Here is an 84,359-nt window from a genome sequence, read left to right as displayed (position 1 = left end):
CCCTCTGGGGCGCGCAGCTCCCTACTTTCTTTGTGAGCGCCCCGCAAGCGAGAGGGAACAAGCCCACTCCCAACAAAAGCACATCCTCACATCCCTAGCTATCAATGTCCGCCGACGACCATCTGACTGAACGGCGCCACATACGCCTGCAACGTCACCAGCCCGCCCACCAGAATCGCCAGCACCACCGAGTGGAAAAACACGTAGCGCAGGATTTCGCCCTCATGACCGTACCAACGGGTGGCGGTTGAGGCGACTACGATCGACTGTGCGTCGACCATCTTGCCCATAACCCCGCCGGAACTGTTGGCCGCGGCCATCAGCACCGGGCTGATCCCCAACTGTTCCGCTGTCACCCGTTGCAAACCACCGAACAACACGTTGGACGCCGTGTCCGAACCGGTCAGCGCCACGCCGAGCCAGCCCAGCAGGGTGCCGAACATGGGGTAGAAAATGCCCGTGGCGGCGAAGGCCAGGCCCATGGTCGCGTCCAGGCCTGAGTAGCGTGTGAGAAACCCCAGGGCCAGCATCGCCACGATGGTAATCAGCGAGTAGCGCACCACCCAGAGCGTTCGCAGGTAGTGGTGCAGCAGTTGCGGGATGGAGTAGCCCATCAGCAAGCCACCGAGAATCGCCGCCAGGAAGATGCCGCTGCCGGTGGCGGTGAACCAGTTGAACTTGTAGACCGCTTCCTCGGTTTTAGGCTGGGGCACCACGGGCGGGACTTTTTCGATCTGCTGGTGGATGGTGCCGAAGGTCACCAGGGGCGAGAAGATCGGGTTGGCCTCACGCATCGGCTTGCCTTGTGGGTCGAGCTTGGCCGATTGGGTCTGCGGGTCCAGCGCCGGGCGGGTATCGAACAGGTTCTTGAAACTCTGGGTGCCCCAGGCGAATACGAAGACTGTAAGGATGATCCACGGCATCCAGGCCCGCAGCACAGCCGGTCGCGCATCACTGGAAAAGGTGCCGCTGGCCTGCGGTTTTTCATCTTCGCTGGCGTCGATTTTTGAATCGTCGACCCGTCCCGACAACGCTGCGGACGTGTGCACCGTGGCCGGTTTCCAGACCTTGAGAAAACCGGTGAGGCAGGCCATGGAAATCAGCGCGGCAATCACATCCACCAGCATCGGCCCGTGGTAGTTCGATACCAGGAACTGTGGGATGGCGAAGCTGACGCCGGCCACCATTATCGCCGGCCAGATTTCCAGCATCTTGCGCCACCCGGCAAACGCCCAGATCAACCAGAACGGCACGATCACCGAAAAAAACGGCAACTGCCGACCGACCATCATCGACAACTCCATTTCATCCAGCCCGGTAACCTTGGCCAGGGTGATGATCGGCGTACCCAAGGCGCCGAACGCCACGGGCGCGGTGTTGGCGATCAGTGCCAGGCCCGAGGCGGCCAAGGGGGAGAAGCCCAGCCCGATCAGGATTGCCCCGGTCACCGCCACCGGCGTGCCGAAACCCGCCGCCCCCTCGAAGAACGCACCGAAGCAAAAGGCGATCAGCAGCAATTGCAGGCGCCGGTCATCGGTGATGCGGGCGAGGGAATCCTGCAAGACCTTGAACGAACCGTTCTCGGTGGTCAGCCGGTGCAGGAAAATGATGTTGAGGACGATCCAGCCAATGGGCAGCAGGCCGTTGGCCGCGCCATACAGTGCCGCCGAACCGGCCATGCCGGCGGGCATGCCGAAGGCGAAGATCGCGATCAGCAAGGCCGAGGCCAAGGCCATCAACGCCGCCAGGTGCGCCTTGACATGGAAGAACGCCAGGGACGCCAGCATCACCACCACCGGAACCGCCGCCAGGAGCGTCGACAGCACCGGATTACCGAAGGGATCGTAGACTTGTTGCCAGACCATGTTCCACCTCTGCTTTTTATTGTTGGAAGTGCAGGCCCCGGGGGGATTGGCAGAGAAGTATAGGCGGGGATTTGCCAGGCGATTGCCAGGCGATTGGCAGGCAAACCCCTGTGGCGAGGGAGCTTGCTCCCGCTGGGTTCTGTAGGAGCTGCCGAAGGCTGCGATCTTTTGATCTTGATCTTGGTCTTGATCTTGATCTTGATCTTGATCTTGATCTTTCGCTTGAGACTCAATTGTCTGGGACAAGATCGCAGCCTCGTTGCACTCGACAGCTCCTACACAGCTCCTACACAGCTCCTACAGGCGCAGTCCAGCGGGAGCAAGCTCCCTCGCCACAAAAAGCAGTGCAGCGCTACAAAAGTGCAGTGGGCCTGTTCAACCCTTCGCCGCCATCGCCGTCACTTCCACCTTCATTCCTTCAACCGCCAACGCGGCCACGCCCACTGCGGCGCGAACCGGCCAGGGTTTGGCGAAGAAGCGTTTGTAGACTTCGTTGAACGCGGCGCGATCTGACATGTCGGTCAGGTAGATGGTCAGGTGCAGGACCCGGTCCAAGGAGCTGCCGGCGCCTTCCAGGGCGGTCTTGAGGGCTTGCAGCGTGCATTCGCTCTGCCGGGTGATGTCGCCCAGTTCCAGGCTGCCGTCGGCGTGGGTGGGGATTTGCGTGGAAACCAGCAGGCCGCCGAAACCGGCGACGTCGGAGGAAATGGAGTCCTCATCCGGATCTGGAATAAACGTGATATCTGGGTTGCTCATGCAAAGCCTCATGCTGGAAAAGAAAAAGGACCGCCGCAGTTTAGCGCCCATTGCTGCGTCGTTCCTGCATTCCTTTATCCGTGCGTTCCCAGCCCGTTGTTCTGCACCAGCGCCTGGATGTGGGCCTCCAGCGTCATGGTGCCGTGCAGGGCGTCGTCGCCCACGTCGAAGCCGCTGTCGAGGCTGACCGCGCTCATGCGCGCATAGGACTGCGCCGCAGCGGGACTGAAGCCGAGGCTCTGGAAGCTGCTTTCCCATTGGTCCCTGGGGATCACTTGGACCTCGACCGGCCGGCCGAGCGCCTGGGCAAACGCCTGCGCCACATCGTTGGGCGAGTACAGGCGCGGCCCCTGTACGTTGCGCACGCCAATGTCATCAACCGACGATAGCAATCGCGCGGCCGCCACTTCGCCCAAGTCCCGGGGCGCCACCATGGGAAAGGCCAGGTCGGCGGGAAACAGCGTCGGCAGCTTGCCGGTCTCGCGCACGGTATCGAGCAGGCTGTCCCAGTTGCTCATGTAATAAGCCCCGCGATTGATCGCCGCGGGGATCGACTGGTTGCGCAGCCCTTCTTCCAATTCCCACAAGACGCTGAGATCGCCGATACGCTCGCCGGGCTGGGCGCCGGCGGTGGATTGCACGACGATCTTCTCAAGGCCCGAGCCGTCGAGGGCGGCCAGGATGTTGGCAACGGTGCGCCGTTCCACCGCATCGGTGTCGGTACTGGGAGCGGCCGGCGGATTGAGAATGAACGCCCTGCGCCCGAGCCGAAACGCGGCGCGCAACGATTCGACGTTTTCAGCATCCGCTTCGACGATTTGCGCGTCACTGGCGCGCCATTGCGTGGCGTGGGTGGCGTTGCGGGTCATGATAATCACGGCATGCCCGGGGGCCAGCAAGGCGCGGGCCGTGGCCGAGCCAACGTGGCCCGTGGCGCCCATGATCACGTACATAACTGATCTCCCAGAATCAAAGGCCGCCTTGGGCCGGACGTTGGGTTGTCATCGCCGGTTCAAGGGGCGGTTGCGCGCCGTTCAGGCGTGCGGCCAGTTGTTGTGCCTGTTCCCATCCCAGCGCGGGCTCCAGCCAGTCGAGCGCCTCTTCGGCACTGAAGGCCAGGACCCGCTGCTGCTGGTTAGCGATGTCGCCATACGTCACCAGGGCCAGGCCGTCACAGCCAAACGGGGTCTCGCTGGCCTGGGCCAAGGCGGCCAGGAAGATCGGCGCCGATTGCCGCGAAGTGGTGTAGGTGAGTCGTTGCGCCTGGGAGGGTGAGGTGGGGGCTTGCGACTCATACCAACCCTCCACGGCGACCAATACGCGGCCTTCATGCTTGATGGGGTCGAAGACTTTGGAGCGCATCACCAGATGCAAGGGCAGGTGCGTTAGCGGCGGCATCGTTCCGACCGACCAGATCGGCGACCAACCCCAGCGAACCTTGATGCACTCCAAGTGCCCACCGCGACGACGAATGGCGCTGACCTGCATGTTTGGCTTGATCAGGCTGTGCCCGTCCTGAGCCTTGGGCGGCGTTGTCACGTACAGGTCCAGGGGGGGCGCGCTTGTACCGAAACGGCTACCGGGCGGGTCTCGCTGGGCGAAATACGCCAGGGAGTCTTTTGAAGAAACGTGTTGAACCAGACCGTCACACATAACGAAAACTCCCGGCAGTGAAACGCAAAGAAGCCTTGATCTACCCGCTGTTCAAGCCGTGACGTCGAAGCGCGTCAGCGAGGTTTTCAGCGGTGTCATGTAGGTCCGAGCCGTGGCGAATGGCTTGGTTCGAAAATCCTTGCGGCGGGGAGACGAGCGGGCAACGGGGTGAATGCATGACCGCCTTCGCGAGCAGGCTCGCTCCCACATGGACTTGTGGCAGGTCAGGATTTCAGCTACGCAGCGGACCCCTGTGGGAGCGAGCCTGCTCGCGATAGCTGTGTATCAGCTTGCGGGGAGGTTGGCTGTGCTGACGCCATCGCGAGCAAGCTCGCTCCCACAATGGATTTGTGGAGGGTCGGGATTTTCGGGTACACAGCCGAACCCCTGTGGGAGCGAGCCTGCTCGCGATAGCGGTGTATCAGCTTGCGGGGAGGTTGGCTGTGCTGACGCGCCATCGTGAGCAGGCTCGCTCCCACAATGGATTTGTGGAGGGTCGGGATTTTTAGCTACGCAGCCGATCCCCTGTGGGAGCGAGCCTGCTCGCGATAGCGGTGTATCAGCTTGCGGGGAGGTTGGCTGTGCTGACGCCATCGCGAGCAAGCTCGCTCCCACAATGGATTTGTGGAGGGTCGGGATTTTCGGGTACACAGCCGAACCCCTGTGGGAGCGAGCTTGCTCGCGATAGCGGTGTATCAGCTTGCGGGGAGGTTGGCTGTGCTGACGCCATCGCGAGCAAGCTCGCTCTCACAATGGATTTGTGGAGGGTCGGGATTTTCGGGTACACAGCCGAACCCCTGTGGGAGCGAGCCTGCTCGCGATAGCGGTGTATCAGCTTGCGGGGAGGTTGGCTGTGCTGACGCCATCGCGAGCAAGCTCGCTCCCACAATGGATTTGTGGAGGGTCAGGATTTTTAGCTACGCAGCCGATCCCCTGTGGAAGCGAGCTTGCTCGCGATAGCGGTGTATCAGCTTGCGGGAAGATTGGCTGTGCCGACGCCTTCGCGAGCAGGCTCGCTCCCACGCTGTTGTGCATGGATGAAATCCACAAAAGCCCTCAGCGGCGAGGGCAGGTAGCGGCGGCCGGGGTAGTAGAGGAACGGCCCGGTAAAGCGCTGCCACCAGGGTTCGAGCACCGGCTCGAGGGCGCCGCTGTCCAGGTAGGGCCGCAACCAGTCCTCGAACAGATGGACAATGCCCAGCCCATCCACCGCAGCCTGTACCGCCAGGTCCATCGCGCCGCCAATACGCACGATCAACGGGCCGCTCGGGTCGACGCTCATCGTTTCGCCGTCACGTTCATATTCCCACAGGGGCAGGGCGCCGCTGGGAAACTTGCCCGTCAGGCAGGCATGCCCAAGCAGGTCCCGTGGATGTTCGGGCCGGCCCCTGGCGTCGAGGTACGCAGGCGATGCGGCGGTCGCGAAGCGCTGGAACCGTGGGCCGATAGGGATGGCGATCATGTCCTGCTCCAGGCGCTCGTCGTAGCGAATGCCGGCGTCACACCCGGCCGCCAGCATGTCGACGAAGCTCTCCTCGGTGACCACTTCCAGGCGAATGTCGGGATAGCTTTTCAAGAACGGCGTGATGATCGAAGGCAACACCAGCCGGGCCGCGCTGACCGGCACGTTCAGCCTGAGGGTGCCCGAAGGCCGGTCGCGAAAGTCGTTGACCACGTCCATCGCCGCCTCGACCTCGCCCAGGGCCGGGACGATGCGTTCCATCAACCGGGCACCGGCCTCGGTCGGAACCACGCTGCGGGTGGTGCGGTTGAGCAGGCGCACGCCAAGTCGGCTTTCCATCCGGCGTACGGCGTCGCTGAGGCTCGACGCGGACTTGCCGCTCAGCCGCGCGCCCTCACGAAAGCCCCCCGCATTGACCACGGCCACGAAGGCCAGCAAGTCTTGAATATCCGTCGCCATTGTTCTCTCCGCCGTACAACCCGTGCTGATTGCACCTGATTATCAAGGGAATGGTCAACGCCTATAGTCGGCCCACTCACATTTGATCCGAGGGCGACGAGATGAACATTGCAGGCAAGGCAGGCAGCTTCTTACTGGGCGAGCGCACGGTCAATCGCATGGGCTATGGCGCGATGCAGTTGGCGGGACCCCAGGTCTTCGGGCCGCCCAAAGACCCGGCGGCCGCCATCGCCGTGCTGCGCGAAGCAGTGGCGAGCGGGGTCAACCACATCGACACCGCCGATTTCTACGGCCCCCATGTCACCAACCAACTGATCTGCGAAGCGCTGCACCCTTACGCCCAGGACTTGGTCATTGTCACCAAGGTCGGCGCCGTGCGCGGTGCCGATGCGTCCTGGAATCCGGCCCACAGTCCCGCCGAGTTGACCCGTGCGGTCCACGACAATCTGCGCAACCTGGGCGTGGAGGTATTGGACGTGGTCAACCTTAGGGTGTGGGGCGACTTGCATTCGCCCACCGAAGACTCCATCGAAGAATCGTTCACGACACTGGCCGAGTTGCAGCGCCAGGGCCTGATCCGTCACCTGGGCTTGAGCAACGTCACGGCCGCGCAGGTCAAGCAGGCCCAGGGCATTGCCCAGGTGGTCTGCGTGCAGAACCACTACAACCTGACCCATCGCGACGACGAACACCTCATCGCTGACTTGGGCCGGCAGGGCATCGCCTACGTGCCGTTCTTCCCCTTGGGCGGCTTTTCACCGCTGCAATCGCAGACCCTTTCCAGCGTGGCGGCGCGCCTGGAGGCGTCACCACTGTGCGTGGCCCTGGCGTGGTTGCTGCAGCGAGCGCCGAATATCCTGCTGATTCCCGGTACGTCGTCGTTGGCGCACCTGCGGGAAAATCTCACGGCGAGTGAGCTGAAGATCCCTGCGCCGATGCTGGCCGAGCTGGACGGGTTAGTTGGGGGAGACTAAAAGGCAGCGGTCTAGCCGCAATGCTGTTCGCATGTAGGAGCTGTCGAGCGAAGCGAGGCTGCGATCTTTCCCCAGTCACTTGAGTCCAAAGCGAAAAATCGCAGCCTTCGGCAGCTCCTACAGAACCCAGCAGCAGCAAGCCCCCACGTACCTCGGATGAACAGTATCAGCGCCTAGGCATCGCTTTTATCCGTTTCGTTGCGATGGTGTTCCTGCCAGTTGTCGACAGGGCGGGCACGGTCTTCGTTGAACATGTCCGTGAGCAGCGCATTGGCACGCCGGTAGGCATCGTGGCGGAACTTGAGGTCATCTTCCGGCTGGGCGACGATTTCTTCCAGCATCTTGAGGTTCAGCCGGCGGAACTGGTCTGCCCGCTCGCGCGCTTCGTAAGCCCCGACGCCCATGTGCTCCAGCGCACTGCGACCCAATGACAGCGCACTCTCGAAGGTTTCCCGCTCAGCCGCCTCGACACCCATCTGCCGAAGGGTGATGAGGTGCGCCATGTCCCGCGCCCGCACGATCAACTGCAACGCAGGGAAGTGCTCCTGGGCCAGTTGGGTCAGCGCCAGGTTGTCTTCCCGATTGTCGATCGCGTTGATCAGCACCACTGCTTGGGCCGCGCCGGCTGCGTGCAGCAGATCCAGGCGCGTGGCATCGCCATAAAAGACTTTCACGCCGAATTTGCGCAGGGTCTCGATGTTGTCCGGGTCGTGATCCAAGACCACCACCTCGACGCCGCAGGACATCAGCAGGCGCCCGGCGATCTGCCCGAAACGGCCGAACCCGGCGATGATCACCCGTGGGTTCTGCTGGTCGACGAGGTCGGATTCGCGTTTGTTTTTCTTGGCGACGGACTCGAACCGATCCAGCAACACGATCAGCAAGGGCGTCAGGCACATGGACAGGGCCACCGCCAGGGTCAGGCTCTTGCCCCATTGATCGGTCAAGATGCCGGCCACGGTCGCCGCGCCGAACACCACGAAGGCGAATTCGCTGCCCTGGCCCAGCAACACCGCCTGCCAGGAGCGCTGGCCGGCGGGGACGTTGAGTAACCGGCCCGCCAATTTGATCACCAGCAGCTTGATCAGGATGAAACCCAAGGTCAGGGTGATGACTTTCAGCGGTGCGTCGATCAGGGTGCCGAAATCGATCGACATGCCCACGCCGATGAAAAACAGACCCAACAGCAGGCCTTTGAACGGTTCAATGTCGCTTTCCAGCGCATGGCGGTATTCGGAGCTGGCCAGCAGGACCCCGGCGAGAAACGCGCCCATGGCCATCGACAACCCGGCTTCTTCCAACAGAAAGCCGAAGCCGAACACCAGGAACAGCGCCACGGCACTGAAAATCTCGCGCAAGCCTGAGCGTGCGGCGAAGCGCAGCAGTGGTCGCGTCACGTAGCGTCCCAACAGCACGACGATGGCGATGGCGGCGACGATTTTGCCAATCGATAGCAACAGCGCCGTGCCCGAAGGCGTGGCGCCGTGGGCCGACAACAACGGAATCATCGCCACCAGCGGAATCGCCGCGATGTCCTGGAACAGCAGTACGGCGAAGCTGCTGCGGCCGACGGCGGTGGCGGTCAGGTTGCGTTCGCTCATGGCCTGCATGGCGATGGCCGTGGAGGACAGGCTCAGGGTCAGGCCGACCAGCAGCGCTGCCGTCCAGTTCAGGCCAAGGGCCGTGCAGAACAAGCCAATGGCAGCGCCACAGGCGAGCATCTGCAGGGCACCGCCACCAAACACCATTTTGCGCAGGGCCCAGAGCCGTTTGGGGTCGAGCTCAAGGCCGATGATGAACAGCATCAGCACCACGCCGATTTCAGCAAACTCCAGGATGGCCTTCACATCGGTAATCAGTTTCAGCCCCCACGGGCCGATGACGCACCCGGCCAGCAGATAACCCAGCACTGGGCCCAGGCCAAACCGAACGGCAATCGGCACGATCAGCGTCGCCGAGGCCAGGTAGATGAGCATTTCAATCAGGCTGTGCGTCTCCATCTCAATCTTCCTTCCAGGCGGCCAGGCGAGCGCCGTAGTGTTCGATTTGCGCGTGTTGGGCGTCAGGGTCGGCGGCATAGGCGCCATGCACGACCACCGGCTCCAGCCAGCGCATGCCGCAGTAAATGGCCGTGGCGTGAAGCGGTTGGGCCAGCGCCGAAAAATCGGGATAGTCGCCGATCGCAAAATGCGCGTGATCGCCGCCGGTGCTGACGGCCCACAACAGGCCCTTGTCCTTGAGGGCGGTGGCGCCTTTGCCATAGGCCCAGCCGTGGGTGAACACCTTGTCGATCCACAGTTTCAGCAGGGGCGGTGCGCTGTACCAGTACATCGGGTGCTGGAGGACGACAAGCTCTGCTTGTTCCACCGCTCGCTGTTCCGCCTCGACGTCGATGTCGAAGTTGGGGTAAAGCTCATAGAGCGAACGTACGACCACCTCCGGGTTGGTCGACACTCGCTTGAGCATCTGCTGGTTGACCCGTGATTTGTCGGGGTAGGGGTGCGCGTAAATGATAAGAATCATCGGTGAGTTCCTTGGTTTGGCTCCGTCGATTCCTGTCTGTCGTGAGCGCGAACGATGGCATTGAGTCGGGCGATACAAACAAGAGCACCTTCCTGGAACAGGGGCCAGGCCGCAAAGGCCGGACATCCTACCGAGGAAGACACAGATTGTTTAGCGTGGATCGATACATCGGGCACTTCAGTCAAGCGGCAGCGAGACCCTGGCCTCCAACCCGCCGCCGCGTCGATTCCTCAGGGTCAGCGTGCCGCCATGCTCCAGCACCGTCGCCCGTGCCGCCGACAGGCCCAGCCCGACGCCACCGGTGTGCTTGTTGCGCGAGCCTTCGATGCGAAAGAACGGCGTGAAGACCTGCTCCAGGTGTTGCGCGGCGATGCCTGGGCCGCGATCCAGAATGCGAATGTCCACACGATTGGCGTTGGCTTCGAGGCGAACGGTTGGCGCGCCGGCATATTTGATTGCGTTGTCGATCAGGTTGACCAAGGCGCGTTTGATGCCGATGGGGCGGCCGACATAAACCAAGCGCTGGGCGTCATCAAATCCGATGTCGGTGCCGGCGTCCTTGAGGTCATCGACGATGGTGTGCAGCAGCTCGGCCAGGTCGAACGCGGTGGCATGTTCCAGGCGGGCATCGTCGCGGAAGAATTCCAGGGCTGAGTTGATCATCGCCTGCATTTCGTCCACGTCCCTGAACAAGCGCGATTGCTGCTCGGCATCCTCGATGAACTCCCCGCGCAGGCGCATGCGGGTCAACGGCGCGCGCAAGTCATGGGAGATGGCAGCGAGCATCTGCGTGCGGTCCTGTAGAAAGTGCTTGAGTTGGGCCTGCATGGCATTGAAAGCGAGGATCGCCTGGCGGATTTCGTGGGGGCCGATGACTGGAATCGGTGGTGCCTGGTGGTCGACGCCAAAGCGCCGGGCGCCTTCGGCAAAACGTTCCAGCGGTGCAGCCAGGTGCCGGGTGGCGATCAGTGCGACGATAATCGTCGACACCAGGATCAGCGCCAGCATGATCAGGCTACGTTCCCACTCCTCCAGTCCCCAACTGCGCGCAGGCAGGGAAAACTCGACCCACGAGTGGTCGGTCAATTCGATCATCGCGGCGTAGCGTGCGCCGGGCTGGCCGGCCCAATCGCTTGGCTCATAGCCCTCGATCCTCGCATCGGGCCGGCCCAACTGTTGGCGCAACCGCAGTGCGCCATCGCTGTATTCGGGGTCGTCGATCGCTGGCAGCTTGGCATCTTCATGGCGTTGGAGCCATTGCGTGTTGAAGGTCTGGTCACTGGCCGTCCTGGCAATGGTGGGCCGCTGTTCGGGCGCTGCCGAGTCGATGATGCGTGTGATGGCGGCGACCTTTTCAATCAGGCCGGTTTCCATCAGGGGCGGGCGGGCCCAGGCATCAGCCAGTTGGCTGAACAGCGCGTTCAGGGCCAACAACGTGAGCATGGCAACCAGGGTGGTCAGGGCGATCCATCGCGCCAGCGTATCCCATGGCCGTCGAGTGTATTTCATCGCTTCACCACGTGGGGGCTGAAGAGGTAGCCGCTGTTGCGCACGGTGCGGATCATCGACGTGCCGGTGATGTCGGTCTCCAACTTGCGCCGCAGGCGGCTGACCTGGACATCGATGCTGCGGTCGAACGCTTCGAAGGTTTCGCCGCGCGCCAGGTCCAGCAACTGCTGGCGGGTCAGCACCCGGCGCGGGTGTTCGGCAAACACCAGCAGCAGTTCGAACTCCCCGGTGGACAGCGGGATCATGACCTTGTCTGGTGAGCGCAGTTCGCGCCGGGTGACGTCCAGCTGCCAGTTTTCGAACTCCAGGATCGGTCGCGATGAGTCGCTCAATGTACCTCGGGCTTCGCCAGTGCGCCGCAGCACGGCACGCACCCGGGCCAACAGCTCGCGGGCGTCGAACGGCTTGGTCAGGTAATCGTCCGCCCCCAGCTCCAGGCCGACGACGCGGTCACTCAATTCGCCCATGGCGGTGAGCATGATGATGCCGACGGTGTGCTCGGCCCGCAGTCGTTGGCAGAGCACCAGGCCGTTGTCGCCCGGCAGCATGACGTCGAGGATGATGAGCTCCGGCACCCGCCGTTCCACCGCCTGCCACAAGGCGTTGCCGTCGGCGGCCACGTCCACGCTGTAGCCATGTTGTTCGAGGAACTTGCGCAAGAGGGCGAGGACTTCAAGGTCATCGTCCACCAGTAATAAATGGCTCACGGTGGGCACGCAGGGTAATGAATACAGGAGGCGATACTAGGGTCAATCCAGGGCCTGCGTCATATATTTCAATCCGGCAATAAAGTTGCCTGCGGGCAATATTCTGGAAATCTCCAGGCAAAAAAACAGCGGCAGGATCGCCTCGATGTCGGTCAGTTAAAAAATTGTCAGCCCTGCACAAAACCTGTGGCGAGGGAGCTTGCTCCCGCTTGAGTGCGAAGCGCTCACCGATTTTTTGGGGCCGCTTCGCGACCCAGCGGGAGCAAGCTCCCTCGCCACAGGGGGGGCGGTGTTTGGCTTTTTAACCGGCCTAGGCAGCACCCCATTCCTCGCCGAGATCACCCTGTATGCCGATCACCCAGCCCGCCCCGTTGTTTGTTCGATCCACCGTCGTGGTTGTACTGGCGGCACTCGCCAGCGGTTGCTCCAGCACGCCAGCTGCAAAACCAGGCTCCTGTGAACGCGCGAGCTATACCGTTCACGATCCCGCAGAACCGATCAACCGTGGCATCTTCGCGTTCAACCGGACCGTGGATGACTATGCGCTGGCCCCGGTTGCCCGTGGTTATCGCAAGCTGCCGGAGATGTTCCAGGCCGGCGTCCACAACTTCGTGGCGAACTTCGGTGAGCCCAAGGTGTTCATCAACGACTTGCTGCAAGGCAATGCCCAGCGCTCGGTCAACACACTGGGGCGGTTCGTCATCAACACCACGGCGGGCGTCGCCGGGCTGATCGACGTGTCGGGCAAGCTGGGCATCGAGCGCCACAAGGCCGATTTCGGCCAGACCTTCGGCGTCTGGAACCTCGCCCCCGGACCCACCGTGGAACTGCCGCTGCTGGGCACCGCCAACCTGCGGGACGCGACGGGCAAAGTGCTGAGTTTTGCCGTCGACCCGTTCGGCGACAACAGCAGCACCGTCGACACCCTCGGCACGATCAACACCGTCGGCGGCGTTGTCGATGGTCGCGCCGAGGCATTGCCGCTGACCGACCAGTTGCAGGCCCAAGCGGATTACTACGCGGCACTTCGCGATGCAACGGCGCAGCGGCGTGCCGATTTCGTCGCGCAGGGGAAGTTGGGGGCAGTGGTGCAGGAAGACCCGCAATGCCAGGACGGAGCCGCTGCTGATGAGTAGCGAGGTGTTGGTCCTGCATCGGCGAGTGCGCACGCTCGATCCGAATGTGCTGCATTGCCGAGAGGTTGAACTGCGGTTGGCCGAGGATGGTCGCCATGTGCTGCTCAGTCGTTACGTCGAGTTGTATCGCCATGAACACATCAGTTGGTGCGCCCTCCAGCAGCATCGGGTGCCGTTGGCGAGGATGGTGCGCTGGATGGTCGATAACGGCGAGCAGGTGAGGGATTAGTGGCAATTTGCTCCTGGAGTACAGCGGAATTTGGTCGCCGGCATCGTCAGAGGCACCATCGGCTTCAGCATCCCACCCGATGAAGGGGTGCACGGCGCGTTGCTGGTGGCCGTCTCGGTGATCGGTGCGGTGGCCGGTTCCATCGCCAACTTCGTTCATCCGTATGTCATGCGCCAGAAGGGTTGGGTGGGGCCAGAACACAAGCGTATCCAGCGTAACGACCTGCTGTTTGCGGTGTTTGTCGGGATCATCATCAACCTGGCCATCTGGATCGTCGGTGCGGAAATCCTGCGACCCAACGGCATCGAGGTCAACACCCTGGGCGATTTGGGCAAGGCCCTGGAAATGTTCTTCGGTTCGATCGGTTGGTACGTGTTTTTTATCGGTGTGTTCGCCACGCTGTTCGCCAGCATCTGCGGCAAGACCACGGCGTTCCCGATGCTCATCACCGACGCCTTCCAGCACGTACGGCCCGAGCGCCGGGAGCGTTACGGCAAAGAGTTCCACAGTGACCCGATGCACAAATGGTTCATGCTGTTCATCCTCGTGACGCCACTGATCTGGTCGCTCCCCGGCATGTCGGACTTCGTCACGCTGACCATCGGCGTCAACGCGCTGAACATCATCGGCTTGCCGGTGATTTCACTGGGCCTGCTGATCATGTCCAACCAGAAGTCCCTGCTGGGCAAGGAATACCGCAACAACCTGTTCGAGAATATTGCGCTGGTGTTTGCCACCGGCCTGGCGTTGTGGGTCGCGTTTCAGTTGGGCGTCGATCTGTTTACCTGAGGCTCGGCCAACTGCAACTTTCGGGGGGACTGCTAGACTTTATCGTCCAGTCCTTTTTGGAGAAGCGCAATGAACAATAAAAACAGGATCTGCCTCTGGTACGACGGCGATGCCGAGGACGCTGCGCAGTTCTACGCCAAGACGTTTCCCGACAGCGCGGTGAACGCCGTCTATCAGGCCCCGAGCGATTATCCGTCGGGCAAGGAGGGCGATGTGATCACGGTGGATTTCACGGTGATCGGCATCCCTTGCATTGGCCTCAACGGCGGGCCGGCGTTCAAGCACAGCGAGGCTTTTTCATTCCAGATCGCCACAGAAGACCAGGCCGAAACGGACCGCTTGTGGAACGCGATCATCGACAACGGCGGCCAGGCGAGCGCCTGTGGCTGGTGCAAGGACAAGTGGGGGCTGTCGTGGCAGATCAGCCCGCGGGTGTTGCTTGAAGCGGTCGGCAGTTCTGATAAAGCCGTCGCCAAGCGGGCCTTCGAGGCCATGATGACCATGACCAAGATCGACATTGCGGCGATTGAAGCGGCGGTGAAAGGCTAGCCGGCGAATCACCACCATCATCCCCCTGTGGGAGCGGGCTTGCTCGCGAAAGCGGTGGGTCAGCTTGCATCAATGTTGAATGTGCTACCGCCTTCGCGAGCAGGCTCGCTCCCACAGGGGCTGTGCAGGTCAGAGAATTTGAAGCCACCATAAATCAAATGTGGGAGCGAGCCTGCTCGCGAAGGCGGTAGCACAGCCAACATCCCCGCCAACTGACCCACCGCAGGTCAGCTCCCTACCTGGCGCTCTCAGGCAACCGGGCAATCACCTTGATCTCGAACTGAAACCCATACAGCCACGTCACGCCCACCGCCGTCAGCGTTGGATGCGGCGCGCTCCCCCAGAACTCGGGCACAACGCTCCAGACCCGCTCGAAGGTCGATTCGGGATCGACCATGAAGACCGTGACATCCACCACATCGTCAAAACTGCAATCGGCGGCGGCAAGAATCGCCTTCAAGTTGTTGAACGCCAGCCGAACCTGAGCCTCCAGGTCCGGCTCTGGCGAACCTTCATCAGTGCTACCAACTTGTCCCGAAACGAACAAAAAACCATTGGAGCGAATCGCCGGCGAATAGCGATTGCGCTCATAGAGTGCCTGGCGTCCGGGCGGGAAAACCACATCACGCTGTGTCATGAATACCTCCATTAAAGAGTGGGTTTTAAACGATGAACCCACTCTAGGGGCTTGTGTCCGGACGATAAACGAGCAACCTTGGCGATCACTGTTTGTAGAATCCAAACAATCGGATCGACACCCGAGGCAAAAATGGATCGTTTTGATGCGATGCAAGCGTTCGTTCGAGTCGTGGAGGCGGGCAGCTTCACCAAGGCGGCTGAAACCCTGCACATGAGCAAGACCACTGTGACCCAACTGGTGCAGCAGCTCGAAGCACGGTTGCGGGTCAAGTTGCTCAACCGCACCACGCGCAAGGTCAACGTCACCGCCGACGGTGCGGTTTATTACGAGCGGGTGATCCGGCTGCTGGCCGACATGGACGATGCCGAGACCAGCGTGTCCGGCGCCCAGGCATTACCTCGCGGGCGCCTGCGGGTGGACGTGCCGAGTCCACTGGCCGCGATGATCCTGATACCGGCCTTGCCGACGTTCTACGCGCGATACCCGGACATCCAGATCGACATGGGCGTCAGCGATCGCATCGTCGACATGCTCGATGAAAACGTCGATTGCGTGGTGCGCGGCGGGGAGTTGAGGGATCAGTCGCTGGTCGCCCGGCGCGTCGGCGACCTGGCCCTCGGCGTCTTCGCCGCGCCGAGTTACCTGGCTCGGTTTGGCCTGCCGGCGCATCCACGAGAACTGGAAGATTCGCACCACCGCACCGTGGGTTTCCTATGGGCACGCACCGGCAAATCCTTGCCTTACGCCATGCGCCGTGACGGTGAGCTGCTTCACGTCAAAGGGCGCTACGCGCTGGCCATCGACGACGGCAACGCCTACCTCGCGGCGGGTCTGGCGGGGTTGGGCGTGCTTTGGCTGCCCAAGTACATGTCCAGGCTGCATGAGGCGCAGGGCGGGTTGGTGCCGCTGTTCGAAGACTGGCACCTCGAGCCGATGCCGCTGTATCTGGCCTATCCCCCGAACCGGCACATCAGCGCCAAGCTGCGGGTGTTCATCGATTGGGTTGTGGAGCTGATGGCGCAACATGCGCCTATCATGAGTCGACAGGTATCGTGAAACCCGACTGCCCCGTTTGTAGAGGAGACCCACCATGGACCGATTCACTGGCGGTTGCCTGTGCGGCAACGTTCGTATCCAAGCCTCGGGCCGTCCGTATCGCGTTGGCCTCTGTCACTGCCTCGACTGTCGCAAGCATCACGGCGCGCTCTTCTACGCTGCCGCTGTGTTTCCACAGGATGCCGTGACGATCGAAGGTGAAACACGGGATTACGCCGGACGCTTTTTCTGTCCCCGCTGCGGCTCGTCGCTGTTCGCCCGCTCGGGTGACGAAATAGAAGTGCACCTGGGGACGCTGGACGCCCCCGATCAGCTGATGCCCACCTACGAAAGCTGGACCGTGCGCCGTGAGGCCTGGCTGCCGGCGTTTGCGTTCACCCGGCACTACGCACATGATCGCGAGGGGACGGGGCGGGCCGAAGAGTAGGGCGGTCACTCAAACCCCACAATCGCCTTGATCTCCAGATACTCCTCAAACCCGTGAACCCCATACTCACGGCCATTGCCTGAGCGCTTGTAGCCACCGAAGGGTGCCATCGGGTTCCACGCCGGGTAGTTCAACAGCACTTGCCCTGAGCGGATACGCGATGCAACGGCGCGGGCAAGATCAAGGTCCTGGCCCTGGACATGCGCGCCCAGCCCATAGACGGTGTCGTTGGCAATGGCGATGGCTTCATCCACCGTGTCATAGGCAATGATGCACAGCACCGGGCCGAAAATTTCTTCCTGGGCGATGCGCATGGCACTGTCGACCTGCGAGAAAACCGTGGGGCGGGTGTAGAAGCCTTGTTCAAAACCCTCCGGGCGCCCAGGGCCACCGCAGACAAGCTTGGCACCTTCATTCATGCCCACTTCGATCATGGCTTGCACGCGATTGAACTGGGCCTCGTTGGCGATGGGACCGAGTACGGTTTCTTCCAATTGCGGATTGCCCACGATGATCGCGTTGGCGGTGGCGGCGGCCAACGCCTCGACTTCCGCCAGGCGGTTCCTTGGCACGATCATTCGGGTCGGTGCGCTGCACGATTGGCCGACGTTGCGAAATGCCGACATCACGCCCGGCGGCACGGCCTTGGCGAAGTCGGCGTCGGGCAACAGCACGTTCGGGGACTTGCCGCCCAATTCTTGGGTCACGCGCTTGACCGTCGGGGCGGCGGCCTGGGCCACCAATGCGCCGGCGCGGTTCGAGCCGGTGATGGAGATCAGGTCGATGTCGGGATGCGCCGCCATGGCCGCGCCGACCTCGGCACCGCTGCCGTTCACCAGGTTGAAGACGCCGGCAGGCAGGCCTGCGTCATGCACCAATTGGGCGAAGAGAAGGGCGCTCAGGGGCGACAGTTCGCTGGGTTTCAACACCACCGTGCAACCGGCGGCAATCGCCGGGGCGACTTTGGCGGTGATTTGATACAGCGGCCAGTTCCACGGCGTGATGAGACCGCAGACACCGATGGGTTCGCGTTGGATGGCCGTGCCATGCTCGATCTTCTGAAAGTTATAGGTGGACAGCACATCGCGGGCCACCCGAACGTGCTCGGCAGCCAGCGGCACTTGCATGGCCCGTGCGAAGCCGATGGCCGCGCCCATTTCCAGCGAAAGCACCTGGGCCAGTTCTTCTTTGCGTTCAAGGATCAGCGCATGGATCTTTCCCAGGATCGCCACGCGCGCTTGTACCGACGTGGCGGACCAGTTGGGAAATGCTGCGCGAGCCGCCGCGACGGCGCGGTCAACGTCTTCGCCGGACCCTCGGGCGACCTCGGCAATGACTTGCTCGGTAGCGGGATTGATCACCGGCAGCGTGGCCGGGTAAGCCGGAGACTGCCAGTCACCATTGATATAGAACTGCTGGGACGTAGGTGGGGTGTTCGAAAAGGGGGTGGTCATCCAACGGGCTCCCATAGAGCGGTGATAGCACTGCCGGCGACAGATCCTGAGGCCGTTTTTCTTCTCGATAAACTAACAAAGCGGCCCGGATGGGATATGCCGTTCTCAAGCCTGGCAAAGAAGAATCTGCTGTATCTGCAGGGTTAACTTCGCGAAAAAAATGGCGGCGCCCCGTTTAGGGCACGAAGCCAGTGGATCGGCGGCGTTTCTTGAACCTATGCCCACCACCACCCCCCTGTGGGAGCGAGCTTGCTCGCGATGACGGCGGTCCATTCACCACACCTGCAAGCAGGCCCACCGCTATCGCGAGCAAGCTCGCTCCCACAATAGATCGGCGGCGTTCCTTTGATCCTGTGCCCACCATCAACCCCCTGTGGGAGCGAGCTTGCTCGCGAAGACGCCAGCCCATTCACCACACCTGCAAGCAGACCCACCGCCATCGCGAGCAAGCTCGCTCCCACAATGGATCGGCGGCGTTCCTTTGATCCTGTGTCCACCACCATCCCCCTGTGGGAGCGAGCTTGCTCGCGATGACGGCAGCCCATTCACCAGGGATGCTGAAGCTGCTGCACCTAGCGTAGATTCTGCCGCGGACCAGGCCCTGCAGAGCCGTTTGGCGCACCATAACGGCTCCCAAACCCACAGAAACACGGGCGCAACGCCCACGCCTGGAGCATCCCGCAAAGTCTGCTGAGCGAGCCCTGCAAAACGGTGGTTTGTACCAAGCGGCCGGTATTTTTAACGATTTATCCACGGTCTCATGGTGTTGTAATGAAAACGTGATGCAGCGTTGCACCGATGCCTCACGAAAGGCGCCATCGTTCGCCTCGTCGAGCCTTCAACAACAATCCAGGACCGCACTCATGAGCTTTCTTCGACCCAAGTACATCACCTTCGACTGCTACGGCACGTTGACCAATTTCCAGATGGGCACCATGACCCGCGAGCTGTTCGCCGACCGTGTCGATGCCGGGCAGATGGACCAGTTCGTCAAGGATTTCTCCGCTTATCGCCTGGATCAGGTGATGGGGGACTGGCGGCCCTATGATGAAATCATCAAGACCTCCCTGATGCGGGTCTGCAAGCGTTGGGGCGTCGAATATCGCGGCGAAGGCCAGCTCTATTACGACGCCGTGCCAACCTGGGGCCCCCACGCCGATGTACCGGCGGGCCTGTCGAAAATCGCCGACAAGATCCCCCTGGTGATTTTTTCCAACGCGATGGACGAGCAGATCATGTCCAACGTCGACAAACTCGGCGCACCGTTCCATAAAGTCTTCACGGCCCAGCAGGCCCAGGCCTACAAACCGCGCCTGGCCGCGTTCGAATTCATGCTCGATAACCTTGGCTGCGGCCCGGAAGACGTCCTGCATGTGTCGTCGAGCTTCCGCTACGACCTGATGTCGGCCCATGACATGAAGATCAAGCACAAAGCCTTCGTCGCCCGCGGTCATGAACATCCGGCCAATGCTGCCTTTGGCTACCACCAGATCCCGGACATCGGCGGGTTGCCCGCGCTGGTCGGGCTCTGAGTCTCGACGCACGTTTGAAGGCGAAAGGGGTTAGACATGGGCAGTGAGTCCTATTGGCTCGACACCGCACCGGCGTTCACCGGTGCTCAGCTCGGCGGATTGCCCGGGCAGGTCGACGTCGCCATCGTCGGTGGCGGCTTCACCGGCCTGGCGGCGGCGCGGGCCCTGGCCTTGAAGGGGGCCAGCGTGGCGGTCCTGGAAGCGGGCAGGGTGATTGGCGAGGCGTCAGGGCGCAACGGCGGGCATTGCAGTACCGGCGTGGCCCAGGATTACGCGGCACTCACCGCCAGCCTCGGCGCCGACAAGGCTCGGGCGTATTACCAAGCCTATGAAAGCGCCGTGCAGAGCGTCGTGACGCTGGTGGAGCAAGAGCAGATTGCTTGCGACCTCAAGCGCAACGGCAAGCTCAAGCTGGCGGCCAAGCCGATGCACTACGAAGGGTTGGCGCGCACCTGTGAATTGATCCGCAAGGAAGTCGATGCCGAGGTCGAGTTGCTCTCGGCCCAGGAGACGCGGGCGGAAGTCAATTCGGCGCAGTTTCACGGCGGCCTGTTGCAGCGCAATGGCGTGCAGATGCATGTCGGGCGTTTCGGCGTCGGCCTGGCCGAAGCGGCTGCCCGTCACGGTGCGTTGATCTTCCAGGGCGTGGCGGTGCAAGACTGGAAGGCCAGTGCTGGTGGCTATCGAGTCAATACCAGCAAAGGGGCGCTGCAAGCCTCGCAGATCCTGCTGGCGACCGGTACCTGTCAGCAGGGCGGCCTGGGCTGGTATCGGCGGCGGATCGTGCCGGTGGGCAGTTTCGTCGTCGCTACCGAAGTCCTGCCCCAGGCGCTGATCGACAGCTTGCTGCCGGCCCGGCGCTCCTATGTCACCAGCCGCATGATCGGTAACTACTTTCGCCTGACCCCGGACAACCGTTTGCTGTTTGGCGGTCGTGCGCGGTTTGCCATGTCCGACAGCGTGTCCGACGCCAAGAGCGGCAAGGTGCTGCAAGCGGCGATGGTGCAGATGTTCCCGCAATTGGCGAACACCCGGATCGACTATTGCTGGGGCGGCCTGGTGGACATGACCTCCGACCGACTGCCCCGGGCCGGCCAGCATGGCGGGGTTTATCACTCCATGGGCTACAGCGGCCACGGTGTACAGATGTCGGTGCACATGGGGCAGGTGATGGCCGAGGTCATGGCCGGCAAGGTCGAGGCCAACCCTTGGCGCGAACTGGACTGGCCGGCCATCCCCGGGCACTTCGGCAAGCCTTGGTTTTTGCCGCTGGTCGGCGCGTATTACCGCTTGCAGGACTACCTGCACTGAGCTTCACCGCGTTGTTTGGCGTTTCAACCACGTTGCGTTAATGCACGTAATCGAGCCCTATCATTTTCCGAAAGGTAGAACTGACATGAGTGACAATAAAAACGGCATCAAAGACCAGTTGATCACCGGTACAGAAAGTCTGCGTGTTTTCGAAGGGCTCAACCGCGGCATGTCGCGCCGCCATGCATTGCAAATGCTCGGGCTGGCGGGTGTGGCCGCGGCGGGTGCCGGCAGCCTGTTCGGCGCCGCCGGCAAGCTGCTGGCCGACGAGCAGGCAACCCCCGGCAAAGGCAAGCCCGGCGGGCGTATCCGGGTCGCCGGTATCTCCAGTTCGACCGCCGATACCCTGGACCCGGCCAAAGGCTCATCGTCCACGGACTACGTGCGTCATTACATGTTCTACAACGGCCTGACGCGTTTCGACAACCACATGGTGCCGCAACTGGAACTGGCCGAACGCATCGACACCACCGACGCCACGCTTTGGGTGATTACCCTGCGCAAGGAAGTGACCTTCCACAACGGCAAGGGCCTCACCGCCGCCGACGTGGTGTTTTCCCTGATGCGTCACAAGGACCCGATCACCGGTTCCAAGGTCTTGCCGCTGGCTGAGCAGTTTGCCGAGGTCAAGGCCACCGGCACCCATGAAGTGCAGATACGCCTGAGCGGCCCGAATGCCGAGCTGCCATCGATCCTTGCCATTTCCCACCTGTTGATCGTCCCGGAGGGCACCAGCGACTTCAACCAGGGCATCGGCACCGGTCCGTTCAAGGTCAAGGAATTCAAGCCAGGGGTGCGTTCCATCGGTGCGCGCAACACCAACTACTGGAAGCCTGGCCTGCCGTACCTGGACGAAATCGAATTCATCGGCATCGCCGACGAGCCATCGCGGGTCAACGCGTTGCTGTCGGGCGACGTGCAGATCATCAACGAGGTCAACCCGCGCTCGACCACGCGCATCAAGGACAGCACCACCCATCGCGTGGTGGATTCGCCGTCGGGTAACTACACCGACCTGATCATTCGCCAGGACCAGATGCCCGGCCAGAGCCCGGAGTTCACCGAGGCGATGAAGCTGTTGCTGGACCGCGAACAGGTCAAGTCGGCGATCTTCCGTGGTTTCGCCAGGGTCGGCAACGACCACCCGATCGCGCCCGGCGCCCGTTTCTACAACGCCGACCTGCCGCAACGGACCTACGATCCGGAGAAGGCCCGTTTCCTGCTGAAGAAGGCCGGCATGGAAAGCATCAGCATGCCGGTGATGTGCTCGCCAGCCGCCACCGGTTCGGTCGACGTTGCCGTGCTGCTGCAGCAATCGGCCAAGGAGGCCGGGCTCAAGCTCAACGTCAATCGGTTGCCGAGCGACGGCTACTGGTCCAACCACTGGGCCAAGCACCCGCTGAGCTTCGGCAACATCAACCCGCGGCCTAACGCCGACATGTTGTTCTCGCAGTTCTTCCAGTCCACGGCGCCGTGGAACGAATCCGGCTGGAAAAACCCGCAGTTCGACCAGTTGCTGGTGCAGGCTCGCGGTGAAACCGATGAAGCCAAGCGCGGCAAGATGTACGCCGACATGCAGACCCTGGTGCATGACCACAGCGGCATCGGCATCCCGGTGTTCATCAGCAACATCGACGGCGTCGACCAGCGCGTCAAAGGTTATGGCACCAACCCGCTGGGCGGTTTCATGGGCTATATGTTCGCCGAGCAAGTCTGGCTTGAGGCTTGATGCGTGTTGTCTGGCGGCGTGACATGGCACAAGGGGTAGGGCGATGAATAGCAACACACTTTGGTTGATCGGCCGGCGCCTGGGCGCTGCGGTCGTGACCCTGTTGATCGTATCGATGGTGGTGTTCGCCATTACGGCGGTGTTGCCGGGAGACGCGGCGCAACAGTCCCTTGGACAGTTCGCCACGCCTGAGCAAGTGGCGGCGCTACGGGTGAAGATGGGCCTGGACCAACCGGGTGTGTTGCGCTACCTGCACTGGTTGATGAGCCTGCTCAGCGGTGACATGGGCGTGTCGATCTCCAACGCCACGCCGGTCAGCGAGTTGATGGCCGGCCGGGTCCCCAACACGCTGATGCTGGCGGCGGCCACGGCGTTGGTGTCGGTGCCGGTGGCGTTGGTCCTGGGCATCGGTTCGGCGATGGGGCGAGGGGGGCGCATCGACGGCTTCCTGAGCTTCTTCACCCTGACGATGGTGGCGGTGCCGGAGTTCCTGGTCGCCACCCTGGCGGTGCTGATTTTTGCGGTGAACCTGGGCTGGCTTTCGGCGCTGTCCTATTCCAGCGAGATCACTTCGCCGCTGCAATTCATGCGCACCTATGCCTTGCCGGTGATGACCCTGTGCTGCGTCATCGTCGCGCAAATGGCGCGCATGACCCGGGCGGCGGTGATCGATCAACTCGACAGCGCCTACGTGGAAATGGCCCGTCTCAAAGGCGTGAGCCCGGTGCGGGTGGTGCTGCGCCATGCGTTGCCCAATGCCATCGGGCCGATCGCCAATGCCATCGCCCTGAGCCTGTCCTACCTGCTGGGTGGGGTGGTGATCGTCGAGACGATTTTCAACTATCCCGGCATCGCCAGCTTGATGGTCGATGCCGTGACCAACCGCGACATGGCGTTGGTCCAGGCCTGCACCATGCTGTTTTGTACGGCGTACCTGGCGTTGGTGCTGGTGGCTGACCTGTGCGCGATCCTGTCCAATCCGAGGCTGAGAAACCAATGAACAATCTCATTGTGAAATCCCCGCCTGCGGCACCCGAACTGGCCTTGGGCAAGGTGTCGCGCAAAACCCCCTGGCTCGGCCTGATCGGCGCCGCGATGTGTGTGATCTGGTTGCTGGTGGCTATCTTCGGGCCATGGCTGGCGCCGCACCCGGTGGGGGAAGTGGTTTCCGACAACGTCTTTGACAACCTCAGCGCCACGTATCCGCTGGGCACCGATTATCTGGGCCGTGACATGCTCAGCCGCATTCTCGTAGGCGCGCGCTTCACGGTGGGCCTGGCGTTGGTGGCGGCGGTGCTCGCCAGTGGGCTGGGCACCAGTTGTGCGCTGCTCTCGGTGGTTTCGCCGAAGTGGCTGGACGAGCTGATCAGCCGCCTGATGGACGCCTTCATTTCGATCCCGAGCAAGATGCTCGCGCTGATCATGGTCTCGGCGTTCGGCTCGTCGGTGACCCTGCTGATTTGCACGGCGGTGCTCAGCTTCATGCCGGGGGCGTTTCGTATCGCCCGCAGCATGGCGGTGAACATCGAGGCCCTGGAATACGTGCAAGTGGCCCGCACCCGTGGCGAACGCCGGCTGTACATCGCTTGTGTGGAAATCCTGCCGAACATGCTCAACCCGGTGCTGACCGACCTGGGCCTGCGTTTCGGCTTCATCGTCCTGCTGCTCAGCGGCATGAGCTTCCTCGGCCTGGGCGTGCAACCGCCGGATGCCGACCTGGGTTCGCTGGTGCGGGAAAACATCGGCGGCCTCAACCAGGGCGCGCCGGCCATTGTGATTCCGGCGCTGGCCATTGGCACCCTGACCATCGGCGTCAATCTGTTTATCGACCGCTTGTCTTCGCGGCGCAACCGACGTACGGGAGGCCATTGATATGAGCCAATTGATCCGAGTCGAGAACCTGCGCGTGGTCGCCTGTGGCGAGCGCAACGAGGTGGAGATCGTCAAGGGCGTGAGTTTCTCCCTGGAGAAAGGTGAAGTGCTGGCGCTGATCGGCGAGTCCGGTTCGGGCAAGACCACCATCGCCCTGGCGCTGCTCGGTTATGCCCGGCGCGGTTGTCGCCTGGCCGGTGGCGTGGTGCAGATTGGCGAGCACGACATGCTCGCCTTGAGTGAGCGCGAGCTGCAAGGCCTGCGCGGCAACCGGGTGTCGTACATCGCCCAAAGCGCGGCGGCGGCGTTCAACCCGGCCAAGCAACTCATCGACCAAGTGGTGGAAGGCGCGTTGATCCATGGCCTGGGCAGCCGGGCCGTGCTCGAAGCCAAGGCCATCGAACTGTTCCGCGACCTGGCGCTGCCCAACCCCGAATGCATCGGTCAGCGTTATCCCCATCAAGTGTCCGGCGGGCAACTGCAGCGGGTGATGGCGGCCATGGCGCTGATCAGCGATCCGCTGCTGGTGGTGCTCGATGAGCCGACCACGGCCCTCGATGTGACGACCCAGATCGACGTGCTGCGCGCCTTCAAGCGGGTGGTGCGCGAACGTGGCGCGACGGCGGTCTACGTGTCCCACGACCTGGCCGTCGTGGCGCAGATGGCTGACCAGATCGTGGTGCTCAACGGCGGGCAGATTTTTGAGCAGAGCGCCACCGCGCCGCTGCTCAAGGGCCCGGCTCATGCCTACACCCGCAGCCTGCTGGCGGCGGCACGGCCAGACACGACGATTCGTCCGCCATGCGGCGTGGCCGAAGACACGCCGCTGCTGACCATCAAGGGCCTGACCGCCGGCTACGGCAACAAGAACCAGCACGGCATGCCGGCGATCCGGGTGCTCGAAGACATCGACCTGACCGTGCGCAGGGGCCAGGCCATCGGTGTGATCGGTGAATCAGGTTCGGGGAAGTCGACCCTGGCGCGGGTGGTGGCCGGGTTGTTGACCCCGGCCCTGGGCGGGTTGACGTTTGACGGTCAGCCCTTGGGTGGCAGCCTGTCCGAGCGTACGGACGAACAGTTCCGCCGCATTCAAATGGTGTTCCAGAACGCCGACACCGCGCTCAACCCGATGCACAGCATCAGCACCATCCTGAGCCGGCCGTTGAAGATGTATTTCGGCCTCAAGGGCGCGGCGCTGCGCGAGCGTATCGGCGAATTGCTCGACCTGGTGCGTTTGCCACGGGACATGGCCGAGCGCCGCCCGAGCGAACTCTCCGGCGGACAGAAACAGCGGGTCAACCTGGCCCGGGCGCTGGCGGCCAAGCCGGACCTGATTTTGTGCGATGAAGTGACCTCGGCCCTCGACACCGTGGTCGGCGCGGCGATCCTCGAACTGCTGCGCGACCTGCGCCAGCAACTGGGGGTGTCCTACCTGTTCATCAGCCACGACATCTCCACGGTGCGAGCGCTGTGCGACGACATCGTGGTGATGTACAGCGGCCACAAGATTCAAGAGGGCAGCCGGCAATCGTTTGCCCAGGCGCCGTTCCATCCCTACACCGACCTGTTGATCCATTCGGTGCCGGAGTTGCGCCAGGGCTGGCTGGAAAGTTGTGGCGCCACCACCTGCGGCACACTACCGGCGTTGGGCGCGCGCGCCGAGGTGCCGGAGCTGTGCACCTTCCTCAATCGCTGCCCGGTGCGGGTCGACGGCCTGTGCAACCACACCGCGCCGCCCCGGCGGATCATCGACGGCGGCAGCGAGGTGCTCTGTCATCACGACAGTGCCGAGCTGCTCAAGCACCAACAGGATTCAAACAGCATGATCGTGGGAGCCTACGCATGAGCGCGCGTTTCGTGAGGTTGGCCGAACAGGGCCGGCCCGTCGTCAAATTGAAAGTGGATGGCGTCCCGGTCGAGGCGTTGCAGGGCGACACGCTGATGGTCGCGTTGCTGACCCATGGCCCGGCGTTGCGCCAGTCGGAATTCGATCCGGGCAGCCGGGCCGGTTTCTGCCTGATGGGCGCCTGCCAGGATTGCTGGGTCTGGACCCGCAGCGGCGAGCGCCTGCGGGCCTGCTCCAATGAAGTACGCGAAGGGCTGGACATCATCACGCAACAACCGGAGGCGATATGGCCACTGCGCGGCTGAACACGCATCGAGTCGTCATTGTCGGCGCCGGGCCGGCCGGCATCCGTTGTGCCCAGACCCTGGTCGCGGCGGGCTTCAAGCCGATCCTGCTCGACGAAAACCGTCGCGATGGCGGGCAGATCTACCGGCGCCAGCCCGAAGGGTTCACCCGCGACTACGCCACGCTGTACGGCACCGAGGCGGACAAGGCCCGTGACCTGCACGAAAGCTTCGACCGCTTGCGCCCGCAGATCGACTACCGCCCGGACACCCTGGTGTGGAACCTGACGCCGGGGCAACTGTGCTGCGTCAGCCAGGGCCAGCACACGACGGTGGATTACGACGCGCTGATCCTCTGCACCGGCGCCACCGACCGCCTGATGCCCATCGAGGGCTGGCAACTGGGCGGCACCTACAGCCTCGGCGGCGCGCAGATTGCGCTCAAGGCCCAGGCGGTTTCCATCGGCCACCGCGTGGTGTTCATGGGCAGCGGACCGTTGCTGTATCTGGTCGCCAGCCAATACCTCAAGGCCGGTGCCAACGTCGCAGCGGTGCTCGATACATCGCCGCTGGGCCAGCGGATCAAAGCCTTGCCCAAGCTCATGGCGCGCCCGGGTTTGCTGTTCACCGGCATGAAACTGTTGGCGCAGTTGTATCGGGCGAAGATTGCCGTGCACTTGGGCATTTCGCCGCTGCAAATTCTGGGCGAGGCGACCACCGGCGTCAGCGGCGTGCGGGTCCGCACCGCCAGCGGGGAAACCTTGACGGTAGCGTGCGACGCGGTGGCGCTGGGTTATCACTTGCGCCCGGAAACCCAACTGGCCGACCTGGCGGGTTGTCGGCTGCGCTTTGACGAGGCCTCCAGCCAATGGCTGCTGGACACGGACGAAGAGGGGCGGACCTCGGTCAGCGGTGTCTACGCCGCCGGTGATGGCTCGAAGATTCGTGGCGCCGATGCCGCCGAGCATGCCGGGCGCCTGGTTGCCTTGGCGTTGCTCGGCGATTTGCAGCAGCCGGTAGACGCCGCACAAGTCGCTGAGCAGCGCCAGGCGCTCAAGGTAATGGACGCGTTTCGCCTCGGCCTGGCCCAGGCGTTTCCCTGGCCTGCGGCACAAGCCAAGGCCTTGCCGGACGAAGCCATCGTCTGCCGCTGCGAGATGATCAGCGCCGGCGAACTGCGCCGCACGGTCAGCGAAAAGGGCGCCTGTGAAGTCAACCGGGCCAAGGCGTTCAGCCGGGTCGGCATGGGCCGCTGCCAGGGGCGTTATTGCTCCCAGGCCGGGGCCGAAGTGATTGCGGCAGCAGCGGGTGTCCAGGTGCAGGAGGTGGGGCGCCAGCGCGGTCAGGCCCCCGTGAAACCACTTTCGATGCTCACTCGGGAGGTGACGCCATGACGGTCAATAAAGCCGATGTGGTGATTGTCGGCGGCGGCCTGATGGGCTCGGCGGCGGCGTTTTTTCTGCGCCAACGGGGGCAGTCGGTGATCCTGCTGGAGCGTGACCAGATCGGCCAGTACGCCAGCGGCGTCAACTTCGGCAACGTGCGGCGCCAGGGGCGTTTTCTTGGGCAACTGGAACTGGCGAACCGCTCCTGGGCGCTGTGGAAGCGTCTGCCGGAGCTGATCGACGACGACCTGGAGTTCATCGCCAGCGGGCACATGCGCGTGTGTTATCGCGAGGATGAAATACCCGAGCTTGAGGCTTACGCAGCGGCGCCGGAAGCGGCGCAACTGGACTTGAAGATTTATCGCGGCAGCGAGCTGCATGCGCGTTTTCCGTTTCTCGGCAAGGACGTCAAGGGCGGCTCCTATGCGCCTCACGACGGTCATGCCAATCCGCGTCTGGCGGCCCCGGCGTTTGCCCGGGCGGCGCGGCGGCTCGGGGCACGCATCGAGGAACGCACCGAGGTGGCCGAGGTGCAGAAGGTCGGTGACGGGTTCAGCATCAGCACCACCGATGGCCGCCAGTTCAGCGCCGCGCAGCTGTTGATTACCGCGGGCGCCTGGGGCCAGAAGCTCTCGGCGCAGTTCGGCGAGCCAGTGCCGCTGGAGACTAACGGCCCGCAAATGGCCGTCACCGAACCGGTGCCATATGCCTTGCCGACGGTGATCGGCGTGTACACCAAGATTCCTGAAGAAGTGATCTATTTCCGCCAGATTCCCCGAGGCAATATCGTCATCGGCGGCGGCTATCGCAGCAAGCCGGACATGCTCAACCGCCGGGCCTATGTCGAGCCGCGCAGCATCCTCAATCAATTGGACCAGATGCGTCGCCTGCTGCCGGGTGTCGGCAATCTCAACATCATCCGCGTGTGGAGCGGCATCGAAGGCTACCTGCCCGATTCCCTGCCGGTGATGGGGCCCAGTGGCAACGTCGATGGCTTGTACTATGCGTTCGGCTTCAGCGGCCATGGCTTCCAGCTCGGCCCGGGCGTTGGCGATGTCATGGCTGAACTGATCAGCACCGGCAGTACTCGAACCTTCATCGAGCCGTTCTCCATCCGCCGGTTCGCCTCTTCCGCCGAGCAACGGAGCAAGGCCTCATGAAACCCCGCGTGTTAGCCATTTTCGAACGCCTGCTGGCGTTTGAAACGGTCTCTTGCGAATCGAACCTGGCCCTGATCGAGTACGTGCGCGAGCTGTTGCTGAGCAAGGGCATCGAGTCGCTGATCGTCAAGGATGACAGCGGCAAGAAGGCCAACCTGTTCGCCAGCACCGGCCCCTGTGACTTGCCCGGGGTCCTGCTGTCCGGCCACACCGACGTGGTGCCGGCGGCGGGGCAGGCCTGGACCGTTCCGGCATTCCAGGCGACCGTGCGCGATGGACGGGTGTACGGGCGTGGCAGTTGTGACATGAAAGGTTTCATTGCGCTGGCCATCGACGCCATGCTCGATGCCGCTGACCATTCGCTGAATCGGCCATTGCAACTGGCGCTTTCCCACGACGAAGAGATCGGTTGCGTCGGGGTGCGGCGCTTGCTCGACGTGCTGCACCTGGCGCCGGTGCGACCGTTTCTGTGCGTGATCGGCGAGCCGACCAACATGCAGTTCGTGCTCGGCCACAAGGGCAAGGGTTCCTATCGCACCTACTGTCGCGGCCTGGAAGCGCACTCATCGCTGGCACCGCGCTCGGTCAATGCGATTCACGTGGCCTGCGATTTCATCGCGGCGTTGCGCCAGAGCCAGCAGCAATTGCAGGAGCAAGGCGCCCAGGACGCGGATTACGACGTGCCCTACAGCACCGTGCATGTCGGGCAGATTGTCGGCGGCAAGGCCCTGAACATCGTGCCGAACCTGTGCACCTTGGATTTCGAAGTGCGCAACTTGCCGGATGACGATCTGGACCTGTTCCTGGAGCAACTGCGCGAGCGCGCCGAGGTGATCGTGCGCGAGGCGAAAAAGCTCTCCAGCGTCGCGGACATCGAGATCGAAACCCTCAACGTCTATCCGGGCCTCGACACCCATCCGAGCGTCGAAGCCGTGCGCTTCCTGAAAAACTTCGCCACCCCTGACACCGGCACCGCCAAGGTCTCCTTCGGCACCGAGGGCGGCCTGTTCAAGCAGCGCCTGGATGTACCCGTGGTGGTCTGCGGCCCAGGCTCGATCGAACAGGCGCACAAGCCCGATGAGTTCATCGAAATCAGCCAGATGGAGGCGGGGGAGCGGTTTCTGGAAGGGTTGCTCGGTTCCCTGAAAATCTAACCGGCCCCAAGCCACACACAGATCCCCTGTGGGAGCGAGCTTGCTCGCGATAGCGGTGGGTCAGTTGGTGCCAATGTTGACTGTGCCGCCGTCATCGCGAGCAAGCTCGCTCCCACAGGGGGCCAGGCGTGAGTTCAACCACTCGGTAGAGCCTGCTGCCTCACGGCAAATTTCAGCATCCAACACTGCCCAACCCCCGCTTTCAGCATCCTGCCCCGTGGCATCTCCTTAGACTGGAATCACCTCGGAACAGGACGCGACCATGCTCAAGAATCGATTGAAAGACCCCAGCCTGTTGGCAGAACTCGCTTACGTCGACGGTCAGTGGATCGGCGCCGACAACGCCGCCACCCTTGACGTCATTGACCCGGCCGCCGGCCAGGTACTCGCCCGGGTGCCGGCCATGCAAGGCGTGGAAACCCGGCGCGCCATCGAAGCCGCCGAGCGGGCCTGGCCGGCGTGGCGCGCGCGTCCGGCGGCCGAAAGGGCAGCGCTGTTGGAGCGCTGGTATCAAGCCATGATGGACAACCTCGACGACCTCGCGCTGATCATGACCTGTGAACAGGGCAAGCCGTTGAACGAAGCCAAGGGCGAAATCCGCTACGGGGCCGGTTTCGCCAAATGGTTTGCCGAAGAGGCCCGTCGGGTCTATGGCGAAACCATCCCGGCGCCCAGCGGCGACCGACGCCTGCTCACGCTCAAGCAGCCGGTGGGTGTCTGTGCCGCGATCACCCCATGGAATTTCCCCAATGCGATGATCACCCGCAAGTGCGCCCCGGCCTTGGCGGCGGGCTGCCCGGTCATCGTCAAACCCTCGGACCTGACCCCTTTGTCAGCCTTGGCCCTGGCGGTGCTGGCCGAGCGGGTCGGGATTCCGGCCGGGGTGTTCAATGTCGTGACGGGTATGCCGGCCGGTATCGGCGAAGAACTGACCGGCAACCCGACGGTGCGCAAGATTTCCTTTACCGGTTCTACGGCGGTCGGGCGCTTGCTGATGCGCCAGAGCGCCGAGCACATCAAGCGCTTGAGCCTGGAACTGGGCGGCAATGCGCCGTTCATCGTGTTTGACGATGCAGACCTGGAGCAAGCCGTCGCCGGCATCATGCTCAGCAAATTTCGCAACGCCGGCCAGACCTGCGTCTGCGCCAACCGCATCCTGGTGCAGGACGGCATCTACGAACGCTTCGCCGCGCGCCTGGTGGAGGAGGTGGGCAAGCTCAAGGTCGGCAATGGGCTGGAGGCTGACGTGATGATCGGCCCACTGATCAACCTCGCGGCGGTGAACAAAGTCGCCCGGCACATCGACGATGCATTGAGCCAGGGCGCGCGCCTGCTCTGTGGTGGTGTTCCCGAGGGCGACAGCCAGTTCGTCCAGCCAACGGTACTGGGCGAGGCCCACGCCGGGATGTTGCTGGCCAACGAAGAAACCTTCGGCCCGGTGGCGCCGCTGATGCGCTTTACTACTGAAGAGCAGGCCCTGGCCTTGGCCAATGCCACGCCGTATGGCCTGGGCGCTTATTACTTCACCCAGGACCTGCGCCGCTCATGGCGTTTCGGTGAGGCGCTGGAGTTCGGCATGGTCGGGCTCAACACCGGGATCATTTCCATGGAAGTCGCGCCCTTCGGCGGCATCAAGCAGTCAGGCCTGGGGCGCGAAGGCAGCAAGTACGGCCTGGACGAATACCTTGAAGTCAAAGCCTTCCACATCGGTGGGCTGTGATGCGACCGTCATTTGAACAGACACCAGGGAGCCACGATTGATGAGCAAACCATTTCGAATCGCTGCTATTGCCGGCGATGGCATCGGCAAGGAAGTCCTGCCCGAAGGGCTGCGGGTACTGGAGCAAGCCGCGAAAAAGTGGCAGTTGTCGCTGGACATCGAAGTGCTCGATTGGGCCCATTGCGATTACTACCTGGAGCACGGGCAGATGATGCCCGCCGACTGGTTCGAACAACTCAAGGGCTTCGACGCGATCTACTTCGGCGCCGTGGGTTGGCCGGACAAAGTGCCGGATCATGTGTCCCTGTGGGGCTCGTTGCTCAAGTTCCGCCGCGACTTCGACCAGTACGTGAACATCCGCCCGGTGCGGCTGTTTCCGGGCGTGCCGTGTCCCCTGGCCGGGCGCAAGGCGGGGGACATCGACTTCGTGGTGATCCGTGAAAACACCGAGGGCGAATATTCTTCCATCGGCGGCAAGATGTTCGAAGGCACCGAGCATGAGTTCGTGCTGCAGGAGTCGGTGTTCACCCGCCGAGGCGTCGACCGCATCCTGAAGTTCGCCTTCGACCTGGCCCAGACCCGACCGCGCAAACGCCTGACAGCGGCGACCAAGTCCAACGGCATCTCCATCAGCATGCCGTATTGGGACGAGCGCACGGCATTGATGGCCGAGCAGTACCCGGATGTGAAGTGGGACAAGCAACACATCGACATCCTGTGCGCTCGCTTTGTTTTGCAGCCGGATCGGTTTGATGTGGTGGTGGCGTCGAATCTGTTCGGCGACATCCTCTCCGACCTGGGTCCGGCTTGCGCCGGCACCATCGGCATCGCACCTTCGGCCAACCTCGATCCGGAGCGCCGCTACCCGTCGCTGTTCGAACCGGTGCATGGCTCGGCCCCCGATATCTATGGGCAGAACATTGCCAACCCGATCGCGATGATCTGGTCCGGCGCCTTGATGCTCGATTTCCTGGGTAACGGCGATGAACGCTACCGCGCGGCCCATGATGGGATTCTCAAGGCAATCGAACGGGTGATCGCCGAAGGCCCCATCACCCCCGACCTGGGTGGGCAAGGCTCGACCCAGGACGTTGGCCAGGCCATCGCCGCCATGCTCTGAGGCTTGATCTAACTTGCGACACCTTTTGCCCGCTCACACTGCGGGCTTTTTTTGGCTGATCTGCCACCACCCACCACAACCCCTTGTGGGAGCGAGCCTGCTCGCGAAAGCGGTGGGTCAGCTTGCGATGATGTTGGATGTGCCGCCGCCTTCGCGAGCAGGCTCGCTCCCACACTGGGTTCTCGGTTGGCCGCAGGATTCACAGCCACCACCAATCCCCTGTGGGAGCGAGCTTGCTCGCGATAGCGGTGGGTCAGCTTGTGATGATGTTGGATGTGCCGCCGCCTTCGCGAGCAGGCTCGCTCCCACACTGGGTTCTCGGTTGGCCGCAGACTTCACATCCACCACCAATCCCCTGTGGGAGCGAGCCTGCTCGCGATAGCGGTGGATCAGCTTGTGATGATGTTGGGTGTGCCGCCGCCTTCGCGAGCAAGCCCGCTCCCACACTGGGTTCTCGGTTGGCCGCAGGATTCACAGCCACCACCAATCCCCTGTGGGAGCGAGCCTGCTCGCGATAGCGGTGGGTCAGCTTGTGATGATGTTGGATGTGCCGTCTTCGCGAGCAAGCTCGCTCCCACACTGGGTTCTCGGTTGGCCGCAGGATTCACAGCCACCACCAATCCCCTGTGGGAGCAAAGCTTGCTCGCGAAAGCGGTGGGTCAGCTTGTGATGATGTTGGATGTGCCGCCGCCTTCGCGAGCAGGCTCGCTCCCACATGGGGCCGGGCTGGCCGCAAAATTCACATCCACCACCAATCCCCTGTGGGAGCGAGCCTGCTCGCGAAAGCGGTGGATCAGCTTGAGATGATGTTGGATGTGCCGCCGCCTTCGCGAGCAAGCTCGCTCCCACATTGGGTTCTCGGTTGGCCGCAGACTTCACATCCACCACCGATCCCCTGTGGGAGCGAGCTTGCTCGCGATAGCGGTGGGTCAGCTTGTGATGATGTTGGATGTGCCGTCTTCGCGAGCAAGCTCGCTCCCACACTGGGTTCTCGGTTGGCCGCACGATTCACAGCCACCACCAATCCCCTGTGGGAGCGAGCTTGCTCGCGATAGCGGTGGATCAGCTTGTGATGATGTTGGATGTGCCGCCGCCTTCGCGAGCAGGCTCGCTCCCACATGGGTCCGGGTTGGCCGCAAGATTCACATCCACCCGCAACCCGTTGTGGGAGCAAAGCTTGCTCGCGATAGCGGTAGAACTGCCGTACACCGGATTACTTGACGACGTACACCTTGCGCACATAAACGCTGCTTTTCCAGGCACACGGTGCATTCAGCGGGACGAATACGGTATCGCCGGTGTTGACCGTCAAGTCGCTGCCATCGGCTGCCTGCAAGGTGACGCTGCCTTCGAGCAGGTGCATCAGCTCATGCAGTTTGTGCGGTCGTGACTTGCGGGTGTAGGGCGTCGAGTCCCAGATACCGATGCGCAGGTTGCTCGCTTCTTCGACAAACAGATTGTGCGAGCGACATTGCGGCGGCGGGCTGAGCAGGATCGCCTCATCGGGCGCTGCGGAAGGCGAGAGCAGGGTATGAGCGGGGAGTGCCGTCAGCCCGGGGAGGTTTGCTTCGATACGCTGGGTATCGGCACAGAAGGCCCAGAGCGAGCCAGGTTGCGCCTCGACCTCCAGCGCCGTCCCCCGACCGATCACCGCGCTTTCACCTGGCTTGAGCTGCAGCGTCTGCCCCTGGCTGCGCAGCGTCACTGCGCCGGCATGCACCACGACCGTCTCACTGAAAGGGTATTCATCGACACTGAACAGCCCGTTCGCCCGGACCACGCCGGCAGCCATGCCATCGGCGCCGGCATAGGCGATGAGGCGGTCGAACGGATCCTTGGCGCCCAGTGAACCCGGGGTGAACGGGGTTGAGGCAAGGCTGCCATCGGCGTGTGCCAACAGCACTGCGGTGGGTTCGAGCATGAAGGTGATTCTCCAGGGATGCGTTGAGGAGCGTGTGGGTTTTCAGCCAATGGCCTGGGTCACCGGCGCAAATTGCCGAACCGCACCGGTCGCCTGCGGGGGCGTGCCCCGTGCCATTTGGGCGACGGTGTCGACCTGCTTGAGCCCGGCCTCTTCCAGCCAAGGGGCCAGGCCGCTGTCTAAAGGGATGTCGATGCGAACGAATGCGTCCGGCACTCGAGCCAATAGCACGGCGATCAAGTGCTGGGCCTGCTCCAGGTTCTGGGCGATGACCGGGCCAATGCAGCGGCCACGGCCGAACGGGCGCAGCAGGGCGAAGGCGCACAAGTGACCGTCGCGCTCGATACCCACTGAATGTTCAACGACCTCGAACAGGTCATTGAGCACGGCGGTTCGGTCCAGTCCGCTCCCGGCATTGGCCAGTTTGATCAGCTCGGCGTGATCGGCTTCGCTCAGCTCGCGGCAGCGCTCGCCGGCGGCCAGCTCCAGTGGGACCGGCACCAGCACTTGCCCTTGATGCTGCTGGATATGCCCAAAATCAACGAACCCCTGGCTGGCATACAGCGGGGCACCGGCCAAGGTTGCATTGAGGATGGCGGTTCGCGAGCCGCACGCTTCGATCGCTAGTTCCATCAGCTTGCGACCGATGCCCTGGCCCTGGTACTCATCGTCGACAATCACCAGGCCGATAGTGGCGTAATCCCCCTGGGCGCAGGTGAACGCCGTTCCGATCAAACGGCCCTGGTCTTCCACGACAAACCCCAGGGCGACACGTTGCAGCATCGCCCAGTCTTCCAGGCGATGGGGCCATTTCAACTGCACGGACAAGGCATGGGCCGCCGGTACGTCGGTGGCGGTCATGGCGCGATAGAAATAACTAGGGCGTTGCGAAGTGGACATGGCTGATCACCATAAAATAAGGGACGAAAGCGGATGGCGGTGTGCGCTGAAAGTCTTTGTATCTCACCTGCCACCGGGCCTGGCAAGGGCGGCACATCGATTCGGTATCTTGCGTAAGCAACGGCTCTGCCGGCCACATTTCTTGCTCAAATCAGAGGCTTGGCCAGCAGTAAATACCGGGTTGTTCTTTCGCTGTTCGGATCCGAAGCCAGAGACCATCGAGGGCTCAATAGCTGCGCTCACGATCAACCAGGCCCAGCATCGATTCACCCCGTTGATGCCGGCGGATGTTCTCCAACAACACGCCAAAGGCACTTTCAGGCTGAGTCATCGCCGCGATGTGTGGCGTCAACAGTATCTGTGGATGGTGCCAGAAGGGATGATCCATCGGCGCCGGTTCCTGCTCCAGCACGTCCAGTACCGCGGCGCTGAGTTGGCCGTCGGCAAGGGCTTCAAGCAGGTCCGCTTCCACCAGGTGCCCACCCCGGCCCATGTTGACCAACGCTGCGCCCTTGGGCAGGTGTTGGAACAGCTGGCGGTTGAGGATCCCTCGGGTCTGCTCGGTCAACGGCAGGACGCACAGCACAATGTCGCATTGACCGAGAAAGGCCGGTAGTTGCTCGTCGCCAGCAAAGCACGCCACCCCGTCGATGTGATGCTCGCTGCGGGCCCAACCGGACAAGGCAAAACCAAAGGTCTTCAAGGTGGCGAGTATCTGCCGAGCCTGCAAACCCAGGCCCATGATGCCCACTCGGCGCTGGCCGGCGGGCACCAGGCGGTGCGCTTGCCAGCACCGTTCGGCCTGTTGCTGGCGATAGCGCAACATGTCCCGGTGCAAGCTGAGCACGGCGAAACTGGCGTACTCGCACATGCCCTGGCTGATGCCCGGGTCGAGCAAGCGCACCACCGGCAGCGTCGTCGGCAAGCGACCGAGGTCGAGTTGATCGACGCCGGCTGACAAGGCGAACAGCACCTGCAGATTCGGCAACAGCGTTTCGAGCTCGTCCGGCGCCTGCCAGGCCGCCAGGTACTGGATATCCCGCGGGTCGCCGATGTCTGGCCAGGCACGCCATTCAATGTCCGGCGCGTGTTCGGCGAACAGGCGTCGCCAGTGTTCGCCGCGTACCGGGTCAGCTTTATAGAGCAAGGCCATGGGTCACTTCTCGCCTGGAATCAAGGAGCCCCTAGCATGCCTCAACGCCAGAGCAGGATCTGTCGAAAGGGCCGGCGTAGCAGCATCACGCTGCGTTGCAAGGTGCCTCTTGCGGCAGATTCCATGGGGCTGGAATGCCTCTGGAGGATTCTGCTGTTTGCCGGGGTGTAAACAGTCGATCCGAATTTCTCAACGACCAAGTTCGGCTTAGACAATCGCGTCGAACGCTTAACCTGTGAACACACCGCAGCCGCTTCCTGGGTGCGAGGCTCACGATGGGAAATGCCAATGAACAGTAAAGTCGAAGAAACCCCAAGTTTGCTCCGTCAGCGTGATCAATTCGTGCCACGTGGCCTGGTCACCGCGCACCCGCTGGTGATTGATCGGGCCCAGGGCTCGGAACTATGGGACGTGGACGGCAAGCGCTACCTGGACTTCGTCGGCGGCATCGGTGTGTTGAACATCGGCCACAATCACCCCAAGGTCGTCGCGGCCGTGCAGGCCCAGTTGCAGAAGATCTCCCATGCCTGCTTCCAGGTCGTGGCCTACAAGCCTTACCTGGACCTGGCCCAGCGTTTGTGCGAAATGATCGGCGGCCAGCACGCCTATAAAGCGGCATTTTTCACCTCGGGTGCCGAAGCAGTGGAAAACGCGGTGAAGATCGCCCGGGCCCACACCAACCGCTCGGCCGTGATTGCCTTTCGCGGCGGGTTCCATGGCCGGACCTTGCTCGGCACCACGCTGACCGGCATGAGCCAGCCGTACAAACAGAACTTCGGCCCGTTCGCCCCGGAGGTCTTTCACACGCCGTATCCGAATGCCTATCGCGGCGTCACCAGCGCGATGGCGCTCCAGGCACTGGACGAGCTGCTGGCCACCCAAGTCGCACCTGAGCGGGTCGCGGCCATCATCATCGAGCCGGTGCAGGGCGATGGCGGTTTCCTGTCGGCCCCCGTCGAGTTTTTGCAGGGCCTGCGCGCATTGACGCAAAAGCATGGCATTGTGTTGATTCTCGATGAAATCCAGACCGGTTTCGGTCGCACCGGTAAATGGTTCGGTTTCCAGCACGCCGGTATCCAGCCAGACCTGGTCACGGTCGCCAAGAGCCTCGCCGGTGGCTTGCCGTTGTCGGGTGTGGTCGGCAAGGCCGAGATCATGGATGCTCCACTGCCGGGTGGCCTGGGCGGTACGTACGGCGGTAATGCGCTGTCGTGCGCGGCGGCGCTGGCGGTGATCGAGGCGTACGAGCAAGAACAGCTGCTGGCCCGTGGTGAAGTCCTGGGTCAGCGCCTGCGCCAGGGCCTGCTGCATCTGCAAACCCGTTACCCGCAGATCGGCGACGTGCGCGGCAGCGGTTTCATGCTGGCGATCGAACTGATCAAGCATGACGAGGCGCGCACCCCGGACGCCGACCTGAACCAACGCCTGATCGACGAAGCCCGGGCCGGCGGTTTGCTGGTGATCAAGTGCGGGGTGTACCGCAACGTCTTGCGCTTCCTGGCGCCGCTGGTGACCAGCGAGGCGCAGATCGACGAAGCGTTGCAGATTCTCGATGGCGCCTTGGCGCGCGTGCTGGGCTGATGCCTGCGTTCATGACGTTTGCCCGGGCAAGCGTCAGTGGCGGTTAATGGAGCGTTGATCGATGGGACATCATCGGAGGCTTTACAGATGAGGCTGACTGAATATCGGGCGTTGTTGATCGACTGCGATGAGGTCCTGGTGGATCGGGACTCCGGCGTCTGGACGGCGTTGCAACCGTTGCTGGAAAACCATGGCGAGCCGTTGGACAAAGCGCAGGTGCTCGCCGATTTTGACGAGGTGCTGCAAGCCTTGTACCCGCGTTTCGGAGAATTGGGCTTCAGCGGCTTGCTGTGTTTCGCCCACCGTCAATTGGCCGAGCGCTGGAAGCTCAAAATCAGTTGGGAGGAGGGCATGAGCTTCGCCCGCTCGGCGGCCGGTTGGACACTGTTCGAGGATGCGCCGGGTGCGATGCTCTACCTGCGCAAGTTCTATCGGATGTTGGTGCAGGGGGATCGCGATGCCGAGGACCGGGGCGTGTTGTGCGAGCGCCTGGGTATCGAGCCTGATGATTTTATTTCGCTGGCGAGCGACCCGTTGCAGGATCACGATTGGCTGGCGGCCAATGGCCTGAGCGCCGAGACGATTCTCCAGGTGACCCGTCCCGGCGCCCGCCCACGGTCGGTCGGGGCTGTCTGCCTGATCTGCCGTAACGCCGATATGTCTCCCGTGCCGTGCGCGGCGGACTACTGCATCAACAGCATGGCTGATCTGGTCGCTCAGCATCAGCTGTCCTTACGACGCTGATTTTGTTAGAAGATTGTCTTACAAACGGCAGGCAAGAGGTATGCGATGGAAGGTTTAGCGAAACTGGACCGGATCGACATCAGCATTTTGGTAGAGCTTCAAAAAGATGGCCGCATGACCAACGTCAGCCTGGCCGATGCCGTGGGCTTGTCCGCCAGCCCGTGCCTGCAGCGGGTCAAGCGACTGGAGTCGTTGGGCTACATTTCCAGCTACAAGGCCCATCTGAACCTGGCCAAGATTACCGATTCGGTGACGGTCTTCACCGAAGTCACCCTCAGCGACCACAAGCGTGAGGACTTCGCCAAGTTCGAATCCAACATCCGCCTGGTGGATGAAGTGCTCGAATGCCACCTCATCAGCGGCGGCTACGACTACCTGGTGCGCTTCATGACCCGCAGCATCCAGGACTACCAGGACGTGATGGAAAGCCTGCTGGACAAGAACATCGGCATCTCCAAGTACTTCAGCTACATCGTCATCAAGTCACCGGTGCGCAAGGATGAGATTCCGTTGCGTAAGTTGTTGCGGCATTGAAGCCGAGCCCCATCCAGAAACAACTGTGGGAGCGAGCCTGCTCGCGATGACGGTGTGTCAGAGAGCTGGATGCTGTCTGACACTCCGCCATCGCGAGCAAGCTCGCTCCCACAATTTGAATCTTGGTGTCCGCAAGGCCTGAGTCCACCCCCAACCCCCTGTGGGAGCGAGCTTGCTCGCGAAGGCGTCGGCAGATTCAGCATTGAGTCAGGCTGATCTACCGCAATCGCGAGCAAGCTCGCTCCCACAAGGGATCAGGGCTTTTATTCCTTGAGGAAGGTCAGCAGATCCTGATTGAGCCGATCCTTGTGCGTCTCGGTCAAGCCGTGCGGCGCGCCAGGGTAGACGATCAGTCGAGCGCCCTTGATCAGCGCCGCCGAGGCCCGGCCTGAAGCGTCGATAGGCACGATCTGGTCGTCATCGCCATGGATCACCAGCGTCGGCACGTCGAACTTCTTCAGATCACCGCGGAAGTCGGTCGCCGAGAACGCCGCGATCGAGTCATAGGTATTCTTGCTGCCACCCTGCATGCCCTGCACCCAGAACGACTGGATCAGCCCTTGGGATGGCTTGGCGCCCTTGCGGTTGTAGCCGTAGAACGGGCCCGAGGCGATGTCCAGGTACAGCTGCGAACGGTTCTCCAAGGATGCCTTGCGCAGGCCATCGAACACCTCGATAGGCAAGCCACCAGGGTTGGTGTCTGTCTTGAGCATCAACGGCGGGACAGAGGACACCAGCACGGCTTTCTTCACTCGAGCGGTGCCGTGACGGCCGATGTAGCGAGCCACTTCACCGCCCCCCGTCGAGAAGCCCACCAGGGTGACGTCCTTCAGGTCCAGCGCTTCAATCACTGCCGCCAGGTCATCGGCGTAGTGATCCATGTCGTTGCCTTCCCAAGGCTGGCTGGAGCGACCATGGCCGCGACGGTCATGAGCCACCACGCGATAACCCTTCGAGGCGAGGAACATCATCTGGCCTTCCCAACTGTCGGAGTCCAGCGGCCAGCCATGGCTGAAGGTCACGACCTGACCATCGCGCGGGCCCCAGTCCTTGTAGTACAGCTGGACGCCGTCCTGGGTGGTGATGTAGCTGGCGGACTGGACCACGCTGCCGACAGCAGACGCACTGACAGGGGCCTGGACAGGCGACGCGGCCTCGGCGCTGAGGGTGGCCAATGCCAGGGTGGCGACAGCGAGGGTGCGGTTGAATGTGTTCATCGTTTCTCTCTCGATAAGGTCGGTTTGATCTGCGGCGATCGTCATCGATCGCGTTGGTGGGCAGATTAGAGAGAGCGGCCGAGGACGAGAACGGCACCGGTATCGATAGCAACTATTAGAAAATTCCAATAGCTGCGTTTCGCTTCGGTTGCGAGGTGAATCTTCGTGGCGAGGGAGCTTGCTCCCGCTGGGTGGCGAAGCCGCCCCAAACGGTTACACGTGTAAAAGCGGCAGTGCCTTCAGTCCATTTGGCGTTTGAATATGCGCAACCAGGTAGGGCGCCGAAGGCGCTTGCAGTGCATGAAGATGGACCGGGCCTGAAAAGTTCATGGCCGTCAGGATCGCTTGGATTTTTTCCGGATCCGTATGAAAGACATCCAGTGCCAATAGCGTGCAGCCCTTGTCCTGGAGCATGTCCGCAGGATGAGGTCCAGGCGCCCATTGAATGAGGGTTGGGATTGATCCATCCATGGGAAGGCTTCCATCAGCCGGTACGGTTATTTGCCAATTCAATGTTCCTCTCGTCATGGGTTCGACATCCCCGACAAGGCCAGGGCAGGCATCACGAGCCGCATGGATATCATCGGTGCGTGCCACCCAGGTCGCCAGGCGTGCCGGCGAATGGAGGGCCAATTGATCAAGGCCGAACCAGCGTGCCCGGTCCGGACGTATGGCGGACGGGTCCACGGCAATCACTTCGAGGTAGAGCCCGGGGCCAAGGTGCAGCAGCCTGTTATGGGTGCCCATGCGTGAATGGACGCCGCCCGGTTGAAGGTCGACGCCCAATGCGTCAGTTACGAACGCGCAGCCGGTATCGAGGTCCGTTGCCACGATGACGAGGTGATCAAGGGTGGTTTTCATGTGTTCATCCATCCGTGGGTCGGGAAGTATCTGTCGCCATCAACCAAAAGAAGGCATCGGCCCCAGTGAGTGCAAGATCCACGTGACCGCCGCCACCGCTGCCAGCACTGCGACCACAATGCCGATCAGCACCCATTTCAGGATTTTCTGCCCTTTCGACGGTTGGGACCTTGGCGCGTGTGCCTCTACCCTGTACTGAATTTCCCCGGCGCATCGCGGGCAAGCAGCGGTGTCGTAAGGGAGGAGGAACCCGCATTGATCACAGTTTGTCATGGCGTCACTTCGAGGCTCAAAGGAGGGGTAGCCCTTTATGGGCTTGTTAAAACGGACCGAAAGCGCGTGGCGTCAGTCGCTTAATATTTGTAGACGATGCCCAGCCTGCCCATGATCTCCAAGGCATTGATCAGGCCCAGGCCGTTCATGGGCAGGCAGGCAAAGGCCTGGTATTCATCGAAGTGCGTGCCGATGGCTAACAACTTCAAGTCATGGGCCTCCAGCTGGGCGTTGAAATACTGCAGCAGCGCGCGCTCCCAATCGTTGGCGCGGTTGACTGCATCGATGGCTTTACGTTCAGGCGCAGGGATTTCAATGCCCAGTTGCCGCAGCGGGGCGAGGCCATTGACGGCATCGACCCCGTAGGACGACCACTCCTTCCATTCGAACCCGGCCAATTGATTGGCTTCGGTGAGCGCTGACTCGACCTGCGTCCAAGCCCAATCCCACTGCCCGGTAGGCGCCGGGATGTTCTCAATAAGCGCCTGCGCGCGCCCCTCGTCGAACAAGCAATCGAACAGGTCGGCCAGGGTGTCGGCCAAATCGGGCTGCGGCCCTTGCCCCTGGGTGTCTAGGTCGCGGCTCAAACGCTGCCATAGACTGCCCAGCTCGGCCCAGTCCTCGTCATCCATGTCGTCGTCGATCACCTGTGCCTTATGGCCGCGCGAGTAATTATCCAGCCGGGTCTTGCGCACGCGTACGCCGCCTTCGGCGAGATCGACCTCATAGCTGCGGTAATCCAGGTAGTTGGTCTGGAAAACGATGCGGTCAGCAAACACCTCATGGGCGAGGCTTTCCTCAGCATCGAAATACGCCGCGCCTTCGACGTTGCCATGGGCGGTGATGATGCGTTGAAACGACAGTGGGTCGATTGGATTCATGGGGGCTGGGTCACAGGGGAGGAGGGCGAAAGGGAAGCGCCGCGCGCGCTGGTCGATATCCGGTTCGCGCTGATCGTACACCAAGGCCTGGGGGTTGCTAAGGGGCGGAATGTGGACTGCGTCAACTGTTGGGCGTGTGTTTGGGGCTATGCTTACCTTGCCCCTTTGAATAAGGCTCCATCCATGTACAAACACCGAACAATCCGGCGGGAGAACACGTGAGACATTCGACACCGGCTGCAGCGCTGCTCTGCCTCTTGCTCGGCACGGTTGATGCCAGGGCCGAGGAGTATCAAGTCGTCACCGAAGAGTGGGCACCGTACAACTATCAGGAAAACAATCAGCTCACCGGCATGACCACCGAGATCGTCCGGGCCATCATGGCGTTGACCGGCAGTGACTACGAAGTGCTGATGCAGCCCAGCATGCGAGCCACGCAGGTACTGAAGAACCGGCCCAAGACGATCATGTACTCGCTGTTTCGCACGCCGGAACGCGAGCCGTTGTACAAATGGGTCGGCCCGATCGTGGAAGAATCCATCCACCCCTATCAACTGGCCAGTACGCCGCCGGTGAACTCCCTGGAACAACTGCTGCGTGCCCCGCAGATCACCACCCGCCACGCCGGCCTGGTGCCCCAGATGCTGCAGTCGCTGGGCTTCAACAATCTGGATAAAAGCGCCACCGAGAGCAAGCTGCTTTACCGCATGCTGCTTGCCGGACGCACCAACATCATCATCGGCGACACCGATGCGGGCGTGGCTTATTACAGTCGTCAGTTGAACATCGCACCGGGCACCTTGCGACGGATCCCTATCGAACTGTATCGCTCATCGCTGTACATCGCCTTCAGCCCTGACAGTGAGGATGAAGTGGTGGCGGCGTGGGCTCGTGCGTTGGAGCAGTTGCGGCGTTCCGGGGAGTTGGAGCGGATCCAGCGGCGGTATGAGCAGGTTGATGGGCAATGACGTCATTCAGAGGTTACTGAGTGCGAGCCGCACGGAGTCTAGCTGGCTGCCAATGCTCGGGTTGTACTTGCTGCGGCAGGCTTTCTACTGCTCTTGATAGTACTGCGCTCTACGCCTGGCTTCTTCGCGCTCCATTTCTTCATAATGCTTGCGTTCTACTCGCTCCCTCTCTTGATGGCGCTCGCGGTGTTTCCTGTCTGCGATTCGATCCATTTCCCGCTGATGCTCCCAGTGGCGTCTGTTTGCCTCTCGATAGTCCTGGTTCCGGTCACCGGCAAATGCACCCGCTGAGGTGACGCCGATCCAGGTGAGTGCAAAAATGGCAGCCATTTTCATGTGATTGTCTCTCTAGCGCAGAGGTGTGCGGGAGGTGCCGTTTGCGGCTTCCGGTAGACCATAAGGAAGGGCGCAAGTGCATTGCTTTCGGCTGAAAGGGGGCGTCCCAAGTGATGCCCCCTTTTTTTCTGCTTTCTAGAAACTGTACTTGGCGGTCAGCATCATGTTGCGTGGGTTGCCATAAGCGTCACCGCCATAGCTCACGGAGTTGGCGATGGTCGAGTAGTAGCGGCGGTCGAAGATGTTGTTGGCGTTGACCTGCAAGTCCAGGTTTTGGCTGACCCGGTAGCCGGCCATCAGGTCGGTGATCGCGTAGCTGCCTTGTTCGAGGCGGTATTGGCTGCCATCAGCCAGCGGGATGTCGTTGTACATTCGGCTCTGCCAGGAGACGTTGCCGCCCACGCGCAGTTTTTCCAGCGGGCCCTGGAAGTGGTAGCTGGTGGTCAGCTTGAACAGATGCTCCGGCGTGTCGGTGTCGAACTGTTTGTTTACGTTCTGCGGGTTGGCGGCGTCCTTGATGGTGTGTGTTCGCGCGTAAGTGTAGCCACCGCCAACTTGCCAGTTTTCGGTCAAGGCGCCTTGCAGTTCGAAGTCGATACCCTGGCTGCGAATCTCGCCGGAGGCTTCGTAGCAGGTCGCCTGTGGGCAGTTTGCTGTAAACAGTTGCACGGCACGGTTTTCCTGGTCGACGCGAAACAGCGCCACGCTCGCATTCAACGCGCCATCAAAATATTCGCCCTTGATGCCGACCTCGTAGTTCTTGCCGACGATCGGCTTGACCGGGCTACCAGAAGTATCCTTTGAACTCTGCGGCGTGAAGATATCGCTGTAGCTGACGTAGACCGAGTGATGGTCGTCCAGGTCGTAGATCAATCCGGCGTAACGGGTGAGGTTACGGGTGACCTTGTAGTCGCCGTCGCCATCGCGGTTATCGTAGTCGTACCAGTCCAGGCGCCCGCCGAGGATCAGCTTCAACGGGTCGGCCAGGCTCAGGCGTGTGGTGAGGTAGACGCCGTCCTGGGTGGTCACGTCGCGCTGGTTGTTGGTGTGGACGAAGTCCGGTTTACCCGCATTGAGCGGCCAGTTGGTGTCGTACGGGCTGTAGTTGTGGGTGGTCTTGTCGTAGATGCGCTTGCTGGCGCCCACCACCAGTTCATGGCTACGCCCGAACGCCTCGAAGGGGCCACTGGCAAAGGCGTCTACGCCGGCCTGGTTTTCATCGACGTCGGCCTGGTAAACCGTGCGGGCCAGTGTGTTGTTGACCCAGCGCGATTGATAAGAGCCGGAGAACAACGCGTTCTGTTCGGAGTAGTTGGCGTTGACCTGCAGGTTCCAGTCATTGGCCAGGCGATGACGGACTTCGGCGAATACGGTGTTGATCTCCTGATCCTTGTTCTCCCAATCCGTCCCCGGATTGTAGGAGCGTGGCAGGTCCAGATGATGACCATCCAGGCCGATCATCGAAGAGCCCCAGAAGTAATTGGTCTTGTCCTTCTGATGGGAAAACCCCAGGGTCAGGGTGGTGTCATCGCTCAGGTCCGCTTCGGTGACGGCATAGAACAGGCCATGATCCTCCTCGACATTGTCGATGAAGCTGTTGGCGTCCTGGTAAGAGGTTACGACCCGGCCACGCAGCGTGCCACTGTCGTTGAGCGGGCTGGAGGCATCGACCTCGCCACGGTAGTCGTCCCAGCTGCCGGCCGCACCGGTCAGGGTGACTCGCTGCTCGGCCAATGGTCGCTTGCGGATCAGGTTGATGGCGGCCGAAGGGTTGCCTGCACCCGTCACCAGGCCGGTGGCACCGCGCACCACCTCGACCCGATCGAACATCGCCAAGTTAGGCTGGGAGCCGACGTTAACGCCGTCGTAGCCACTCGGGATGCCGTCATACATCAGGTTGTCGATTTCAAAACCGCGTGCCTTGTAGGTCTGCCGACCAGGACCAGAGGAAAAGTCCAGGAACAAACCGGGCGTCGCCTTGACCACGTCGTTGATGTCGGTCATCACTTGGTCATCCATGCGCTGGCGCGTGATGACGGTGACGGCTTGTGGGGTTTCACGCATCGTCAGCGGGAGTTTGGTCGCGGTCGACATCGCGCCGGTGGTGTAGGACTCGGTGCCTTCCGTGGTACTTCCCAGCTGGCCACTGCCGGTGACCTCGGTTGCGCCTAGTTCCAGGGTGGCGGGTGGGGTGCTCGTCGGGGTGGTGCTGTTGTCATCGGCAAAGGCTTGAGCCAGGGAGGTCATGCAAATAGCCATGGCCAGAAGATTGCGGGCAGGGGTGAAATGACGTGGCGGGGTGGCACAAGTCGACATGAATAGATCCTTGGATGCTAATGCTTGTGAGAGTAATTCGCATTAAGTATCACAGGATTTATCTGGACGATAAAGCTTGTTGCGTTTGGATGCTGTCGACGCGCAGTAGGGGCACCTAAAGCGTCAGCGACAAACTGTCTGCCAGGTTCCTGGCCTGCTGAGTCGCGGCCTCACGCGCGCGCCGATCGACGTCTTCCCCCAGGATGGTTTTCTCCACCATCACCGAGTGCACATCCGTGACGCCGATAAATTTCAGCCAGGCTTCTACGTAGGGTTTCTGGAAGTCGAAGCGCTCCGCCGGTGTGCTCGACTGCGCCGAAAAATCCAGGCCGCGGGCGTACGTCACCACGGCAAGTTTATTGTGCAGCATGCCTTCCAGACCGCGTTGCGGGTCAACGCTGAACAGGATGTCTTTCTGCGATACCAGGTCGATGAAGTGCTTGAATTTGTACGGGATGCTGAAATTCCACAGCGGTACGGACATCACGAGTACATCCGCACGGTGCAGGTGACTTGCCAACGCTTCTAACGTGTTCCAGGCCTCCTGTTGTGCGGTGGTCAACGGCGTGCCATTGAGCCCGGCGTATTTGGCTTCCATGGCCAGATCATCGAATTCCGGCAGGGCCATGTTCCAGAGGTCGAGGGTGATGATCTCGGTATCCGGGGTGTTCGCTTGATAACGCGCAATGAAGCTGCGCGCGACTTCAAGGGAAGCCGAGCGGTGCTTGCGTGGAGAACACTGAATATGCAGAAGAGTCGTCATGGCACACCTTGAATGAGGGCAGGTGGCAGTATTGCAACATAGTTGTAATTGAAATATAAATCGTAAATTACGGCTAGATTAATCACGATTGAAACTATGTTCGACACTCTGCTGCTCAAGACATTGGTCACGGTCGTCGATGAAGACGGCTTCAGCCGCGCCGCCCAGAAGCTGCACCTGACGCAGTCTGCGGTCAGTGGCCACGTGCGGCGATTGGAAGAACAGATTGGTAAACCCCTGTTGACGCGCACCACCCGTTCCCAGCAACTGACGGCCGATGGCGAGCGCCTGGTCTCTTATGCGCGCACGATCCTGGCGCTGAACCGTGATGCCTGGACAGACCTGACGCGCACGCCGTTTCATGGACGGCTGCGGATCGGGGTGTCCGAAGATTTTGTCGAGGCTCGATTACTGCGCACTGTCCAGGATTTCGCCGCGCAGTACCCCGGGATGGAGATCGAGGTGCAGGTGAACATTCCGGGTACGTTACTGGCGCTGATGAAGCAGGGGCATCTGGAGGTGGTCATCGGTTCGCTGTGCGAAACCAGCGAAGCGGGGCTGTTGCTATGGCAAGAGCCGCTGGTGTGGGCCTGGTCGGCGCAACCCGTCGCCCGGTTGCCCACGCCGTTGCCGCTGGCCCTGTTCCCCGAGCCGTGCCCTTATCGCGAGGCCGCGCTGACAAGGCTGGCGCAGGCGGGGATTGCCCAACGCACAGTGATGTTGTGCAGCAGCACGGCCGGATTACGGGCGTCGGCCTTGGCAGGCTTCGCGGTAGCGCCCATGCCACTGAGTCAGTTGGGGCAAGGATTGGCGGCCATTGGGGTGGAACATGGGTTGCCGGATTTGCCGGATGCCCAATGTCGGCTGTTCACCTCGCCTGATGCGGATCAGACGATTGTGGCAGCGGTCACTCAGCTCATGGTGGAGTATTGCGCCAAGCGCAGGGCTTGATTGTCATTTCAAGGGGCTGCTTGGGCGTCTTGGGTAGCGACCTCAATGACGACTAACAGCCCCGTACATCATCGTCACGCCAGCGCAGTTGCAACCGTTCTGGAACGCCAGGCAAAAGCCAACACCATCAGCAAGCCCAGACCCGCCATTGCCGCCCCGGCCAGGGAGATCGCCGGATAACCCAGCCCGGCATTGATCACCGCACCCCCGAGCGCCGCACCAATCGCGTTACCGAGGTTGAAGGCGCCGATGTTCACCGCCGAGGCCAGGTTGGGCGCGTCCTTGGCCGCTTCCATGACGCGCATCTGTAGCGGCGGCACCAGGGCGAAGCTGGCGATACCCCATATCAGGATCGCCACGGCGGCCGGCAGCGGCCAACGCATCAGTACGGTGAACGCCAGCAAGACCAGAATCAGCACGCTCAGCGAAACGATCAGGGTGCGGTCTATCGAGCGGTCAGCCGCCTTGCCGCCCCACATATTGCCCAGCGTCAATCCCACACCGAACAGCACCAGCATGGCCGTGATGTAGGCGGTGGACGCATGGGTCTCGCTGCTGAGGATCGGTGCGATGTAGGTGAAGACGGTAAACATGGCCCCCGAGCCGACGACGGTCAGGGCCAACGCTCCCAGCACCGGGCCACGGCCCAGTACCCGAATTTCAGCCAGTACACCGACGCTTTGCGGCGCCGGCAGGTTGGGCAGGGCGAACCACAACGCGACCATGGTCGCCACGCCGAGGCCGGTAATACCCCAGAAAGCGGTGCGCCAGCCGAACAGTTCGCCAAACCAGGCGGCCAGCGGCACACCGCCGATGGTCGCCAGGGTCAGGCCCATGAACATGGCCGCAACCGCCCCGGCACGCTTCTCTGGGGCGACCACGCTGGCGGCGACGATGGAGCCAACGCCAAAGAACGCACCGTGGTTCAGTGAGGTCACCACCCTGGCGACCATGAGGCTGTAGTAATCGGTAGCCAAGGCTGACATCAGATTACCCAGGGTGAAAATCGCCATGAGCCCGATCAGCAGATAGCGCCGGGGAATCCGGCCGGTGGTCAGGGTCATCAGCGGTGCGCCAAGCAGAACGCCCAGGGCGTAAGCACTGACCAACAGACCCGCAGCGGGAATGGAAACGCCGAGATCCGCAGCGATGCCCGGCAACATGCCCATGGGGGCGAACTCGGTAACGCCGATGCCGAAGGCACCAATGGCGAGTGCGACAAGTGGTGGATTGATACGCATGGAAGACTCCTCATTTATGCCGCCAATGCTACGATCCAACTTTTTCAGGCGGTAGATAGCATTTCTGGCAATCACCTTTGCGTAAGGAGCACAAATGGACTTCAACGGCAGGTCCGGTGAAATGAGCGTGTTCGCCACCGTGGCACAGGAAGGCAGCCTGTCGGCCGCCGCGCGTGCATTGGGGCTGACACCCTCGGCGGTCAGCCGGATCATCGCGCGTACCGAACAACGCCTTGGCACCCGCCTGCTGCTGCGCACCACCCGAGCGATCACCTTCACCGCCGAGGGCGAGGCGTTCCTGCGCGGCGCCCGGCGTATCCTGGCCGACATGGCCGAGGTCGAAGAAGCCATCGCCGACCAGGGCGTGCCCAAGGGCCGCTTGCGCGTCAGCGCCGCCCTTGGCCATGGGCGGCTGGCCATCGTTCCCTTGGTGGCAGCCTTCAGCGCCCGTTACCCGAACATCGTTGTCGACCTCACCCTCGGCGACGAAGTGGTCGACATCCTCGGCGGCCAGGCCGACGTGGCGGTACGCTTTGGTCATCTACCCGACAGCCCACTGACCGCGCGCAGGCTCGGCGACACCGGCCAGGTAGTGGTGGCCTCGCCCGACTATCTGCAACGCCACGGCACCCCCCAGGAACCGGAAGACCTGCTCCGGCACAACTGCCTACGCTTCAACTTCCGGCGTGCCGAACCCAACTGGCCGTTCATCCGCGACGGACGAGCGTTTTCCCTGAAGGTCAGCGGCAACATCGAATGCAGCAGTGGTGAAGCGCTGGCACAACTGGCGCGAGTAGGGGCCGGCATTGCGCGTATCGGCGAGTTCACCGTGAGCGAGGACCTAAAGCGCGGCGACCTGGTGCCGCTGCTGGAAGAATGGAACCCCGGTGATCGGGAACCGATTCATGCGGTGTTTGTAGGAGGGGCGGCAATGCCGGCGCGGGTGCGGTTGTTTGTGGATTTTTTGGTGGAGCATCATCGGATGTGAGGGGGAGTTAGTTGATTTTTGCGGAGGTGGTGATGTTGGTCGCGTTAAGCAGGTAGTGACCGATATATCGTTTTGGGTAGGTGGCATGATTGGAACATCGGGAGTTATAGGCCGGGATTGGTCGATGGCTATTTGTGAAAGACTGCTTCTTATCAATGACCGGTCAGCGCTATGGCCGCAGCCGTCACACCCTGCGCAGCGAGGACAAGATCTGCTGCTCGTTCGGCGATGACGACGCACGGCGCCATCGTGTTGCCAACGGTAATTCGCGGCATGATCGAGGCATCAGCGATGCGCAGTTTATCGATGCCATACACACGCAGTTGATGGTCGACCACCGACATCGTATCTCGGCCCATTTTCGCGGTGCAGGATTGGTGCCAGTAAGTCACGGCAGAGTTGCGGATGAACTGCTCCATAGCGCGATGTTCTTTCGGCCCGGGCACAACTTCGCGTTTGACCAGCCCGTTGAAGGCTTCGCTGTTACCGAGCGCCCTGCACAGGTCGATCGACGCATACGCCGCTGCCATATCCTCGGGCGCGCTCAGCGAGTTCGGCTCAATGAGTGGGGCATCCAGTGGCCCGGCACCCGACAGGCGCAAGCGTCCTCGACTGGCAGGCCTGGCCAGCCCAGCGAACATTGTCCAGCCATGTTGTGGCGGCTCAATCGCGACCTCAGGCGGAGAGGGTACCGCAAACGCCAGCTGACACTGCAATAGGTCCGGGACATCCAGGCGACTGTCGCTTTTCCAGTACAAGGTGGTTTCGCACCCGCTGCCACCGACTGCCTGGGGTTGCAGGTACTCCCATGTGCAGCCAAAGGCGAGGTGGTCCTGAAGATTCTCGCCTACGCCGGGAAGGTGATTGATCGGGGCGATGCCGTGACGTCGCAGTTCCTCTTCCGGGCCGATTCCCGATTGCATGAGCACCTTGGGTGTCTGCACCGCGCCCATGGACAGGATGACCTCGGCTGCGGCATAGAAGCATTGCCGTTCGCCTGCGATCACCACTTCGACACCGATAACCCGTGTACCGATAAGCAATACGCGGGTCACCAATGTCCCTGTCAGAATCGTCAAGTTCGGATAGTGCAACCGTGGCCGGATATAGGAGTCGTAAACGGATTCGCGCTTGCCCTGGTTAATGCGCAGGTCGGTAATAGCGATCCCGCCCGGGCCTTCCATCATCTCGCCATTGGGACTGTCGAATCTGGGGATACCCAGACGGCTGGCCGCCTCCAGCGTTGCCCACGCGAGGGGTTGAGGCATGGCCGGCTGTTCGACATGCACGGGGCCACCTGAACCACGCCGAGTGGTATCAGGGCTGCCTTGCCAGTTCTCGATCCTGCGGTAGTAATTGAGTACCGAATCGTAGCCCCAGCCCGGGTCGCCGGACTCGGCAGCGAAATGGTCCCAATCGGAGCGGTGCCCGCGCGACCAGACCATCACATTGATGCTGGAGCCACCGCCGAGTCCCTTCCCCATGCTCAGGGATAGCCGTCGACCATTGAGGTGTGGATTGGGTTGCCCCTCGAATGCCCAGTCGCGCTTTGAACCGAGGTTCATCGGCCATTGCGCCGGTTCGACAACCTCGGGGCCCGAGTACCCCTCGCCAGCTTCAATCAGCAAGACGCGTGCGCTTTTCTGATCGGCAAGACGGGCAGCGACCACGCAGCCCGACGTACCTGCACCGCACACAATGAAGTCATAGTGTTGATCACGCAGATGATTCATGCGCACGCTCCGTATCGATGCAGCGATTGAGTTTGCGGTTACCAGTGGCGTCATTTCCCTGCGATCATTGTTCGCCAACGCTGTGCACTGCCTTAAGAATCACTGCGGCGACCTCGGCCGGCTGTGACTGCTGGGGAACATGGCTGGTGTGCACCTCTGCAAGGGTGGCACCGATACGCTTGGCGGCAGAGCGCTGGACGTCGGGGTGGATCATCCGGTCTTCTGTGGCAAGCAGATACCAGGACGGTTTGGCCTTCCAGGACGACACGGTCGTTTTATCTTCGAAGGCAGATGCCTTGATGGGACCTTGCGTGGCGGTCATGACGGCGGTCTGCGCTGCCGGGAGATCCTGGGCGAAGTCCTTGGCCATGCCTTCCGGCGTCAAATAGAGGAAACCGTTGCCGTCTGCCTTGATCTGACTGATGCCAGGGGGCGTGGGCGCACCTTTACCTTGTTCGCCGCTGGTTTGCCCGGCCTCTGGCGCGAAGGCGGCGACATACACCAGCGCGCTGACCTTCGGGTCGCTACCGGCCTCGGTAATCACAGTGCCGCCCCAAGAGTGCCCAACTAGAATCACCTTGCCCTGCTGGTTGCTCAACGCGCGGCGCGTAGCGGCAACATCGTCGGCAAGCGAGGTGAGCGGGTTTTGCACGACCGTAACGGCCACCCCTTGGGCTTGGAGCAGTGGCACCACTTTGGCCCAATCGGAGCCGTCGGCGAACGCGCCGTGTACGATCACCACGGAGGGCGTTGTATCCTGCGCGTGACTGGCGCTTGCGATGAAGGTACCGGCTAGGGCAAAGGCGACGGTAGCGATTTTCGATTTGAATGTTTTCATTGGATGAGCTCCTGTTCGGGAGTTCAAATTCTGCTGACTAGCCTGCGTTGTGGGCATCGGTCACTTATCCGACCCCGGGATATTTTTCATGGATAGTGTGTTGCAACTGGATATCTCCCTGGGCGGGGCACTGGCGACGATCGCCCAGGTCGGTGACCTCAGCATGGGACAACCACTCGGTCATTCCCGGCGTGTTGCCGCACTGGCGCGGATGCTGGCGCAGGCCCAGCACGGCGACGGTGAGCACCTGAGGGTGGCGGAACAGGTTGCCTTGCTGCGCTGGTCCGGTTGCACCGCCAATGCCGAAGGCTTTGCGGATCTGCTGGGCGACGACGTCGATGGCCGCCGCGCGATGCTCGATTTGACGCTGGGCAATGAGCAAATGAACGCGGTGCATCAGGCAACCCCGCTTGCCGTCGTGCACTGTGAGGTGTCTGGAGCAGTCGCCAAAACCCTCCAGCTCGGTGCCGCCGTCGAGGCGGGCTTGTGTCGCGTGTTCGAAACCTACGACGGCACTGGCCGGCCGCTGGGCCTGACCCATGAGCACATTCCGGAGGTCGCCTATCAAGTAGTACTTGCAGGTGACCTGGATATTCTCAGTCGTGCACACGGCCTGGACGCGGCGCTACGCTGGATCAGAGAGCAGTCGGATCGGCGCTATCCCGCGTCGCTCGTATCGTTGCTTCTGGGGAACGCAAAGGGCTGGCTGGCGGATTTGGAAACGCTTTCGAAAACGGTTGACCACGTGCCTGAGCAGCGTTGCGTCTCACTGACGTTGGTGGGAGATATAATCGACTTGAAGCTCCCGTGGTTGGCAGGGCATTCGCGGCAGGTAGCGCATGTCGCCCTGGAAGCTGCGCGCCTGTGGGGGCTGCGTGAGCCCACTTTGACAGAAATTGGCAAGTCCGCGCTCATCTACGGTCTCGGCCGGGCAGCCGTTTCGAACCACCTTTGGAATACCGCAGGGACGCTGCCATACGGCGCTGCGGAGCGGGTGCGCCTTGTCCCTTACTGGACGCAACAGGCGCTTAGACCTATCACTGAACTGGCCGTGCCCGCAGAGATTGCAACCCATGCCTATGAACGGCTCAACGGCAGTGGCTATTTTCGAGGCGTGGCGGGTGATGCGCTGTGTGCCGAGCATCGCCTGTTCGCCACATCGGTGGCCTGGGTCGCGCTAAGGGAAGCCAGGCCATGGCGATCGGCCCACGGCGAAGCGGATGCAGCCAGGCTACTCAAACAGGATGCCGGCAGTGGCTTGTTCGACAACGATGTTTGCGAAGCAGTCATTGCCGCCGCAGGTGGCGAGCGTCGGATGCGTCAACCGAAGGCTTCGCTACTCACGACTCGCGAGTGCCGCATCCTGCTGGAGATCAGCCGTGGCGCCAGCAACAAGCAAGTGGCGCGGCTGCTGGACATCAGTCCGAGCACGGTTCGCACGCACATGGAAAGCATCTTTCGCAAACTGGAATGCTCGACCCGGGCAGCCGCTACCTTGAAGGGACTGACACTGGGATTGATTGCCTGAGCCAGGTCCGGGTCAAGCCTGGATCATGCGAGCCCGTCCTGATCGGCTTGACTGGCACGTGCCAGGTCGATGAATGCCTTGGCTGCCGCGCAGGGGTTGCGGCGGTTCGGGTAGTACAGGCACAGCTTGTCTCTGGGCGGTGTCCAGTCTTCGAGAGTCCGCACGAACTGTCCGGCGCGGATTTCGTCGTGAACGTCCTGCTCCATGAAAAAACCGAGCCCCATGCCTTCCTGCACCGCCACCTTGACCACGCTGGATTCATCCAGCGTCAGCGGCCCGCTCACATCGAGACGAGTCACTTCTGCGTCCCGCTCGAAATGCCACGGGAAAATCGCCCCATTCGGTAGTCGAACGCGGATGCATCGATGCTGGAGCAGCTCGGATGGCGTTCGCGGTTTGCCGTGTTTTTCGAAGTACGCCGGCGAACCGACCACAGCGTAGCGTTGCGGCTGGCCGAGAGGGACCACAATCATGTCGTTCGGAACGAGGCTTGCTGAACGCACGCCGAAATCGAAGCCGTCAGCAACGATATCCACCAGACGGCCTTCGGTTACGAGGTCGATGTGTACTTTCGGATGCTGCTGCAGGAACTCCATCACCAGTGGCAGGAGCGCCGATCGGGCAGCGCTGGCGAACGCATTGATACGCAGCGTGCCCGAGGGGCCGGCGTTATGCGATCGCACTGCATCGAGTGCAGCACGCAAATCCTGCAAGGCTGGCCCCACCTGCTCCAGAAATATCCTGCCCGCTTCGGTGATGGCCACGCTACGGGTAGTGCGATTGAACAGCCGCGATTCGAGGCGGGCTTCCAGTTGGGCAATGGTGTTGCTCAGTGCGGTGGTGGAGACGTCGAGATCGATAGCGGCTTGCCGAAACGAACCCCTGCGTGCGACCGCTATAACAGCGTCCAGCTCACCGAGGCCTAAACGATCTTGTGACATGGATTGTCCTGAATTTCGGGATTGGTCATGAGGGTTTATCCCAGTTGAACAAACTATCCGTCAGGCAGCAAGATCGCTCCAGGAAATCTATCCAGGAGATCAGCAAATGAGCCTTCAGCGTGTCAGCGTTGTTGAGACGTACTTTGACATCGGCATTGGAAGCGATTGGGTTGCTGCTGAATGCTCGCCACCTCAAGCATGTGATGCATCGCTGAGGCTGGCCGCACACGGCGAGCACCAGATCCAGCAGCTTGGTGGGCGATTACTCACTGGGCGAGAGTGTCGCATCCTCAGGGAGATCAGCGTTGGCGCCAACAACAAGCAAGTGGCGAGGTTGCTGGAAATAAGTCCGAGCACCGTTCGCACGCACGTGGAAAGTATCTTCCGAAAGTTGGAATGCTCGACTCGAGCGGCCGCCACCTTCAAGGCAGCGAAACTGGGGTTGATCTCCTGATGCCCGGCCCGGATGGATGCCTCATTGCATCAGGCTCGCGTACAAAAGTGCACAAGATCGCTTCATACAACCAGATTCTGGAGAGCGAAAACATGACCCTTCAGCTTCCCGACGTCGTGCAGGCGTACTTTGCGGTCAGCAATGGTGGCGATGCAGCGCAACTTGCGAGCTGCTTCCGCTCGGACGCCACGGTTTGCGATGAGAGAAAAACATACGAAGGAACAGCTGCCATCGAAGCCTGGCAACAGGAGGCACGTAGAGCCTTCATCTATCAGGTCCAACCACTGCATGCCCTGCAAGGGCAGGGCAGACTGACCGTCATTGCGCGCCTTGTTGGGAATTTCCCCGGTAGCCCGGTTCAACTGAGTCACGTCTTCACGCTGGAGGGCGGTCGAATCCGTTCCCTGGAGATCACGCCATGCTGAATCTAGGTTTGACTGGCAAGCGGGTCCTCGTCACCGGTGGCACCAAAGGCATCGGCAAGGCTGTCGTCGAGTTGTTACTGGCCGAGGGCGCGAAGGTCATTACCTCGGCCAGGCAGGTGGACGTTGAAATGCCGGGCGCTCTTCTGATTGCGGCTGATCTTTCGACCCGGGAAGGTTGTGACGTGCTGATCGCCGCGATCCAACAGCGGCTGGGTGGCGTGGACATAATGATCCATGTCCTGGGTGGTTCGTCGGCACCCAGCGGCGGTTTTGCTGCACTGGACGAGGAACAGTGGCAACGAGAGCTCAGCCTGAACCTGTTGCCGGCGGTGCGCCTCGACCGCGCCTTGCTCCCGGGTATGCTGGAGCGCAAGGAAGGGGTCGTCATCCACGTCACCTCCATTCAGAGTCGGCTGCCACTGCCGCAAGCGACAACAGCTTACGCGGCGGCCAAGGCCGCGCTTTCGACGTACAGCAAAAGTTTATCGAAAGAGGTTTCGCCCAGAGGCATTCGCGTGGTTCGGGTTTCGCCGGGTTGGGTTGAAACCGAAGCGTCGGTCGCATTAGCCGAGCGACTCGCGCAGGAGGCAGGTACTGACTATCAAGGTGGTAAAGAGATCATCATGAAAGCACTTGGGGGTATCCCGCTCGGCCGTCCATCCACACCTTGCGAAGTGGCTGACCTGATCGGTTTCCTGGCTTCGCCGCGAGCGGCATCTATCACGGGAAGTGAGTTTGTGATCGACGGCGGAACAGTACCAACGGTTTAGCCGTCTGTTTCAGGAAGGCGAAAATTAACGGAACACGGATTTATCGAGGCAGCGCGGACACATACTCAAATGGTTTCGAGAACGCTTGAAGAGGCTTGAAAAGCGCTTTTGCGCCGGGGGCTAGTCGTCATCGTTTCATTGTCCGGTCCATTCATTTCTGCGTGCGAGTTGTTTCCAACGTCGAAGCGATAAGCTCGCGTAGCCACATATGGGCAGGATCGCGATGCAGTCGTTCGGGCCATAACATCAGCATTTCAAACCCGGGAATGGCCAGCGGAGGTGCCTGGACGTGAAGCGCTGGCTCATGTTTCACCAGCCTTTCCGGCACCACCGCAACCAAATCGCTGTGCACCAATGCTGAGACCAGCGAGTTGAAATTGGACGCGGACAATACCACTCGCCGTTCCAGACCTTCAGCTGCCAGCGCGTGGTCGGTACTGCCAACGAAGCCGGCGCCATCGGGTGACATGACGGCATGTTCAAGCGCGCAGAACGCTTTGAGCGACAGCCTGGTTGCCAGAGCGGGATGACCGCGCCGCGCCGCCAGCACATAGCGTTCGTGGATCAAGGAGCGCTGACGCAACTTGGGCGGCGCTTCATCGCGGGTGTGCAGTGCCAGATCGATAAGGCCGTTTTCCAGATCCTTGGCATAGTCGCCAGTCGGTTTATTCACAAGCGCCAACCGCGTGTACGGGGCCAGGTGCCTGAGCCGCGAGAGCGACGGCCAGATCAAGGCAGTCGTCGCGTAATCACTGGCAGCGATCTTCCACGTTTGATGGGAGCGTCCGGGTTCAAACGCGGCCACAGGACTCAGTGCGCTTTCCAGCGCGGCCAACGCGTCACGCAGGGGGCCCTGTAATTCGCGAGCTCGCTCGGTGGGCGACATCCCTCGGGGGCCAGGCAGCAAAAGCGGATCATCAAGAAGATCTCTCAGCCTGCCCAGTTGCAGGCTGACGGTCGGTTGCGCCAGGTTGAGCAAGCGCGCCGCCCGCGTCACATTTTGCTCGGCCAGCAAGGCATCCAATGTGACCAGCAAATTAAGATCCAGACGGCGCAAGCTATTGTGCATGCAAATACCATATGTTTCGGGAATTCATTTCTATCATAGCGGATGCAAGCTTACGGTGAGGGACACATTCCACGCGGAGCCCCTCATGAAAATACTGCTGATCTACGCCCACCCCGAACCTCGTTCGCTCAATGGCGCGCTCAAGGATTTTGCGATCACTCACCTGGAAACAGCAGGCCACGAGGTCAAAGTCTCAGATCTCTACGGCATGCGCTGGAAAGCATCCCTCGATCCGGACGACGCCCCAGGTTATGACGCAGAAACGCCTTTCAACCCGGCGCTTGAGTCCCAGCGTGTATTTGCCGCTGGCAGCCAACCGGCGGACATCCAGGCAGAGCAGGCCAAATTGCTCTGGGCCGATGCCGTCATCTTTCAATTTCCGCTGTGGTGGTTCTCGATGCCCGCGATTCTCAAAGGCTGGATCGAACGCGTCTACGCTTACGGTTTTGCCTATGGTGTCGGCGAACATAGCGAAAACCACTGGGGCGATCGCTACGGCGAAGGCAGCATGACAGGCAAGCGCGCCATGTTGGTCGTTACCATGGGCGGTTGGGAATCCCACTACAGTGGCCGAGGGGTGAACGGCGCGTTGGAGGACCTACTATTTCCTATCCAGCATGGGGTGCTTTTCTATCCTGGCTTCACGGTACTGCCGGCCTTCCCAATCTATAAAACCAGCAAGATGGACGCCGCCCGGTTCCAATCCATTTGCACGGGTTATGCGGCTCGCTTGGATACGCTCTTCAGTGATCAACCCTTGCCATTTCGTCGCCAGAATCACGGCGATTACGAAATCCCGGCGTTGACGCTCAAAGCGCATCTTGCATCGGGTCGTTGTGATCTTGGTATTCATATCAGTGACGGTGAGAGGGTTTGAGGTAAAACGTGCAGTGGAGGCTTGAGCCCAAGGGCGCTGGTAGTCGGGTCGTGCGCCTCAGGATTAGTCATCCTTGGATGTCAGTAATGACGGTCCCGGCGATGCTCAGGGCGAACTCTTCTCCGAAGACCCTGGCCCCCGTCTATGAGCGAGAGATTATCTTCCGCGTACGCCAAGGCCCCCATGGCTGGATGTTGCGAGACATCGCCGCGCCGGATACCGCGATGGCCCGAGTCAACCTGGCAATCCAATGAATCCGCCGCGACTTCGCCGAGTCCATTGGTGTTGAGCGATTGGCGCTATGCGCTTCAATGAGCGTCTCGGGATTCCATCGTCACTTCAAAACTGTCACCTACCTAAGCCCCTTGCAGTACCAGACGCGGGTTCACCTGCTCCAGGCCAGAACCCTGATGGTGGCGAATGCCAAAAGCGTCATGGCGGCTGCCTTCTAAGTGGGCTACGAGAGCGCAACGCAATTCAGCCGGAATCATGCGCGGGTGTTTGGGCTTCCGCCCGGACAGGATGCCGGGAGGGTACTTGGCAATATGAAGGTGGTTAGAGGCCAGTTGGTTGGCGGGTTGATGGGAGGGATAGGGGATTTCTTGATTGGCGGCTTTCGGCCAAAAGCAGACGACCTGCGCGTCTCTGGTTCGTCAGATGGCGAACACTGCCACTTGTCTAGGCATGCAGCGTATGAGGGAGATCGAAACGACTTTTCTTGTTCCTGCATTAGTCGCGTTGGAGAAATTAGTAGGGCAGTCGACGTGAGCCTCTTTACTGGCTACCTTGAGGTCTCGCTAAGTAGCCTGCCAAGCCTACAAGCACCCAAACATGAAAAACAGGGTTCGTTATGGAAAGCAAGACGATTAAGGAAAGCGGCTACTTTTGGTGGCGAAATGAGCCGATTCCTGAGGACGACATTGTCCCGGAGTCAGCAGTAGCAGGTGATTTGATAATTACTGATGACGGACGAATAAGCATTGAGCTGCATGGGTATTTACCTTCAGCGGATCACCCGATGTCCAGAATTTTTGTGGGGTCGGGAAATTCATGCCCTGATATTGAAGGCCGGCTCAAAAACTCAAGCGAGCATGTGCTATTGACGGACGTCTATACCCAAGGAGGCAAAGCATCCTTCGGTGGTATTTCTTATGAAAACTATGGAGCAACAAATTGCTTAATTGGTTCTAAACCGCTTCCCGAATCGAAAGGGGAGATAATGTTTGATGGTCTTTCAATTTCGCTGACTGGATTTGAAGACTGGCTAGGCTTGGGCTCCATTGAAACGAGTAGAACAAAAAGAAAGCTCGTAGCAACCCACAAGACACAGAAAAATATTAAATACACACTAGAAGATAACAGTACTATATCAGTAGAGTTTGACTTGCTTGCTCCAATGTTCGGCAATCAAAAAAATCACGTAATAAACATCACTGAGAAAATCAGCTTTAAGTATCTATCCAAGCTTAAGAAAACATCCTCGGATCTTAAAAAGCACTTTTTCTCTATCGCTGATTTTTTCTTGATTTTAACTGGTTCAGACTATAGTATGGAGTGGCCATCTCTAACGATAGGTCGCACTGCAAGCAACACTAAATCATATAGGTTTTATTTTTTAAGATCTAGAAACTCAGCTGCTCCACCCACACGCCATAATTGCTTGTTAAAATTTCCAACTATTCGAGAAGAATTTGGTCATCTTTTTCAACAGTGGCAAATTAAAAGGGAGGAGTTAGGACCCGGAATGAGCCTGTATCTAGGAACGCGCCGTGGCGTCGAGCTATACGTTGAGCATCGATTTGTTAATTTAATATGGGGGCTCGAATCGTTGCATCGCACACTAAATAAAGACGCGCCTCCCACGAAGCTAGAGCTGAAAGCTCAACGTATCATTGGGCAAATAACATTGGCCAAGGATCGAAAATGGTTGGAAGCTAAACTTGAGCATTCTGCCGAGCCCTCTCTCGCCGAACGCTTGGTTGAATGTATGAAACTTTTGCCGTTAAATTTTCCAGCTAAATCACTTCGCGATTTTTGTAACGAATGCGCTGACAAACGTAATGACATTTCACATTTTGGAGGGCAGCGTGCGCCAGGAGGTTATGGAGATTTTCTAGGAAAAATCTACTCGCTAAACAATGCTCTTAGTAATATCTATCCCGCTATAATTCTGAAGCTATGCGGAGTAAATGACTTGCTTTTACTCAACATGCTCAGCGCTGGCCGCGCGTCCAGTAGAATCAAGTACACCCTCAACGAAGTTGGACTACATATCAAGTAGGGCGAACTAAATTGACCCTTCACCAAATTCTCAAAAGCAAGAGGGACCAGGCAGATACCGCATAACAATTGACTCCTGCTTCTAAAGTGCGGGCATCGTCACATGACAGTTACCGGCCTAGTCTCCGCCCGTTGCGAAGGGCAACTATGGGTCGCTTTCTGCCGGTCAAGGCGTACCCGTGCGCTGGTCAAATTCGATGCATGCGACTGGTCAAGTCGAGTGCAAAAGGATGGTCAAGTCCATGCAATTACGCAGCTACGCTATTCGACAACTGCTGATGACAAATCAGCTGGGGCATTTTTCAATCGGCAGGATGGGTCGGTTTTCAATCAGCCCCGACACGCTGCACCACTAAACGGGGCAGCGCTTGTCTCTGTCGGCTCTTCGTGCTCACGCGTCTATGGAGCGGTTTTCAGAAGCCAGAGTGTCATCCTGCCATGTCCTTTGGCTCGTGTACCTGAGTTGGGATGAAAATCCGGCTCCCTTTCTTGATCGCTGCGTCCACCTGAATACCAAACTCCCCACCTGAGGCTTGATCTACTGGCACCCCGTCTAGCTGAAGACCTACGACATTCCGGGTTTCGTATACGTCGTTTTTTAGGATGTACAGCTTCCTGCCAACAGACACCGTTGCTTTATCCAGTTGCAAAATAACTATGCGGCCATTTTGAAAAACTTCGTTGACGACGCCGATCTCGGTCAGCTCCGGCGGTGCGATTTTTACATGCCCGAACCCCAGCAGCTGAGTTCGAACATCTTCCTTTGTAATCAATCCGCGAAGGATGTCAAAATAGGCGTTGTAGAGTTGATACGTCGTGATCAGCCCCCGCTTATCCAGCAGCGCGTCTTTGATCTGGTTTGGAGTAAAAGGCGGGTTTACCCGCAGTTTTGGAGCAACGTATCGTTGGTGGTTCACGATATACAGGGCTGATACGTCCCACGCTTTTCTTTCCTCCTGGCGTCTATTCTTGATCTTGGAGATCTGAGCGCATTCCTTATCTTTGGACGTTCCGCCGATGCCTTTGACCTCTATCACCAAGAGGCCAGGCTCCAGTTCAATCTGAATATCCTCTTCCAGCGTATCTTCGCTGTGTTCATCCATGGCTTTTGCGGAGGTATATCCCAGCCAAATGAGGTATTCACGCACGGCATCTACTAACTCGTCCCCTGTTCCAGACAGCATCACACGAAGGAAGCTAAATTCATTTTTCAGATCTGCAATGGCGGTCTCATTCTCAGCGACATCGGCTACGTACCGTGTCTCAATCGCTGCACGTTGTTCACGAATCTCCACTTCGCCGGGGAGTGGGTGAGAGCCGTCGTCCAGCCATGCAAACATGCCGTTGTACGGAAAAACGTCCGGAAACACCCCTGCAAGGTTATCGAAAAATTCAACCAAAAATTCTGCTTTGCGCACCAACTGCGGAAGTACGAAGACGGCGCCTTTGTCAACAAACGTCGCGTACCCAACGATCTCACCGGCTGCATTGACCAGAATAGGGACAAATTGTTCGTCTGGCTTGCTGGTCCCGTTCTTCCAAACAAGGGGATGGGGAAAGGTCACTTCATAGTGTGCGTCTTTCAGGTATTTGCCGATAAATGAGTGGAATCGTGTCTCTTCTTTATACAGCTCAACTGTCTTTCCAAATTTGTTCTTGAACTCTTTTATGCCACTGCAAAGGCGTAAGGTCTCGCAGTCAAAGTTATCCACTACGCTTGCGCCGTGTATTCCGATCTCGGCAAGGTCGTAATGGATTTTTTCATTTTCAGCTGCGAAAATTACAACAACGGATTGCTTCTTGAGCACATCCTCGATTTCAGTGCAAAATCTGGATGTTCCAAATCCCTTCGAATTGAAAACTTGCTCTGGATAGGAACTGACCAGCGCATATGCTGTTTTGCCGCTGGTGTTTTTCAACTCGGCGCGTGCTTCAGACTCGTCAATGCCGTCTGTCTTCGCTAGGTCGACCACGACCACGTGAAACTCGTGTAGGTTGGAAGGCAGCATTACCAATGGGCGGAGGTAGGTCTGCATACCCGCTCTGTTTTTGGGCGTCTTTACATCTCCGCCCAGAGTGGCTGTCGTGCAATCGTAGAGTTTCTGGGTTAGCAGAGCAGAGACGTCGGGTGCGGTGTCAATAAGGCAGATTTTCGGAACAGCGTTCAGTGCAGGTTGCGTCAGTGGCAGCGATGTTACATCTGGCATAAGCTGGGTAGCTTGCGTAGCGTTTCTTTTGGCCATCCTTTTTAACCTTCCAGGAATTTGAGCATTTCGTTGTCCGTATGGCATCGAGACTGGAAATGCGACTCGCCATTTCCACAGCACTCAACCCAAAGGGTAATGTGAGTTTGACATCAATCGCAATGGTCTCTCACCAAGCCGATATGACGCCCAAAAAAAGAGGCTAGCCGACCGCTTCTGGCCGAGGCTGTGTAAAAACGTTTTTGAGCGAGGCAGGTACTCAAAAACGGACTGAAAATCGCGCTTCTACGCGAAATCCACATTTGCTGACGTGCCGATAAATTTCAGACTTCACGTAGATGCGCACACCTCAATTATGACGAAGCGTTTTTACACACTCTGGGCCGAGAGCGGTCGTTGCTGAGAGGCCGCTTACGGCCATAAAGCGGTCGGTCGTGACCGTCTGCTGTGGACCGATTACTGCCTGTCTCGAAGGGCTACAAACGACCCGAAGCGAACACTCCGGCAGCCAGTCAGATTTGTACATGAGACCTAGGGGTATTCACCTTGATCGGCCAAGAACATTTTAAATGTTGCGCTCATCGCGTAGCCCGAAAGTTTTTTTCTAATCCTTTCATTTAAAAGCGCCTAAAAAACTAGCATGGAGGTTATCTGTGGATTCCTACCGAGGGCATCACATACAATTTTCCGGCTAACACTGCGAAAAAGCGCAGCTTGGCAATGTTGCGAAACCGCATAGAAAGCCGCAGCATGCCTGCCTGCTACGGAACCAATGCAAGAGTTTGTCAAGACAAGCCTCGTCCGGCAGGAAGAAGGTCGTAACTCCTCAAGGGATTCTCATGAAGAAAATGTGGTCGTTAATCAAGGGGCAAGGCTTTATGGCGTTGCTGGCTCTTGTAGGATTCGGACTGGCTATCTATACCGGGTTCTTTTATGAGAAGAAGCCGCATCTCGTCTTCACCGTTTCGCAGCCAACAAAGGTGTTTGATATCCACCAGCCCATCGGTGGACTGGACATCTCATACGCGGGTGAAAGCCTGCGTGGCGGGCAAAAAAATCTCTGGGTCATGACCGTAGTTTTGAGGAACGAAGGCAATTCCGAAGTTCGAAAAGGCGACTATGACGACCGGGATCCGGTGGGTTTGACACTGAAAAATGGGCAGTTACTTGAGCAACCTACGGTTCAATCCGATAGCACCTACATCACGAAAAACATCGAACTCGCTCGGGATGGCAACAGTGTTCATTTCGGCCCCATCATCGTTGAGCCTGGCGAATCGTTAACACTTAATCTTCTGGTTCTAGGCAACGAGGCAACCAAACCTGAAATCGTACCCATTGGCAAAGTCGCCGGCACTTCAGGCATAGATGTACGGAGCTCTGAAGACAAAACTAAATCAGGCGTCATGAGGGACATGTTCTACGCTGAGCGTTGGTGGGTTCAGGGCCTACGAGGTCTTGCCTACACCTTTTTATTCGTCGCAGGTATGCTTATCCTCACCGGCGTTCCACAAGTATTTGCCATTCCGTTTCAAGCAAGTCGCGACAAAAGAAGGAAAGCCGAGCGACGAGGTCAGATGGATCGATACCGGCCTGGTCAACCTCTGTCCGCACAGGGGCGTATACTCACCACAATTTATATCGATAAAGGATTCAGTGCGCTTCGACGTACATACCAAGCGATAGCCGAGATCAGCGCGCGCCAGCACGCGATAGAAAAATTCAAGACGTCGCTGACTGAAGAGCAGTTCCAAGATGTGGACAAAAAGTATTTTTCGCTCTCAAGGGATACCATCTTCCAGATAGAGCGCCTTGAAAAGGTTGGTTTGGTAAATGTCCGCGACATGCCATTAGGTCAATTAACAAACTTTCTGGCTGAAATTGAAAGTCTGTGCGTTCATTTGGATATTCCTGTGACCGACTTGTCGAAGGAAGATCCTGAAGAGGTTGAATATCACGAATTCTCCACAGTGCGGGTCAACGGGACCCAACTCGTTAGAGAAACGATAGTAAAGGAGCGCTCATTGGATCATCTCTCTCGTTAGGCTATTCAGCACAGGCGGGGCAGCATCTTCACCTCGATCTGTCTATGGGATGGCACTGGCCCGCCAACCTACCTGAACACTGCCGGGGCGTATCGCTGCTATTTAGCAAAGCTTAAAGGCGACCTAAATGAAGCCTTGCTGGGCTGTGGCAAGATAGTAAACACTGGAAGTTTTATCTGCGAAAATCGGACTCATACCACCATCTTTTTAAATGTGGTCTGAGCCCGACTTTCTCTCGACTTGAGAGCGGAGCCTACTTATAGGAACAAACGTTAGGGCCAAAGATGAGTTTCTGCGTATTTCTTCAATAAGAAAAGTACGTCTGGCCCACCTATGTCTTGATACTCGAATCTTTTCTTGCCGACGTCCGTTAGGTCTATGCGTATTCCGCCAAATTCGTAGAGTCGAGCATAACGGACTCTGTTGATGTTCCAACGTGGCTCGGCAATGTCGTGAGCGAACGCGTTACGGATTTGATACGCGACTCCGATGAACTGATCGGTTTCAGTAATAATCTCAGCAGAAAGCTCATGTCCTGCTTCCTCTCGACAACGGTTAAGCGTGATTGCTGCTGCGCCAAATGTGATTACCAGATTGTTCTGTAGAGCCAAGATTAAGTCGTCAGGGGTATCTAAAACTTTATCCGGCAGTACTAGAATCATGCCACCACCTTGAAATGTCAGCGGGCGATCTAATTCATCGAGATTGATCTTTCCATTAAGTGCGTAGTCGTAAAGCTTCCACGCGAGAGCGAGTTGTCTGAACGCAGTATCAACGTAGTTCACAATTGTTCCATGATTGTTCCATGATTGGTAAGAGCGTCAGCTCCACTCGAAAAATTGAGAGCGTAAACTGGGGTCAGACATCCATTGTTGAAAATGTGGTCTGACCCGAATTTTGCAGCTGTACGATGTCCGCTTCCGACTAAATGCGGCTGTAGCACCATGGACAGAAGTGTTCAGGAGCTACCTATACACGAGGCTAACCTTCTGGAGATCCAGTTAACTACTAGCGCCTACTCTATTTTTATCACATATGCTAAACCGTCAGGAGAATAGCTTGGAAGCGTCGAAATCTAAACCCGCCTCTTTCATCTCCATAACAAGCCGTTTTTGCCATCCCTCGTGCGGATCAAGCTCCGTGTAAACGACGCCGAAAAGGTCAGATGGAATCTCCACGTCACCTTTTCTAAGGAGGCATACACGGCCTCGGCCAAGCTTACCGGCAAAATATCCTAGCTCGAAAATCACGTTCTGCCGCGCCCGTGCCGAGGGGGCATCTGTCTTTACAGACCCGCCGACATCGTCTGGCGTTAGCAGTACAACGGCGTAACCGACCTCTGCGGACTGCTCAAACTTCTCGATGATAGTTCTGCCGCGATCAGGTTGCTCTTGAAGAACGATCGACTCTAATCCTAATCGGTTAAGAAACCTAGCTAGCATATGTTTAGCCCCATCATCATGACCGTGCACGATGAAGACCTTATTAGATAGAGCAATAGATTTGGTTAATGATGCATTGCTAATTTTGACGTGAGACTTATAATCCCTTGCAAAGGGTATTATCACTTGAGCGACAAAAGCGTGAAAGCCGGAAATCATCTTCTTACTACCATTGCTGAAGAAGTGATATCCAAAGTTTAATGCGTAATTCGGATCAGCGGCAAGTTTCTGGATCAGCAATATAGTCAAGCCAAGCTTGAGCTTGTCGTCATCCGGCCACGCTAGTCGATGACTGCCAGCAAAACTTCCGCCAGTAGCTTCGCTTTTAGCTAAAAAAGCTTCGAGGTCTGCATTCTTCGTTAAGACAGCATTGACGGGGTCGAGTTCGGAGCTAGATAAAAGCCGCGCGAGTTTCTTCAACGGTGTTTCATATGTTTGGGGCTGGGAGGACTGCAGGTCTAATACGCAGTTATTAATCTGGGTAAAGATATCAGAGGAACTCATTTGCTTTCCCCTGTTAGACGCTTTTCAGCTGCCTGCTCAATTATACGAGCGCGATAATTTTCTTTCATGCCTTCAATTAGAGGTACTACAAAGGGATTGGTTGCGTAAGTTCCAACGCGCTGATCAATAGTGTCGCTGACTTCCTGTATTGCATGCTCAATGCTAGCAGGATCGAAAGGATCAAAATTGATCGTACAAAGAGTGCCGTCTAGTTCTTTAAGCGCTATCTGCGCCTGTTTCAAATCGCGTTGCAACTTATCCAACCCTTTGATCATCGTGCTCACCCTATCCGTGATAATGGCATTTTGGCACAGCTGATCGTGCCACAACGTACAGGGAGTACGTGAGTCCAAAAAATCTAAACCGATGAGTGGTGATAGCGCACACTGATTAAAAGAGTCGCCTCTTGGTTAGAGGCTTATGCCGCCTGTGGTGCTGGTCAGAAATGGCCATCTCGGGCGTCCGCAATATGGCCGTTAGCGAGCGTTGCTCTGGTTAACCATCCTTGTCCCTACACACGTGGAGGACATGTCATGAAAATCATCGCTACCCGCAGCCGTCAGCCCTGGAACAAAGGAAAATTGGTCGGGCAGAAACCCCCGCTACGACTGAGAGATATCTGGGCCATCCGAGTAAGACTTCAAATTGCAGAAAAAACTCGGGATCTGGCTCTCTTCGATCTGGCTATCGACAGCAAGCTTCGAGCTTGCGACTTAAACAAGCCCCGCGTGCGCGACGTCGCCCACGGCGAGCACCTATCCTTACGAGCCATGGTGATGCAGCAGAAAACGCAGCGGCCAGTGCAGTTCGAGATTACTGTACAAACACGGTCTGCTGTCGCAGCCTGGATACATCAGGCCAAGCTACGCAGCGAGGACCGCCTTTTCCCTAGCCGGCTGCATACCTCAAACCATCTATTCACTCGTCAATACGCTCGTATCGTCAAAGACTGCGTGAAAGCCGTTGGCCTTGATCCAGCCATGTATGGCACTCACACAATGAGACGTACCAAGGCATCATCATCTATCGCAGGACGAAGAACCTGCGGGCGGTTCAGCTGCTGCTCGGCCATACGAAGCTGGAGAGCACCGTTCGATATCTGGGGATTGAGGTCGATGACGCCCTGGAGATGGCGGAACAAACTGAGGTTTGACTATGCATAGCGACGGTCGAAGTCAAGCCGTCGCTAACCGACCCAAAGCGGTCATCTTCATGTTCCAGTATTATTATGCCGATGCCCGGACTGTTCATAGGTAGGTTGATGTATGGCCAGAAGCGTTAGGCTTCAAAAGAAACTTCATTCAAAGCATCTCATTGAGATAGCTGGAGAGGTGGTGCTTGATGATTGCCTTGTTGAAAAGCTATGGGCGCTCGACAGAGGTGACAGGTTTGAGTTGAACTCACGCTCCTTCAGTTTTGGACCTGTTCAAAAATACCGCTTGGAATACGTGATAACGAGAGGCCCAATTCCTGGGCACTGGCTCTACAAAGAATTTGACCCAGAGGAACTGACACTATTTTTTACGGCAAAGGACTTTGTCGGCATTTGCCATGGCTGGACCTTGTTTGACGAGTGACCGCTCCGCATTAGCTTTCTGGGAGGCAGATTCTGGCCGATCTCTGCCGGTTGGAACCTTTGAACTAGGTAGCAAGATTTGAGGTTCGGTGCAGATACCACCTCTAATTACGTAAAACGGGCGCTTTCAGGCGCCCGTCGTTCCGTCAGTTTTCGACCTGCGCCTGAAGCCGCCGACCAATCACCTCTAGCAAGTCACACCCATCGCGTAGCGGAATCACCAAAAGCTGTGCAAAGTCCGAAAGCACAACCGTATCGCTGGCAATTTCAGAGCGAAATGCAATGTTCTCCAGTACTTGGGTCACCACACGGATGCGGTAATCAGCTGTCGCATGCAGAACATCAAGTGGGGCCTGTGTATCAATGAGAAGAGAAGCAGGAGTGCAGTCGATGCCGGTGATGGGGACATATCTTTCCATGTTAAAAACTCCGATCTAATGAGGTTTTTAACCACTCAATCGTCGCCAAACAATTGGGTGGCAGTTGTACGCAGGTTGGCGAACCGGGATCGGAAACCGGCAGACCCGAAGGCCTCCCACGCACAACTGCCGTAACGGGCAGTCGTGCAAGTGTGCCAAAGCCTCTGCAAAAAACGCAGTACTTTCGCACTCGATCCTCAGGTCGCCAAACCTGATCGCCATTGAGCGATGGGCATCACTATAGATTTTGTCGGATTGGGTGGGGAAGGTGATGGGTTCCTAAAGCTTCGTAGGAGTTGCGATCGTTTTTTGCGGGAGGGGTCTGACATGGACGGCTCGGCTGATTCAAAACCATCAACAAACCGAGGTGTTAGCTTTAGGTCTGCTGCGCAGCCCAGCGGGAGCAAGCTCCCTCGCCACAGGGGAGAGGGGTGCAACTAGCCTTCGAACTCCGTTTGCAGCATCGTCAAAAACGCCTCCCTGGCAGGATGTTTCCCAGCGTTTTCATGCCAGTAAAAAAGGTTATCAATCCCCGTCAGCTCAGGAAACTCATACCCCGTCCAACCAGCCCCCTGGCGGTATTGCTCATAGATCCCCCGAGGTACCAGCGACACACCCGCCCCCGCGCTGACACAACCAACGATGGCACCATAACTGGCAATGCTGGTGATCGGTCGCACTTGCTCATGACGCAGCAGCCACTGTTCCAGCGCCAAGCGGTACGGACAGCCCGTGGGCCACATGAAGATTGCCTTGCCTTGCAAATCGGCGGCGCTGCGCAGCGGGCCGTGGGACTCGGAGGCGATGAGCACCAGGTCTTCGCGGTACATCACCGCTCGCTTGAGTCCAGGCCGTTCGATGTCCACCGCGACGATCACGCCGTCGAGCCGGTGATGTTGGATATCGTCCAGCAACTGCGCCCAGGTGCCGGTGCTCAGTTCCAGTGACACTTGCGGATACTGCGCGTGGTATTTGGCGAGCAACTGAGGTAGGCGGCCCGTGGCGCTGGACTCGATTGCGCCTATGCGCAGTGGGCCACTCGGTGCGCGGGTGGGGGCGATTGCGCGGCGGGCTTCTTCCGTCAGGCTCAGTATTTTTATCGCGTACTCCAGAAACACTTCGCCTGCCGGGCTGACCCGCAGCCCGCGACCTTCGCGGAAAAACAGAGGCGTGCCGAGTTCCCGTTCCAGGGACTTGAGGCGTGCGGTGATGTTGGACGGCACGCAGTGCAGCACTTCGGCGGCGCGGGCGATGCTGCCGGTGTCGCAGACCGTCTTGAGCATGCGCAGTTGGGACAGTTCCATAGCTCACCAAAAGTGAATGATGGGCTGAGTTTAAGTCACTTGTGCTGAGATGGGGTGGTTTCGATACTTCGAGGCAAATCGGCCGGTGAGCAGGAACTTTAGATGGAAACGCGTTTTGCGCTGGTTGAAGGGTCCTCCGGCAAAACCGGTGTGAAAGTTGTCCTGGCGACGCTGTTGGTGATCGTTTGCTGGGCCTATTCGCCGATTGGTATTCGTATTGGCTTGCAGGCTTATGAACCTGGGCAGCTAGCGTTGATGCGGTTTCTCATCGCTTCAGTGTTCATGGCGCTTGTGGCGATGGTGAAGGGTATTTCCTCGCTGCGTCTCAGGGATTTGCCGTTGCTGGCGGTGTTGGGTTTCTTTGCTGTCAGCCTGCACCACATCGCACTTAATTACGGCCAGCGGGGCGTCAGTGCCGGGGCGGCCAGTGTGCTGGCCCAGTCCACGCCGTTGTTCAGCACGCTGCTGGCGCATTTTGTCTTCAAGGACAGAGTCAGCGGTTGGCAGTGGGGGTGTGTACTGTGCGGCTTGCTTGGCGCTGGCGTGGTGGTCGCGGGGGATCGTGGCTTGGGTGACATGGACGCCCATGGGCTATTGATCCTGTTGGCGGCGCTGTCCTGGAGTTTGTATTTCGCTTTGCAGAAGCGCCATGCCCATCGTTATGACGGTTTGACCCTGGTTTGCTACACCGTTTGGTCGGGCACAGTTTTGTTGTTCATTTTTGCGCCGGGGATGTTGAGCGCGGCGCGACAGGCTTCGGCTTCGGTGAATCTGGCGGTGTTGGTTCTGGGTATTTTTCCCAGCGCGTTGGCGTACCTTGCTTGGGCTTACGTGCTGGCGCACAGCAAGGTGAGCCGCGCTTCCATGGCGCTTTACCTGATACCGCCCACGGCGATGTTGATGGCTTCTTTGGTGCTGGCCGAGCGCCCCTCAGCGATGGTTATTGTGGGGGCGGTGATTGTGTTGATGAGTGTGCTGGCGTTGAGGCTTGAGCCGGGGAGTGGGCAAAAGTCGGTTGATTTTGACGTGGGTGTAGGCAATGACGCTGGATGGGGAATCACGAAACGCCGTCCTACAGACAGGCGACCGCTTTAGGATAAACCACAGAACTCTCTGACAAGTTTTTAGGGTTGGCCTTCGGAAGTACCGGCCTTACGATCTGCTCTGTCTCAGTGCTCAGCGTGGCATCCGGCACGCTTATCTTGGTTCTATATCGTGAGGACAGATCGATGCCTGGAATCCCATACGCCAAGGTCTTGGAGCACGCCGCCAATGTTTTCGGCAGCCAACGGTTGGCTGAAGACTGGTTGAGAAAACCCTGCATGTACCTGGACGGTCAGGTGCCATTGGAACTGATCGATAACGCGCAGGGTTTCAAGGTAGTGGAGGATTACCTGACCCGGGTTGAGCTTGGGGTTTATCAATGAGTCCTTTGTTCTGCTGCGCGATTTTTGGGGCTGCTGCGCAGCCCAGCGGGAGCAAGCTCCCTCGCCACAGGTTGCGTTTACGCCTACAACTTTTTCCACTTGAAGACGAGCTCGGATGGGGCGTCGAGCAGGGCGTTTTTCAGCGGGTCCGGCTCCGCACCGTATTCGCAAGCCGTCAGCAAGCCCATGGCGAGAACCAGGCACGCTTGCCTATTTCTTGACCGAATAGTCCTGCCCCCACATCCGTACCGAACTGACCGCCTCGTTCATGCCTTCAAAAACAAACTTCTGGCGCACGGCGGTCTTTGGCGGGATGGTGACTTCATCCGGGTTGTCCAGGCCGGTGAGGCGGTTGGAGTAACCCGCCTGGTCGATGGCCAGCAGCACGCCGGTCTGGCCGAGGTTGACCACGCGCAGTTGGGTGTCGGTGCTGTTCTTGAAGCCGAGGGTGATGCTGACGTTGTCGTCGCTGGGTTCGAGCTTCAGCACTTCAACGGCGATGCGGTCTTTCATTTGCTCGCCGGAGGAAACGATCGCGGCGCCATCGGTGCCTTGGGCCGATTCGCGGCCATCGAGCACGCCCTCACTGACGCCGCCCAGCAGGTTCTTGCCGGCGGTAATGAAGGTTGAAACGGCGGCTTTGGTCGAGTCCTTGATGAGGCTGCCGTCCGCCGGCTCGCCTTCGGCAAAGCACAGGGAGCTGAGCAGGAGGCTGGAGACGAGGAGGGTGGAGCGTGACGGCAGAAAAGTCATACCTGGATCCTTGAGGGTGGCCTGCGACATCGCCTGTCAAAAGGGCGAGCGCCAATGATAGCTGTGATCGCAAACCGTTAGCGATCTACCTCACCGAGTTTTTCCGGTCTTGCGTCGTTTCTGGTCGCGGTTCTGTCCCAGGTTGATCGCATCGAGCGCGTCCGGTGCTGGTCTGGGGGCGTTCGTCTGATCCGTACTTTCCTGTCTCAGGTGCCTCTGTAACGAGCCCAGGCCCCACCCCAGAATAGCCACGCGGTTAGCCTGGCGGGCGGGCCGTGTACTGCAATTTTTGGGGTCCAGGAGTACTCATGACGAAGATGGCGATTTTTTTAGGTGGGTTTTTGGCGCTGACCCTGTTGATCGGCGTACTGGCGACGATTTCACCGGTATAGGCAAAGGTCGTTGGTGCTTTCTGCTGGCGACGACGTGACGATTTCATTGAACACTGCGGTGCCCATAACGACTAATCCCCAACAGGCCACTTGATTTGCGCAATGGATCAAGCGGTGTTTTACCTTGCGCGGCGCCCATGACTCATGCGCAGCCGCAGGACTTCAAGGGGTAAGCAATGATTGAGGGTTTTGAGGGATTTTTCACCGGGTACACGGTGCTAGGTATTTCGTTGGCCAGCTGGATCCTTGCATTTTGCGCGGCTGTGCTCAGCTACGTGTTGGCAAGAACCGCGATCCGCTTCGTTTTCAGGAGAATCCAGGCAAGGGCGAGGGCGGGCAATGGCCATCTTAGCTACATTGCCAGCCAAGTGCTGTCGGCGACCAGTAACACGCTGTTGTTATTGGCGGCGATTCTGGTCGGGGTAGGCCTACTGGATTTGCCTGAGCGCTGGCTCAGTCGTGTCAGCAGCCTTTGGTTTGTGGTCGCCGCGTTGCAGGTCGGCTTATGGACGAACCGAGCGTTGGCGCTTTTGCTGCATCGCTATTTTTCTGTCCATGGTGCGAACGGGACATTCCAGGCAAGCGCCTTGGCGACCCTGAGCCTCTGGGGCGCACGGGTGCTCCTGTGGGCGGTGATTTTACTCGCGATGCTGTCCAACGTTGGCGTTAACATCACGGCCTTCGTGGCGAGCCTTGGCGTGGGTGGTATCGCTGTGGCGCTGGCGGTGCAGAATATTCTTGGCGATGTGTTCGCCTCGCTGTCGATTGCCGTTGACAAGCCATTCGAGGTGGGCGATTTCATCGTGGTGGGTTCGCTTGCCGGTACGGTGGAGCACGTTGGCCTGAAGACGACACGCATACGAAGTCTGGGGGGTGAACAAATTGTCATGGCGAACGCCGATATGATCGGCAGCACGATCCAGAATTACAAACGGCTGCAGGAGCGTCGGATTGTCTTCGAATTTCGCCTGACTTATGACTGTTCAACCGAACAGATCAGGCAGATCACGCAACGGGTTGAAGCGATCATCAGGCATGAAGACCAAGCCCGGTTCGATCGGTGTCATTTCAGAAGTTTTGGCGAGAGCGCCCTGGAATTCGAGACGGTGTATATCGTTCTGGACGCCAGTTACAACGTCTACATGGACGTCCAGCAGAGGATCAATCTGAAGATCATGGAAGCGGTTGCAGAGCTGGACACGCAGTTTGCTTTCCCGTCACGTATGGTCCATGTCGCTTCATTGCCCGACTCTGCGGCACTGCGCCCGGTCACACAGCGTTCGGCGCGTGCCGGGCATGCTTGATGTCACTCCCTTGCTATCGATGCAGAATCACCTGCGCAATCTCCTGCAGCCCCATCACCCGTTGCGCAGCATTGAGCTTGATCGCTTCCTTGGGCATGCCGAAGACCACGCAGCTGGCTTCGTCCTGGGCCACGGTGGTGCTGCCTGCGTCGAGCATTTCCTTCAGGCCGCGGGCGCCGTCGTCGCCCATGCCGGTCATGATGATGCCGGTGGCGTTGCGGCCGGCGAATTTGGCGACTGAGCGAAACAACACATCCACCGAAGGGCGATGGCGGTTGACCAGCGGGCCGTCCACTACCTGCACGTGATAGAACGCGCCGCTGCGGGTCACCATCATGTGTTTGCCGCCTGGTGCGATGAGCGCCAGGCCCGGGTGGATGCGGTCGTTGTTGCGGGCCTCGCGCACTTCGATCTGGCACAGGCTGTTGAGCCGGGCCGCAAACGAGGCGGTGAATTTTTCCGGCATGTGCTGGACGATGACGATGCCCGGGCACACTCGCGGCAGGGCGGTGAGCACCGCTTCCAGGGCCTGGGTGCCACCAGTGGAGGTGCCCAGGGCGACGATGCGTTCGGTGGTCTGCGCCATGGCGTGGCCGTTGGCGGCGGGCAGCATGGCGTCGGCGGTGAGTTTGGTCGCCGGCGTCAGCGCGATCGGGGCGGGGCGCTTGCCCAGGTTGCGCACGTTGACCTGGGCGGCGGCGCGGATCGCCGACACCAGTTCCGGTGCCGATTCCAACAAAAAGTTCTTCAGACCGGTGGTGGGTTTGGTGATGATTTCCACCGCGCCGGCGGCCATTGCCTGCAAGGTGGTTTCCGCGCCTCGGGGCGTCAGGGACGAGCAAATGACCACCGGTGTGGGGCGCTCGCTCATGATTTTTTTCAGGAAGGTGATGCCGTCCATGCGCGGCATTTCCACGTCCAGCACGATCACGTCGGGCCATTCCTTGGCCAGTTTGTCCATGGCGAAAATCGGGTCGGCCGCCGCGCCCATGACGTGGATGTCCGGCGTGTCGCTGAGGATCGCCAGCAATACCTGGCGAACCACGGCAGAGTCATCCACCAGCAGTACATTGATCTTTTTTGACATGGTCAGTGCCGGGTCCTTATAGGTTGGTGCCTGACCCACACATCGCCGCTGCAAAGGTCGAAGATGATGCTGCGATGGCCAGTGCTGCCCATGTCCTGGGCAATCAGGTCGAGGCGATAGAGGGCGGCCATTTCCAGTGCGGCGTTGACGTTCAGCCGCGCCACATCGCCGTAGGGCACGTGGCGTTGCAGCTCGGGGAACATCTCGCCGCCGCCGAACAGCTTGAGTTGGTAGTCCTCGGGTTCGGTGTGGTGGGCCCGGGCCTGGCGGATGAACAGTTCGATGGCTTCGTCGGCATAGAGGCCGTTCAGTGCGGTGGAGCAGCGCACCCGGCTGGGCAGCATGAAGTGACACATGGCGCCGATCCTGCGTGCCGGGTGCCACAGCGTGATCGCCACGCAAGAGCCGAGGATCGTGCGCAGGCGGGTCGGGCAGGTGGCGAAGCGAAACTCACCTGGCGCCAGGTACACCTCGGCCACTTCCTTGATGGCGGCGTTCATGGTTTGCGGTAGATCGATGGCGCCACCAGTTTCAACGCATCGGACACACCGTTGAGACTTTCCGAGTGGCTGACGATGAAATAGCCGCCGGGCTTGAGCCGAGGCAGCAAGCGGGCGACCACTTTGCTTTTGGTGGGCTGGTCGAAATAGATCATGACGTTGCGCAGGAAGATCACATCGAACTCTCCCAGCTCCGGCAAGGTGTCGTTGAGGTTGACCTGGATGAAGTTGACCCGGTTGCGCAATGCCCGGTCGATGAGGAACGTGCCTTGCTGGCTGCCGGTGCCCTTGAGGCAATATTTCACCAGCAGCGGCTGGGGCAGGGTGCGGGCGCGCTCCATCGGGTAATGCCCGGAACGCGCCTTGGCCAGCACCTGGCAGCTGATGTCCGAACCGATGACTTCCCAAGGCGTGGTGCCCAGCCCTTCGGCCAGGGTCATGGCCAAGCTGTAGGGCTCTTCCCCCGATGAACTGGCCGCGCTCCACAGGCGGAAGGTCTTGCCTGGCGTTGCGTGGGGCAGTACGTGTTGGCGCAGGAAGTCGAAATGCTTGGGCTCGCGGAAAAAGTAAGTCTCGTTGGTGGTGAGCAAGTCCAGCGCTACCTGCAACTCATCGGTGCGCTGGCCGTTCATGATCAGCTTGAAATACTCGCCGTAGCTGTCCAGCCCATAGTGCTTGAGACGCTTGAACAAACGCCCGGCTACCAGGGCTTTCTTGGCCTCGGACAGGCTGATGCCGGCGGCCTGGTACAGCCAGGACTGGAACTGGCCGAACTCTCGATCAGTGAGCGCCTGGGCGTTCAGCGTGCGTTCCTTGCAGGTATCGGCGTTCACGGGGCATCCACTTCCAGCGCGTTCGGGCTGGCTTCGGCGAGTTGGGACATTTCGTCGATGGACAGCACGCGGTCCACCTCCAGCACGATGACGAACTTGCCATCGACCTTGGCCATGCCACTGATGAAATCGGCGCGGATCTTCGCGCCGAAGCTCGGTGGCGGCTCGATCTGCGAGGCCGGGATTTCCAGCACTGCCGACACCGTGTCCACCAACAGGCCGATGTCCTGGGCCTGGCCGTCGGCGCTGGATGCCTCGATGATCACCACGCAACTGCGGCGGCTGATCGCCGAGTTCGGCCGACCGAAACGAGCCGACAGGTCCACCACCGGCACGACCGCGCCACGCAGGTTGATCACCCCGCGCACGAAGGTCGGCATCATCGGCACCACGGTGAGGTTGCCGTACTCGATGATTTCCTTGATGCACAGGATGCCGATGGCAAACATCTCCGTGCCGAGCATAAACGTCAGGTATTGCGCTTCTTCCTCGACCGCGAGGGCGGTTTGACGGGTGGTCGCGATGGCGCCCATTGCTTTTTCTCCTTTAAGCAAGCCAGTGGAACCGGGCCATCAGAACCGGGTGAATTCCGATTCGTCCGGGGCGCTAGCCATGTTGTAGGCAAACGCTTTGGGCATGATCGGTGCCGGTGCCCGGGCCGGTTTGCGGCCGGAGGAGCCTGGGGTGTTATCGACCCTGGCAACTTGCACGGCAGACTTGGGCGGCGTGTCCAAGGTGAAAAAGCTCATGGCCTGTTGCAGCTGTTCGGCCTGGCTGCTCATTTCCTCGGCGGTGGCGGCCAGTTCTTCGCTGCTGGAGGCGTTTTGTTGGGTCACTTGGTTGAGCTGGGTCATGGCGGTGTTGATCTGCGCGACACCGGCAGCCTGTTCTTCGGAGGCGGCGCTGATTTCCTGCACCAGGTCGGAGGTCTTGTTGATCGACGGGACCATCTCGTTGAGCAGGTTCCCGGCCTTTTCCGCCATGTCGACGCTGCTGGACGACAGCTCGCCGATTTCCTGGGCGGCCACCTGGCTGCGTTCGGCCAGCTTGCGCACTTCGGCGGCGACCACGGCAAAACCTTTGCCGTGTTCACCGGCGCGGGCAGCTTCGATGGCAGCGTTGAGCGCCAGCAGGTTGGTCTGGTAGGCGATGTCGTCAATGATGCTGATGCGCTGGGCGATTTTCTTCATCGCCACCACGGTCTGCTGCACCGATTCGCCGCCATCGGTGGCTTCCTTGGCGGCCTTGCTGGCCATGCCGTCGGTGACCTTGGCGTTCTCGGTGTTCTGGTTGATGCTGGCGCTCATCTGCTCGATGGAGGCACTGGTTTCCTCGACGCTGGCCGCTTGTTCGCTGGTGGCCTGGCTCATCGATTGCGCGGTGGCGCTGACTTCTTCGGAGGCGCTGGCCAGGTTGTCTGCGGCATTACGCACTTCGCCGATGATGTGCGAGAGCTTGCCGACCATGTTCTGCATGGCGGTGAGCACCATGCCGGTTTCGTCCTTGGAGCCACTCTCGATTTTGGCGTTCAGGTTGCCTTCGGCCAATTGCTCGGCGACGGTGGCGGCCTGTCTCAAGGGGCGAGAGATAATCCGCGAAATGAACAGCGCCAGGCCCAGGCCCACCAGTAGGGCGGCAGCCAGTACGGCAATGATCGACAGGCGCGATTTTTCAAACAGCGCGTTACCGCGTTCGCTGGCTGCACCGGCCCCGACATCATTGAGTTCCACCAGCTTTTGCAGGTCGGTGGTTATCAGGTCGAATCGACGCTTGGACTCGCCTTTGAGCAGGGCATGGGCTTGTTCGGTCAGGTTTTGCCGAGACAGTGCAAACAGGTCCTTGCTCACCTCAAGGTAAGCGTTCCAGTCATTGCGGGTGGTTTCGAACAGTTGACGGTCTTCGGCGTTGGACAGCAGCTTTTCGTAGGTCGCCAGGCGCGTTTCAAAGGCTTTCTTGGCCTCGTCCGCTTCTTGCTCGGTGGTGGTGCGCTCCTGTTCGGAGTCGGCGGTAATGTGGCGGTTTTCCTTGAGGCGATAGTTTGCCCCGTAGAAACGCATGCCCGAGGCGGCGCGCATGGACGGCATCCAGTTTTCCCGGATCTCGACCGTGGTGCCGTTCACTTCGCCCAGTTGGATGATCGCGAACACACCCATGAGGGCTGTCAGCGCCAGCACCACAAGAAATGAAGTGATCAGTTTGGTGGCGATTCTAAGATCGTAGAACCATTTCATTGGGAAGTACCTCTCCATGGAATTGCTAAAGCGTCAGCGAGCGTTGGCTTGTTGGAATTGAGTCGGTGTGTAGCGGTTTTCCACTTGGGCGATCTGGGTGAGCAGCGCCGGTACGTCGAGAATCAACGCCACGGCGCCACTGCCCAGGATGGTCGAGCCACTGATGCCGCGAAGGGCACCAAACAGCTTGCCCAGCGGCTTGATTACGGTCTGGAATTCACCCAGCAAGTCATCCACCACCAGCCCGGCCTTGAGTTCGGCGTAGCGCACCACCACCACGTTCTGGCGGCGTGCGGCCGGGCCTTCGTGGCTGAAGTGATCGCGCAGGTAGACCAGCGGCAGCACCTCGCCACGCAGGTCGAGGTAGCCTTGTTCGCGGCTGGCGAGCCCATCGTCTTCGCTCAGCTCGATGCATTCCTGGACCATGTCCAGCGGAATGACATAAGTCGACTGACCGATGCCCACCAAAAAACCATTGATGATCGCCAAGGTCAGCGGCAGGCGGATGCGCACCACGGTGCCCTTGCCGGGCTGGCTGTCCAGGTCGACGGTGCCGCGCAGCAGGGTGATGTTGCGCTTGACCACGTCCATGCCCACGCCACGCCCCGACAGGTTGGTCACGGCCTGGGCGGTGGAGAAGCCAGGTTCGAAAATCAGGTTGTAGATTTCCTGGTCGGTCGGGCTCGCGCCGGGCGTCACCAGGCCACGTTCCTGGGCTTTTTCCAGGATCCGGTCGCGGTTCAGGCCGGCGCCGTCGTCGGCGATTTCCAGCACGATGCTGCCCGAGTCGTGATAGGCGTTGAGGTGCAGGTGCCCCTTGGCCGGTTTGCCGGCGGCCAGGCGTGCTTCGGCAGTTTCAATGCCGTGGTCCATGGCGTTGCGCAGCAGGTGCATGAGTGGATCGCCGATTTTTTCCACCACGGTCTTGTCCAGCTCGGTCTCTGCACCGCTGATGATCAGGTCGATGTCCTTGCCCAGTTCCTGGCTGACATCGCGCACCACCCGACGGAAGCGGTTGAAGGTTTCGCCGATGGGGATCATGCGCAGGCGCAGGGCGCCGTCGAGGATTTCCTCCACCAGTGACGACACCGTCGAGGTGGATTCCTGCAACGGATCGTTGTTGCAGGTGCGAGCCAGCAGGCTGGCACCGGCGCTGGCGATGACCAGTTCGCCCACCAGGTTGATCAGCTCGTCGAGCTTGTCGGCATTGACCCGCACGTAGGTGCCGTCCTTGGCCTTGCTGTCGCTGGTCACCGCTTGTTTGTCGCTGGCGATCTGGGCGGGCATGCGCGGGGTCTTGCGTTGGTCGGACAGCAACTCGCCGGTGGCGACCAGCGCGGTGGTTTCCTCGGCCGGTTCCGGCGATGTGGTCACCAGGCCGGTGTTGGCCGGCGGCGCAATGTCGTCATCCTGGGCAACGATCTCGATCACGCAGTCTTCCCGGACGAAATCGAACACTTCGTTGATCGCCCCGTGGCTGGCGGCCGAGCGAAACGCGATGTCGAAGCCCAGGTAGCAGGATTCGGCGTCCCAGGCATCGACGGCGGGCAGGGCGTCGGTCAAGGTGGTGAGGTCGACGATGTCACCCAGGGTTTGCAGATAGCGCAGGAACGACAGCGGGTCCATGCCGTTGCGGAACACGTCTTGGCCGAAGCGCAGGGAAATGTGCCAGAGGCGCGTTTCGCCGGGTTCGCTGGTTATGGTTTCAGGGGCTGGCGTCGGGGCCGCGGTCGGCGAGGGCGCCTGGTACTCCTGCAGGATCTGGCACAGCTCCACTTCCCGTTGCAGGGCCGGTGGCGGCAGCGATCCGCCCTGGTTGGCGGCCACGTTGATCAGTTCCAGCATGTGATCACTGGACTTGAGCAGCACCGCGATCAGGCCGGCGTCCACCTCGACGCTGCCGTTGCGCAGGCGGTCGAGCACGTCTTCGACGATGTGGGTGAAGCTGACGATCGGTTCCAGGCCGAACAACCCGGCCGAGCCCTTGATCGTGTGCGCCGCCCGGAAGATCGCGCCAATGGCGTCATCGTCGCCGGGGTCGGTTTCCAGTTGCAGCAGCGACTCTTCCATCGCCTGCAACTGTTCCCGTGCCTCGACGATGAAGGTCTGTTGTGCCTGATCGAGATTGATGCTCACGCTCATATCCTTTGTCGTGTCCGACGTATTGCAACAGCCCTAGGCAACCAGGTTGCACAGGGCAAGTGTTTCCGTGACGGCCTTGCTTTGGCCGGTCAATGTCAGTTGGGTGCCGGCCTTGGCGGCCTCGCGCTGTACCATCAGCAGCAGTTGCAGGCCGGCGCCGTCCATCTCGGTGATCTGCGACAGATCGAGGGCCATACGCGGCGTGGCGCCCAGGTGCGGCAACCATTGCGCGGCCAGGTCGGCGGCGGTGTAGATCGTCAGCTCGCCGTCGATGTGCACCTGGGCGGTGTCATCGTGTGTTTCGTATTGCAACGGCATGGGAGCCTCCGGCCATCAAGGAAGAATCAGCTTGGATACCGCCGCCAGCATTTGCGCCGGCTGGAACGGCTTGACCACCCAGGCCTTGGCTCCGGCGGCCTGGCCTTCCTGTTTCTTCGATTCCTGGGATTCGGTGGTGAGCATGATGATCGGTGTGAACTTGTAGCTGGCCAGCTTCTTGACCTCCTTGACGAAGGTGATGCCATCCATGTTGGGCATGTTCACGTCACTGATGATCAGGTGCACTTTCTGGCCATTGAGCTTGCCCAGTGCGTCCTTGCCATCGCTGGCTTCGATCACGTCATAGCCGGCACTTTTCAACGCGATGCCGACCACCTGCCGAACGCTCGCGGAGTCGTCGACAACCAATACACTTTTAGCCATGAACGGCGCTCCTAAAAGAAGGTAATTTCCTGTGAAGTCTGTTGCGCGCCCGAGTCGCCGTGGTGATTGCGGCGTTGCTCGTCGGTGGCGTAAGTGGTTTCCATGCGCGCCAGCCATTGGCGGGCGTCGATGGAAACAGCCTGTTCGGGCGACTGGCTGGCCTGCTGCATGTGCACATGCAGGTCTTCAATGTTGTCGCGCACGTGGCTGAGGATCTGGCTGACCCGATCCTGGAATTGCAGGCTGATCAGCACCTCGGTGAGTTCATCGCGGATACCGAAGCTCTCGCGCTGCAGCATGTCCGCCGAGTCGGCCAAGCGGCCGGTGACACTCTTGAAGCGCTCCAGCACCTGCTGGATGCTTTGCTCGGAGGTGCTGACCGAATGGCTGTCCTGGTCCGCACCGCTGGACGCGGCATGCACCAGTTGGGTGATGGCGGTGTTGATGATGTCGACCTTGGCCGACATCTGCTGGCCGGTCTCGCTGGATTTGCTCGAGAGACTGCGCACGGCGTCGGCCACCACGGCAAACCCACGCCCGGCCTCGCCGGCACGGGCGGCTTCGATGGCGGCGTTGAGGGCCAGCAGGTTGGTCTGCGCGGCAATCGCCGCGACATCGGCGGCCATGGTCCGCAGCTCGCCGGTATAGGCCGTCAGGTTGCGCACCTGGGCCAGGGTTTCATCGCGGCTGGCCTGGGTGGCCTTCAGGGAATCGATGACCTTGACCAGCTCACTTTCGCTCTGGGCCAGCACCTGCACGGCACCGCCACTGCTGCTGCCGGCCAGCTCACCGGCGGCCAGTTGCGAGGCTTGCACGGTCTCTTCCAGGCGCGAGGAAATGCCGGTGAAGCGGCTGGTCAGCGAGACGATTGCGGTTTCGGTCTGCTGCCGGGAACTTTCGACCTGCTTGGCCCAGATCGGCATGGCACCGAGGATGACTTCGTTGAGTTGCCCGCTGGTTTTATGGGCCAGGTGTTCGCTGGCCTGTAGGTCGTGGCGGGCCATGGTGGCGGCGACGGCGTTGTCGAGCTGCTGACGTTGCGAGCGCGCACTCCATACGCCAGCACCGACGCCCAAGGCCAGGATCGCCACGCTCAGACCGACGTTTTGCCCACTCGCGCCATTGAGCGCCAGCACGCCAATGCTCGCGGCAATGGCCACCAGCACGGTGCTCCAGAGAATGCGTGGTTGTGTTTGGGAAAGGGAATGACCGTGAGAATACGACGTCATGGTTCGGTCCTTGAACAGTGTTGCTAACAGGTTATTTGCGAATAACTGGTTATCTGCAAAGCCGGCACCGTCTTGAGGACCAGTCGTCCGGTTTTGGTAAAAATAGTGGCACAGTGCTATCTAAGGATAGACGAGATTGGGAAATTGTCGAGATGGCCTGACCTGTGGAAGTCCTATGGCGAGGGCATCTGCTCCCGCTGAACCCTGTAGGCGCTGCCGAAGGCTGCGATCTTCTGATCTTCATTTGATACTCAACTGGCCTTGGAAAGATCGCAGCCTCGCTTCGCTCGGCAGCTCCTACAGGACAGCCTGGCTGGAGCAAGCGCCTCGCTACAAACGGACATCTTCTGAAACAGAATCCACGGATTGCGCTAAATTACCCCGCATTGGATTCGAACCTGCCATCAGAGCTCCCATGCCC

General features: G+C 60.1%; 76 protein-coding genes and 5 pseudogenes. 39 read left to right on the top strand and 42 right to left on the bottom strand.

Features of this window, described 5'->3' with window-relative positions; genetic code table 11:
• Positions 1-101: 101 nt before the first annotated feature.
• The 5 genes from LQ215_RS11770 to LQ215_RS11750 form a co-directional block, all read right to left on the bottom strand.
• Positions 102-1,865, bottom strand: a complete 1,764-nt coding sequence (locus LQ215_RS11770) for an L-lactate permease (protein ID WP_230149931.1) — start codon at positions 1,863-1,865, stop codon at positions 102-104.
• A 375-nt stretch (positions 1,866-2,240) separates the two neighbouring features.
• Positions 2,241-2,621 carry a RidA family protein gene (locus LQ215_RS11765; RefSeq protein ID WP_230149929.1) on the bottom strand — a complete coding sequence of 127 codons (381 nt, stop codon included), beginning with the start codon at positions 2,619-2,621 and terminating at the stop codon, positions 2,241-2,243.
• A gap of 74 nt (positions 2,622-2,695) precedes the next feature.
• A complete protein-coding gene (locus LQ215_RS11760; protein WP_230149927.1) occupies positions 2,696-3,574 on the bottom strand; it encodes an NmrA family NAD(P)-binding protein in 879 nt (292 codons plus the stop codon).
• 16 nt (positions 3,575-3,590) lie between these two features.
• Positions 3,591-4,274, bottom strand: a complete 684-nt coding sequence (locus LQ215_RS11755; RefSeq protein WP_230149925.1) for an SOS response-associated peptidase family protein — start codon at positions 4,272-4,274, stop codon at positions 3,591-3,593.
• A gap of 967 nt (positions 4,275-5,241) precedes the next feature.
• Positions 5,242-6,195: a LysR family transcriptional regulator gene (locus LQ215_RS11750; RefSeq protein WP_230149923.1), complete on the bottom strand. Its 954-nt coding sequence runs from the start codon at positions 6,193-6,195 to the stop codon at positions 5,242-5,244.
• Positions 6,196-6,296: 101 nt separating this feature from the next.
• Here LQ215_RS11750 and LQ215_RS11745 point away from each other — a divergent pair, with 101 nt between their 5' ends.
• Positions 6,297-7,169, top strand: a complete 873-nt coding sequence (locus LQ215_RS11745) for an aldo/keto reductase family oxidoreductase (protein WP_230149920.1) — start codon at positions 6,297-6,299, stop codon at positions 7,167-7,169.
• A 173-nt stretch (positions 7,170-7,342) separates the two neighbouring features.
• Here LQ215_RS11745 and kefC read toward each other — a convergent pair whose 3' ends face one another.
• From kefC to LQ215_RS11725, 4 genes are all read right to left on the bottom strand, one after another.
• A complete protein-coding gene (gene kefC, locus LQ215_RS11740) occupies positions 7,343-9,169 on the bottom strand; it encodes a glutathione-regulated potassium-efflux system protein KefC (RefSeq protein WP_230149919.1) in 1,827 nt (608 codons plus the stop codon).
• A gap of 1 nt (position 9,170) precedes the next feature.
• Positions 9,171-9,692 carry a glutathione-regulated potassium-efflux system oxidoreductase KefF gene (gene kefF, locus LQ215_RS11735; RefSeq protein ID WP_230149917.1) on the bottom strand — a complete coding sequence of 174 codons (522 nt, stop codon included), beginning with the start codon at positions 9,690-9,692 and terminating at the stop codon, positions 9,171-9,173.
• A gap of 177 nt (positions 9,693-9,869) precedes the next feature.
• Positions 9,870-11,201: a sensor histidine kinase gene (locus tag LQ215_RS11730; RefSeq protein ID WP_230149916.1), complete on the bottom strand. Its 1,332-nt coding sequence runs from the start codon at positions 11,199-11,201 to the stop codon at positions 9,870-9,872.
• The gene (locus tag LQ215_RS11725) at positions 11,198-11,908 is read right to left on the bottom strand and encodes a response regulator (RefSeq protein WP_230149914.1); all 711 of its coding nucleotides are present in this window, start codon (positions 11,906-11,908) and stop codon (positions 11,198-11,200) included. The genes LQ215_RS11730 and LQ215_RS11725 overlap by 4 nt, the downstream gene beginning before the upstream one ends.
• Positions 11,909-12,255: 347 nt before the next feature.
• On the opposite strand from LQ215_RS11725, the gene LQ215_RS11720 reads away from it, so the two are divergent.
• The 4 genes and pseudogenes from LQ215_RS11720 to LQ215_RS11705 all read left to right on the top strand — a co-directional run bounded on the left by LQ215_RS11720 (position 12,256) and on the right by LQ215_RS11705 (position 14,611).
• On the top strand, positions 12,256-13,044 hold the full coding sequence (locus tag LQ215_RS11720; protein ID WP_230149913.1) for an MlaA family lipoprotein: 789 nt from the start codon (positions 12,256-12,258) through the stop codon (positions 13,042-13,044).
• Positions 13,037-13,273, top strand: a complete 237-nt coding sequence (locus LQ215_RS11715; protein ID WP_230149911.1) for a hypothetical protein — start codon at positions 13,037-13,039, stop codon at positions 13,271-13,273. The genes LQ215_RS11720 and LQ215_RS11715 overlap by 8 nt, the downstream gene beginning before the upstream one ends.
• 33 nt (positions 13,274-13,306) lie before the next feature.
• A pseudogene (locus tag LQ215_RS11710) lies at positions 13,307-14,062 on the top strand (NRAMP family divalent metal transporter); the annotation flags it as partial.
• Between the two features lie 69 nt (positions 14,063-14,131).
• On the top strand, positions 14,132-14,611 hold the full coding sequence (locus LQ215_RS11705) for a VOC family protein (protein WP_230149909.1): 480 nt from the start codon (positions 14,132-14,134) through the stop codon (positions 14,609-14,611).
• Between the two features lie 235 nt (positions 14,612-14,846).
• On the opposite strand, the gene LQ215_RS11700 is transcribed toward LQ215_RS11705, so the two are convergent.
• Positions 14,847-15,248 carry a RidA family protein gene (locus LQ215_RS11700; RefSeq protein ID WP_230149907.1) on the bottom strand — a complete coding sequence of 134 codons (402 nt, stop codon included), beginning with the start codon at positions 15,246-15,248 and terminating at the stop codon, positions 14,847-14,849.
• A 132-nt stretch (positions 15,249-15,380) separates the two neighbouring features.
• Between LQ215_RS11700 and LQ215_RS11695 the strand changes: the two genes are divergently transcribed.
• A complete protein-coding gene (locus LQ215_RS11695) occupies positions 15,381-16,307 on the top strand; it encodes a LysR family transcriptional regulator (RefSeq protein ID WP_230149905.1) in 927 nt (308 codons plus the stop codon).
• 34 nt (positions 16,308-16,341) lie between these two features.
• Positions 16,342-16,734: a GFA family protein gene (locus LQ215_RS11690; protein ID WP_230149903.1), complete on the top strand. Its 393-nt coding sequence runs from the start codon at positions 16,342-16,344 to the stop codon at positions 16,732-16,734.
• 5 nt (positions 16,735-16,739) lie between these two features.
• Here LQ215_RS11690 and LQ215_RS11685 read toward each other — a convergent pair whose 3' ends face one another.
• A complete protein-coding gene (locus LQ215_RS11685; protein ID WP_230149901.1) occupies positions 16,740-18,188 on the bottom strand; it encodes an aldehyde dehydrogenase family protein in 1,449 nt (482 codons plus the stop codon).
• Between the two features lie 863 nt (positions 18,189-19,051).
• Here LQ215_RS11685 and LQ215_RS11680 point away from each other — a divergent pair.
• The 13 genes and pseudogenes from LQ215_RS11680 to LQ215_RS29755 form a co-directional block, all read left to right on the top strand.
• Entirely contained in the window at positions 19,052-19,720 is a 669-nt protein-coding gene (locus LQ215_RS11680; protein WP_003203206.1) for a haloacid dehalogenase type II, read from the top strand.
• A gap of 36 nt (positions 19,721-19,756) precedes the next feature.
• The gene (locus LQ215_RS11675; protein WP_230149899.1) at positions 19,757-21,031 is read left to right on the top strand and encodes an NAD(P)/FAD-dependent oxidoreductase; all 1,275 of its coding nucleotides are present in this window, start codon (positions 19,757-19,759) and stop codon (positions 21,029-21,031) included.
• An 85-nt stretch (positions 21,032-21,116) separates the two neighbouring features.
• Positions 21,117-22,760: an ABC transporter substrate-binding protein gene (locus LQ215_RS11670; protein ID WP_230149896.1), complete on the top strand. Its 1,644-nt coding sequence runs from the start codon at positions 21,117-21,119 to the stop codon at positions 22,758-22,760.
• Positions 22,761-22,803: 43 nt separating this feature from the next.
• Complete coding sequence (locus tag LQ215_RS11665; protein ID WP_230149894.1) at positions 22,804-23,760, top strand: ABC transporter permease; 957 nt, start codon at positions 22,804-22,806, stop codon at positions 23,758-23,760.
• Entirely contained in the window at positions 23,757-24,632 is an 876-nt protein-coding gene (locus tag LQ215_RS11660) for an ABC transporter permease (protein WP_230149892.1), read from the top strand. The genes LQ215_RS11665 and LQ215_RS11660 overlap by 4 nt, the downstream gene beginning before the upstream one ends.
• A 1-nt stretch (position 24,633) precedes the next feature.
• Positions 24,634-26,478 (top strand): ABC transporter ATP-binding protein, encoded by a 1,845-nt coding sequence (locus LQ215_RS11655; RefSeq protein WP_230149890.1) that lies wholly within the window; start codon positions 24,634-24,636, stop codon positions 26,476-26,478.
• Positions 26,475-26,783 carry a (2Fe-2S)-binding protein gene (locus LQ215_RS11650; protein WP_014337750.1) on the top strand — a complete coding sequence of 103 codons (309 nt, stop codon included), beginning with the start codon at positions 26,475-26,477 and terminating at the stop codon, positions 26,781-26,783. Before LQ215_RS11655 ends, LQ215_RS11650 begins: the two co-directional genes overlap by 4 nt.
• The gene (locus LQ215_RS11645) at positions 26,765-28,156 is read left to right on the top strand and encodes an NAD(P)/FAD-dependent oxidoreductase (RefSeq protein WP_230149883.1); all 1,392 of its coding nucleotides are present in this window, start codon (positions 26,765-26,767) and stop codon (positions 28,154-28,156) included. Before LQ215_RS11650 ends, LQ215_RS11645 begins: the two co-directional genes overlap by 19 nt.
• The gene (locus LQ215_RS11640; protein ID WP_230149881.1) at positions 28,153-29,307 is read left to right on the top strand and encodes an NAD(P)/FAD-dependent oxidoreductase; all 1,155 of its coding nucleotides are present in this window, start codon (positions 28,153-28,155) and stop codon (positions 29,305-29,307) included. The genes LQ215_RS11645 and LQ215_RS11640 overlap by 4 nt, the downstream gene beginning before the upstream one ends.
• Positions 29,304-30,461 carry an acetylornithine deacetylase gene (gene argE, locus LQ215_RS11635; RefSeq protein ID WP_230149879.1) on the top strand — a complete coding sequence of 386 codons (1,158 nt, stop codon included), beginning with the start codon at positions 29,304-29,306 and terminating at the stop codon, positions 30,459-30,461. The genes LQ215_RS11640 and argE overlap by 4 nt, the downstream gene beginning before the upstream one ends.
• 262 nt (positions 30,462-30,723) lie before the next feature.
• Positions 30,724-32,181 (top strand): NAD-dependent succinate-semialdehyde dehydrogenase, encoded by a 1,458-nt coding sequence (locus tag LQ215_RS11630; protein ID WP_230149877.1) that lies wholly within the window; start codon positions 30,724-30,726, stop codon positions 32,179-32,181.
• A gap of 40 nt (positions 32,182-32,221) precedes the next feature.
• Positions 32,222-33,301 carry a tartrate dehydrogenase gene (locus LQ215_RS11625; RefSeq protein ID WP_230149875.1) on the top strand — a complete coding sequence of 360 codons (1,080 nt, stop codon included), beginning with the start codon at positions 32,222-32,224 and terminating at the stop codon, positions 33,299-33,301.
• 748 nt (positions 33,302-34,049) lie between these two features.
• Positions 34,050-34,433: pseudogene (locus tag LQ215_RS29755) on the top strand (hypothetical protein); the annotation flags it as partial.
• A gap of 81 nt (positions 34,434-34,514) precedes the next feature.
• Here LQ215_RS29755 and LQ215_RS11620 read toward each other — a convergent pair.
• The 3 genes from LQ215_RS11620 to LQ215_RS11610 form a co-directional block, all read right to left on the bottom strand.
• Positions 34,515-35,222, bottom strand: coding sequence for a cupin domain-containing protein (locus tag LQ215_RS11620; RefSeq protein ID WP_230149873.1), 708 nt, complete (start codon positions 35,220-35,222; stop codon positions 34,515-34,517).
• A 42-nt stretch (positions 35,223-35,264) separates the two neighbouring features.
• Complete coding sequence (locus LQ215_RS11615) at positions 35,265-36,122, bottom strand: GNAT family N-acetyltransferase (protein WP_230149871.1); 858 nt, start codon at positions 36,120-36,122, stop codon at positions 35,265-35,267.
• Between the two features lie 226 nt (positions 36,123-36,348).
• Positions 36,349-37,275, bottom strand: coding sequence for a 2-hydroxyacid dehydrogenase (locus tag LQ215_RS11610; protein ID WP_230149869.1), 927 nt, complete (start codon positions 37,273-37,275; stop codon positions 36,349-36,351).
• 288 nt (positions 37,276-37,563) lie between these two features.
• Between LQ215_RS11610 and gabT the strand changes: the two genes are divergently transcribed.
• From gabT to LQ215_RS11595, 3 genes are all read left to right on the top strand, one after another.
• Positions 37,564-38,856: a 4-aminobutyrate--2-oxoglutarate transaminase gene (gabT, locus tag LQ215_RS11605; RefSeq protein WP_230149867.1), complete on the top strand. Its 1,293-nt coding sequence runs from the start codon at positions 37,564-37,566 to the stop codon at positions 38,854-38,856.
• A gap of 87 nt (positions 38,857-38,943) precedes the next feature.
• A complete protein-coding gene (locus LQ215_RS11600) occupies positions 38,944-39,600 on the top strand; it encodes a 2-haloalkanoic acid dehalogenase (protein ID WP_230149865.1) in 657 nt (218 codons plus the stop codon).
• Positions 39,601-39,645: 45 nt separating this feature from the next.
• Positions 39,646-40,134: an Lrp/AsnC family transcriptional regulator gene (locus LQ215_RS11595; RefSeq protein ID WP_003203167.1), complete on the top strand. Its 489-nt coding sequence runs from the start codon at positions 39,646-39,648 to the stop codon at positions 40,132-40,134.
• A gap of 263 nt (positions 40,135-40,397) precedes the next feature.
• On the opposite strand, the gene LQ215_RS11590 is transcribed toward LQ215_RS11595, so the two are convergent.
• The 3 genes from LQ215_RS11590 to LQ215_RS11580 all read right to left on the bottom strand — a co-directional run bounded on the left by LQ215_RS11590 (position 40,398) and on the right by LQ215_RS11580 (position 43,366).
• Positions 40,398-41,351, bottom strand: coding sequence for an alpha/beta fold hydrolase (locus tag LQ215_RS11590; RefSeq protein ID WP_230149863.1), 954 nt, complete (start codon positions 41,349-41,351; stop codon positions 40,398-40,400).
• Between the two features lie 213 nt (positions 41,352-41,564).
• On the bottom strand, positions 41,565-42,212 hold the full coding sequence (locus LQ215_RS11585) for a VOC family protein (RefSeq protein ID WP_230149860.1): 648 nt from the start codon (positions 42,210-42,212) through the stop codon (positions 41,565-41,567).
• 353 nt (positions 42,213-42,565) lie between these two features.
• Positions 42,566-43,366 (bottom strand): DUF6630 family protein, encoded by an 801-nt coding sequence (locus tag LQ215_RS11580; RefSeq protein WP_230149859.1) that lies wholly within the window; start codon positions 43,364-43,366, stop codon positions 42,566-42,568.
• Between the two features lie 218 nt (positions 43,367-43,584).
• Here LQ215_RS11580 and LQ215_RS11575 point away from each other — a divergent pair, with 218 nt between their 5' ends.
• Entirely contained in the window at positions 43,585-44,334 is a 750-nt protein-coding gene (locus LQ215_RS11575) for a substrate-binding periplasmic protein (RefSeq protein WP_230149851.1), read from the top strand.
• 84 nt (positions 44,335-44,418) lie between these two features.
• On the opposite strand, the gene LQ215_RS11570 is transcribed toward LQ215_RS11575, so the two are convergent.
• The 3 genes from LQ215_RS11570 to LQ215_RS11560 all read right to left on the bottom strand — a co-directional run bounded on the left by LQ215_RS11570 (position 44,419) and on the right by LQ215_RS11560 (position 47,749).
• Positions 44,419-44,670, bottom strand: a complete 252-nt coding sequence (locus LQ215_RS11570; protein WP_230149849.1) for a hypothetical protein — start codon at positions 44,668-44,670, stop codon at positions 44,419-44,421.
• Between the two features lie 135 nt (positions 44,671-44,805).
• Entirely contained in the window at positions 44,806-46,986 is a 2,181-nt protein-coding gene (locus LQ215_RS11565) for a TonB-dependent siderophore receptor (RefSeq protein WP_230149846.1), read from the bottom strand.
• A gap of 115 nt (positions 46,987-47,101) precedes the next feature.
• Entirely contained in the window at positions 47,102-47,749 is a 648-nt protein-coding gene (locus tag LQ215_RS11560; protein ID WP_230149845.1) for an FMN-dependent NADH-azoreductase, read from the bottom strand.
• Between the two features lie 96 nt (positions 47,750-47,845).
• On the opposite strand from LQ215_RS11560, the gene LQ215_RS11555 reads away from it, so the two are divergent.
• Positions 47,846-48,700, top strand: coding sequence for a LysR substrate-binding domain-containing protein (locus tag LQ215_RS11555; protein ID WP_230149843.1), 855 nt, complete (start codon positions 47,846-47,848; stop codon positions 48,698-48,700).
• 74 nt (positions 48,701-48,774) lie between these two features.
• Here the strand turns inward: LQ215_RS11555 and LQ215_RS11550 are convergent, their stop codons facing one another.
• Complete coding sequence (locus LQ215_RS11550) at positions 48,775-49,941, bottom strand: MFS transporter (protein WP_230149841.1); 1,167 nt, start codon at positions 49,939-49,941, stop codon at positions 48,775-48,777.
• 94 nt (positions 49,942-50,035) lie between these two features.
• On the opposite strand from LQ215_RS11550, the gene LQ215_RS11545 reads away from it, so the two are divergent.
• Positions 50,036-50,929 (top strand): LysR family transcriptional regulator, encoded by an 894-nt coding sequence (locus LQ215_RS11545; RefSeq protein WP_230149840.1) that lies wholly within the window; start codon positions 50,036-50,038, stop codon positions 50,927-50,929.
• Positions 50,930-51,081: 152 nt separating this feature from the next.
• Here LQ215_RS11545 and LQ215_RS11540 read toward each other — a convergent pair whose 3' ends face one another.
• Both LQ215_RS11540 and LQ215_RS11535 read right to left on the bottom strand, forming a co-directional pair.
• Positions 51,082-52,662, bottom strand: a complete 1,581-nt coding sequence (locus LQ215_RS11540) for a GMC family oxidoreductase (RefSeq protein ID WP_230149838.1) — start codon at positions 52,660-52,662, stop codon at positions 51,082-51,084.
• Between the two features lie 64 nt (positions 52,663-52,726).
• Positions 52,727-53,500: an alpha/beta fold hydrolase gene (locus LQ215_RS11535; protein WP_003203112.1), complete on the bottom strand. Its 774-nt coding sequence runs from the start codon at positions 53,498-53,500 to the stop codon at positions 52,727-52,729.
• An 88-nt stretch (positions 53,501-53,588) separates the two neighbouring features.
• Here LQ215_RS11535 and LQ215_RS11530 point away from each other — a divergent pair, with 88 nt between their 5' ends.
• A complete protein-coding gene (locus LQ215_RS11530) occupies positions 53,589-55,028 on the top strand; it encodes an HD domain-containing phosphohydrolase (RefSeq protein ID WP_230149836.1) in 1,440 nt (479 codons plus the stop codon).
• 23 nt (positions 55,029-55,051) lie between these two features.
• On the opposite strand, the gene LQ215_RS11525 is transcribed toward LQ215_RS11530, so the two are convergent.
• Positions 55,052-55,969, bottom strand: a complete 918-nt coding sequence (locus tag LQ215_RS11525) for a LysR family transcriptional regulator (RefSeq protein WP_230149828.1) — start codon at positions 55,967-55,969, stop codon at positions 55,052-55,054.
• 199 nt (positions 55,970-56,168) lie between these two features.
• Between LQ215_RS11525 and LQ215_RS11520 the strand changes: the two are divergent.
• From LQ215_RS11520 to LQ215_RS11510, 3 genes and pseudogenes are all read left to right on the top strand, one after another.
• A pseudogene (locus LQ215_RS11520) lies at positions 56,169-56,423 on the top strand (response regulator transcription factor); the annotation flags it as partial.
• A gap of 92 nt (positions 56,424-56,515) precedes the next feature.
• A complete protein-coding gene (locus LQ215_RS11515; RefSeq protein WP_230149826.1) occupies positions 56,516-56,848 on the top strand; it encodes a nuclear transport factor 2 family protein in 333 nt (110 codons plus the stop codon).
• The gene (locus LQ215_RS11510; protein ID WP_230149823.1) at positions 56,842-57,618 is read left to right on the top strand and encodes an SDR family oxidoreductase; all 777 of its coding nucleotides are present in this window, start codon (positions 56,842-56,844) and stop codon (positions 57,616-57,618) included. The genes LQ215_RS11515 and LQ215_RS11510 overlap by 7 nt, the downstream gene beginning before the upstream one ends.
• A 151-nt stretch (positions 57,619-57,769) precedes the next feature.
• Here LQ215_RS11510 and LQ215_RS11505 read toward each other — a convergent pair whose 3' ends face one another.
• On the bottom strand, positions 57,770-58,687 hold the full coding sequence (locus tag LQ215_RS11505) for a LysR family transcriptional regulator (protein WP_230149821.1): 918 nt from the start codon (positions 58,685-58,687) through the stop codon (positions 57,770-57,772).
• Positions 58,688-58,772: 85 nt separating this feature from the next.
• Between LQ215_RS11505 and LQ215_RS11500 the strand changes: the two genes are divergently transcribed.
• From LQ215_RS11500 to LQ215_RS11490, 3 genes and pseudogenes are all read left to right on the top strand, one after another.
• Positions 58,773-59,564, top strand: coding sequence for an NAD(P)H-dependent oxidoreductase (locus LQ215_RS11500; protein ID WP_230149819.1), 792 nt, complete (start codon positions 58,773-58,775; stop codon positions 59,562-59,564).
• Between the two features lie 128 nt (positions 59,565-59,692).
• Positions 59,693-60,115 (top strand): annotated as a pseudogene (locus LQ215_RS11495) (helix-turn-helix domain-containing protein); the annotation flags it as partial.
• 299 nt (positions 60,116-60,414) lie between these two features.
• Positions 60,415-61,845, top strand: coding sequence for a HEPN domain-containing protein (locus LQ215_RS11490; protein WP_230149817.1), 1,431 nt, complete (start codon positions 60,415-60,417; stop codon positions 61,843-61,845).
• Between the two features lie 427 nt (positions 61,846-62,272).
• Here the strand turns inward: LQ215_RS11490 and LQ215_RS11485 are convergent, their stop codons facing one another.
• Complete coding sequence (locus tag LQ215_RS11485; protein ID WP_230149815.1) at positions 62,273-64,087, bottom strand: hypothetical protein; 1,815 nt, start codon at positions 64,085-64,087, stop codon at positions 62,273-62,275.
• An 800-nt stretch (positions 64,088-64,887) separates the two neighbouring features.
• Between LQ215_RS11485 and LQ215_RS11480 the strand changes: the two genes are divergently transcribed.
• Positions 64,888-66,093, top strand: a complete 1,206-nt coding sequence (locus LQ215_RS11480; RefSeq protein WP_230149813.1) for a hypothetical protein — start codon at positions 64,888-64,890, stop codon at positions 66,091-66,093.
• A gap of 272 nt (positions 66,094-66,365) precedes the next feature.
• On the opposite strand, the gene LQ215_RS11475 is transcribed toward LQ215_RS11480, so the two are convergent.
• The 3 genes from LQ215_RS11475 to LQ215_RS11465 form a co-directional block, all read right to left on the bottom strand.
• On the bottom strand, positions 66,366-66,878 hold the full coding sequence (locus LQ215_RS11475) for a hypothetical protein (RefSeq protein WP_230149811.1): 513 nt from the start codon (positions 66,876-66,878) through the stop codon (positions 66,366-66,368).
• A gap of 261 nt (positions 66,879-67,139) precedes the next feature.
• Positions 67,140-68,039, bottom strand: a complete 900-nt coding sequence (locus LQ215_RS11470) for a TIR domain-containing protein (RefSeq protein ID WP_230149809.1) — start codon at positions 68,037-68,039, stop codon at positions 67,140-67,142.
• Positions 68,036-68,314, bottom strand: coding sequence for a hypothetical protein (locus tag LQ215_RS11465; protein WP_230149807.1), 279 nt, complete (start codon positions 68,312-68,314; stop codon positions 68,036-68,038). Before LQ215_RS11465 ends, LQ215_RS11470 begins: the two co-directional genes overlap by 4 nt.
• A 258-nt stretch (positions 68,315-68,572) precedes the next feature.
• Between LQ215_RS11465 and LQ215_RS11460 the strand changes: the two are divergent.
• Together LQ215_RS11460 and LQ215_RS11455 are read left to right on the top strand one after the other, a co-directional pair.
• A pseudogene (locus tag LQ215_RS11460) lies at positions 68,573-69,192 on the top strand (tyrosine-type recombinase/integrase).
• Positions 69,193-69,304: 112 nt separating this feature from the next.
• The gene (locus tag LQ215_RS11455; RefSeq protein WP_033028124.1) at positions 69,305-69,616 is read left to right on the top strand and encodes a hypothetical protein; all 312 of its coding nucleotides are present in this window, start codon (positions 69,305-69,307) and stop codon (positions 69,614-69,616) included.
• Positions 69,617-69,761: 145 nt separating this feature from the next.
• On the opposite strand, the gene LQ215_RS11450 is transcribed toward LQ215_RS11455, so the two are convergent.
• Both LQ215_RS11450 and LQ215_RS11445 read right to left on the bottom strand, forming a co-directional pair.
• Complete coding sequence (locus tag LQ215_RS11450) at positions 69,762-70,034, bottom strand: hypothetical protein (protein WP_092167261.1); 273 nt, start codon at positions 70,032-70,034, stop codon at positions 69,762-69,764.
• Between the two features lie 437 nt (positions 70,035-70,471).
• Entirely contained in the window at positions 70,472-71,338 is an 867-nt protein-coding gene (locus LQ215_RS11445) for a LysR family transcriptional regulator (RefSeq protein ID WP_230149799.1), read from the bottom strand.
• Between the two features lie 102 nt (positions 71,339-71,440).
• Here LQ215_RS11445 and LQ215_RS11440 point away from each other — a divergent pair, with 102 nt between their 5' ends.
• A complete protein-coding gene (locus LQ215_RS11440) occupies positions 71,441-72,433 on the top strand; it encodes a DMT family transporter (RefSeq protein WP_230149797.1) in 993 nt (330 codons plus the stop codon).
• Positions 72,434-72,567: 134 nt separating this feature from the next.
• Positions 72,568-72,765: an MbcA/ParS/Xre antitoxin family protein gene (locus tag LQ215_RS11435; RefSeq protein ID WP_230149794.1), complete on the top strand. Its 198-nt coding sequence runs from the start codon at positions 72,568-72,570 to the stop codon at positions 72,763-72,765.
• 210 nt (positions 72,766-72,975) lie between these two features.
• Here LQ215_RS11435 and LQ215_RS11430 read toward each other — a convergent pair whose 3' ends face one another.
• Both LQ215_RS11430 and LQ215_RS11425 read right to left on the bottom strand, forming a co-directional pair.
• The gene (locus LQ215_RS11430; protein ID WP_230149785.1) at positions 72,976-73,518 is read right to left on the bottom strand and encodes a hypothetical protein; all 543 of its coding nucleotides are present in this window, start codon (positions 73,516-73,518) and stop codon (positions 72,976-72,978) included.
• Positions 73,519-73,774: 256 nt separating this feature from the next.
• Positions 73,775-73,957, bottom strand: coding sequence for a hypothetical protein (locus LQ215_RS11425; protein ID WP_230149783.1), 183 nt, complete (start codon positions 73,955-73,957; stop codon positions 73,775-73,777).
• 129 nt (positions 73,958-74,086) lie between these two features.
• Between LQ215_RS11425 and LQ215_RS11420 the strand changes: the two genes are divergently transcribed.
• Positions 74,087-75,214: a mechanosensitive ion channel family protein gene (locus LQ215_RS11420; RefSeq protein WP_230149781.1), complete on the top strand. Its 1,128-nt coding sequence runs from the start codon at positions 74,087-74,089 to the stop codon at positions 75,212-75,214.
• 13 nt (positions 75,215-75,227) lie between these two features.
• On the opposite strand, the gene LQ215_RS11415 is transcribed toward LQ215_RS11420, so the two are convergent.
• The 9 genes from LQ215_RS11415 to LQ215_RS11375 are packed head-to-tail and all read right to left on the bottom strand — an operon-like array spanning position 75,228 to position 83,632.
• Entirely contained in the window at positions 75,228-76,301 is a 1,074-nt protein-coding gene (locus LQ215_RS11415; RefSeq protein ID WP_230149779.1) for a protein-glutamate methylesterase/protein-glutamine glutaminase, read from the bottom strand.
• Positions 76,302-76,303: 2 nt separating this feature from the next.
• Positions 76,304-76,801: a chemoreceptor glutamine deamidase CheD gene (gene cheD, locus LQ215_RS11410; protein ID WP_230149777.1), complete on the bottom strand. Its 498-nt coding sequence runs from the start codon at positions 76,799-76,801 to the stop codon at positions 76,304-76,306.
• Positions 76,798-77,634 carry a CheR family methyltransferase gene (locus LQ215_RS11405; protein WP_230149775.1) on the bottom strand — a complete coding sequence of 279 codons (837 nt, stop codon included), beginning with the start codon at positions 77,632-77,634 and terminating at the stop codon, positions 76,798-76,800. Before LQ215_RS11405 ends, cheD begins: the two co-directional genes overlap by 4 nt.
• Positions 77,631-78,167 (bottom strand): chemotaxis protein CheW, encoded by a 537-nt coding sequence (locus tag LQ215_RS11400; RefSeq protein ID WP_060741651.1) that lies wholly within the window; start codon positions 78,165-78,167, stop codon positions 77,631-77,633. Before LQ215_RS11400 ends, LQ215_RS11405 begins: the two co-directional genes overlap by 4 nt.
• 39 nt (positions 78,168-78,206) lie before the next feature.
• The gene (locus LQ215_RS11395) at positions 78,207-79,865 is read right to left on the bottom strand and encodes a methyl-accepting chemotaxis protein (protein WP_230149773.1); all 1,659 of its coding nucleotides are present in this window, start codon (positions 79,863-79,865) and stop codon (positions 78,207-78,209) included.
• A gap of 33 nt (positions 79,866-79,898) precedes the next feature.
• Complete coding sequence (locus tag LQ215_RS11390; RefSeq protein ID WP_230149771.1) at positions 79,899-82,001, bottom strand: chemotaxis protein CheA; 2,103 nt, start codon at positions 81,999-82,001, stop codon at positions 79,899-79,901.
• Positions 82,002-82,040: 39 nt separating this feature from the next.
• Positions 82,041-82,325: an STAS domain-containing protein gene (locus tag LQ215_RS11385; protein ID WP_214511964.1), complete on the bottom strand. Its 285-nt coding sequence runs from the start codon at positions 82,323-82,325 to the stop codon at positions 82,041-82,043.
• Between the two features lie 15 nt (positions 82,326-82,340).
• Positions 82,341-82,709 (bottom strand): response regulator, encoded by a 369-nt coding sequence (locus LQ215_RS11380; protein ID WP_003203044.1) that lies wholly within the window; start codon positions 82,707-82,709, stop codon positions 82,341-82,343.
• An 11-nt stretch (positions 82,710-82,720) separates the two neighbouring features.
• Positions 82,721-83,632 (bottom strand): methyl-accepting chemotaxis protein, encoded by a 912-nt coding sequence (locus tag LQ215_RS11375; RefSeq protein WP_436839570.1) that lies wholly within the window; start codon positions 83,630-83,632, stop codon positions 82,721-82,723.
• Between the last annotated feature and the right edge of the window lie 727 nt (positions 83,633-84,359).

This window comes from Pseudomonas brassicacearum, from assembly GCF_918698105.1.
Classification (GTDB): domain Bacteria; phylum Pseudomonadota; class Gammaproteobacteria; order Pseudomonadales; family Pseudomonadaceae; genus Aquipseudomonas; species Aquipseudomonas brassicacearum_F.
This window is presented reverse-complemented; position numbering and strand designations above follow the sequence as displayed.

Excerpts from the sequence above, each read along its gene's own strand:
- LQ215_RS11770 (WP_230149931.1), bottom strand. The coding sequence starts at position 1,865 with ATGGTCTGGCAACAAGTCTACGATCCCTTCGGTAATCCGGTGCTGTCG.
- LQ215_RS11765 (WP_230149929.1), bottom strand. The coding sequence starts at position 2,621 with ATGAGCAACCCAGATATCACGTTTATTCCAGATCCGGATGAGGACTCC.
- LQ215_RS11760 (WP_230149927.1), bottom strand. The coding sequence starts at position 3,574 with ATGTACGTGATCATGGGCGCCACGGGCCACGTTGGCTCGGCCACGGCC.
- LQ215_RS11755 (WP_230149925.1), bottom strand. The coding sequence starts at position 4,274 with ATGTGTGACGGTCTGGTTCAACACGTTTCTTCAAAAGACTCCCTGGCG.
- LQ215_RS11750 (WP_230149923.1), bottom strand. The coding sequence starts at position 6,195 with ATGGCGACGGATATTCAAGACTTGCTGGCCTTCGTGGCCGTGGTCAAT.
- LQ215_RS11745 (WP_230149920.1), top strand. The coding sequence starts at position 6,297 with ATGAACATTGCAGGCAAGGCAGGCAGCTTCTTACTGGGCGAGCGCACG.
- kefC (WP_230149919.1), bottom strand. The coding sequence starts at position 9,169 with ATGGAGACGCACAGCCTGATTGAAATGCTCATCTACCTGGCCTCGGCG.
- kefF (WP_230149917.1), bottom strand. The coding sequence starts at position 9,692 with ATGATTCTTATCATTTACGCGCACCCCTACCCCGACAAATCACGGGTC.
- LQ215_RS11730 (WP_230149916.1), bottom strand. The coding sequence starts at position 11,201 with ATGAAATACACTCGACGGCCATGGGATACGCTGGCGCGATGGATCGCC.
- LQ215_RS11720 (WP_230149913.1), top strand. The coding sequence starts at position 12,256 with ATGCCGATCACCCAGCCCGCCCCGTTGTTTGTTCGATCCACCGTCGTG.
- LQ215_RS11715 (WP_230149911.1), top strand. The coding sequence starts at position 13,037 with ATGAGTAGCGAGGTGTTGGTCCTGCATCGGCGAGTGCGCACGCTCGAT.
- LQ215_RS11705 (WP_230149909.1), top strand. The coding sequence starts at position 14,132 with ATGAACAATAAAAACAGGATCTGCCTCTGGTACGACGGCGATGCCGAG.
- LQ215_RS11700 (WP_230149907.1), bottom strand. The coding sequence starts at position 15,248 with ATGACACAGCGTGATGTGGTTTTCCCGCCCGGACGCCAGGCACTCTAT.
- LQ215_RS11695 (WP_230149905.1), top strand. The coding sequence starts at position 15,381 with ATGGATCGTTTTGATGCGATGCAAGCGTTCGTTCGAGTCGTGGAGGCG.
- LQ215_RS11690 (WP_230149903.1), top strand. The coding sequence starts at position 16,342 with ATGGACCGATTCACTGGCGGTTGCCTGTGCGGCAACGTTCGTATCCAA.
- LQ215_RS11685 (WP_230149901.1), bottom strand. The coding sequence starts at position 18,188 with ATGACCACCCCCTTTTCGAACACCCCACCTACGTCCCAGCAGTTCTAT.
- LQ215_RS11680 (WP_003203206.1), top strand. The coding sequence starts at position 19,052 with ATGAGCTTTCTTCGACCCAAGTACATCACCTTCGACTGCTACGGCACG.
- LQ215_RS11675 (WP_230149899.1), top strand. The coding sequence starts at position 19,757 with ATGGGCAGTGAGTCCTATTGGCTCGACACCGCACCGGCGTTCACCGGT.
- LQ215_RS11670 (WP_230149896.1), top strand. The coding sequence starts at position 21,117 with ATGAGTGACAATAAAAACGGCATCAAAGACCAGTTGATCACCGGTACA.
- LQ215_RS11665 (WP_230149894.1), top strand. The coding sequence starts at position 22,804 with ATGAATAGCAACACACTTTGGTTGATCGGCCGGCGCCTGGGCGCTGCG.
- LQ215_RS11660 (WP_230149892.1), top strand. The coding sequence starts at position 23,757 with ATGAACAATCTCATTGTGAAATCCCCGCCTGCGGCACCCGAACTGGCC.
- LQ215_RS11655 (WP_230149890.1), top strand. The coding sequence starts at position 24,634 with ATGAGCCAATTGATCCGAGTCGAGAACCTGCGCGTGGTCGCCTGTGGC.
- LQ215_RS11650 (WP_014337750.1), top strand. The coding sequence starts at position 26,475 with ATGAGCGCGCGTTTCGTGAGGTTGGCCGAACAGGGCCGGCCCGTCGTC.
- LQ215_RS11645 (WP_230149883.1), top strand. The coding sequence starts at position 26,765 with ATGGCCACTGCGCGGCTGAACACGCATCGAGTCGTCATTGTCGGCGCC.
- LQ215_RS11640 (WP_230149881.1), top strand. The coding sequence starts at position 28,153 with ATGACGGTCAATAAAGCCGATGTGGTGATTGTCGGCGGCGGCCTGATG.
- argE (WP_230149879.1), top strand. The coding sequence starts at position 29,304 with ATGAAACCCCGCGTGTTAGCCATTTTCGAACGCCTGCTGGCGTTTGAA.
- LQ215_RS11630 (WP_230149877.1), top strand. The coding sequence starts at position 30,724 with ATGCTCAAGAATCGATTGAAAGACCCCAGCCTGTTGGCAGAACTCGCT.
- LQ215_RS11625 (WP_230149875.1), top strand. The coding sequence starts at position 32,222 with ATGAGCAAACCATTTCGAATCGCTGCTATTGCCGGCGATGGCATCGGC.
- LQ215_RS11620 (WP_230149873.1), bottom strand. The coding sequence starts at position 35,222 with ATGCTCGAACCCACCGCAGTGCTGTTGGCACACGCCGATGGCAGCCTT.
- LQ215_RS11615 (WP_230149871.1), bottom strand. The coding sequence starts at position 36,122 with ATGTCCACTTCGCAACGCCCTAGTTATTTCTATCGCGCCATGACCGCC.
- LQ215_RS11610 (WP_230149869.1), bottom strand. The coding sequence starts at position 37,275 with ATGGCCTTGCTCTATAAAGCTGACCCGGTACGCGGCGAACACTGGCGA.
- gabT (WP_230149867.1), top strand. The coding sequence starts at position 37,564 with ATGAACAGTAAAGTCGAAGAAACCCCAAGTTTGCTCCGTCAGCGTGAT.
- LQ215_RS11600 (WP_230149865.1), top strand. The coding sequence starts at position 38,944 with ATGAGGCTGACTGAATATCGGGCGTTGTTGATCGACTGCGATGAGGTC.
- LQ215_RS11595 (WP_003203167.1), top strand. The coding sequence starts at position 39,646 with ATGGAAGGTTTAGCGAAACTGGACCGGATCGACATCAGCATTTTGGTA.
- LQ215_RS11590 (WP_230149863.1), bottom strand. The coding sequence starts at position 41,351 with ATGAACACATTCAACCGCACCCTCGCTGTCGCCACCCTGGCATTGGCC.
- LQ215_RS11585 (WP_230149860.1), bottom strand. The coding sequence starts at position 42,212 with ATGAAAACCACCCTTGATCACCTCGTCATCGTGGCAACGGACCTCGAT.
- LQ215_RS11580 (WP_230149859.1), bottom strand. The coding sequence starts at position 43,366 with ATGAATCCAATCGACCCACTGTCGTTTCAACGCATCATCACCGCCCAT.
- LQ215_RS11570 (WP_230149849.1), bottom strand. The coding sequence starts at position 44,670 with ATGAAAATGGCTGCCATTTTTGCACTCACCTGGATCGGCGTCACCTCA.
- LQ215_RS11565 (WP_230149846.1), bottom strand. The coding sequence starts at position 46,986 with ATGTCGACTTGTGCCACCCCGCCACGTCATTTCACCCCTGCCCGCAAT.
- LQ215_RS11560 (WP_230149845.1), bottom strand. The coding sequence starts at position 47,749 with ATGACGACTCTTCTGCATATTCAGTGTTCTCCACGCAAGCACCGCTCG.
- LQ215_RS11555 (WP_230149843.1), top strand. The coding sequence starts at position 47,846 with ATGTTCGACACTCTGCTGCTCAAGACATTGGTCACGGTCGTCGATGAA.
- LQ215_RS11550 (WP_230149841.1), bottom strand. The coding sequence starts at position 49,941 with ATGCGTATCAATCCACCACTTGTCGCACTCGCCATTGGTGCCTTCGGC.
- LQ215_RS11545 (WP_230149840.1), top strand. The coding sequence starts at position 50,036 with ATGGACTTCAACGGCAGGTCCGGTGAAATGAGCGTGTTCGCCACCGTG.
- LQ215_RS11540 (WP_230149838.1), bottom strand. The coding sequence starts at position 52,662 with ATGAATCATCTGCGTGATCAACACTATGACTTCATTGTGTGCGGTGCA.
- LQ215_RS11535 (WP_003203112.1), bottom strand. The coding sequence starts at position 53,500 with ATGAAAACATTCAAATCGAAAATCGCTACCGTCGCCTTTGCCCTAGCC.
- LQ215_RS11530 (WP_230149836.1), top strand. The coding sequence starts at position 53,589 with ATGGATAGTGTGTTGCAACTGGATATCTCCCTGGGCGGGGCACTGGCG.
- LQ215_RS11525 (WP_230149828.1), bottom strand. The coding sequence starts at position 55,969 with ATGTCACAAGATCGTTTAGGCCTCGGTGAGCTGGACGCTGTTATAGCG.
- LQ215_RS11515 (WP_230149826.1), top strand. The coding sequence starts at position 56,516 with ATGACCCTTCAGCTTCCCGACGTCGTGCAGGCGTACTTTGCGGTCAGC.
- LQ215_RS11510 (WP_230149823.1), top strand. The coding sequence starts at position 56,842 with ATGCTGAATCTAGGTTTGACTGGCAAGCGGGTCCTCGTCACCGGTGGC.
- LQ215_RS11505 (WP_230149821.1), bottom strand. The coding sequence starts at position 58,687 with ATGCACAATAGCTTGCGCCGTCTGGATCTTAATTTGCTGGTCACATTG.
- LQ215_RS11500 (WP_230149819.1), top strand. The coding sequence starts at position 58,773 with ATGAAAATACTGCTGATCTACGCCCACCCCGAACCTCGTTCGCTCAAT.
- LQ215_RS11490 (WP_230149817.1), top strand. The coding sequence starts at position 60,415 with ATGGAAAGCAAGACGATTAAGGAAAGCGGCTACTTTTGGTGGCGAAAT.
- LQ215_RS11485 (WP_230149815.1), bottom strand. The coding sequence starts at position 64,087 with ATGGCCAAAAGAAACGCTACGCAAGCTACCCAGCTTATGCCAGATGTA.
- LQ215_RS11480 (WP_230149813.1), top strand. The coding sequence starts at position 64,888 with ATGAAGAAAATGTGGTCGTTAATCAAGGGGCAAGGCTTTATGGCGTTG.
- LQ215_RS11470 (WP_230149809.1), bottom strand. The coding sequence starts at position 68,039 with ATGAGTTCCTCTGATATCTTTACCCAGATTAATAACTGCGTATTAGAC.
- LQ215_RS11465 (WP_230149807.1), bottom strand. The coding sequence starts at position 68,314 with ATGATCAAAGGGTTGGATAAGTTGCAACGCGATTTGAAACAGGCGCAG.
- LQ215_RS11455 (WP_033028124.1), top strand. The coding sequence starts at position 69,305 with ATGGCCAGAAGCGTTAGGCTTCAAAAGAAACTTCATTCAAAGCATCTC.
- LQ215_RS11450 (WP_092167261.1), bottom strand. The coding sequence starts at position 70,034 with ATGGAAAGATATGTCCCCATCACCGGCATCGACTGCACTCCTGCTTCT.
- LQ215_RS11445 (WP_230149799.1), bottom strand. The coding sequence starts at position 71,338 with ATGGAACTGTCCCAACTGCGCATGCTCAAGACGGTCTGCGACACCGGC.
- LQ215_RS11440 (WP_230149797.1), top strand. The coding sequence starts at position 71,441 with ATGGAAACGCGTTTTGCGCTGGTTGAAGGGTCCTCCGGCAAAACCGGT.
- LQ215_RS11435 (WP_230149794.1), top strand. The coding sequence starts at position 72,568 with ATGCCTGGAATCCCATACGCCAAGGTCTTGGAGCACGCCGCCAATGTT.
- LQ215_RS11430 (WP_230149785.1), bottom strand. The coding sequence starts at position 73,518 with ATGACTTTTCTGCCGTCACGCTCCACCCTCCTCGTCTCCAGCCTCCTG.
- LQ215_RS11425 (WP_230149783.1), bottom strand. The coding sequence starts at position 73,957 with ATGAAATCGTCACGTCGTCGCCAGCAGAAAGCACCAACGACCTTTGCC.
- LQ215_RS11420 (WP_230149781.1), top strand. The coding sequence starts at position 74,087 with ATGATTGAGGGTTTTGAGGGATTTTTCACCGGGTACACGGTGCTAGGT.
- LQ215_RS11415 (WP_230149779.1), bottom strand. The coding sequence starts at position 76,301 with ATGTCAAAAAAGATCAATGTACTGCTGGTGGATGACTCTGCCGTGGTT.
- cheD (WP_230149777.1), bottom strand. The coding sequence starts at position 76,801 with ATGAACGCCGCCATCAAGGAAGTGGCCGAGGTGTACCTGGCGCCAGGT.
- LQ215_RS11400 (WP_060741651.1), bottom strand. The coding sequence starts at position 78,167 with ATGGGCGCCATCGCGACCACCCGTCAAACCGCCCTCGCGGTCGAGGAA.
- LQ215_RS11395 (WP_230149773.1), bottom strand. The coding sequence starts at position 79,865 with ATGAAATGGTTCTACGATCTTAGAATCGCCACCAAACTGATCACTTCA.
- LQ215_RS11385 (WP_214511964.1), bottom strand. The coding sequence starts at position 82,325 with ATGCCGTTGCAATACGAAACACACGATGACACCGCCCAGGTGCACATC.
- LQ215_RS11380 (WP_003203044.1), bottom strand. The coding sequence starts at position 82,709 with ATGGCTAAAAGTGTATTGGTTGTCGACGACTCCGCGAGCGTTCGGCAG.
- LQ215_RS11375 (WP_436839570.1), bottom strand. The coding sequence starts at position 83,632 with ATGCCGATCTGGGCCAAGCAGGTCGAAAGTTCCCGGCAGCAGACCGAA.